This window comes from Kocuria sp. HSID16901, from assembly GCF_003989425.1.
In the GTDB taxonomy this organism is placed as follows: domain Bacteria; phylum Actinomycetota; class Actinomycetes; order Actinomycetales; family Micrococcaceae; genus Rothia; species Rothia massiliensis.
Window position 1 is genome coordinate 1 of sequence record NZ_RBLM01000008.1, and the last position, 108,611, is coordinate 108,611.

A 108,611-nucleotide genomic window follows, 5' to 3' on the forward strand; every position below is an offset into this window, starting at 1 on the left:
CAAACAACCATCACGGGGTGATGATCAAACGTTCATCAGGTCATGCTGAAACCAACAAGAATTTCTACAAAAAACATTGGTACAACATTCTATAAACAAAGCACACTATTGAGTTCTCAAACAACGAACCACACGCCCACCAGAATCACAACAAACCATCATGACCCCAGCCAACGCCGGTCACATCAACCATCACCACGAAAAAGCGGCAACTTCTCTAACCTACCAGACCCGAAACCAGCCCGCAACCCCAACCCCGAACAACCACCAGAAGCACCTCACACACAGCAAGACACAACCCAGCAATCTTCACCAGAGAAGGAAAAACGGCCGCACCAGAATCGAATCAACAGCAGAACCTGTCAGAACAAGTCCCCCGCACCTCGCGGCGACAAGAAAAGACTTTACACACACGTGAACAACCACAGCAACTCGAAACCACGTGAAACACACCACACCCCCAACAAGCCCGGTATTCCGGGGATCTTGCCTGCCCGGCGCCTCCCGCGGTCACCTGAACCACAACTAGACACCAGATGAACGGCCGAGCGCCTCGAAAAGGGAACACTCGACGTCGTCTACTAGGGCGTTCGCCGGAATACCTGCCACCTCCCAGAGCGTTATAGGTGGTAGATCCCATGACTCCTCGCCGAAAGGTCGTCTCCGTGCTCCCACTATCCCTCATTGACTTCGCCACCATTTACGACGGCGAAACGCCCCACGAGAGCTACCGGCGCTCCGTCGACATGGCCAGACAGGCGGAGGGCCTCGGATTTTCACGCATCTGGTACGCCGAGCACCACAACATGCCACATATTGCCTCGGCGGCTCCGGCGGTTCTGATCTCTCACATCGCTGCTCACACCGAAACCATTCGCTTGGGCGCGGGCGGGGTCATGTTGCCAAACCATTCACCGCTGGTCATCGCCGAGCAGTTTGGCACCTTGGCGGAGCTGTATCCCCATCGGATCGACCTCGGCCTGGGTCGCGCTCCCGGAACGGACATGCGGACTCTCCAGGCGTTGCGTCGCGACCCCCAAGATGCGGAGCGCTTCCCGAGCGACGTCGTCGAGCTCCAGGGGTACCTTGACGGTGCCTCCCGGATTGAGGGAGTCCAGGCCATACCGGGGCGCAACACCCGCGTTCCCCTCTACATTCTGGGCTCGTCCCTTTTTGGCGCACAGCTCGCGGCGCAACTGGGCTTGCCCTATTCTTTCGCCTCCCATTTCGCCCCGGCAGCTCTCGAACAGGCCACCTCAACGTACCGGGAGAACTTCCGACCGTCTGAGCATCTGGCCGAGCCGTACGTCGTCGCCGCCGTCAACGTCACCGCGGCGGACACGGGGGAGGAAGCCGAAGAACAGGGTCGGAAGGTCCGCCGCAAGCGCGTGGAAGCCATGCTGGGGCGCGGTCGCCAGTTCACCGAAGCGGAACTCGACATGCTCGTGGATTCACCCGCAGGTCAGCAGGTTCTGGAGATGCTTCGCTTCACGGCCCAGGGCACGGGTTCGGAGGTCAAGGACTACCTCGAACGGTTCGCTCAACTCTCGCAAGCCGATGAGCTGATGATCTCGTTGCAGTCGCCGTCGACCGAAGAATCTGCCCGATCGATGGAAATTCTGGCCGATGCCTGGGGACTCGCCGCGTCCTAAATTCACGGAAGTTCCGTCAAAGGCGGCCCACTGCTTTGTGGGCCGCCTTTGGTGTGCCAAGGGCTAGTCGACGCGTCCTTCTTCAACCTTCTGGATCGCCGCGGTATTCGGCGGAAGGTCATTGAACTCGGAGGCGTCCTTATTCCTCACCATGACCTTGCTCAGGACGGCAAGAACCACAATCAGTGCGGCCGTGGCCAAGAGCTGGACGCGGATGGCTGGGTCCGTCATACCAAGCACGACGATCGCGGCCACCAACGCGAGAGCAAAGTAGGACAAACCGGGAAACGCCCACATCTTGAGGGGCAAGGTTCGCCCTTCACGGTCTGCCCGTCGACGAAGAATAATCTGCGAAATGAGCGCGAAGGTCCACACCGCGAGAATCGTGGAGCCGACCACGTTCAACATGATGTTCAGAATCACCTCGGGCCACAAATAGTTGAGGACCACGGCCACAAAGCCACCCAGCACCGAGAGAATCACCGAAAGGTAGGGCACACCCTTCGCGTTGATGGTTGCGAGCCCCTTCGGAGCCGAACCGCGCCGGGCCAGGGAATACAACATGCGCGAGCCGCCGTACATGTTGGCATTCAGGGCCGAGAGCATCGCCAACACAATGATGATGGTCATGACCCCTTCGGCAGCAGGTAGTCCTGCCACGTTGAGGACGGCAACAAACGGACTGGCCGAAAGAGTTTCGTCGTCCCACGGCATCGCCAGGACCATCACCGCCACGGCACCCACGTAGAAAACCAACACGCGGATCAGGATCGTTCGAATGGCTCGGGAAACATTCTTCGCCGGCTCGTCGGTCTCAGCCGCTGCGATGGTGGCCAACTCGGTGCCTCCAAACGCGAAGACCACCACCAACAGTGCTCCCGCGACACCTGACAGACCATTGGGCATGAAGCCGTGGTGATCGGTGAGGTTCGCCAGTCCTGGTGACGGCGCTGGCAGCACGTTGATGAGCAGAAGTACGCCGACGACAAGGAAGCCAAGGACCGCGAGGACCTTCAACATGGCGAACCAGAATTCCGTCTCCCCCAGCGTTTCCACGTGGAGCAGATTCACGGCGGTGAAGACACACATGAAAATGAGGGCCAGGACCCACTGTGGGATCACGGGCCAGGCCTCATTAATGATTTGGGCCGCCGCCGTGGATTCGGCCGCGATGACGATGACAATTTGTATCCACCAGAGCCAACCGAGGGCTCGACCTGCGGTAGGCCCCATGGCCTTACCTGCGTACGTGGAAAACGATCCCGGAGCGGGGTCGGCGGCAGACATCTCGCCAAGGGCTCTCATCACGAGAACCAGGAGGAGACAACCGGCAAAGTAGGAAATGATCACGGCCGGTCCCGCAGCTTTAATGGCGGAACCGGTTCCGACGAATAGACCGGTTCCGATGGCCGAGCCGAGAGCCATCATCACGAGGTGACGTGACTTGAGGCTGTTACTCGACGGTGCGTTGAGACGGGCGCTTGTGGCACCTTCAGGGGAGTGTGATGTATGACTCATGTGGGTCGACACTACCTGACAGTTTGAATTTATAGAACGTTCGTTCAGTATTTTTTTGAAGAAGTTGGCGACCCTCGAAACTCCGGCAAGTATCCAGGTTCTCCGGGTTCATTCAAAGACTCTGCTCGTAGACTCGAGACCATGACGGAAACGAGCAATGGCAGCGCACAACTTCAGGCCCTTTCCGAGCCGCACTCCCCCGAGAGCCGGCGCGGTCGCCAGAACCCCGGGCCCTGGTCGACCATTACGGCTCCGGCAGGAACCTTTCATACCGTGCAGAACGACGACGTCGTCCGCGCCCTCGGGATTCGGTACGCACGAGCCGAGCGCTTCGGTGCCCCGGTACCTCACGTCTATAAGGACCCCTTCACCGCGGACACTCCCGCGCCAGCATGCCCGCAACGCTACGAGGAACACGATGAGCAGATTCAACGCCTCGGTTTCGACGAACATTGCCAACGACTGAGCATCACGCGCCCCGCAGATCGGCGGTCCGGACTGCCCGTGATGGTGTGGATTCACGGTGGCTCATACATCGGCGGCGCGGGCGATCTCCCGCATTATGACCCCACCGCGCTCGTGCGAGACGAGAACATCATTGTGGTCAACGTGACCTACCGACTCGGCCTCTTTGGCTATCTCGGGGATGGCCACACGAGGGAATCCAATCCGGGACTCCTGGACCAGGTTGAAGCCGTGAAATGGGTTTACAAGAACATCGAGGCCTTTGGCGGGGACCCCGAAAGAATCACGATCGCAGGCCAATCTGCCGGGGGCCATTCCTGCTGGGATCTGCTGCTCGTCCCCGACATCAAGGGGATGGTGCGGCGAGCCATTCCCCAAAGCGCTCCCCTGGGCATCGTCCACGGTCGACGTCGCGCGTGGAAAGCTGTCACACCTGGACCTGAGAAAACGGGGCGGATGAGGCAAGCAACCACCACGGAACTTGCCGAGGCTGAATCCGTGATCAACCGCAAGGCGGCACTCCATCTTCGGGCGTCGCTCATGCCATTCTCTCCTCAATATGGACAACGTCCGCTACCCGACGAACGCAAACTCAAAACCGCGTGGAAGAGCGTGGGCCGCAACGTGGAAGTGCTGATGGGCACGACGGCGCGCGAATCGGCCCTGTTTACAGGTCGGGTGAAACTACTCGAAAGGCTCGTGGGGAAACGCTGGGGCCGACGCGGCGTCGTCGAGCCCCTCGTCCGGGCTACGACGAACCTGATCTACACGGCCGACAACGCCATCTGGGCGCAACGCCTTGCGAATGCCGGTGGATCGGTGGGACTGTATCGATTCGTCTACGGCAAGCCCGATGATGCCCTGTCCTGCTGCCACATCGCAGAGTTGCCGCTCCTCTTCCCCAATCCCGCGTGGACCGATACAGAAGACAACGCCGGAGGTGGCGTCCCGGGCCACCGAATCATGGAAACCTACGACCCCGAAACCGTTGAGGCCTCCGGACGCGCCCTGCGGGCCATGTGGGCTGGCTTTGTCCGCGACGGCTTCGGCTCGCCAGCCGTCCGAGACCTACCCGGGATTCTGGAACTCAACACTCTGAATCGCGCGTCAACCACCAATAGGAGCTGAACCATGCCTAAAACGAACAGCCACGATGAACCGATCTCAGACGAGCTACCTGAAACTCTCAAAAAATCCGACCGCAAGGCACAAGACACCTTTGCCAAGACCTACGACTCCGCCATGGAACAGTACGGCGATGCCCAACGCGCCTCGCAGACCGCCTATGCGCAGCTCAAGCACACGCATGAAAAAGTGGGTGATCATTGGGAAGAAAAAGAAGAATACGGCGATTCCGACGAACGGGCCGAATCCTCGGAACGCGGCCGCGGCAGCACCGCCGGTGGGGTCAATGCCAACGCCTCAAAGGAACACCTTTACCAGCAGGCCCAAGAGCTGGGCATTGAAGGGCGGTCACACATGACCAAGGATGAATTGGTCGAGGCCCTTCACAAAGAGAGCCAGCGCCAAACGTCTGGATCGTGACCGGCGCGAATACCCTCGACGCCTCACCATAAAAAGCGCGCCACCCCAGCAGGGATGGCGCGCTTTTCATGTCAGAACGCGGCGGCGTGGAAAACCCCTTCTACGCTGCCGCGCCCCCGCAATTAGGAACCCTTATTGACTCGGGGATCCTGGACGATGTCGATCGGCATGGTCGAGAGGTCGTACTTCTCGTTCTCTTCGAGAGACTCGACGACTTCCTCGGCCTCGTCTTCATTTTCGACGGCCGGCATGGAACCGTGCAGGTTCCGACCGGAAGACTCCTTCATGAAGTACACGCCGATGGCACCCACGATGCACGCGAGCATGATGTAGAACGCGCCCATCATGTCCGTGTTGAACAGGTTCGCCAACGCGGTGATCACGAAGCCCGTGGTACCGCCGAAGAGGGCGACGGCGATGTTGAACATGATGCCCATTGCCGTGTACCGAACGTTCGTCGGGAAGAGCGACGGCAGTGCGGAAGCCTGCACCGAGACCTGGAACATCATGATGATGCCCATGATCAGCAAGCCCAGGAACGTGGACCACGTGTGGCCCATCATCATCAGCATGAAGGCGGGGATGGCGCCAATAATGCCGACGACGCAACCCGCGAACATGACGGGACGACGACCAACGCGGTCCGAAACGGCGCCGAAGATCGGCAGACCAACCGAGACGATGATCAACACCGGCACCAGCAAAGCGTTGCCGTGAAGAGTGTCGTATCCGAGCACGTCGGAGAGGTATTCCGGCATGTAGGTGGTCACGGCGTAACCCACAACCTGAGCGCACATGACCATCGCAGAACCGATGAGCAGGTGGTGCCAGTGATCGCGGACCACTGCCTTGAGCTCGTCCATGATGGACTTGCGGCCTGCCTTCGTCGACTCCTTTTCGTTGGCTTCGTTCTGAGCCTCGAAGGCGTGGGATTCCTGGATGTGGCTACGCATGTAGACACCCACGATGCCGAGGGGCAACGCAACCCAGAAGCAGATGCGCCAGCCCCACTCGGTCATGAACTGTTCGCCGCCGGCAACTTCGAGAACGGTGGCGAGGGTCGCGGCAGCCGCGAAGCCGAGGTAGGAGCCCAGGTCCAGGAAGGAACCCCAGAATCCACGACGACGGTCCGAGGCGTACTCGGCGATGAACGTTGCTGCACCGGCGTACTCGCCACCGGTGGAGAATCCCTGAACGAACTTCAACAGGATCAAGAGGATCGGAGCGAAGATGCCCCACGTGTTGTATCCGGGCAAGCAACCGATGAGGAAGGTGCCGAAGGACATCATGATGATCGTGAAGGCCAGAACCTTACGGCGTCCGATCTTGTCGCCAATCGGCCCGAGGATCAAACCACCCAACGGACGGACCAGGAAGGTGACTGCCAAGGTCGCGAAGGTCGCGAGCTTGTCCCACGGTTCCGGGAGCGGGAAGAAGACCATGGCAATGTAGGTCATGACATAGGCGAAGACGCCGATGTCGAACCATTCCATGAAGTTACCCAAGAGGGTCGCGCGGAGCGCCTTCTTCATCTCGGACTGGTCGACGACGTGAATGTCATCAGTCGTCAGTGAAGGTGAAGGTGATGCGGATGGTGCTGATCGAGAACCACTCATAAGTACGCTTTCTATTTCGACAAACGCGTGCCACTGTACTCGCTTGATTCAGGGGTGCAACCGCGCAGTCTCCTGCTGACCCCTTCGAAGGCACTCGGCGAGCGCCGTCCGAATCCCCAGACGACCGACTCGCATCCAGCTCTTCCGTGTTGGTGGTCGACGCAAGTACGAGTCAAGGTCCCCATAGACAGTCTGTGACTCTACCAGCAGGGTACAGAATTGCCCATGATTGCCTAGGCCTATTGTGATGCAATACATCAAATCCGGGCGCGTATACGACGCGTCGTCACCGGGCTAAGCTGTTATCGTTCGCGGGGTTAAACCCTGAGTCATCCCCTGTTCATCAACCGAGGAGTACCGTGCCCGCCCCCAGCGCCGCAGAAAAAGTCGCCATTCTGACCACGGGCGGAACGTTCGACAAGTACTATTCCGTCGCCGGTGAGATGGAAATCGACGAGCCGACGGTTGGCCCCATTCTGGATCTGGCGGCCACCAACCTGGATACCGAGGTTCGTTCCGTCGTCGCAATCGACAGCTTGGACATGACGGACGAGCATCGCGCCCAGATCGCGGAGGCTTTGGAAGAAACCGATGCGCGCCGCGTCGTCATTACTCACGGCACCGACACCATGCCCGAGACTTCAGAATTCCTCCGCGAGCGCCCCGAGGCCATTAAGGGGAAGACCATCGTGCTCACGGGCGCGATGCAGCCTTCCTGCATGCGTCTGACCGATGCCCCGTTCAATCTCGGGGCAGCCGTGGCCGCCGCCCAACTCCTGGAACCTGGCGTCTACATCTCCATGAGCGGTCGCATCTTCGAAGCAGGATCGGTGGCCAAGGATCGTTCCCGCGGGGTCTTCGTAGCCAAGTAGAGCCACGATCAACGGTGCACATCACCGCATGGAAGGTTCACCGGTCTTTGCGAAAATGCCGTCTCTTCTGGTTGCGATGAGCACGAACCTGTTCTTCGGTAACTTCGTCGAGGTTGCCGGCGAGGGCCGAAGCTCCAGAGCGAGAGTCTTGCGCGCCCCCGCGGGCTGAACCTCGCGGAAGGAATCGTGGGCGACGCCGAAAATCAAAGCTCGGACGTGGAACGCTGACTTTCAGGGTGACGGGTTCGGGAAGCCTCCAGTTCCGCCATCTGGCCAGGATCCCAACGACGCCGCAGGTCACGATGGAAACGATCATCCCCAGGTTTTCTTCTTTGAGGACCAGGGTGAAGAAGGCCATCTCGGCGCCTCCGATGACACCGACGGTGGCGTAAAGCGAGCTTCCACCCAATACGGACGGAATGCGGTTGACCATGATGTCGCGAAGGACTCCGCCCCCAACAGCCGTCGTAACACCCAGAAGGATAGACGGTACCCAGTGAAGACCCAGACCAAGGCTCTTCAAGGTTCCGGTAGCGACCCAACAACCCATGCCGACGAAATCTACGGCCATCAGGAAACGCTGCGCCCACGGTGCTCCAAGGTCAAGCATGTACGCGAGTAATGCCGAAACCGCCACGCCGACCCAATAGCCGCTATCCGTCAGGGCGATGGGGAAACCGGTGTTGAGAAGGATGTCTCGAATGAGGCCACCGCCCGCACCAGAAACGATCGCGAGCATCACGAAGCCCACGACGTCGAACCGGAAATTGCGGGCTACCGCGCCGCCCAATAGACCATTGGCGACGACGGCTCCAATGTCGACGACGCGAAACCAGACTCCCGGATCCCACTCGTTTACCGACTCACCCCCGACTCATGCACCCGCGACACCTCGCATGTCGCGTTGATAGAACGATCCTAATGACGGACCCTTCCTCTGGCAGAAGCGAAGTCAGACTGTGGACGATGAATGGGATCGCTGCGGCCCCGACGGCCCGGCCCCGGGAGAGGAGGCGCGGCGTCGGGGCTTCGCAATCGTCAGCAAGGGATCAGTCTTGCTCTTCGAGGTGCTTGACCTCTGCTCCTTCGGCAGCGCGCTGCACAGCGGCGACGCCCTTCTTAGCAGAGGCGAGGGACTCGTATCCTTGCCCACTGGCGACAACCTCACCGTTACCGGCCTTCAGACGGAAACGGAATTTGCCTGCTTTATCCTCGTAAATTTCAAATTTTCCTGCCATGACGGGCTCCTAACGGAATCATATCGTTGACCCCTCTGACACTAGACCCACATCACATTTTCAGGGAATACATCGCGGAAACTTTTGGGAAGATCTCGGTACCTCAACGACGAAAATTACGGATTGAAGATGATGTTGCCCACAGATAAGAAGTACCCTGATCAGCGGCGAACACCACACATAAGGGTGCTTATTCGTTGTAGCCTCAATACTTAGGCACTCTATGTACCTGGTCCGGGCGGGTCGAGGACGCAATTTTTCGCCAAAACATCGGGAGGCGAAGAGTTGTATCGTCGAAATCCTGCCGTGTACCCATGCCCTGCCCGCACCTTGAGTTGGGGCTCTTCCCCTTTATGGAAGGTTGAAAGCAATGTTTGGACCCGAAAATGTTCGTCGACGCTGGAAGGTCGACGACGTCACGGTCACCAAGCCGAGCGTTATCAAGCGTGCCATCGGCGCTGCCGCCATCGGCAACATCACCGAGTAGTACGACTTTGGTGTCTACGCATATCTCCAGGTGACCATCGAGAAAGTGTTCCTACCTGACCTCGGCGGCGCTTTGGGCGCTATCATCACCGCGGCTCTCTTTGCCGTCGCCTTCCTCGTCCGCCCCATCGGTGGCTTGGTCTTCGGCCCCCTGTCCGACAAGATCGGACGCAACAAAGTCTTGTCGATGACCATGATCATGATGGCGCTGGGCACTTTCGCCATCGGCATCCTCCCCGGATACCAAACGGTCGGTCTCTGGGCTCCGTTCCTCCTTTTGGCCTGCCGCCTCCTGCAGGGATTCTCCACTGGCGGCGAGTATGGCAACGCGATGACCTTCATCGCAGAGTACGCACCGGACCGTCGCCGCGGGTTCTTCGGATCCCTACTTGAGGTCGGAACCTTCACCGGATACCTCTTCGGCGCCACCATTGCCACCGTCATGGCAGGAGTCTTGACCGACGAGCAGATGCTCAGCTGGGGCTGGCGCCTTCCGTTCTTCGTGGCACTCCCCCTCGGCCTCGTCGGCGTCTACCTGCGAACGAAGCTCGCAGATACCCCGGCTTACCTCGCCCTTGAGAAGGAAGCTGACGCGAATGAGAAGAATTCGCGGTCCAGCGAAAAGGGAGAGAAGAAGAAGGGCGAGTTTGCCACCATCTTCAAGCACTGGCCGTCGATGCTGATCTGCGTGGGCTTGGTGCTGGCATGGAACGTCACCAACTACATGCTGACCTCTTACATCCCGGGCTACTTCACCACGGTCAATAAGATCCAAGGCTCAGGCGGCGTTTCCGACCTGACATCCTCGATTTTGCAGATCATCGTGATGGCAGTCTGCCTTGTCACCATCCCATTGCTGGGTCGCCTCTCCGACCGCGTTGGCCGCAAGGCCGTCATTACAACAGGGTCGATCGCCTTGATCGTCCTGTCGGTCCCGTCGGTCCTGCTGATCCGGGGGCATAGCGACATTACGGTGCTGATTGGCCTGCTCATCATGGGCCTGAGCCTGATCTGCTTTAGCTCGACGATGCCGTCAACGTTGCCGTCACTATTCCCGACCCTGGTCCGCGCAGGCGCTCTTTCGATCGCTTTCAATATTTCAATCTCGCTCTTCGGTGGCACGACGTCCACCGTTATGAGCACGCTGATCGGGTGGACCGGCGATCTCATGTGGCCGGCGTACTACCTCATCGCGGCCGGCGTGATCGGCTTGATCGCCGTGTTCTACACCCCGGAAAGCAACGGTCGACCGCTGTGGGGCTCATCGCCAGCAGCAGAGTCGAAACCAGAAGCCAAGGAGCACGTGGAGGAGCTGAACCGCGAATACGAGTTGGCTAAGTCCGAATCGTAATCCCGAACAGCCTGCTACAAAGGGCCCCGGAGCACGCCAATCGGCGCGCTCCGGGGCCCTTCAGCATTCCGGGGAGCCTATGCGTTCGGGTCCTTGACTCGGTAGGCGCTATTTTCGGGGTTGTCCAGCGTCGAATGCTTGCGATTGTCATGCATCGCGAGTACGGCAATCAGACCCAAAACGGACATGACGACCACGTACCAGGGGAAGATTCCTCCGACACCCTGGTTCTTGAGGAACAGGGCGACGTATTCTGCAGACCCGCCAAACAGGGAGTTGGCAATGGCGTACGTGAAACCCACTCCCAGGCCACGAATGTGTGCGGGGAACATCTCGGCCTTCACGACGCCGGAGATCGAGGTGTACAGGCTGACGAAGACCATAGCGATCACGATGAATAGCCCCGAGACCACGATGGACGATTGTGAGCCGATGAGTGCCAGCAACGGCACCGGAAGAACGACCATGCCGATCACGAAAATCAGCATGTTGTTTTTGCGCCCGATCTTATCCGAGAGGGCACCCGCAAGCGGTTGCATGAGAATGAAGATCAGGAGGCAGATCGTCATGGCATCCGCGGTCTGGCCTTTGGGGAACCCGGCCGTGTTGATGAGGTATTTCTGCATGTAGGTCGTAAAGACGTAGAACACGAGGGAACCAATAGCCGTGATTCCAAAGACCACCCAGAAGGCCCGCTGGTGGCGGAAGACCTCTCGGAGGCTTCCCGAGCCTGCGGCGTTGCGGTCAATGTGCGACGTCGTCTCCGTGAGTCCGGAACGCAACCACAACGAAACGATCGCGGCCACGGCTCCGATGACGAAGGGAAGACGCCACCAGCCTGCGCTGATCTGCTCATCCCCCAGAGTGTGCGTCATAATCACGGCCAGAAGACTAGCCAGCAACTGCCCACCGACCAACGTGACGTATTGGAAGGACGAGAAAAATCCTCGCTTTCCGGAGGTCGCCACCTCTGACATGAACGTGGCTGTCGAACCGTATTCTCCGCCTACCGAGATCCCCTGAATACACCGCACGATGGTGAGAAGGATCGGCGCGAGGACGCCAACGGAGTCCGCTGTGGGGAGGACTGCCATGGCCAACGAGCCGGCACACATCAGCAGAATCGACGAGAGCATGGATGCTTTGCGTCCGTAGCGGTCGGAAACGCGCCCGAATATATATCCGCCGACGGGTCGCATGAGAAAGCCGACGAAAAAGACGCCGGCCGTACTCATGAAGGCACCCGTTTGGCCCGTACCCGAGAAGAAGTGCTGGGCAAAGTAGACGCTGAAAAATGAGTAAACGTAGAAGTCGAACCACTCGACGAGGTTTCCGCTCGAGGCGGCCAGGATCGACTTGACCGTTTGCCACGTCGATTTCTCTGGCACCCCGCGGGTGGTCTGCTCCGGTTGAGACGCCATGATGCGTTCCCTCCTGCGTATGGCGAGCCTCCCCGCCGGGTGTGATAGACCGGTCCAGGCTACGCCCAAGGAGATCCAGATCATAATGTTGACGGCCCTTGTCAGCGACGTCTCAACCCTCAATGAGGTCTCGCCGAGGTTCAAGCGCCTGGGGATTAACCGATCATTCACACAAACGTCATGACGGAATCGAGTGTTGCAGGACACGTCGCTGGAGCTCGATCCTAGGTTGGGAGTAGTTGGCACACGCCGACTCGGGGTTACGGCCTCGACGTGGAAAGGGAGAGGCCGAATGCCGCGAGGCGCTCCGTCCGCACCGCCGAAGGGGAACTCATCGTGAGCTCGTCCGTCACTACATACGTCCTCGACACCTCGGTCCTTCTGTCAGATCCGAGAGCCATGTTGCGATTCGACGAACACGAAGTGGTTCTCCCGCTGGTGGTCGTCTCCGAGCTGGAAGGCAAACGCCATCATCCGGAGCTCGGGTATACGGCACGGAAGGCGCTGCGCATCTTGGACGACCTTCGTGACGAATTTGGACGCCTCGATCGCGAGATTCCGGTGGGCGATAGCGGCGGAACCCTCAGAGTCGAGCTCAACCACATCGATTCTTCTCAATTGCCCCTGGCTTTCGACCGTTCCGAAAATGACACTCGCATCATCGCTGTGGCACGAAATCTTAAGGCTGAAGGCGCGAACGTCGTCGTCGTGACCAAAGACGTTCCGATGCGCGTGAAAGCCGCATCCATCGGTTTGGCAGCCGAACAATACCTCGCCGAACAGGCCGTGGACTCCGGATTCACGGGCCTCTCGGAAGTATTCCTCAATCAGAATGAAATGGATGAGTTGTACAAGAACGGGCATCTGACCACCGATGCGGCCGTGGAGGAGGTCATCAACACGGGATTGATTCTCTCGTCGCCCGGCGGCTCCGCTCTGGGCCGTGTGGTGGGCTCCGACCACATCAAGCTCATCCACGGCGACCAGCAGGCGTTCGGCGTCGGCGGACGTTCCGCGGAACAACGGATCGCCATCGATATGCTCCTTGACGAATCCGTGGGCATCGTGAGCCTCGGGGGCCGGGCGGGCACCGGTAAGTCCGCCCTGGCGCTGATGGCCGGTCTCGAAGCGGTCCTCGAGAAGGGGACGCATCAAAAGATCACGGTCTTCCGTCCGCTTTATGCGGTGGGCGGGCAGAACCTGGGGTACCTTCCCGGGTCCGAGGGAGACAAGATGAATCCGTGGGCCGAAGCCGTTTATGACACCCTGGGCGCGCTCGTCAGCAAGAATGTCCTCGACGAGGTCATCGAGCGGGAGATGCTCGAAGTTCTTCCCTTGACGCACATCCGGGGCCGGTCGTTGCACGATACGTTCGTGATCGTCGATGAGGCACAGTCTCTTGAACGCACGGTGCTGCTGACCGTTCTGTCGCGTCTCGGCGAGAATTCACGGGTTGTGCTCACCCACGACGTCGCCCAGCGAGACAATTTGCGGGTGGGTCGCCACGACGGCGTGACCGCCGTCATCGACCGCCTCAAGGGCCATCCCCTCTTCGCTCACATGACGCTCACCAGATCCGAACGATCGGAAATTGCCGACCTGGTCACGGACGTCCTCGAAGACAGCGAACTGGTCTAACCCCGGAAGGGTGCGGCCTCGCGGAGGATCAGCTCTGCGGACCTGCCCGCGTGGCGACGATCGCCCCGTGGGGTCGCGCTCCTGGGTCATGACGATGATGAATCTCCTCCACCCGTAATCCCACCGTGCGCATCAGCGTTGCCAATTCGCCTCGGGGCCACCAATAGGCGGTGGTGATCGCGTGATCGAAAGCTACACTCTCGTCACCGTCGAAATACCCCATCAGAAGGCTCCCGCCGGGCCGCAACGCATGCGCTACCCGACGCAATTCGCCCTCCCGGCGCTCGGGAACGACGTGAATTAGCGAATACCAGGCCAAGATTCCCCCAAACTGTTCGCCAGAGAGCTCCAGCCAGGTGGTCCCGCCCTCGTGAACATCAAGATGGGGGTGCTTGTTCCGCGCATGCCGAATGAACTCCTCAGACGGATCCACCCCGAGGACCGCTTTCCCTTGGCTGGCAAGGTGCGCCGTCCAATGCCCGGGACCGCATCCGAGATCAAGAATTTTCCCTGAGACGCCCGCCGACCACCGATTCACGAGATCGATGTCTGGCGCGGCCACGGCACTCATCGCGCCGAGCAGTTCGGCATACTCGGCGGCCCGCAAGGAATATGCTTCGGCAATTCGCTGCTCGTTCACGGTGTCTCGCTTCCTAGTCCGGTGGAAGCGTCCGCTTCAACGGACCGTTCCAGTGACTGGGCCAGCTCGACAACCGAGCGACGCACTGCCTCATCCCCCACGACAACAAACGGGTGCTCGAGCCGGGCCAGATACGACGCGGCGCGTGCTGGATCGTCCGTTCCTGCCCGATACCGGCACCGATCCGGGGCAATTTCCCGTACTTCGGCGCTACCCCACAGAAATTCCGACGGAACATCCCGCGGCCCGCAGTGAATTTCGACGTCAATGATGTGTGCAAAGGCTGCCAAAGGCATCGGTTCTCGCAACTGATCCAGCGCTTGTCCTGAGTCCCGGCGCGGCCTGAACGTCCATTGTCCGACGTCGACCTCACGCATTCGATCGACCCGAAACTGGCGCCACTGTTCTTTCTCGACGTCGAAAGCCCCCAGGTACCAGAAGTTTCCATGCCACATCAGACTGTATGGCTCGACCCATCGTTCTGATTGAGCTCTTCGTCGATCCACGTATCGGAATCTCAGGCGACGATGACGGCGAGCTCCCTCCGCGCAATGCTGAAGGTTGCCAGACAACACCGCGTCGACGGGTGCCTCGACGTCCAACGACGCGCGGAATCCCCTCACGGTACGTCGCGCGGATTCGGGGAGGAGGTCTTCCACTTTGCTCTTCGCCCGCTCGATGACGGATTTGTCCGCAACCGAGGTAGAGGCGACCTCGAGGGCCAAGGTGAGAGCCAGGGCCTCTTCTTGGTCCAAAGCCAGGCTGGGCAATAGTTGCCCCCGATCCAACCCGTAGCCCCCTCCATGACCCGACTCCGAGCTGATCCGATAACCGGCCCCACGAAGCCTTTCGATGTCACGACGGAGCGTTCGCGGGGTCACGCCAAGCTCCTCGGCGAGTTGCCGCCCTTCCCACATGGGGGTTTGGCGAAATAGGCCGAGGAGCTTCAGCGCACGGGTCGTCGGATCGTTCACGGTCCCAGTCTCTCAACTTTGCGGACAGTTACTGTCCTCTATCCACAGATACTGGAATCAATCGAAAACATCACTCACGAAAGGCCGGCATCATGGCATTCCTTACTCCATCAGCCCAGGGGGAACGAGATGTCCTCAAGACCTTCATCTTCCAGCAGTTGGCGCAGGTCAGAACCACGGTCCATGGACTGACGGATGAACAGGCACGCTCAACGCCCACCTCATCCGATCTGAGCCTCGTGCGTTTACTCCTTCACTGCGGCGGTGTCGCCGCGTGGTGGACCACCGTGTCCACACAGCTTGCGGCTCAACCGTCCATCGACCAACGGTTCTTGGACCAACAGGGAGCGGCAACGGGTGAAGCGCCGGACGTCACGCTCGAGGAGGCCCTCCGCGCATTCGATGAAGCGGTTGACTATTCTTCGAGGAACTTTGATGCCATCGAGGATCTTGATGCGTTCGTACCGACCCCGGAATCTCCGTGGATCCCCAGGGACGTGACGCAGTGGCAAGTTCGATGGATGCTCACCCACATTGCCACCGAAGTGGCACGGCATTGCGGTCACGCCGACATCATCCGGGAAGCCATCGACGGCAAGGGCGCTTTTCAGCTCAACGACGAGGCCGATGGCATCGAAGGCCGGGAGAATGGCTAGGGCCATCCTCTCATCGTGGCCTAGTAGCCCAGGTATGCCTGAGCGTTGGCCCGCCCCACGGGGACGTACTGAGGGTTGCTTGCCAAGTCGGCAAGTTTCTCCGATGAGGCATTAAATCGGCTGCGGTCCGCGACGCTCGACTTACCGGCGCCGCCTTCGGTGTGCTGCCAGAAGTCGTAGTCTCCCCACGCCTGAGGGACTTGTCCTGAGGTTTTGCTACCCCATTGAGCGATCATCAACGGGCTATCAGCGAATTCGGGGGTGTCTCCGACGCACTGATTCCACCACGCCGTGGTCGTGTAGATCATCGGCAGCCGGCCGGTTTCGGCCTGGTATTCGGTGCGGAAGTCATCGATCCATCGAATCATTTGAGCTTTCGACTGGTGATAGCACTGCTCTTCGGCGGTCTTGGCACTCGGCGTGGGCTCAAGATCGAGCATGCCGGGCAACGTCTTTCCGTCGGCGGTCCAACCGCCTCCGTTCTTGACGAAGTGCTGGGCCTGCTCGGCCCCGCCACTCTGGTGAGGACGCGCAAAATGATAAGCGCCCTTGTACATTCCGGCATCACCAATCGCCTTGTACTGCTGCTTGAAGGCGGGGGAGGTCCAGTCCAAACCGTCCGTGGCCTGCGCCTGACCGAATTTTACGCCGGCCTCAGCAACACCTTGCCAGTCATAGTTGGTGCCCTGATTGACCGAGATATCTCGGCCCTGAATTCCATCGGTGGCATGAGCGGTCGACGCCGCCTGAGCGGGGGAAAACATGGCGGAGAGGCCGACTAAAGCGGTTGCGGCCGCAGCTATCGTCGCGATGCGGTTACCTCGAAACCGGGCCCCAGAGATCGGGCGTGAGCGTTGCATTCCTGGATCGACCATTTCTATACCTCGCAGTGCGATGTCTTGTGCGTTCGTGACATACCGGGAAGACCACCGATCTTCACCGGTAGGGCGCCAAAAACGCTCCAAGGGGTCGCCGGGGAAGACGTGCGGACGCCGGGTCACGACGCTAGAGGAGTATCACGCAGTATGTCCAGAAACACACCGTTGTATTTATATTTGAAGAAGCCCGCGTATTGGTCACGAGGCACCTCTTGTCCCCTGCAATTCCGGCATTTTTGGGGAATTTGAAACACCAGGGATAATCATCAAAATTCATCTGGCGGATACGGCGCGTTTTCGAAATATTTCGACGAACTACCGAGTTACCCGCCGTCGCTTACGGAGAAACTACGCTGATAACCATGACCTACGAGATCTCACATTCCATCCATATCTCTGCGCAGCCCGACACTCTGTACAACCTCCTCTCCGATGTCACTCGAACCGGCGAGTGGAGCCAACAGTGCTACCTCTGCGAATGGACGGAACCGGGCCATCAAGGTGTCGGATCAACTTTCATCGGACACAACCGAACGCCCAGCAGAGAATGGAGCACGACGTCCGAAGTCGTCGCCGCCGAGCCGGGCCAACACTTTGCGTGGGAGGTCATCCCGGCACGAGTTCGCTGGGGATACCGGCTCGAGCCCGAAGGGGACGGAACCAGAGTTACTCAGTACACGAAATTCGGAGAGACAGCCGAAAAGGTCTTCTCGGAAAGATTCGGGGAGGATGCTGAATACCAGGTATCTATTCGCCGGGAAGCAGCAGAATACGGGATTCCTCAAACTCTGAAAGAGATCAAGAACTTAGCTGAATAATATGAATTCTCGGCGCCAAGTCGAGGGTTTGTGGATAAATACACATGCGGTGTCGTCACATTCGTATGTCAATGTTGAGACGCCCCACGGCTCGTCAGTAATTTGCCCGTATGGAAATTTCGAGAAGAAATGCGCTCTCGTGGGGTGCGGTCGCTACGGCCGCCTCCGGGGCAGCCATCATCACCGCGCCCGCAGCCTCTGCCGCAGAGGCAACTCCGCAAAACACCAGTACCAAGAAGCGGCCCTTGAGTTGCCCGATGGGTAAGGGGAAATAAACCATGGCAGTTCAGATCGCGTCACCGAATTACACCCCCGGTCGAGAAGGCACCGCCATCGATCGCATCGTCATCCACTACATCGTCGGGACCTTGGCCGCCGCTGACACCACGTTCACGGATCCGAACTCGGGCGTGAGCGCCCACTATGGGATCGGCGAAGGCGAGGTCCATCAGTTCGTCGCCGAGACCGATACCGCCTGGCACGCCGGAGATTGGAATTTCAATCTGCGGAGCATCGGCATCGAGCATTCAGCCGATCCCAACCGGGCCCCCACCCAAGACACTTACAACCAGTCCATCAACCTGTGTGCAACGATCTGCCGCACGTATGGTTTGGACCCGCAGTCTCAGATTGTCCCCCACAACTTTGTGGTCTCCACCGATTGCCCAGGCACGGTGGACATTCAGGCGATTCGGGACGGGGTAGCCGCCATCCTTTAACCGCGCGGAGGCTCTTTCACGCCGCAATTTTCATGAAGACCGGCCCCGAGCTCAGTTTCTAACGGACGCTCGGGGGCCGGTCTTTGCCATGGGGCCACGAGGAACGGACAATTCCCCTCACACGCTGGGATTGTGGTGGCCTCGAGACGGGCCTACCTCGTCGCCGCGGCGAATGCGTCACGCATGTGTGGTGCAAGCGCGGCGTCTCCCGCCGGGGTCATGTGGATCCCATCAGAGAGCAGATTCTCCACGTGGAAATCCGTGATCCAGTATCGGGTGTCAACTGTGCGCACGCCTTCCTCTCGGGCGGCTTGAAGTTCAAGGGCTGCGAGTGCATTACGGTCGTTATGGTCCGGCGTGCGTTTGGTGATCGGGCAGGCCATCACAATCTTCGAATTGGGGTATGCCTGCTTGATTTTCTTGAGCGTCGTGTGGATATCCGCGATGACGGCCGGATTGTTGTAAACCCACTGGTCGTTTCCAGAGCCACCGATATATACGACCGACGGGTCGCCCGCGGGCAGCTGCCAGAAGTTGTCCACAACGCCGGCCCGGTACGTGCCGTATCCAACACCGCTGAAGTCTCCCGTGAAGCCAATACCGCCCATCGCATACACCGCGTTGGTCCGATACCCGGCCTGCCTTATCCCGGCGACCACCCAAGAGTTGTATCCGCCCTTGGCGGTCTGGGAGTCGCCGATAATGAACGAATCCCCGGAGCTCAGCGCGGTGTCCGTCCGCATCACGAGGTCACCCCGCTCAGGGAAGTAAGCCAGGGCGTTCTTCTCGAAGGTCGTGTAGACCTTTCCGTAAGTGAGCTTCGCGGAACGAGGTAGCCCTTCCGGCCCAGCGTTGGATCGCCACAGCTCGAAAACGTGGTTATCCATGGCCACGGGACCGTATTGCGCCGTCGTGACGACGACGCCGCCCGGGTACCGGCGGTATTGCGCGCTCGTGCTACCGCTAAACACCTGTGACAACGCCGAACCGGACGAACCAAACCCATCATCGGACGCCAGCTGGTCCATCGCCTTATCGAGGTCGGCGTCGTCGTTCGCCCCGCGAGGGGTCCACGTGACCGTTCCATTCGGGGCTTGCGAAGCCCTACCGCCCTGGAAGTTTTGGTTCCACGTGCCGTTGACCTGCCACGAGGGGCTGGTGGGGTAACCCCATGAACCGCGCTCGTATCCATTGCGCGCCCATTCGTCGAAAATCGGCCCCCATTGAATCGGTTGCGTTCCGGTAGCCGGGGACCAATAGATCTTGCCGCCGTCGAAGTCTTCGTACACGCCTCCCGAGGGCAGGCCCGAGATTTCCGATGACGTCGGGTATCCGAGACCACTGTTTTCGGCGCCGAGTTGCCGCCACAGGCTATAGATCGCCCCGTCGGACTTCATCAGCACCACTCGACCCTGACGGGGATGCCAGATCGTTGTGCGACGGGCGCCGTCGGCACCGAGGAAGGTCTGCTGGGCACCACCAGCCGTGAGCGGCGACTCTTCGACAGTGGCTCCACCGAGGACCCCGCCCACACCACCCTGGCGGTCGTAGTAGGCGTTGAAGCCGTTCTTGACCACATGGGTTCCAGCAGCCGATGACCACGTGACCTGGCCGCGCGAGAATTTCTGGGAGCAGATGGGGCCATTGCAGGCCTCGACCGACAACGGATACCCGAGTTGGCTCAGATGCGACTCCCAATAGGAGCCGATGGCGCCGGTGGTCTTCACGGGAACCGCCCCGGCCTCGTTCGACCAGGTGATCCAGTGCCACGCGCGAGTATTCGGGTTATAGGTCTTCAGATACCAGCCGTTGGTGCCCTGACTGTAGGAAGTCACCGGCGTCATGGGCATTCCGAACTCGGAAGCGACCGCGCCACGCCCCTTGTAATATTCGTGCACACCGCCGTTGCGAACCCACATGGCCGGTGTTTTCGGGGACCAGTAGATCCTCCCGTTGGCGAATTCCTGATACACGGCCCCGTTGGGTCCACCGATCTCGCCGCTGACCGGTTGCCCGAGAGTGGACCGGGCGGCGGAGTTTCCGTAATAGAGGCCGCCGATGGCGCCTTTGACCGGCGGCGTAGCTGCTTGGGCGGACCCCGCGACGGGCCCAGCTAACAATGCAATAAAGGCAAGGAGGGCCACGAGGGCAGGCGAAATGAACCTTTTAGGGGACACGAGTGATTCCTCAGGGGAGGTCATCGAAACGATGAAAATAAATAAGCCTGAATAAACATAAGCCCATTCCCCCTCCCCGGCAACAAGAAATTATCCCCCGCCAAGCGATTTCGTGATTCCTCAATTTTTCACGATCTCAACCCCATGGATCAGCGTCGTTCCAGCGATCGCGCATCACGACGCGAAGATTCCGGTTCGGCAAACTTCATGCACGACCTGCGACTTAGCGCCGCTTAGAATTTTCCGAATAGAAATCAGACTGCGACATTTATATACATACTTATGCAATGAGTTTTCAGATCGTGGGGTGTGCTCCTTCGCCTCGGCTAAGCCCCTTCGCTTGAACACACGGAACCGCCACACCCATCCGAACGAAGACATCGGGCACCAACCGCTACCAGCAGTTGCAAGCTATGCTGACTGGGAACGGGGCATGGCCTACCCAAGCGGGCCCCACCAAGCGGCCTGAAAATGCACATGACACAATCCCGCCAGCAAACGACCATTCGTATCGCCTCAACCAGTGATGCCCCTGAGCTCGCAGCCATCCTTCGCATGGATCGTGCTGCCCTCAAGCCATTCGAGCCCACTCGTCGTGACTCTTACTTCACCCAGGAAGAACAATCGCGGCTCCTCCATGAGTCACTGGCCAACTACGAAGCCGGCACTGAGGCACCGTTTGTCATAGAGTCTCGCGGCGAGATCGTTGGCCGCTTTCAACTTAACGGAATTACGCGGGGGCCCTGCAATCCTGCGCCATCAGCTACTGGATTCGAAGCGATCGCCGGCGCCAAGGCCACGCAACGCGTGCCGTCAGCTCCGCGCTACAAGCCGCATTCATCGACTTCAGGCTTCACCGTGTTCAGGCCGAAACCCTGACATGGAACTCTGCGCCTCAAGAGGTTCTGCTCTGCAACGGGTTTCGGCCGTACAGCCTCGCCCCGAACTACTTGAAAATAGATGGACGGCGGCAAGATCATGTGATGTACCAGGCCATAAGTCAAGAACCACGATTTCAACAGACGGCCGGCACCAATGCGTCCCTCCCGACCGAAACTGCCGTAGTAATTAAATTCACAGTGTCATAGGATGCTTTTACGCAACCACGTTTATCTGGAACCACACCCATCACGAGGAAAAACCATGACATTTGAAGAAGGTCTACAAGACCTCGCTGCTAAGCTCCGCTCCCAACAAGGCTCTATTCAAACCGAAGAAGCCACCAAAAATGCCTTCATCATGCCGTTCATCTCCAGGGTTCTCGGCTACGACGTCTTCAACCCCCTCGAGGTGGTTCCGGAGTTCACCGCAGACCATGGCACCAAAAAGGGTGAAAAGGTCGACTACGCAATCATGAGGGACAAAGAAGTACAAATTCTCATTGAATGCAAACAACTCGGTGATCAGCTCAGTCTCAACCATGCTTCACAACTTTTTCGGTACTTTTCGGTGACCAATGCCAGGATCGGAATACTTACAAACGGGCGTATATTCAATTTCTACACTGACCTGGACAGTCCGAACATCATGGATTCGCAGCCGTTTCTCGTTCTAGACCTACTGAACATCGACGAGACCGTCCTTCCGGCGCTCAAGAGCCACACCAAAGAAACCTTCAATTTGGACTCCGTCATAAATTCCGCAGAAGAACTCAAATACGTCGGAGCCCTAAAGCGGGAGTTGGCTGCAGAGTTCAAGGACCCGTCCCCGGAATTCGTCCGACTCTTCATGGGCCGAGTATCTGAACGACGGGGCACCGTCGATAACCTCAAACTGTTCAATACCCTGGTTGTCAAGGCGGAAAAGCAATTTCTAAAGGGCATGGTCAATGACCGGCTTTCCGCCGCCCTTGGCGACAACGACCAAGCCTCATCGTTGACGGATATAGCCCCGGACCAATCCGTCCAGCCGTCCGAAAACGACCAGGGAACGGAAGCGAGACCGGATGTGGAAACCACGGAAGAAGAACTCGCCGGATACCACATTGTGAAGGCAATCTCTTGCAGCGAAGTCAAGCCAAACCGCATCACCCAACGAGATAGCAAATCCTATTTCGCGATTCTTTTAGACGACAACAACCGTCGCCCGATCGCCCGCTTGCACTTCAACGGGAAGACTAAGAAGCACCTAGGGCTCTTCGACGAGGACAGGAAGGAAACCCGGTACCTGCTGGAGGATATCGAAGACATCTATTCGCATGCCGAGCAGATCCGCGAGGCCGTCAGGCGCTACGACTCGCAATAATCGGACCTCGAAGTTTAGCCGGCGGGGCGAGGGATTTTTGGTCCCGTTCCACGTACCCCGGGAGGACCCCGCGCACCTGTGGAACACCGTTTCACTAGCCGCACCCATCCACAAAAAGTGCGCGATCCGAACATCGGTGCGCTCTGCGTCGGGAGGGTTGAGTACCGTGAGAGGCAAGTAACCTACCCGAGAAGTGGAGTTTCATGAGCCTCGTCGGCGAGTCATATGTGGTTGGTCTGATCGGTAGCGGGATCACCGCAACCCTCAGTGCCCCGATGCACGAGAAAGCCGCTGACACGCTTGGGTTGCGATACATCTACCGGCCCATCGATCTCGACACCATCCCCGACGGCGTCGAGCGGGCACCCGAATTATTGAAAACCGCCGTTGACGTGGGCTTCAGCGCATTCAACATCACGTTCCCCTGCAAACAGACGATTATCGAGTACCTCGACGAGGTCGCCCCGGATGCCGCGCGCCTTGGCGCCGTCAACACCGTGGTGGTCGATGACGGTCGGTTGATCGGCCACAACACCGACTTCTCCGGGTTCGCGAGCGCCTTAGATGCCGGCCTTCCCGGAGCCGACCTCACATCGGTAGTGCAGTTGGGAACCGGCGGTGCGGGGTCGGCAACCGCCTACGCCGTCCTGTCCCGCGGGGCCGTCAAGTTGTCCCTCTTTGACGTCGATCCGCAGCGTTCGGCCGAGCGCGCCACCGAATTGAGCGGCCAGTTCCCGGATGCAAGCGTCGTCGCGCTGACCGCCGATGACCTGCCGCAGGCCCTCGCAGAAGCATCCGGCCTGATCAACGCGACGCCGATCGGTATGCACCACCATCCCGGTGCCCCGCTGGACTTGGATCTGCTCCATCCGGAGCTCTGGGTCGCGGACGTCATCTACCTCCCACAGGAAACGGCCCTCATTAAACGAGGCCGTCAGCTTGGCTGTCGCGTGCTCCCGGGCGGCTACATGGCCGTAGGGCAGGCGGTCGATGCCTTCGAGCTGATCACCGGTTCGCGTCCTGACTACGCGGAACTGCGCACCTACTTTGAACGCCTGGTCGCCGACCAACAAGGAGAAACACCGTGAAGACCTCCATAGCCACCGTGTGCCTATCCGGGACCCTCCGGCAGAAGCTGCGGGCCGCATCCGCGGCCGGATTCGACGGCGTCGAGATCTTTGAGCAAGACCTCGTGGTTGCACCGGAATCCCCCGAGCAGATCCGCGACTACGCCAACAGGCTGGGTCTGAGCTTAGACCTCTACCAGCCCTTCCGCGACGCCGAAGGGACTGCCGAACCGGTATTTGAGGACACCCTTCGCCGCATCGAGGAGAAATTCCGGCTCATGAACCGCCTGGGCATGGATCTCATGCTCATTCCCTCCAACGCGGGAACCGCCACCGTGGACGACGACGCCGTCGTCGCCGAGCAGCTCGGGCGCTTGGCGGATCTGGCCGCTGGCTATGGCATTCGCCTGGCCTACGAGGCTCTCGCGTGGGGCAGGTTCGTCAACGACTTCGAGCACTCGTGGCGTCTGGTCGAAGCGGCCGACCGCGACAACTTGGGCATTTGCCTGGATACCTTTCACATTCTCTCCCGGGCATGGCCCACCGACTCGATCCCGGACATCCCGGGAGACAAGGTCTTTTTCCTCCAACTCGCGGACGCCCCGCTCATGTCCCTGGACGTGCTCTCTTGGTCGCGCCATTTCCGCGTTTTCCCTGGTGAGGGCGGGTTCGCACTCGTCGACTTTATGGTCAAGCTACTCGCCGGTGGCTATTCGGGACCGCTCTCCCTCGAGATCTTCAACGACTCGTTCCGTCAGACCCGCGTGCATCGCACGGCCGTGGACGCGTTGCGTTCCTTGGTGTGGCTCCAAGATCAGACGGCACGCGCGCTGGAGGCTTCGACCGGAACGAACGCCGTGACGACCCGGGCTGCGGCCCGCGTCGGGGAACTGACCCGGCTGCCCGGTGCCGCCATCCCCCAGGGCCTGACTTGGGCCGAGGTACGTGGCCAAGAAACCGAACAGATCGAAATCCTCCTGATGCACCTAGGCTTCGAACATCGGGGGCGTCACACCAGTAAGCCGGTGCAGCTCTGGGAACAGGGCGGGGCACGCGTGGTCATTAACGAAGAACCGGGAGCCTCCGACGAACCCACGATGGCCTCGCTAGGTTTCGAGGTTCAGCACCCGACCGCGGCCGCGGCGCACGCAACCGCCCTCAAAGTTCCGGAGGTTCCACGCGTCACGCGCGAGGGTGAACAGCACTTCCCGGCGTATCTGGCCCCGGACGGAACCGAAGTCTTCTTCTGCCCACCTGCTTCGGACGGCGGCGACCGCTGGATTGAGGAGTTCTCCTGGCCAGACCATCGTGATGCCGCAACCACGGCCGGTCCCGCTATCGGCGAACCGCTGATCACCGGGATCGACCACGTGAACCTGGCACAGCCCAAGCATCACTACCCCGAATCCGTGCTGTTCTACCGCGCGGCCCTTGGCCTGAGCGTCCAACCGTCCCAGGACGTCCCGGGGCCCAATGGGCTAGTCAGCTCGCAAGTGGTCCGCAACGACGCCGGCTCGGTACGGCTTCCCCTGAATGTGGCACCGGATCTGCGGAAGGATCCCGACGTCGAACACGTCGCCTTCTCCTGCCGCGACGTCGTCGGCCTCGCCCGGAGGGCCCAGGCCTCGGGGCTGCGTTTCCTCCGCATCCCCCACAATTACTACGAGGATCTGCGAGCGCGTTTCGGTCTTCCTGAGGAAAAGATTCGCGAGCTCGAGGAGCTGGATCTGCTCTATGACCGTGACGAGCGCGGAGAATTCCTGCACTTCTACACGCAGACGGTCGGGAGCCTGTTCTTCGAGGTAGTGCAGCGGATCAACGGTTACACCGGGTACGGCGCACCGAACGCCCCCGTTCGCATGTCCGCCCAGTACACCCACTCGCTCTAGGCGTTCACGGGTCCGGGCATAAAAAAGGCCGGTTCGACGAATCATTCATTCGCCGAACCGGCCTTGTTCGTGCCGATCTCGTTCAGTCGCGGGGAGCTTCCTGAACCGTGACCTTGACCTTCTGATCAAGCCGCACCACTTCGAGGGCTTCGGTGCGAGACATGTGCAGACTGTCGATGTCGGCCAACGGGCGACGCGCGGTTTCCTTGGCCGTCATCGCGACGGCGGCCACGCACAGACCCACCACGAAGACGAAGATCGCAGGCAAGACCCAGTTATCCATGTTCTGGCCATTCAGGGCCGCAGCAATGACGGGGACGAAACCTCCCGACAGAGCGAAGCCCACTTGGGTTCCCAAGGCCAGACCGGTCGATCGGACGTTGGTCGGGAACATCTCGGCATAGAAAGACGGCCAGGTGGCGTTCGAGAAGGAGTAGAAGCCACCGTGCATCAGGGCGCCGAAGACGAAGATCAGCGGGATGTTCCCGTGAGAGACGGCCGATAGGAACGGGAACATCGTCGCCCCGGAGAGCAACGCCCCGGCCACGAACACGGGCTTTCGCCCCACCCTGTCAGAGACCATGGCCGAGAGCGGGATGACCGCGAGCCCCACCGCGTTGGACACCACGGGAACCCACAGCATCGTCGAGCGCGGGATCCCGACGCCGTTGGTCGCGTAAGAGATCGCCCAGACCGTAAATGCGACGTTGAGGGTATTCACCAGGGCACAGATCGCCACGCGAAGAATCGCGGACTTATGGTACCGAAACGCGATGGATAGGGGCGCCGCGTTGTCCAGAACGGATTCCTCTTTGTCCATCTTCTCGAAGGCCGGGGGTTCTTCGAGCTTGCGCCGGATCAGATACGCCGCAAGGACCACGAACGCCGACAGCCAGAACGGCACGCGCCATCCCCACGCGAAGAGCTGCTCCTCGGACAGAAAAGAGGTGAAAGGGATAAACACCGCGGTGGCCAGCAGAGACCCCGCCTGGGTGCCTTGAAGGGACCAGCTGGTGATGAGCCCTCGCTGGTCATCGCGGGCGTGCTCGAGGGACATCGAGATGGCTGAGGCTTGCTCGCCGGCCGCCGACAGACCCTGAACGACCCGGCACAGGATCAGCAGGATCGGCGCGAGCATTCCGACGGACCCGTAGGTTGGCAGGCACCCAATGCCGAAGGTCGCCCCGCCGATGAGGAACAAGGTCATCATGAGCACGAACTTGCGTCCGAGCTTGTCCGAGAGCGGCCCCATGATCAGCGCGCCGAACGGTCGCACCACGTAGGCGACGCCGGCGACGCCCATCGATTGGAGGACGGCAGCGGCGGCGTTCCCCTCGGGGAAGAAGATGTGGTTGAGCACGACCGCGGCGGCGGTCGCGTAGACCGCGAAATCGTAATATTCGAGCGCGGAACCGATCCACCCAGCGAACGCGGCGCGCCCAGGGGATTTGCCCGGCTGGACAGCGGTGTCGGCAGCGGAAGACGTAGACATGAACCTGACCTTTAGACCGGTGGTGATAGAACTCGCATCAGCCTAAACGTGGCGGAGAACACAAGTCGAACACGCGTTCGCAATGCGAACCACCAACACTTCCACACCCGCTGCATGGCGCCCAAAGAAGGTCAGACTCAAGCCGTCGTGAACGGGTCCAGTGCTCACTCCCCTGGATTACTGGCTACCTTCACGAATAATCACAGCTGTTTGATAGCAACCCGTGGTCCAATCAATCCATGCACACAATCACCTTGTCTCCGGCTAAGCGTGCGCTGGTCGGAGCCGTCATGGTTATCCTCGCCGCGACCATCGGTACCATCGTCCACACGACGGACGTTACCGCGGGGGACATCAAGATCCTGGACGAGTTCATCGAGAACCGCACGCCGGCTTTCACAGCATGGATGACCATGGTCACCAACGTCTTCAGCCCGGTCGGCACGATCGCGATCTCGGTTGTCGTTGCGCTGGTGCTGTGGTGGCGCACGGGAATGTGGAAGTCGGCGGCCTACATTTTCTGCTCGGTGGCGGCCTCGGCTCTCGTTACCTACGTGCTTAAACTGCTTTTCCAACGATCCCGGCCACCGCTTATCGACCACCTGGTCAACGAGGTGGACTTCAGCTTCCCCTCCGGGCACGCCACGGGCACCGCTGCCCTGGCCTTCGCGGCGGCATGGGTGATCACCCACGAGCTACAGCAACGGGCAAGGTCCAAGTCGCTGACCTGGGGGATCGCAGCCTGCGTGGTCGCTGTGGTCTGTGGATCGCGGCTCTACCTCGGCGTGCACTGGTTCACCGACACCCTGGCCGGAACCATGATCGGCATCGGAATGGCCCTCGCCCTCACCTCCGTGGTGGAGGCGAAATGGAGCAGGAGGAGCTCTACTTGGCATCGGCTCACCGCCCGCCGACCCAAAGGCCCCGAGACACACGATCGCAGCGCGTCGAGCCCTCAGTTCCGGGCGGCCAAGGCCCCATCGGGGAACGTCGCGCACTAGAAGGCGCGACGCCCCGCCCACATGGCCTCCCCGATTCCCCTCCACCTCACGTGGAGCATCGGGATGCCCTTCGCACTACCGCCTATTTTCGCGCCCACGCGGTGAAGGTCACCTTGTTATCCGAATTCTGCACGGCCTGGCCGCCCTGAAAATTCTGGATCCACTTGCCGTTCTCCAGCCAGGATCCCGACGTCGGATATCCCCAGCTACCGTTCTCCCAGCCCTTCACGGCCCACTCGTCGTAGATTCCACCCCACTGAATCTTTTGGGCGCCGGTCGCGGGGGACCAGTAGATTTTGCCGCCGTCGAAATCTTGGTACACGCCATTCTGAGCCGTCAGGGAAATTTCATCCGAGGTCGGGAAGCCCAGGCCTCCGCGCTCACGACCGAATTCGCGCCACACCCCGTTGATCCCACCGTTGGTCAGCACCGCACTTGCCTTCGCCCTCTTGGGGTTCCAGATGAGGGACTGGGACCGGCCATCCACGGACACGAATTTTTGCTCCGCACCGCCGTTGGACATCGGCGTCTCGTTCCCGAGCGCTGCCCCGAGAGGGCCACGGGCCGCACCCGAGTTCACGTAGTAGACGTTAAACCCGCCGCGCACCTCGCTGGTTGGCGTCTTAACCGACCAGGTCACGGTTCCGCGAGAGAAGGTCTGGGAGCATGCTTGACCGTTGTCGGTGCAAGTCTCGGGGGAGACTGGGGAGCCGAGGCGCGCGATATTGCGCTCCCAGTAGCCACCGATGCCTCCGGTGGTCAGCACCGGGACGACGCCCGTGTTCGGGGACCACGTCAGCCAATACCATTGACCGGTATCTTTGTTATAGGTCTTCACGCGCTGGCCGGCCTGATAAGGCTCTTCCGGGGTCATGGGACGGCCATACTTGGAGCCCAGTGCGCCATTCTGCTTATAGAACGAGAGAATTGCACCGTTCTTGACCGCGATGGCCGGTGCGTTGTCGATCCAGTAGATGGTTCCGCCGTCAAAGTCCTGGGAGGTGTCACCGTTAGGCTGACTGTCCTCGGCTCCGGCCGCGGCTCCCATCTCGGCCTTGACCTCTGGGTCTTGGTAAGCGCTGGCGATGGCTCCGTGCACCGGGTAAGCCTCTGCCGCCTGGGCCGGCGCGGTCAGCGTCCCGAGGGACAGGGCGGAGACGGCCAAAGCCGTCGTTAGGGCGGTGTTAATGCGATGACGCATGGGGGTCCTCTGTGATTCTTGAGTGCGAGTTTTTGAGATCAGGAATGATCACAGAATAATCTATGCCACGACATATCGTTTTCGCGTTCATGACACCAAGTTTTTAATTTCCCCAAAACACCAAAATCTGTGGAAAACCCTTGAAACTAAAGGAGTTTTTGTTTCTTTCCCGAATCTCTCGCCACATTCCGCCGAGGATCGAGCAACACCAAGGGGTGGGTCGCCCATGGAGCCTGTCAGCCTCATGATCTGAGGCCGAATCCGCGCAAGGATCTGCGTCGCAAACAAGCGGTCGAGACCTCCACCCACATCTCGAAAGCGCCGTAGAGGCCTCGACCGCGTGGGGTCATTAACTGGAAACCGATCCGTAGACTTTCTGACCATTGCTCAGGGTTGCGGTTATTTCCGCCCGGGCCAAGGGTGCCGAGCCCTGATACCTATACGTTCGGGGCAAGTCCCGATAGGTCACGTTGAAGTGCCCCGACCATCCCGTAGAGAAATTCTTACACCCGCCTTGTCCTGGCGAATACACGGGGAGCCTATTGCGCCATGCGTTCCAGGTGTACCTCATTTTCCACGCCCTGGTGACGTTTCCGTCACTGAACCTGACGGGCACCCCGTCGCGGGGATTCGACAGGACGACGTACGGATCGAATCCACTCGCGCGGGTTGGATACATGGCGGTGACGTCAAACTCATAACTGTTATTCGTGGTGTTGTTCTGACGTGCTTCCCAAGAATTTCCCGGCCTGGTTCCGGCATGCTCTCCGCTGAACGTTGCCAACCGATGGTCTGGCTCCAAGGCTCCCGGACCTGGGGAGTATTCAGATGCGCGACGCTGGATGTAATTGTCGATAACGACCATTTCGACGGTGACATCGTGCGGCAGATTCACGATGGTCACGTTTCCGCCGCTGGTACGCAAAACCTGCGTGGTTGTTCCATAGTTGCCGACGTCGCCCCAGTGATAGCGAATGTCGCCGTCGTAAATGACGATTGGATTGCAGTGTGAGCTCGCAGCCTGCGCAGGAACCGATGCAGCCGCGGTCATCAAGGGCAAGGACCATGCGGCGCCGAGAGCAACGGTACGTCGACTAATCCCCGAGGACTCGGGGGATGGTTTATTCAATGTTGTCATGTTTCGTTCAAAAGGTGCTTCAAATAGGCGACAGAATGAACCCCGGTACGCATCGGGCATGGATAGCACCGACATCTACCGTGGGCGGATCCCCCTACTGAGGATCCGCGAAACACATGGTACTCAAAATTCTAATTATTTCCGGTTGATGCACCGCACACTATTCACACGGCGAATACAGATGCCGCCCGAGCAATGCGACGTCGTGCTCGGTTATTCGGCCTCCAGCTCCTCAGGCGCTCCCGCATCTGAGGATGGTTCGGCGTTGGACTCTTGCGGAACCATTCCACGGGTGCTTCGGAATGCCTTGAAACTAGCCCAGATCACCGCGCTCAACGGGACCGATAGCAGAGCACCTGCAACGCCACCCTGGTGAGCACCAATAGCCAAGGCGCTGATGATCACAATTCCGTGCAAGCTCAACGCAGAACCCATGACCTTGGGTTGTAGAACGTGATGCTCCACCTGGTTGACCACGACCACCACGCACACCAACACGATCGCAGCGGCCGGACCCGCCGCCACCAAGGCCACCAGAGCTGCCGCAATTCCCGTGACCAACGCACCGACGATGGGGATGAATGCACTCAGGAAAATCATCGCAGCCAGGGGGAATGCCAGGGGCACTTTCATGACGAGCATGGCGATGAGATCGACGATAGCCGCGAATCCGGCAATGATGACCGTTCCTCGGATGTACCGGCCAAGCACATGCACGCTGGCGTGACCTGCGGCGTCGACCCGGTGCGTCAGACGAGCCGGAACAAAGCTCAGAATAAACTGCCACATTCGGGGGCCGTCCAAGAGGAAGAAGAACAGCATCACGACCATGAGCAACGCCCCAGTGATCAGCTCGGTGACCACGGTGAAGCCTTCGACGGCGCTGGTGCTGGCGTCGTGCGTCTGGAGGTACCCGGTCGCCTTGTGGAGATATTCCTGAATGTGCGTGTTATCCAGGGGAATACCCCAACCCTCAAGAATCGTGAACAGCTTGTCCACGCCTTGTTGTGCCTGCACGGCCAGGTCGGACCATTCGTAAATGACCGTCATAACCACCGAAGAAATCACGGCCGCAAGAGCCAAGATGATTGCCAGCAATGCGGTAATAGCGGCCCAAACACGGTTGAATCGCGCCCGACGGAGAATCCGAATGATCGGGTGCATGGCGCTGGCGATAATGAGCGCGAGCAGCAGAGGGAGGGTCACCAATTTCAGGGTGACCACCAGCCAAATCCCCAGGGCCACCGTGCCTGCCACGATCAAGATCTGGAGTCCGCGAATCGCGGCGCGACCAAAAGAATCTTTCCACAACTGCTTCGGCGCAGGAGGCTCGAGGCCGTAGTCGGCAGTGGATCCGCCCTGTGGCCTTTCGACCTCGCGAGATGCTTGTGCCATGGGTGTTCCTCTGTTCGTCCGGTTATGGTTCACGCGTCTCGGCACGATGGGCTCGGCGTACCCGCGGGTTCAATACTACGAGAGCCGGCTGTTTCCGGGGAGGAGTGACGATGGCCGACGCAACGTCTGCTCACAACCTGACGTGCGACGTCGCGACATTCTTCCTGCACGGAAAGGGGCAACCGCACCGGAAGGACCACGCAGACCGGATACTTTGAGGCCCTCAGTAGATTCATGGATCATACCCCCATGAACAGAAGAAATAACCCATAATCTAAGGCATGGAACCACAACACATGCCACAGCCTGGTGGGCCTCCGCGGTCACCACTCCTCGAACGAAACACCCTGGTGATGCAACAGGTCACCGGATTCATGTCCAACGACTTCGACATTTTGGACGAGTCCGGAGCCTCCCTGGCCACCGTGAGTACAACCAACGACGCCGGGCCTCGCTGGCTCGTCGGAAGCCGGTCCTTTACGGTCGTCGATGCCGCGGGTCAGTTCCTCATGGGCATCACCGATCCCATGGACTTCATGCGGGATTCATATCAGCTCGCTGATCCCAGCGGCCAGCAATTTGCCCTCATCAGAAAGCGATTCACGGTCATGGCGCTGAGGGCGACGGTCGAAATCTCCGGCGCCTCGACCATCACACTTTCCGGCAAGCCATTCTCGATGGAGTTTGCCGCCGACGTCGACAGCGTCGAAATCGCCCGCGCGACCCGCAAATGGGCGGGGTTCGGCCGGGGACTCCTGGGCCATAGTCGTTACGCCCTGGAAATCCGCCCAGACGTTCGCCCCCTCGACCGGCTCGGCCTGATCGGAGGGATGGTCGCGCTCGACCTCATGCGCAATAAGCAGTCCCGCAACAACTGATTAACCCTGAAGGAAACGCGATCCACCATGGCAAATACCGTTCGCATTATCGGAATCCTTCTCCTGGTGATTCCCGTCATCCTGCTCTTGGTAGGGCATTGGGTGCCAGGGTTGGCAGTTCTTCCGGTCGGCGCCGCCATGACCCTATGGGGCGGCGACCACTTTTCCACCATGTCGAGCCGTCGCAAGCCACCCAGCGAGACTGATCTCTACGAATAGATCTGCCGGAGAGCGTGTCGGTTACTCGGGGAGCTGAACGACCTGGCCCGCGTAGGTAAATCCACCGCCAAAGCCCAGCAGTAGCGCCATGCCTCCGCGCGGCAAATCACCGCGGTGCCAGTACTTGGAGAGCCCCAAGGGCACACTGGCCGCGGAGGTATTCCCCGACTCGACGACATCCTGAATCAATACCTGCTCGTCCGTGACTTTCAGCGCCTTGGCAAGCGGTTCGATCAATCGCAGGTTTGCTTGATGGAAGGCGAAGACGTCGATTTCGTCGATCGTCATGCCGGCGGCGTCGACGACCTTCCGCGCCTGCTTCGCGGCGTCGGTGAAGGCCCAACGCATGACCTGGCGTCCGTCTTGGGTGAACGTTGAGGGGTCGCCGGCGATGATGACGGCGTCGGCCATGGAAGGCACCGAGCCCCACAGAGTTTGACTGACCTTGGGTTCCTCGGACTTCTGGAGGACGACGGCGCCGGCGCCATCAGCGGTCAAGATGCACGTGCGACGATCTGTCCAATCCGTCACCTTGCTTAACGTCTCCGAGCCGATCACGACGGCGCTCTCTGCCGAACCGGCGCGAATAGCCTGGTCGGCGATGCCCACGGCATATTCAAAACCGGAGCAGGCAGTGTTGATATCCATGATGGCCGGCGACGAGAACCCGAGACGCTGGCTCACGCGTCCCGCCGTATTGGGGCTGCGTTCGGTGGACGTGGTGCTCGCGACGACGACCATATCGACGTCGTCAATGCCGGCGTCTTCCAAGGCCATGCGCGCCGCAGCGACGGCCATGTCCGCAACGGTTTCGTCCTCAGCGGCAATATGGCGTTCGACGATCCCGGTTCGGGTCTGGATCCATTCGTCGTTGGTGTCGACCATCTTGGCGATGTCGAAGTTCGTCAGGATCTTTTCAGGCTGGTAGTGACCCAGGCCTGTGATCCGTGAACCGTGCTGCGTGGAAGGCTGTTGGATGGGCATGCCCACGAGTTTACTGTGTTCGACCCCGAGCTAAGAATGCTCGGGGTCAAACACCGCTGAGGCCTAGGACATCTTGTCCGCAACCCGTTCAATCAGCCCAATGGCATTCCGGCGAGTTCGGTCGGCACGATCCTCTGGGGTGAGGGTTTCCTCCATCTGCCGAACACCGGCGGGCCTCTTGATGCCCCAGGTGTAATCGCTACACCGCAGGTCATCGCAGATATAGGTACCCACGGAGCTGTAGCGGTCCTTGGCGGATTTGCTGCTCTGAATGGAGTACATCGCAACCCCACTGTTCGGGTGCAACGTCATGCACAGCTGGCACATTTGGGCTCCACCTTTGGGCTTGCGCGTGTTTTTCTGCAGAACAATCCCTCGAAGACCGTGCTCGGTTTCGACGACGATGTACCCAGTCTGCGGGGCCTTCGGATCGACCCAGCCGAGGAAAATTTCCCGCTCCCAATCCGTTGCGGAGAGGTTCTGGGGAAGGTTCAGCCGACTCGCGACGCCCTTGGTGCAGTTGAAAAAGCTCTTGCGGATCTCGGATTCGGTGGGGTGATACATAGCTATATAAACCTTTGTGACGTGGTGTGTAGAGCTTCGCCCAACGCGGAAAGCTCCGGGGAAAGCGCACTGATGCGACGAAGGGCAGGCCTCACGAGCCTCGCCCGGCCTCAAGCTTTCAGGCGCGAGTTACTGGCCGGTCAGCGACATCGCGCAGCCGGCTCGGAGCAGAGCTATCTAGTGTCGGCGGTCAGACCGCCGACGCCCTCCTGACGCCCGGAGGCATAAGTGTTTATCCAAGTCACATTTCCATTGTGACACTGCGGTCAAGTGCCACTAGGGAACCCCTCGGAGGTCCTGTCTCCGGAATCCGCGGGAGGCGTTACCCGACGCCGATCACTCCCCTGGTGGCGGGAGCGAATCCATCGCCAGAGCAATACATAGACGAGATGAACGATGATGGCCTGCAACAATGCGTACAAGAAGGACCCGGAAATCATGGAGTATCCCACGCAATAAATGCACAAGGCTATTGCCGCAGAAACGATGGTCCCCAAAAATTTATGCCCTGAGTAGGCTCGTACGATTCCTTCAACCGGACTCTCCACGGCATAGGCAACCCAGTAGATCACCACGGAGACCACAACGGCCCCTAGGGGCCTCAAAAGCGTTGACATACCGGCGATCCACGGGAGGAGACCCACGAGCACGGCCGGCAATGCCGAGACCACTCCGAGCAGCAGAACCGCCGCGGCATACGCCATGCCCTGACCCAACTTCTGCTGACTCACAGCATCGTTTCCTTTCGCGCGCATCGTGACCGTCGACATGGATATCTCTTTCAATCTACGGGGGCTCTTCTGGGGCGTAAATAACTCCCGAAATTCTTGATCAAACCGTTATCAGCCCCACTGAATTCCAGAATCGAAGCGACCCCCAAATACCCAACCCTCCCGGACCACACTCCACCGATTTACTGACACATTTATTCCCTTAATATCCACCGGCTCGACAACCATTATTCGAGCCTCGAATGCCAATCTCATCAGGCACGACGCCCACTAGATTCGGCTTCCACCCCTCTGCTAGCTTCATAGTTGACCGATTCGCTATGGATAGGCTTACCTAAAATTGACTTCTGCACAGACTTTGCTCGCGGGGCAACGAACCCTTTTAGGCATGGGTTCGGCTACCGAATACCGTGACCGCGTCACCGACATGGCCGAGCGCGTGGCCGAGCATTTCCGAAACGTGAGTAGCCCAGCCACGGGAACCCCCCTCGACGAACTGCGACGGCGCGTGGATGCCGTGGACCTCGATGCCGAGCCCGTCGGTGGAGCCGGAGCCATCGAGGAAATCGACTCCCTCTATCTTCAGGAAGCCGTCTGGTTCCACCACCCCGACTATCTGGCGCATTTGAACTGCCCCGTCGACGTCAACGCCGTCGCCGCTGAAACGGCTCTGGCTTCGGTTAACACCTCCGTCGACACCTACGACCAGTCCCGCGTGGCGACCCTCATCGAGCGCCATGTCCTCGCGTGGGCGGCCGAAAAGATTGGCTTCACTCAGGGCGACGGAATCTTCACGTCTGGAGGCACCCAGTCGAACCTTCAAGCCCTGTTTCTCGCGCGTCAGGCCGCCCTCGCGGGGTTCAGCGGCCGGGAGCGTAGCGAGAGACAAGCGGGTCTCGTCGTCCTCACCACCGAAGAAAGCCACTTCAGCGTCGACAAGTCGGCCTTGCTGTTGGGCCTGGCCGACGACGCCGTCGTGACCGTGGCTTCCGATTCGGAGGGCCGCATGGACCCCGAATCCCTCGAGCACCGACTGACCGCCGCACTCGCCGAGGGCAGAGTCCCCATGGCCATCTGCGCGACGGCGGGCACCACCGACCGCGGCCGGATCGACCCCTTGCCCCGCATCGCGGATATCGCGGAGCGCCACGATGTGTGGCTACACGCGGACGCCGCTTATGGCGGGGCCCTGCTGGTCTCGCCGACACGACGCGGGTTGCTGGCGGGCATCGAACGGGCCCGCAGCGTCACCATCGACTTCCACAAGGGCTTCTTCCAGCCCGTCTCATCCTCGGCACTGATCCTGCGAGATCGCCAAGATTTCCGGCTCGGGACCTGGCACGCCGACTACCTCAACCCGGAGGAGTCCGACGAACCCAACCAAGTGGATAAGTCGCTCCAAACCACCCGCCGATTCGACGCCCTCAAGCTCTTCGCGACGCTCCGTGGCACCGGCTCGCGCGCCATCGGGGAGTCCATAGATCAGGTCATCGATGTGGCCCGTGAAACCCGCGAATTTCTGGAGTGTCACGAGACGCTGCGCCTACTCTCGGGAAGCGACCTCTCCACCGTGATCTTCCGTTGGCAACCGGATGGAGTGAGTGACGCGGACGCCGACGCTCTCGTGGCCCCGATCCGCCGCCACTTCCTGGAATCCGGACGGCTTTTCGTTGCGAAGACCGTGCTCGACGGGAGGCCCGCCCTCAAACTGACCCTGCTCAACCCCGACGTCCGGATCGACCACCTGATGGATCGCCTGAACGTCGTCGCCGATCTGGCGGCCGACCTACACGAACGCGCTTCCCTGGGCGGCAACACCGGCCTCGGAACCACGCGCCCATTCCCCCACCCCACCGAGGAGAGCCACGCATGAACCCCGCACCTACGGAACACCACGTCTACGACCTCATTGGCATTGGCATCGGACCGTTCAACCTGGGCCTGGCCTGCCTCTCCGAGCCGCTCGACGACGTCGAGGCCCTGTTCCTGGACGAGAACGACGGATTCGCTTGGCATCACGGGGTGATGTTCGACGACGCCACCATTCAGGTTCCCTTCATGGCCGACATGGTGACGATGGCGGATCCTGCTTCTCCATACTCTTTCCTCAACTGGCTCAAGCAAACCGGCCGCTTGTATTCCTTTTACATCCGTGAGGATTTCCACCCTCTGCGGCGCGAGTATGACGCCTACTGCCGTTGGGTCGCCGGGCAGCTGCCGAACCTCCGGTGGCAACATCGCGTGGAATCGGTCGAATACGTGGAAGCCGAGGATCTCTTCCTGGTCACCTCGCTCTCCGCGCAGGGCGTGGAAAAGCACCTGGCTCGGAACGTCGTCACCGGCATCGGAACCGGACCGCGCATTCCCGAGGTCTTTTCCGGACTCGAATCCGGCGCACGGCATTCCTCGCGGTACCTCTACGAACGCGAGGAGATCGTCACCGCCGAGTCGATTGCGGTGGTCGGTAGCGGGCAGTCGGCCGCAGAAATCTACCTGGATCTCCTTTCTGACCAGCGCAACCACGGCTACCAGCTGGATTGGATCACGCGCTCTCCCCGGTTCTTCCCGATGGAGGACACCAAGCTCACCCTCGAACTCACCTCTCCGGAATACGTTCGCCATTTCCATTCCCTCCCGGAGTCTCGGCGCGACCGGCTCGGCCGCGAGCAGCGTGGGCTCTACAAGGGCATCAGCATGACGACCATCGACGACGTCTACGAAGCCCTTTACCGCGAGTCCTTTGAGCGCGATCTCCCGACGACCCTGCTCACCAACACCGCCGTCATCGGGGCAGAGCCCTCCGCGGACGGAGACGAGATCGTGCTGTCCCTGCACCATGAGGAGCTCGGAACGACGACGCAGCGCGGCGCACAACAGGTCATCATGGCCACCGGCTACGCCCCACGTGACCCGGAGTTCCTTCGTCCAGTGGAGCACCTGATCCGCCGTGACGAGGCCGGACGCTTCGACGTCGACCTCGAATTCCACGTCGATACCCTCGGTGGTCGCTTGTTCGTGCAGAACGCCGAGGAACACACGCATGGCCTCACCGCACCGGACCTCGGCATGGGCCCCTGGCGCAACGCGATCATTCTGAAGAACATCTTGGGACGCGAGGTTTACCCCATCGAACACGACATCGCATTCCAAACCTTCGGCCTCACCGCCGCGACGGAGGAGATCAAGTGACCACGAGCATTCAGACCGAGACGCCCCAGACTGGGCACGCATCCAAAACCCTGGAACTGACCCTTCGTGCGGCCCGACCGGCCAACGACGCAGGGTTCCTCGCACGGTGGCTCACCCATCCGGCCTCTCACTACTGGGAGATGCAAGACATCACCCCTAGCCAGGCCGAGGAGTATCTCGCTCAGATAGTCTCCGATGATGCCCAAGACGCTTGGATCGTGTGCGAACGCGATCAGCCGCTTGCTTACGCAGAAACCTACGATCCGGCGCGCGTGCTCCTCACGGACGTTTTCGACGCCGAACCGGGCGACCTGGGCATGCACCTGCTCGTCGCTCCACCTCCGGCGAACCCCGCGGAACGGCGCAACGGGCTGACCAGCGCCGTCATGAGCCGGGTCGTGGAGTGGTGCGTACAGGAGCTGGGGGCGCGGCGCATCGTCGTCGAGCCGGATGCCCGCAATGAGGCCATCGCCCGAAAGAACCAAGAGGTAGGGTTCCGGTTCCTGCGGGAGGTGGATCTGCCGGGCAAGGTCGCGGCCCTCAGCATTCTCGATGCCGCCGACGCCGGCCACCCGGCCCCGAACGACCCCACGCCGCACCTCTCTCCGGCCATGATGGAACCGGCCCAACGGCACATTCTGGCCAAGGCACTCCAGGAGTTTAACCACGAGCACTTGATCGAGTCGCGTGAAATTTCGGAGGGGCTGTGGGAGACCCCAATGCCGGACGGGACCGTGTACCAATACCGTGCCGACATTTTGAAGCTCCATCACTGGGTGATTGACGAAGCCTCACTCGTTCATCTCAACCCGGCGACGTCGGAGCGGCTCTCCCTCGATGCCCAAGAATTCATCGCCCAGCTTCACAGCGAACTCGGCGTTCCGGACCGACTCCTCGGCACCTACCTGGAAGAGCTCGCCTCGACTCTCGCGAGCGCGGCTTTCAAGAACTACCGGGGCGGACCGAATTCCCGCCAGCTGGCCCAAGGCCGGCGGGACGACGTCGCCGCGGATTTTCAGCAGGTCGAGGCGGCGATGACGGAGGGTCACCCGTGTTTCGTGGCAACCAATGGCCGTATCGGGTTTGGATTGGAAGATTTCCGAAGCTTCGCCCCAGAAGCGGGCGCCCGTTTCCGCTACGTTTGGGTCGCAGCCCAGAAGGTGCACGCGGTCCTGGAGGTTTCGGCGTCGAGCACGGCGGATGAGCACTGGTCCGAGGAGCTGACCGAGCAGACTCGCCGGGAGTTCCGCACCCGACTCGAGAACCTCGGCCTTAACCCCGAGGAGTATGTGTGGATCCCCGTGCACCCGTGGCAATTCCAGCATCGCATCGCCATTAGCTTTGCCCCGGATATCGCCGCGCATCGACTCGTGGTTCTGGGTGAGGCACCCGACTGGTACCAACCGCAACAATCGATCCGCACCGCCTTTAACAGGAGCCATCCCGAGCGTTCCTACATCAAGACGGCGCTGTCCATCCAGAACATGGGCTTTTTGCGTGGACTATCCCCGGCGTACATGCGGGCGACTCCGGCGATCAACGATTGGGTGGCCGATCTCGTGCGCGGTGACCCGACGCTTCGCAACGCGAACTTTGATGTTCTGCGCGAGCACGCTTCCGTTGGCTATACCGGGGATGCCTACCACCGCACCGAAACCAAGTCCGACCAGCAGAAGATGTTGGCCGCCCTCTGGCGCGAGAGCCCCTTGCCCAAGCTGACGGAGGGTGAACGGATCATCACTATGGCTTCCCTGTTGCACCGGGATGCACAGGGTCGGCCGGTCGTCGTGGAGTTGATGAAAGCATCCGGGCTCCAGCCCGCCGCATGGATTCGCGAATACCTTCAGGCCTACCTGGTGCCGGTACTCCACTGTCTCGAGGTTCACGACCTCGCGTTCATGCCTCACGGCGAGAATCTCATTCTTCGCGTGAGGGAAGGCCGGGTGACTGGTGCTTTCATGAAGGACATCGGTGAAGAGGCTGCGATCATCGGCGAGCGCGAACTGCCGGAGGAGATCTCTCGAATGCGCCACGTGATCGACGACGCCGAGGCTGCCCAGCTGATCTTTACCGACGTCTTCGGCGGGGTGCTTCGGCATCTGGTGGGGATCCTCCACGCGGACGGCGTGCTCGGCCAGGAAGACTTCTGGCGGATCGTCCGCGAAGTCATCGACGCGTACCGGGCCGAGGGGCTACCGCGACGGCGCGCGCTGGACCTGGACGTGCCCGAATTCCGGCACTCGTGCCTGAACCGGCTCCAGCTGCGGAACACCTTGGAAATGGTGGATCTTCAGGATGCTTCGGGATCTTTGATTTACACCGGGACCTTGGAGAACCCGATCGTCTGATCCTGGCTACATCAACGATGTAAAAACGTGAGCGGTGAGACCCACACTGTGAGTCTCACCGCTCCGATATTTCCGGCCTGCGGCCCCGCACGAACGTGAAATTACATCGGCGAAAGCGACATCTGCCCGGCCTTGGTGTAGAACCGAGCCGACAGCTGCTTGGGAGCGGTGTCGTCACGTTCGATCCAGTCCACGCAGTAGAAACTCGAGACCATGTCCTTGGGCGTTACCGTCACGTGGACGTAGCCGCGGCGGCCGTCGTAGTGCTTGACGTACGGGTGGCCCAGCCAGTCGCCGGTGTTCTTGTCCGTCTTGGCGCCGTCGCCATCAGACGCCACGGAGGTGCACACCAGCTCGACACCGAGGGTTCGGCTGTTCTCGTTGTCAAAGTTCTGCTTGAGCTCGGCCGCACTGTGCTTGTGGATGTCTCCGGAAAGCATCACCGGATTGGAGGATCGGTTCATCGCCTTCAGCATCCGCTCGCGCGCCGCCGGGTATCCGTCCCACTGATCCGTGCGATCGGGGGTGATGGGGGTCAGCACCACGCCGTTAGCCAGGATGTTCCACGTCGCGGGGCTGGTCTTGAGCGCGTTGGCGACCCACGCCTCTTGGTCGGATCCCAAAATCGTGCGGTCCTTGCGCGTCCGGTCCGCCTCGTCCTTCGGTTCGGCGTCGCGGAACTGGCGGCTGTCGAGCAACGAGAATCGAATCAAGTTGCCGACGTCGATGGTGGCCGTGATGTCGCTGGAATCTCCATGGGGAAGAGCCTCGACGTCCAACGGCATGTTCTCGTAGAACGCCCGGTAGGCCGAGGCGATGCGTTCCCGGAAATTGGGGTCTGGGGTCGACGCCGCGGGGAGCTTACCGGTGTAGTTGTTCTGCACCTCGTGGTCGTCCCAGATCACGGCACACGCGGCCCTGGCGTGGACATCCTGAAGATGCTGATCGGTCTTGAACAGCGAATACCGCAAGCGATACTGCGCGAGCGACTTCACCTCAACCCTATGGGCGGGCCCGACCTCGGCACCCTGGCGGGTGAGGTTTTTCTCCGTGATGCCGTACTCGTAGATGTAGTCCCCCAGGAACAGGACCAAATCCAGATCCTTCTCTTGAGCCAGGTGCTTATGAGCCGTGAAATGGCCGTGGTACCAAGCCTGGCAACTGACGAATCCGAAGGAGAAGGAGGAGAGGCCGGTGTTCGCCGCCGGAAGGGTCTTGAAGCGACCGACGCGGCTTACCTCGCGACCTACGCGGAAGCGGTAAAAGTATTCGGTTCCGGCGCGTAATCCCTCAACGCGAGGATGCACCGAGTGAGACAGCTCCGGCTGGGCCAGAGCGTTGCCTTCTTTCTCGATACCGACGAAGCCTTCATCCCGTGCGACCTGCCAGTTCACGGTCACGGTCCGCTGGGGCATGCCGCCGCGACCGTCTTCCGCCAACGGCTGCGGGGCCAGGCGGGTCCACAACACCACCCCGTCCGGTCGAGGAGCACCCGAGGCAATACCCAAGCCAAAAACGTTCTTCAGATCGGGCTCGGAAGATGAGTTCGATTCCGAGGCCGCACGTGCCCCGGGAACATTGATTCCCAAAGCCAAGGCCGTGGCAGAGACGCCACTGAGTTGAAGAAGCTTCCGACGATTGAGACCAGATTGCTGACCGGACGATGCGTGCTGCACGGCGAATACCTCACTGAATAGTTCGTGCGTCTGTGTGTGATGGACGACATCAAGGTATCGAGTGCGGGTGTCCGCGAGGATACGCCGAGAAGACGCGGTACTTTACCCGCACTTCATGGCAATTTGCTCGTGTTCCCCACCATCGGGCGCAAAGGTCAGGTATATGTGGACCCTCCACAATCTGCCTTTACCCCACCCCACCTGGGAATTTGCTCAGGATTCAGTCACGAGGGGGTCACGCATCCAATTCCCCTGTGGGAATACGTTCACGTCTCACAGCTCGGATCGCCCGAAATTTCAGGGTTTTAACCATCCCGTGACCCTTCAGGCACCGGATCACGGACACATCTACCCCCATTTTTGGGGCGTTAGCGTGGAACCACCCGATATCGCCGATGAGTTTCGGGAACGACCTTCAACCAAGGAGTTATCTCATGTTCCGCACCCAGCACTTCACCCGTAAGGCATCCATGGCCGCCGCCGGTGTTGCGCTGGCACTCGGTGCCGGCGTCGCTTCGATGGGGCCGGCTCAGGCAACCGCCGCGCCGACCGCCGAGACGAAGGCGAGCAGCGCGGATTCCGCTCCTCAGGGCGTTGAACAGGCGGCACTGGTGCGCTCCACGGAGCACCCCACCACGTACTTCCTGAAGGTTCCCAACACCAACGGTCCGGGTGAGCTGCCGGCTCCGCACGGTATCTATGACGTTTCCATCTCCTCCGGTGGCCAGTATGAGCAGCACCGCGTGGAGGTTAAGGACGGCGTCGTGGATCTCAAGGATTCCCATATCCTGCAAACGGCTCGCTTCGACCCCTACATCAGCATCACTTGGGTCGGCGAAGCCCACTAGCTAGAACCACACCCGAACCACACTAAGGGCCGTTTCCGTGGCATAAGCCGCGGGAACGGCCCTTCTTCACATCTCGGAGTAGAAGACCTTGTCGGAGTAGGGTATCCAGCATGCTTCGCCCCATCTTTTGGCCGGTCATCGTACCGTCCCTGTTGTTCGCCGTCGGGGTGGGGTCCACCGTGCCCGTGCTGGTCCTCTCCGCCCTGAGCCTCGGTGCGGGCGACGCGTTATCCAGCGCCGTGGTCTCTCTGATGGGTGCGGCCAGCCTCTTGTTCACGGTTCCCGTGGGCATTTTGATCGACAAAATCGGTGACCGAAAAGCGATGATTTTCGGCACGAGCGCCGCAGTCACCATCACGGCCCTGTTGGTGCTCGCCCTCTCAGGCGTCGTCGCCCGCCCCTATTCACTGGTGCTGTACATCGTTCTGCTCATGATGCTCGCGCCGGTTCAAGATATTTGGGGGCTGGCCCGGCAAGCGATCGTCGCAGAGAAAATGCCGGCCATGCACATGGGGCGCGCCATGACCGCCCTCGGCGGGACGCAACGCGTCGGCAACCTTGCGGGACCGATGATCAGCGCCATGCTGCTCCTCTGGTTCCCGCTGTGGTCGGTCTATATCTTCAGCGCATTCTGCGCGGTACTGGCAGTGGTGGTGCTGTGCATCCCGGCGCTCAACCGTGGGTTCGATGAAGCCCCATCGACGACGACGTCCCGGATCGCGCTCGCGGACCCGACGGCACCCAAGAAACTCGACGTTCGGTGGCATGCGGTCCTCCTCGCGGGAGTCTCGATCACGATTCTCTCCGTGGCTCGAGCCGTTCAACCCATGATGATTCAGCTGTGGGGCGTGCACATTCACCTCCACGAATCTGGAATCTCCCTGCTTGTGGCGCTCGGGGCCGCCTTGGAGCTGATCCTGATGTTCCCCGGCGGCTATATCAAGGATTGGCTCGGACGTTCCGCCGTCCTCATGGCCTGTTTGGTCATCTTCGGCGCCGGTTTCCTCCTGATGTCGATCCAGCCGACCCTGTTGTGGGCCGTCATCGCCGTCGTCGTCATGGCCGTTGGAAATGGTCTCGGTGCCGGGGTGAACATGACCATCGGCGCGGACCTCAGCCCTGCCGTCGGGCGCGCCAAGTTCCTCGGAATCTGGGCGATCTTCAACAATTCGGGCAAACTCGGCGGACCGGCGCTCGTGGCCGGTCTGCTCGCTCTGGCGAGCCTGCCCGTTGCGATCGTGACGACGGGTGCACTGACCATTGCGGGCGCAGCCTGGATGGGCTTGTTCGCTTCCACCGTGAAGCTACCCAAGGGTGTCAAGCAACGCCCCTCTCGACGTCGGTAGAGGACCCGGCGGTAGTGTCGAAGCATGCCCCTTTCCGAACCACATGCCACGAACATTCGCGCAGGTGAAAGCAGCACTCCAGCCGACGACGTCGTCACCGTCCGCGACGCCCATCTACATAACCTGAGGCACGTCTCCACGACCTTTCCCCGCGGCGCATTGGTGGCGTTCACGGGCGTTTCGGGGTCGGGGAAATCTTCCCTCGCCTTCGGGACCATCCACGGCGAATCGCAGCGACGGTACCTCGAGTCCATCGCCCCCTTTGCCCGGCGGTTGATCGGGAGCACGATGGACCCGCGGGTCGAAGCGCTCACCGGGCTTCCACCCACGGTCGCGCTCGAGCAACGCACCAGCGGTGGTGGGGCGCGATCGAGCGTCGGAACCATCACCACGCTGTCCAACGGAATTCGTCTGCTGTATTCCCGCGCGGGAAACCATCCCGAAGAAGTCTTGAAGCACGGATCGCCCTTGCACGGGGGTCGTCTGTTGGCGGAAGCCTTCAGCCCTAACACTCCGGAGGGTATGTGCCCTCAGTGTCACGGGGCCGGAACCATTCACGAGCCCACCGAACGTTCGATGGTTCCCGACCCCAGCCTCTCGATCAATGAGGGGGCGATTCAGGCCTGGCCCGGTGCTTGGCTGGGGAAGAATTTTCACGACATCGTGCGCACCTTGGGGCTCGCTGACATGGACGCGCCGTGGCGAGATCTCCCTCGCGAAACGCGCGACTGGATCCTGTTCACCGATGAACAACCTGTGGTCGAAGTGCATCCGGTTCGCGGCGTCGATCAGGCCCACGGAACGTATAAGGGCCGGTGGCAGTCGGTTAACCGATATCTCCTCAAGTCCGTGGACCACGCGAAATCCGAGAAAACCCGGGCCCGAGCGTTGCGGTACCTGGACACCTTTACGTGCCCTACGTGCCACGGACACCGCCTCAACCCGGATGCCCTGCGCGTGACGTACCTGGGTCAACCGATTTACGAACTGAATGCGCATTCCGCGGAGGAGATCCTCGAAACGTTGTCCGGGCGGTGGAGCGAGGTTCAAGAGCTCCCGGAGAGTCCCGAAATTGAAGCTGAACGCCTGCTCCTACCCAACGTGGTTCCCGTCCTGGAAACGATGGTTGGCCTCGGTCTGGGACACCTCAGCCTCGATCGTCCGGCCCAGACGCTGTCCACGGGTGAGATGCAGCGCCTGAGATTGGCTGCCCAGTTGCGTTCCGGACTCTTTGGGGTGGCCTACGTGCTCGACGAGCCTTCGGCGGGATTGCACCCTAGCGAGAAGGGGATTCTGCTGGATCTCTTCCAGCGGTTCCTCGACGAGGGCAATTCGGTTCTGCTGGTCGAGCACGACATGCGACTCGTGGAGCACGCCGACTGGGTGGTCGATGTCGGGCCGGCGGCCGGCGTGGAGGGCGGACGCATTCTGCACTCCGGTTCGGTGCCGGGTCTGGCGGAGGTCGCGGCTTCGAAGACCGCACCCTACTTGTACGCGAAACACCCCACTCCGCGCGACGCCTCTGAGGCCCGGAAGCCTTCCGGTTCTTTGGAATTACACGGAATTTCGATGCGCACGATTCGTGGAGCGGACGTCACGATCCCTCTGGGTGTGTTGACCGCCCTCACCGGAGTCTCGGGTTCAGGAAAGTCCACGTTGCTGGGCGACGTCCTCGCACCGGTGTTGCGCCGAAGCGTCCGGACCAGCGTCCTGGACGACGAAGAACTCGCCGAGGCCGAAGTGCACCAGGTGAAGGGCGAAGAGGCCATCGACCGATTGGTGCAAATCACCCAAAAACCGATCGGCCGCAGCCCCCGTTCCTGCCTGGCCACCTACACCGGCCTCTTTGATCGGGTCCGCAAGCTCTTTGCCGCAACCCCAGAAGCCTCCGAGCGTGGTTGGGGCATCGGCCGGTTCTCCTTCAACGTGACCGAGGGTCGTTGCCCCACGTGTCAGGGCGAGGGTCAGATCGAGGTGGAACTCGTCTTCCTGCCGGGCAGTTACTCCCCATGCCCCACCTGCCACGGTGCCCGCTACAATCCGGAGACCCTCCAGGTCACCTGGAATGGCCGAAATATCTCCGAGGTTCTCGAATTGACGGTTCGGGACGCGCTCGAGTTCTTTGCCGAGGATCCTCAGGTGACGCGGTCCTTGCGAGCGCTCGACGCGATTGGTTTGGGGTACCTGACCCTCGGTCAGCCCGCCACGGAACTTTCCGGCGGTGAGGCGCAGCGCATCAAGCTGGCGACCGAGCTTCAGCGTTCCCCGCGGGGTCACACCATGTATTTGCTCGACGAGCCCACCACCGGCCTTCACCCTGCCGACGTCGACCTTTTGGTCGCCGAGCTGAACCGGCTTGTGGACCAGGGAAATACCGTGGTGATGGCCGAGCACGACCTCCGCGTGGTGGCGGGCGTGGACCACGTGATCGATCTGGGGCCGGGTGCCGGTGAGCGAGGCGGGCGAGTGTTGGCCTCCGGGACGCCTGCCGAGATCGCCGCGTGCGTCGAGTCGGCGACTGGTCGATGGCTCACGGTGCCCGACGCCGGGTAAAGCCCTCTCTACCCAGACCGGTACATTCGTGTACCCCCCGGAATCATCGGCAGATCCGCTGCTTTCGTGAGGCCGGGCGGCGAGCATTGAAGCATGACCACACAACTTGCTCCTCGCCTCAATGCCCAGGGCCTCTTTAAGGCCTTTTCTTCGACCCGTGCTCTCGACAACGTTTCGGTGACGATCCTTCCCGGAGAGTCCGTGGCCATCATGGGACCGTCCGGATCGGGCAAGTCCACCTTGATGCACGTCCTTTCCGGAATCATCACGCCCGACCACGGATCCGTGCACCTGAATCTCGGTTCGGGCCAGGGGCCGATGGATGTCTCACGGATGTCTTCCGAGCAACGGGCCGCGCTTCGTCGGGACCGCATCGGCTTCGTATTCCAGGAAGGAATGCTGTTACCAGAGCTCACGGCCCTCGAAAACGTCGCGATGGCGCTCATGGTTTCGGGAGCGTCGCGGCACGAAGCGGAACACGCGGCCTGGCAATGGCTCGGAGCGTTGGGCCTGCAGGGCATGGAAAACCGCCGCCCCGGTCAGCTTTCCGGCGGGCAGGCACAGCGAGTCGCCATTGCCCGCGCTCAGGTCACACGGCCCGACGTCGTCTTCGCCGATGAACCCACCGGAGCACTGGACAGTGAAACCTCACGGCATGTCTTGTCCGCCCTCCTCGAGTCCACGGCGTCACGAGGAGCCAGCCTGGTGATCGTGACTCACGACCCCGCCGTCGCCGCCAGATGCTCCCGCACCATTCGATTGCACGACGGCCACATCGCCACCGACCACCAGGGGGATCCGCGATGAACCGCCTTTTTCTCCGTAAGACCTTTGACGACCGTGGAACGTGGGCGCTGCCGGTAGGTGCCTTCATGGCGACCAGCGCCATCTGGTTCACCGTGCTCGGCGGAGCACACCATCTCATGACGATGCCCGATACCTACGGTCTGGGCTACGGGTTCTTTGCCGCACTGGCCCTCATTTTGCTCTTGGTCCCCATGGCGGCGCTGATGTCCTCGGCCGGCCGACTCATGGCGCGGCAACGGGATCGACGCCTCTCGACCCTGCGTCTGTTGGGCGCCTCGCGTCGAAAGATTCGAGGCATTGCGCTCACGGAGGCAGCAGTTTTCTCTGGAACGGGGGTGTTCCTCGGACTGATCGCATACCTGCTTCTCTGCCCGCTCGTGGGACTCATCCATTTCGGCGGACGCGCCATCGGCGCTGGCGGCATGTGGATGGGATTCCCGTTGTTGATCCTGGGAATTCTCGTGCTGATGGGTTTGGCCCTCGGCAGCGCTCTGATGGGCTTGAGTCGTATTCACGTCAGCCCGCTCGGTGTTCGCGCTCGAACCGTGCCTCGGTCGGTTCGCTGGATGCGGCTCATGATTGGCGTTGGTCTGTTCCTCCTGGCCCAAATCATTTTTGGGGCCCTCAGCGGCGGGATCGGTGGCGCCTTCCTCTTGGTGGGTTTGCTCCTGGTGATTTCCGTTCCTCTGGTGGGAGTGCACTTCCTGGGCCCGTTGGTGCTCAAGTGGGTCGCGTCGTCCCAAGCCAAACGCGCTCCCACCGCGGTCAAGCTCATGGCCGCGCGGAACGTGCTGGAGTCTCCACAGGAGATGTGGCGGCAAGTCGGCGGCATCGCGTTCAGCGTCTACCTGGCCGTGGTTGCCGGCTCCGGCGTGGCCCTCCTCAATATGGGCGACACCGGAAATGTCCCGGCGGAAGAAGTCATCTTCATGCGAGACCTTCAGACCGGAGTAATCGTGGCCCTCACCATTTCCTTCGTGATGGTGGCGGCGTCGGTCTGCATCAATCAGACCGCTCAGGTCTTGGACCGCAAGGAGCTTTACCTGGGGCTCTCGCGTATCGGCATGCCCGTGGAAGATCTGAGCCAAATCCGTCAGGTTTCAGTGATGAGGTCCCTGTGGGCGGTGGTGCTGATTTCCATCGGCACTGCCGGCGTCACCATGGCACCCATTATCGGTGCCGCAATTCTCATCAACCCCCTGACGATGCTGACGATCCTCGTGACATTGGGCCTCGGCGTCGTCGTGGTGCGGGTGGCGACGTCCGCGACGAAACCCACGCTACGTCGAGTCGCTCAGGCCTGAGTTCGGCATAGCGTCGCGCGCCTTTGGGACCGCCATACCCCGGCCCCGAAGGCGCGCTTCGCTCAGTCTTGTTCCTTGTTCTCGAAGTGAGTGCGGACTTCGTGGGGTGAAACCTGGGGGATCTCCGCAGTCAGGGGGCGCTTCTGCCGAATCAGACGTCGCTTGACGAACTGCCACGCCACGGCCAAGAAAATGAACCACAACGGGCTCAAATACGCCGCAATCCGGGTGTCCTCGCTAAGCGTCAGCGTGAATGCGATGAACACGAAGAAGGCCAAGACAAACCAGGGCGCAATCCTCGAGAGCGGCATCTTGAATCCCGAAGCTCGGTGCACGTCTGGATGCCGACGTCGATACAGGATGTAGCTGACCACGATGGATCCCCACGTGAAGAGGATATCCGCGGAACAAATCGAGCTGACGACGGTAAAGGCCTGGGTCAGAGCGTCCCCACCGAGCAAAAGAGGAATCGCGGCGAAGAGAAACACCGTGGTGAAGAAAACGGCCTTCATGGGCACGCCGCGACGGGTCGTCATGTTGAGGGCGCTGGGCGCGTGCCCATCCTTCGAGAGCCCGAAAGCCATGCGTGTAGCGGAATATACGCCAGAATTCGCGCTCGACGCCGCGGAAGTCAGCACCACGAGGTTGACCACGAAGGCTGCCCCCGCAAATCCCGCGTTGCCGAACATCGTGGTGAAAGGGCTCTGCTCCGGGTCGATGTGATCCCACGGTGTGACCATCATGATGACGGACAGCGAACCGAGATAGAAGATCACGATGCGTAGAAGAATCGAGTTGATGGCCCGCGGTAGATTCCGGTGAGGGTTTTCCGTTTCAGCGGCGGTTGTCCCTACAAGCTCCATGCCGATGAAGGAGAAAATCGCCAGCTGGAAACCCAGCATGAAACCAGTGAGCCCGGTCGGGAAAATTCCGCCATGGCTCCACAAGTTTGATACTGCGGCTTTGGTTCCATCACCGTTCTCGTAGCCGCGAAGAATCAGCACGATGCCCACGAGGATGAGGGCCAGGATCGCGACGATCTTGATGATGGCAAACCAAAATTCCGTTTCCCCGAAGGCCTTGACCGGCTGCAGGTTGAGAGCGATGAGCCCTACCGCGGTCAACAGCGCGGGCAACCACACGGGAACGCTCGGCCAAAAGTATTGAACGTACGCGGTGATTGCGACGAGGTCGGCCACACAACCGACCACCCAGGAAAACCAGTAATTCCACGAGACCATGAAGCCAGCCCACGGCCCAATGTTGTCTTTGGCGATGTCTCCGAATGTCTTGTAATTGAGATTCGAGAGGAGCAATTCCCCGAGGGCGCGCATCACGAAAAAGAGGAAGAAACCGATCACCGCGTAGACCACCAACAGGCCCGGTCCGACGACGTGGGTGAGTTTTCCGGAGCCAAAGAACAGGCCGGTGCCAATCGCTCCGCCAATGGCGATGAGCTGGAGGTGCCTGTTCTTGAGGCCGCGTGACAGGTTTTCGGTGGGTGCAGCGGTCGAGGGATCGCTCATGGTCAACCTCTTCAGGGGAATGGAAACCGCGGAGTAAGTGATTGACATTACATCACGTCGGTCGCTCCACACCAAACCACAAACCGACCCAGAACTCCGCGCCCTGGGACCCCGCACTTGCCCACGGCGTGGCCACCGTTCCATCTCCGGCACCCCGGGTGGCCATTTCTTATGAGCGGGGTGATCGAAAAGGTGGCAACGGGCGACTTTCGGCTTATTTCGGCCGACGTGATTGTGTCGCGATACCGGCAATCTTCAACACGAGTTTTTTCGGGATAAACGCGGCGCCCTTGGCCACCATCCGATTAGCGAACCCGTCGATAAAGCTCGGGTTCTTTCCGTCGAGGTGTTCAAAGAGCGCGTCCGCAAATTGGCCCGTGGTGCGTAGCCGCCCGACCTGCGCCTCGGTCCCGGCATGATCAAAGAATTCCGTCCGTGTCGGCCCGGGGCAGGCCGCGATTGCCCTAACGCCATGCGGCCTCGCCTCGGCCCACAGAGCCTCGGTAAAGGAGAGCACGAAGGCCTTCGTCGCGGCGTAGACCGCAAGATTGGGCACTGGTTGCCACGCCGCGGTGGAGGCGATGTTAATGATCATCCCGCTCCCCCGCTCGATCATGGGCTCCAGAAAACGCCGCGTTAAGCCGACCAAGGTCAGGCAATTCAGGCGTATTTCTTGTTCGAGAAGCTCGGGGTCCGCGTCGACCACCGTGCCGCCGTTTCCGAACCCGGCATTATTCACGAGGGTGTCCACGCGCCGGGTCGACAGCCTCTCCCACAGCTCCCCGGCGGCGGAGGACTCGGACAGGTCCATCTCCACGATCTCGACGCCGACGTGGTGTTCTCTCTCAAGCTCCTCGGCGAGCGCCTCTAGCCGCTCCCGTCGTCGTGCGACCAAGATCAATTGGTCACCTTGCCGCGCAAAACGACGAGCAAGTTCCGCGCCGATCCCGGAGGACGCACCGGTGATGAGGGTCGTGGACATGTGGTTCCTTCCGTTGCCAGAGGTGCCTGGGTGTTCCGGCACCTCTCTCATTCTGCGCCCTACACGGGGGCGAGTCACGACCACGGCAACGGAATTTCTGCCGTTATTTCTGGCGTCCCTTCATGCGCGGATTCTGCTTATTAATCACGTAGACGCGTCCCTTGCGCCTTACCACCTTGGCTCCGGGCTGGTTCTTGAGGGACCGGACGGATGCTCTAACCTTCATGATGCTCCTTGTTGATAATGATTCGCATTCACATAGTACAGTAGTCGAAACACCCGACATCAAAGGAGTCATGGCATGGAATCGACCGTTACCGTCGTCGTGGGTTCCTGCGTGCCGGAACGTGGCGGCATCGCACACCGACTGGCCCGGGCCACCGGAAGCGAGATCATTCATGCGGAACGATTGGCGGTAGCGAAGGATCCGGTGCGTGAGGCTACGTCTCTCATCCCCTGGATCACGCCTCAGGACGTGGTGGTCGAATACCCGATGCAGGCCCCGATTCGGTCGGTCATCGGCTCGCTCGTCGACCCGGAAGAGCCCACCCAGTTGGCCGAGGTCGTGTGTGTGCTCGACGCCGTACATTTCTTCAGCGAGCTAGAGCGCACCGACCAGGTCGAATACCTGGAATTCCACCACGGCACGCCCTTCACGGCGAGCTCCGCCCGCGCGCTCTTAACCGTGGAACAGATCGAGTATTGCTCCACGGCCCTGTTGGTCAACGCGGAACAATTGCCGGAACAGGACGTGGAGATCATCCGGGCGATCATCGCGGAGTTGGCGCCGTGGGCACAGGTCGTTCTCGACGACGGCACCTGGCAACCTTCCCGCACCCGCGAAAATCCCATTCCCAAGGCGCAAGATCCCGCCGGGTACTACGACGCCGTCCAGATCCGACCCGGGTGGATCGCCTACCTGAACGGTCTGCACACCGCCCAGTACCGCCACCCGCGCGTCGCCTCCATGCGGTACACCAACCCGCGGCCGTTCCACCCGATGCGACTACAGCGGGCCTTGGACGAGCACCTTGAACCGGGTGCCGCGGGCAAGATCGTTCGCTCCTGCGGTTTCTGCCGCCTAGCGAGCCGCCCGGGCATCACCGCGGCGTGGTCGCACACCGGTTCGGTCATGGCGATCGATCCCTTGGCTCGAGACGAGGCCACTCCAGGAGAACCCCTGAGTTTCGGTCAGGACATCGTCTTCACAGGATTCGATCTCCGGCCTACCGAGCTGACGCAGGCCCTCGACGACGCGGTGCTGTCCGATAGCGAGCTCATGACCGACCCTGACGAATGGCACCTTCTCCCCGACCCCTTCCCTGCATGGGTCACGGTCCGCGAGCGCTTCGAATGAGATCCGCCCCGTGCAAGGGCGCGGGGCTCGAGGAATTACCCTCGGAGATCCTTGCCCTTGGTCTCGGGAAGAGTCAGAACCGTCAGCGCGGAAATGATCAGCAGGATCATCGAGTAGATCGCGAACTTGTAGGGGTCCCCGATCCACGTCAGAACGTATCCTGCGGTCCCGCCGAACACCGCGATAGCCACCGAATACGGCACACCGAAACCTGCGGTGCGCTGATCCGTCGAAAACATCTCGGCGTAGGTCGCCGGCGCGTGGCCCAGGAATGCGGCCAGGAAGATCAGCTGTACGCAAATCGCGAGAACCAACTGCCAAAGTTCCCCGCCGGAGACGAGCTTGATGAGCGGTATGTAGAACAGGAAGCACCCCGCCATGCCGGCCACGATGCACGGCTTACGTCCGATCTTGTCCGAGGCCCAACCCCACACCGGCAGGGCCAGAATGAAGACGACGTTGCCGATCAGCGACGCCGTGAAGGCATCCTGCGGTGTATAGCCGAAGGTCGTCGTCGCCAGGGAAGCCATAGTCACGGACCAGATGTAGTAGGCCACCGTGAGCCCCGCGGTCACCCCGATCACCTGAAGTCCGGTGCGCCAATTTTTGAAGACGGCGACCACGATGTTCTGTTTCCGCACTTCCTGACGTTCGACCGCTTCCATGTGTTCGGTGAACACCTCGGACTCCTGGAGCGAAGAACGAATCCAAATGGCGACGACGCCCAACAACGCACCGACCAGGAACGGAATGCGCCAACCCCATGCGCCCATCTGCTCTTCCGTGAGCAGCCCTTGGAGCAGGAGACCCAACCCCAGGCCGCAAAGCAAACCGAGCGTACCGGTCACGTAAATCGAACTCGCGAAGAGGCCGCGTTTGTCCCGCGGGGCGTGCTCGGCCAAATACGTTTGGGCCGCAGGCAATTCGCCTCCGTGGGAGAGCCCCTGAATCAGGCGTCCGACCAGCAACAACGCCGAAGCCAGCCATCCCACCTGGTCGTAGGTGGGGCAGGCCGCGACGATCAGCGAGCCGACCGACGCGCTGACCACGGCAAGGGTCAGAGAACGCTTCCTCCCCCACCGGTCACCGAGAAACCCGAAGAGGACGCCGCCGAAGGGGCGGGCCACGAAGCCCACGGCGAAGATGGCCATCGTTTCGAGGAAGGCCGACTGCGGGTTTTCGCTATTGAAGACCTGCGTGGAAAAGTACACGGCAAAACTCGCGTAAATGTTCCAGTCGAACCATTCCAAGGCGTTGCCGATGCCGGTGCCGAACAAGGTCTTGAGGTTGGATTGACCACCGGTGGTGGGTCGGGTCGCCGTCTCGGCGGGACTTGCTGAGCTCACGGTGGGATCCTTTCGCGAGGGCTCGGGTGCGGTGATGTCGGACGTCGTCGACCTCAAGTGGCCAGGGAGGTCATGAGGTGAGTCGGCCCAGGGCGAGGTCCGCCAGGAGGCGGGAACAATCCCCTAGAACGGAATCGTCGTAGGTCGCGAACGGAGAGTGATTGAAGGGCGCTGTCTGATAGTCCTTCTCCGGGTCGACGGCCGCGACGAACGCGAAGGCCCCCGGGATGCGTTCCAGGATCTTGGAGAAGTCTTCCGAGGCGCCGACGGGGCGGTCCAGCTCGGTCCAGCGCCCCGGGAAGGACCGCTCGCTGACGTCGGCAAGATAAGCGGATTCGTCGTCGTGATTCATCGTCACGGGGTAGAGCTTGCGGGATTCGATCTCGCAAGTCGTGCCGTGTGCTGCCGCGATGCCGTTGAACAATCGGGTGAGGCTGTCCATGAGACGATCACGGGTTTCCGGGGTGAAGGCGCGTAGCGTGAACTTGGCCGTGGCGTGATCTGGAATCACGTTGGCGGCCGAACCTGCAACCACGCTGCCGCACGTCGCCACGACGGGCTCGAAGATGTCGAATTCGCGGGTCACCAGCACGTGGGATTGGGTGACCATTTCCGCGGCGATCGGCACCGGGTCCAGAGCCTTGTGAGGAGCCGATCCGTGACCACCGCGACCATGCACCCGCACGATCATCGTGTCGGAGGAGGCCATGAGGGGGCCGGGGCGTGCGGTGATGGTTCCGGCGGGGTACTGGGCTGACCACACGTGCAATCCATACGCGTGATCGGGAAGTCGGCCGGCGGCTTCCAGGAGGCCCTCGTCGATCAGGTGCTGAGCGCCATCCCAACCCTCTTCACCGGGTTGCAGGAAGAAGACGACGTCGCCGGCCAATTCTTCGCGAACGGCATGCAGTGCCCGGGCCGCGCCCACGATCCCCGCCATGTGCATGTCGTGGCCGCATCCGTGCATCGCGCCGTTGCGGGAAGCCCAGCTCAGCCCGGTTTCCTCGGTGACGGGCAGGGCGTCCATGTCGGCCCGGAGCAGAACGATCGGACGCTCGGCCAAGGGCGTGGCCGCACCCCGTCCGCCCCGAAGCACTGCCACAAACCCGGAGACCTCGTTGGCGTCCGTGATCTCCATGTCGAGCGCCTCAAATTCCTGGCGCACCCGTGCCGTGGTCTGCGGCAAGTGGAGGCCGGGCTCCGGGATCTGATGAAGTTCCCGCCTCAACGCCACCATTTCGGCGGCGTGCTCGGACACAGCGGACGAGATCACTTCGGTCACTTTCGACATAATGCGGCGGCCATTCCTCACAAAGACGACGAGTTGAAGAACAGAAAACGCACCCCGCATATGAGGTGCGTCTCCCAAGTTTGTGTTTTACCTTACCCAAGCAAGTTTGCCATGCAATGTTGTGACAAGAGGTTGAGCGAGCGCCTGTCGCCCGGAATATCCACCACGCGCGGGGGTGTTGTGAGGAATGTGTGGCGGTCGCATCCACGCTTCCGGCCCAACAACGAAGGAGCAATCATGGCAGACCTACGACGCATCCCCCGCACCGATCTTTCGGTGTTCCCTATCAATCTGGGCGGCAACACGTTCGGTTGGACCTCCAACCGAGAGGAATCCTTCGCCGTCCTGAACGCCTTCACCGAAGCCGGCGGCAACTTTATCGACACCGCGGACGTGTACTCCGCGTGGGCCGAAGGCCATACCGGCGGTGAGTCCGAAACCGTTCTCGGCGAGTGGCTGACCTCTCGCGGTCGACGTGACGACGTCATCATTGCGACCAAGGCCGGCCAGCATCCCGAACATTCGGGGCAAGCACGGGATACCGTGCACGCCGCCGTGGATGATTCCCTACGCCGCCTGCAGACCGATCACATCGATGTGTACTACGCGCATTTCGACGACGAATCGGTCGCCATCGAGGATCAGGCAAAAACTTACGACGAGATTGTCCGCTCCGGGAAGGCCCGGAATATCGGCCTCTCGAATTATTCTCCGGAGCGCATGACCCGGTGGTTTGAATTCGCAACCGCCGAAGGCCTGAGCGTTCCGGTGGCAATTCAGCCGCATTACAACCTGTTGAAGCGGCGAAGCTTCGAGCAGGATTATGCTCCGATCGCGAGGAAGTTCGATACGGCGGTATTTCCTTACTTTGCTCTCGCCTCAGGGTTCCTGACGGGCAAATACCGCTCCGCGCAAGACTTGGACGGCGCGGCCCGCAAGAGCATGATCGACGACTATTTCTCTGAAGCGAGCATCGACGAGGGGTTGGCCGTGGTCGACGCTCTCAACGACGTCGCGCAGCATCACGATGCGAAGATCACCTCGGTTGCCCTCGCCTACCTGCTAGCGAAGGGCGTCACGGCGCCCATTGCTTCCGCGCGAAACACCGAGCAGCTCGCAGACGTGCTTGCAGCGGCCGATCTGAAGATCGAGCAAGAGGAAGTGCAGAAACTCGACGCGGCGTCGGCGACTTTCGCCTAAGAATCCTCATGGCGGGGAGGGGCCATGTGAAACCCGCCGATTACCCTTTTCGAAGGGTAATCTGCCAGCTGGCCTCTCCCCGCTCCTGGAAGTCCGTGACCTCGTGGCCATCTTCGGCGGCCCAATGCGGTATAGCCTCGGTCGCCTGCGTGCAATCGAAATCGATGACCAAGTGGTCCCCGCTAGACAGCGTCGCCATCACATCCTTCGCCTCGATGAGGGGGAACGGGCATACGGCACCCAAGGAGTCGAGCGCGAAGTAACCACCGCCAAGGTCACGCGCCTTCGTCGAGACCTGCGGCGCCTTGACCGCGAGCGCACCAGGCGCCGTCGCGAATCCCGCGAAGGGCGCCGTGCCACCTGAAGTGGGCTGGTTTTCGATGTCGTCGGATCCTGCCGCCCCACCGAGACTCTGATCGGTGGAGTACGCATCTGCCGTAGCCGGTTGCGATGCCTTGGATCCAGCTGTGGAGGGCTTGAGCCACAATTTGGCGCCCAGGCCCACACCTAACGCGATGAAGACCAGGGCCACCCACCCTTGAAAACTGAACAGGCTGGTTTGCACCATGCCGTTACCAACGGTGCAGCCCCCAGCCCACGACGCACCGACGCCCATCATCACGCCGCCGACCACGGATCGGGTGGCTGTCACGGCGTCGGGAACGCGAACCCGGAATTCACCGGTAGCCTTGGCGGCCACGAGGGCACCACCGAACAGACCGAGCACCAACATCACGCCCCAGTCGATCGACGACCCGTCACCCGTGGCGATGAACTTCACCACGTTCGACGACGGCGAGGTAATTCCCAATCCGTCGTTGCGTCCGGCAGCCGCGGATAGGGGCCACGCAACGACGCCGAGAATTCCCACCAGCACGGCGGCGACGTAAAAGTGGAGGGGCCGCTTCCACCGTGCACGTCCGCCAAGGCTCGCGGGGCGTACGGACTGTCGCTCCCGTTTGAGGAAATGACGCACCATCAGCACCGTGACGGCCACCAAAATAATCACGAAGGGCCACGGTGAGATTCCGAGGGCTGCAGGAATCGTCGTGAGTCCCGTATCCCACGACTTCAAACTGGTATTGAGATCGCCGAGGGCGCCCTTCTTCATCGCTGCCGAAGACAGCGCATACATTGCCAGCGCAAGCCACGACCCCACGAGACCTTCGGCCGCGCGGTACCACGTCCCCGAGGCACACCCTCCCGCGAGGATGATCCCCATGCCGAAGAGCAGCCCACCGACCACCACGGCTGCAGGTGCAAAGGTCGGATATTCGGGCGAAATTACGCCGACGCCAGTGAGCACCGCAATACCGACGGCGTGCACCGCGATCACGATCATCAAAGCGGTGAACGTGCGCCAAGACCGCAACAGGAAAATGTCTCGGAGCATCCCCGTCACGCAGAATCGTCCACGCTGCAAGACGACACCCAAGAGGGCTCCCACGATCAGGCCAGTGAATATCATGCGGTTCGGTACTTTCTCAGTCGGTGCAGTGATGCGTACCGACGAAGCTACTCGTGGACGGCCGGAGGCACCTAAGGGACGGTAACCCGGCGTCATCGTGCGTTGTGCTCATTCGGGCCGAGTTCACGAGCGGGAATGGCGACAACGGAAACGACGAGCCGACCCTTTCCATCTGATGGGGCACCGGACAAGGGTTTAATAGGTCACCCATTCCTAAAGGCCTTCATGCCGTCGTCACGAAATTATTAAACTTCAAATATAAAACTCGCCGCATTCCGAAAACGATTCGTATTCATCATGGCCCTGGATCGCCAGCAGTGCAGTGTCAGAGATTTCTTTCGTGGCCACCTTTCGCGGCCAGGATTTTTTCACCCGTTACTTATCCGTGACCACAGCATCAGTTTGATAATAATTTCAAGAATTCCTTGTTTTGTGCCTCACGATTCGGGAGGGTACATAGTGTCATCCACAAATGATGGGAAACACCAACGACTCGGAACCACAGTCGAGTCTTTTCTAGATTCGGCGGACCGAGATGAGAGGAATGGACCACCATGAGGACAACGAAATCACACCACTTCACATCAGCCCTAGCCGCGGGTGGCGGCGCCTGCCTCCTGGCAGTCACGCTCGCCGCCGGAACCCCAGCCCTGGCAGAAGGCACAGATGCTCCACAGGCTTCGACTCAACAAGAAGCACAACCCCAGTTGCCCACGATTGAGGACACCTGGAGCGGAACGTGGAACGAAACGACACGCCAAGTCGTTAACCATCCGAAGTTTGGCGAGCTCGAGATTCGCACCTACTTCTTGGGTACCCCACCAACGGACACTTCCCTGGCACAAGGCGCAGTGGGATATGCGGTGTACCAAAACGGTCGTGCCGTGGGCTTCTCCCAAGACAATGGCACGAGTTCCGTGCCGCTGACCGATGGACAGCCGGACAGTGTCACGGCCGTCAACTTCGCGGACACCAACGTGGACCGTGAGGGCAATGTCTATTTCACGTCGGGAGCGTCCGTCGTCGTCCTGCGCCCCACGGACGATGGATATACGGCGAATCAGACCCTGCCGAACGACGTCAATGAATTGTTCACCGACGCCCTCGAACTGAATATTAACGAAGACGGCGTGGCCTCAATTGTCGCCATAGACGAAAACGGAGTGGCCCAGAAATACACCATGAAGGGCGGCCACTTCTCCGTCACGCCAGCATAAACCGGTGATGCCGGAACGTGGGGCGCTCACCTGCAGGCGAGCGCCCCACATTACGTTGCTTAGAATCCGCCGTCGTTGGCCATGTTGGCAAAGCGTGAATAATGGCCCTGGAATGCGACGGTAATCGTTTTGGTCGGACCGTTACGGTGTTTCGCCACGATCACGTCTGCCTCACCGGCACGCGGCGATTCCTTGTCGTAGATATCCTCACGGTGAAGCAGGATCACCATGTCGGCGTCCTGCTCGATGGAACCACTCTCACGCAGGTCAGAAACCATCGGCTTCTTGTCATTTCGCTGCTCTGAACCACGGTTAAGCTGCGACAGCGCAATGACCGGGACTTCGAGCTCCTTGGCCAAGAGCTTCAACGAACGCGAAAACTCGGAGACTTCCTGCTGACGCGATTCCACGCGCTTACCGGAGGACATGAGCTGCAGGTAGTCGAGCACCACCAGCTGCAAATTATTCTTCTGCTTGAGACGCCGGCACTTGGCCCGGATCTCCATCATGGACATATTCGGGGAATCGTCGATGAACAGGGGCGATTTGTCCATCCGGCCCATCACTTCGGCGATCTTGGACCACTGGCTATCCTCCAGCGAGCCTCGGCGCAGGTCGGATAGGTTCAGGGAGGCCTCGGCGGAAAGGAGCCTCATGGCGATTTCGTTGCGGGACATCTCCAGGGAGAAGATCACCGCGGCCTGATTGTGGTGAATTGCGGCGGATCGAGCGATATCCAACGCTAGCGTCGACTTACCCACGGCCGGACGGGCGGCCACGACGATCATCTGTCCACCCATGAGTCCATGAGTTAGCTCGTCCAACTCATAGAATCCCGTCGGAACACCCTGCATGCCGTCGGTCTTGTCCCCGTTGGCTTCGATCTCTTCGACGGTTTCGCCGATGATCTCTTTGAGGATGACGTAGTCCTCAGACGTTCGGCGTTCAGCGACCTGGTACACCTCGGCCTGCGCCTGGTTCACGACGTCGTCGACCTCGCCGTCCTGCGAATAGCCCAGTTGGACGATCTTGGTGCCGGCCTCCACCAGACGACGCAAAACGGCGCGTTCGCGGACGATTTCCGCATAGAAACCGGCATTGGCGGCCGTGGGAACGGACGAAATTAGCGTGTGCAGATACGCCGCACCGCCGACTCGACTGAGCTCTCCCCGCTTTGTCAGCTCATCCGCGACGGTAATCGCGTCAGCGGGTTCGCCTTTGCCATAGAGATCGATGATCGCGTCGTAAATGGACTCGTGCGCGGGGCGGTAGAAGTCGACGCCCATGAGAACCTCGACGACGTCTGCGATGGCGTCCTTGGACAACATCATGCCGCCGAGCACAGATTGTTCGGCCACGTTGTCCTGGGGTGGGGTCCGCCCGCCGTCGTGTTCTTGGACCGCTTCAGACATCGATTCGTGACTCCTTTTCTTCACCGCTGCTACCCCAGCCTACTGACTCTTGTACGCCGTGGAAGCCGTCCGACTGTCCGGTTTCCGGCCTGACACAACTCATCTTGTGGATAACTTGTGCAAAAGCGAATCCCTCTTGTGGACCCTCTGGGGATATCGGTGTGGATAAACAAATTTGTAGTACCGAAAACCGCGAAATATCAGGGATTATCCCATGCACAGGCTGTGGATAACTGCCCTAATTTTTCGAAGATTCACCCCTCACGTGAGGGTTGAAGGTTTGGTTTCGAGTGATTTTCGCCGAGTTATCCACAGGCGGGAGGTCCACCTGTTGATAACATTGTGGGCTTCGAAGTCATCACACGGCTCATCCAGTAGCCCGTAAGGCTTGGTGTTTGGGCATGACGACTTCACTTTGTGGTGAGCGTCGGTTTCCTACGCCACGCCGTTCATCGCGACCATCAGGAGAACCAACGGGTTAGTGGCCACGGAGATCAGCAGCAGGATGATGTTCAGGGCCTTGCGGCGTCGATATTTAAAGAGGCCAAAGAGGGCCAAGAAGCTCGCGAAGGCTGCAGCAATGGCCGATACGACCAGGCACACCAGGAAGAACCCGAGGACAGTGGACGTCGATCCAGTGTTCCCCGCGAGGAATCCGAGAACGATCAAGACGATGGAAGCGACCCAGAAGCCTGTGGCGATAACTAGCAATTTCGTGCTGGGCAACAACGGAAAGCGATTGCTCTTCCGTCCGATCCTTTTGAATCGACCCGGGGTCTGTGAAGCGCCGGTCTCGTCGGCGTCTTCCCACATCGCTTCCCATTCGGACTGCTTACTCGTTGGGGCCATTCCTTCATCCTTCCACGGGAATCTGACCGTGTTCTGAATCGTCAGTTCGTGACATACAACGAAGCCCGGTACCCCTCCCAAGGGGAGAGACACCGGGCTTCGTTCGATGCTCACGCTACGGTCTCACACAAGGTGTTCCACGGCGTGGTCACCAGCATTTAGGATGCGACGACGTCGATCTCGATGCTGGCAACGACATCTTCGTGGAGGCGAACGGCCACGGTGTGGCGTCCGGTCCGCTTGATGTTCTTCTCGATGGTCACGGCGCGCTTGTCGACCGAGCCAAGGCCTGCGGCCTGGATGGCGTCGGCGATAGCGGCCGGCTTGACCGTACCGAAGAGACGACCCTCGGCACCGGCGTTCACCGGAACCGTGACCGTTGCGGCCGAGAGCTTCTCGGCCTGAGCCTGGGCGTCCTCGAGGTTGTGCTGCGCACGAGCCTCGCGGGCCTTACGGATCGACTCGATCTGGCGTTCGCCGCCCTTGGACCACACGGTCGCGAGGCCGCGGGGCATGAGGTAGTTGCGAGCGTAGCCGTTCTTGACCTCAACGACGTCGCCAGCGGCACCGAGGCCGCTGACTTCCTGAGTCAGAATAATCTTTGCCATGTTCTTCTACTCTCCTTCTCTTTAGCGGCCAGCGCCGGAGTAGGGCAACAGGGCAACTTCGCGGGCGTTCTTAATGGCCTGAGCGATCTTGCGCTGCTCCTGAACGGTCACGCCGGTGACGCGACGCGCACGGATCTTGCCGCGGTCGGAGATGAATTTACGCAGGAGAGCGACATCTTTGTAGTCGATCTCGGTGACTTCAGCAGCCTTGAGCGGGTTCTGCTTTGGTTTGGGCTTACGGATTTCAGCCTTAGCCATCGTGGTGCTCCTTCAGTGTTGTGGAGCCCGCGGATTTCACACCGCGGGATGGGTTAATACATGGATCGGAAGGTTGCGCCTCGGTTTAGAACGGCGGTTCGTCGTCCTGGCCAGCACTCCAGTCGTAGTTTCCACCGGAATTCTGACCCCAGGGATCCGCCGCGGGAGCCTGCTGGCCACCCCGCTGGTTTCCACCCTGGTTAAAACCGTTGCCGCCGTACCCGTTGGAGCCGCCGAAGTTTCCTCCGGTACCTCCCTGGGCACCACCCGCAGCTTGGCCTTGACCGGTGTTCCCACCGAATCCGCCCTGGCTGCCCCCGAAGTTTCCTCCTCCGGAGCGCTGGTTACGGTTGACCGACGCGGTGGCGAAGCGGAGCGAGGGGCCGATTTCATCGACATCCAGCTCCATCGAGGTGCGGCGCTCGCCCTCCTTGGTTTCATACGACCGTGCTTTGAGACGACCCTGTGCGATCACACGCTGTCCCTTGGTGAGGGACTCGGCGACGTTCTCCGCAGCCTCGCGCCAGATCGAGCAACGAAGGAACAAGGCTTCTTGGTCCTTCCACTCGCCGCTCTGACGGTCGAAAGTTCGCGGAGTCGAGGCGATCGTGAAGTTCGCGACCGCGGCACCCGAGGGGGTGAACCGCAGTTCAGGGTCGCCGGTGAGGTTTCCGACAACCGTGATGATGGTTTCTCCAGCCATCATGACCTCCTGAGTCGTATTGAATAGTGCTTCCAGTCAACCACCGGTTCCTGCCCCATGGGACGGTTCCGGCGCAATTGTGGAAACTAGGAGATCTTCTGCTCTTCCGGGCGGATGATCTTGGTGCGCATGATGGACTCGTTCAAGTTAAGAACGCGGTCCAGTTCCTTGGCGACGTCCGGCTCGGACGTGAAGTTGACGACGGCGTAAATGCCTTCGGTCTTCTTCTGGATTTCGTATGCCAGACGGCGACGGCCCCAGATGTCGATGTTCTCGATGGTGCCGTTGTTCTTACGGACCACATCGAGGAACTTGTTGAGGGTCGTCTCAACGGCGCGATCGTCAACCTCGGGGTTAATGATGGCCATGAGTTCGTATTCACGCATGTTTGAACCCACCTCCTTTGGTCTTTGGCGGCTACGGTATTTCCGTAGCAGGAGGTTCGCATGTGCGTTGCCTGATCACTCGGGGATTGACCGAGTCGACACAGACCTACACGACTTTACAGCACCTGCTATCTAAAGAGCACCCCTCTGGGAGCCATGTCACCCGCCAGGGCGCGCGGCGTCGTCGGGCCCTAGAAGCGGCGGTTGTTCAGACGGGCCGTCTCCCCCGCGTTAATAAGGCCCACACGGAAGGGCATTGTGAAGAGGTCGATGAACATCAAGAGCCCCAAGATTCCGAAGAATATGTAGCCGATAAGGATCGGCGCAAGGAGCCATCCCAGTCCGTGAAGGATCAGGTAGAAGACTCCCATGAAGGGTGCGCGTAGGTAGAACTTGTGGATACCGAAAATGCCCAAGAAGAACCAGAGCACGTAAGAGAGCACCAGACTCTTCCTCACCACATATACCGGCCGCGCACTGCCGTCGGAATTGATGTACTGCGGCGAATGGTGCTCGGGCTGCGGGTGGCTCATGGCTACTCCTCAATTCGGTCCAATATCCCCGCAGGCTACGGGATTACTAGATTATCGGTCGGCATGGTTGGGGTGGGATCCTGGCGCTTGATTTTCGCGATGCGTGGACGATTCGCTCCGCTTCGGCACCTGGAGACACCGATGGCGACGGTGCAACACCGCCGCCATCGTTCGCTTGCTACCGCAAAGGGGCGCTCACATTACTTGGGGTCGCGCTGAGTGAAGGAGAAGTATCCAAGAATCAGCGGAACGACAGCCCACAGGGCATACCAGAGGCCTGCCTCCACGTACTTCGGGTCGCTCTGCGGCTCGAAGGGGTTGGTGAGGATGCCACTCAACTGCTGAGGAATGTAGCCCTGGAAGTCCCGGACCCACTCCCACTGGAAGGGCATCAACAACAGGGGCAGGATAAACAGCAGGACCACCAAAATCACGATGGCGCCCGCGTTATTCCGGATGATCGCGCCCAGACCAATGCCCATCCATGCCGTCAGCACGAATACCACGATCAGACCCACGATGTTCATCAGGGTTTGTTCCTCAAAGAGGCCGAAGGTGAGATCCACCGGGGAAAGCACCAACTGAGCCATGAGCCAGGCGAGGACCCCGGAGATGATGGCGGCGATGATCGCCACGATGGTGATCTGCACGGTCTTGGCGACGTACACCATGCCGCGACGAGGCGTTGAGGTGAGCGTCGAGATGACCGACTTATTGGCAAATTCCGAGGCGATGAAAACCACGGCCATCGAAGCCAAAATGATATAGGCGAAGATATATCCCGAATCGACGGCTTGCCGTGCCACGTCGGCAGGGTTACCCACCTGCATGAGGTAGGGGTCGGGCTGTTTCCCGTTTTGGATGGCGTCGTCCAGAGCCTTCTTGACCGTACGGGCCTGAGCTGCCGTCAAGGCGGAGAACCCCGCCATCAGCACGATGGTGATGGCCAACATGACCCAGCTGGACACCAAAGTGCGGAATTTCAACGACTCAGAACGGAGAACGCCAAAGAACGACAATTTGTGCTTCGCTTCGTTGGAGTGGGCAGGTTGGGATCCCTGCCGCTCACGTGAATCTACGGTTGTGCTCATTGCTTACTTCTCCTCCTGATTCCAGGGGGTGGCCTGTTCGGTGGAGTGCTCCGGGGTGTAGCCGGAAGACTGTGGTTCGTTATTCGCCTGTACCTGATCCGGTGCGTGCGCACCCCCAGGATTCTGGCCGGGCTGTGCACCTCCGGAGCTGAGGCCCTGGTTCGGGTCCGACGAGCGGTACTCGACGGAATCCTTCGTCATCGACATGTAGACCTGCTCGAGGCTGGCCTGTTGCGGGGTAATTTCCCACAGCAACGCACCATGCGACTGCGCCCGTTGGGCCACCTCGCGACCGGTGCCGTTGACCAACAAGGAGCCGTCGCTCTGCTGCGTCACGCCAACTTGATCCTGCCGCAAAGCCTCGGCCAAAGCGTTGGGATCGTCGGTACGAACCAACACTCGGTCGTCTCCAGCTTGATTCAGGAATTCATTCAACGGCTGATCCGCCAGAACCTTGCCCTGACCGATCACAATCAAGTGATCTGCGGTCTGCGACATTTCCGACATGAGGTGCGACGACAAGAAGACCGTCTTGCCTTCCGAAGCCAAATACCGGGCCATCTGACGAACCCAAATGACGCCCTCGGGATCGAGGCCGTTGACCGGCTCATCCAGAATCACGGTGGTCGGATCGCCGAGGATCGCGGTGGCGATGCCCAGTCGTTGCCCCATTCCCAAGGAGTAGCCGCCGACCTTCTTATTAGCCGCGCTGCTCAACCCGGTGATCTCGATGACCTCGTCCACGCGGGACTTGGGGATGCCGTGTGTGAGGGCCATGGCCCGGAGATGATTCACACCGCTACGACGAGGATGTACGGCTCGCGCTTCGAGCAACGCTCCAACACTCGTCAGAGGCGAGGAAAGTTCGCTGTATCGCTTTCCATCGACGAGCGCCTCGCCCGCCGTCGGTTTCTCCAAGCCCAGGATCATGCGCATCGTCGTCGACTTGCCGGCGCCGTTCGGTCCCAGGAATCCGGTGACCTTACCCGGCTGGACGGCAAAGGAAATATTGTCGACGGCACGTTTGGACCCATACTGCTTGGTGAGGCCAGAGACCTCGATCATGGTGGCTCCTTCCTTGCCCGGCACTGACCGGGGTAAATGTCGTCCGTAACCAGCCTAAGGGCTAAGTCCTTGACATTCCCTGGCAATTCACGGACCGGAGCATATTTCATACCTGGGTATGAGTTCGCACTGGTGCCTAGCACTACCTCAAGCGGATTCTCTTCGCTGTGTGGACATTCTGTGACGACCCAAGAACCGTTAATTCACCGTGTTGGATTCGGCCCACCATTGCTTCAAGCGCCGTTCCGCTTCTTCGGGCCCTAAGCTTCCTTCATCCAAGCGAAGATTGAGCAGATAGTTATATGCCTTGCCGACCATAGGTCCAGGTTCGATTCCCAGAATGCTCATGATCTGCTGGCCATCAAGATCAGGCCGCATCGAGTTAAGTTCTTCTTGCTCCGCCAATTCGGCGACCCGGCGCTCCAGGTCGTCATACGCCTTTCGGAGGCGTTGCACTTTGCGGCGATTGCGGGTCGTGACATCCGATCGAGTCAGTCGGTGGAGTCGTTCCAGTTGATCGCCGGCGTCTCTCACGTACCGGCGTACTGCCGAGTCGGTCCATCCGGCGTCGCCATATCCGTAGAACCTCATGTGCAATTCAACGAGCCTGGCCACGTTCTTGATGGTTTCATTGTCGAATCGAAGCGCCCGCATTCTCTTCTTCACGAGTTTGGCCCCGACGACGTCGTGATGACGGAAGCTCACTGCGCCATTGGTGTCGATCTTTCGGGTGGCGGGCTTGCCGACGTCGTGCATGAGGGCGGCAAAGCGCAACGTGAAATCTGGTGCAGGCACGGCACCATCAGGTCCCGTTTCGAGATCCACGGCTTGCATCATGACCGTCAAGGAATGTTCATAGACATCCTTATGGTGATGGTGCTCGTCCGTTTCCATTTGAAGCGCCGGGATTTCGGGCAGAACATGTGCAGCGAGCCCGGTGTTGACCAGCAACTCTATGCCTCGCCGCGGGTTCTTCCCGATGATGAGTTTGACGAGTTCGTCGCGCACCCGTTCCGCGGAGATGATGGTGATGCGCTCCGCCATGTCGTTCATGGCTTGCACAAGTTCCGGTGCGGGGGTGATGTCCAGGCGAGAAACGAATCTCGCGGCTCGCATCATGCGCAGCGGGTCATCCGAGAACGAGTCTTCGGGCGTCCCCGGCGTGCGGAGCACGGCAGCGGAGAGATCTTTCACACCGCCGTACGGATCGACCAACTCGAGGCTCGGTAGCCTCAACGCCATCGAATTAATCGTGAAGTCCCGGCGGAAAAGGTCGTCCTCCAATTTTCGCCCGAAAGCAACGGTTGGCTTCCTCGAGTCCGCGTCGTAGGCCTCAGCGCGATACGTCGTCACCTCGATCATGGCATCACCCTTGCGCAAGCCAATGGTTCCGAAGTCTCGGCCAATCTCCCAGTGGGCGTCGGCCCAATCGCTCGCCACATCAAGGGTTTCGTCAGGTGTGGCATTCGTCGTGAAATCCAGATCCAAGGCAGTTTCACCGAGGAAAAGGTCGCGGACGGGGCCACCCACCAGGGACAGCTCGAATCCTCGCTGCTCAAAGAGCTTGCCGAGTTCTAGAGCGACGGGGTGGATCGATGAGCTGTCAAAGAGGTTTGCCATAGTGCTTAAATCGTGCCAGAAATCCACGACGACGGTGCGCGCCTCTGTCACCGTCCGAGACAAGGGCACCTTCACACGGGTGCCGTTCCCGCACGTGTCAAGGTCGAACTCTGTAAGGTGGACGTATGACTTTTCCAGTTCCCCGGGCGCCGAAGAAGCGGGCATTCACCCCGCCTTCGCCCTTGCCCACGGTGGAAGAAGTCTCTGCCGGGGGTATCGTCGTCGATCTTGAGACCACGGATCATCCCGTCGCCATCATCGCGCGCATCAATCGCGGCGGCAGGCTCGAATGGTGTCTTCCCAAGGGTCATCCAGAAGGCGAAGAGACTAATGAGGAAGCCGCGTGTCGTGAGATCGAGGAAGAAACGGGCATTGCCGGACGCGTCCTCGCACCCCTCGGATCCATCGACTACTGGTTCACCGTCGCCGGACACCGTGTCCACAAGACGGTTCACCACTTCCTCCTTCAAGCAACCGGTGGTTACCTAACCACCGAAAAAGACCCTGATCACGAGGCCATTGACGTCGCCTGGTCCAATATCGATGACCTCGGTCGAAAATTATCGTTCCCCAATGAACGGCGTATCGCAGACATCGCCAGGGAATACATCATCCATCAGCTGTAGAACCGTGTGGGTGATGGCCCAGCAAAGGTCACTCCCATTCCTCCATCGTTAGGCAGAACAGATATGGCACGTACCGGTGCACGTTCCAGCGCCATTATGGCCGCGGGAACCATGGTCTCCCGCGTTCTGGGCTTCGTGAAGACGATGCTCCTGGCGGTGGCCATTGGCGCTTCCACCACCACCGGTAACGTATTCGCCCTGGCCAACACCTTGCCGAACCTCATCTATGTCCTCGTGGCTGCGGGCATGTTCAATGCGGTGTTAGTTCCGCAAATCATCAAGGCATCCAAAAAGCCCGACGGAGGCGCGGACTATATCTCGCGTTTGCTCTCGTTGGCGGTGATTGGGTTGGCTGTCATCACCCTCCTGGTGGTGCTGTGTGCCCGACCCATCATTTCGGTCATGGCCAGCGATTGGTCCCCGGAAAAGCTGGATATGGGCACCACATTCGCTCTTTGGTGTTTCCCCCAAATCTTCTTCTACGGCCTGTACACCGTAGTCGGCCAGATCCTGAATGCTCGCGGTGCCTTTGGTGCGTATATGTGGGCTCCGGTACTCAATAACGTCGTCGCCATCGCCTCGTTGCTGGTATTCATCGCACTGTTCGGCACCTGGCAGACCGGTCAACACGACCCCTCGCATTGGACCACCGACAAGACGTTCTGGCTCGCCGGAATGGCAACGATCGGAGTGGCGGCTCAGGCAGTCATCCTGTTTATTCCTCTCAAGGCATTGAAGCTCGGATTGGGTCTCAAGCTGGGGTGGCGTGGCATCGGTCTCGGCACCGCTGCCCGGCTCGGTAGCTGGACCCTCGCGACCGGCGTCGTTGCCAACTTGTCCTTCCTTTTCCTTGCACACATCGCTACGACGCCCGAAGGTTTCCAGGAACAGTTCAACCATCCGATTGCGGGCAACAACATGCTCGATCAATCGACCATGCTGTATCAGTTGCCCCACGGCGTCATTGGTTTGTCCATCGCAACCGTGCTGTTCAATCAAATGTCTCGTCACGCGGACAACAATGACGACGCCTCGCTCGTCCAAACACTGTCCCAGGGCCTGCGCATCAGCTCCGTGGCGACCATATTTTGCGCGGTGGCCCTCGTGGTCTTCGCCGGCCCGGTCGGAATGCTCTTTGGCGGCGGCTCCCCCGCTCAAGGTGCCGTGGTGGGGCAGGTGATTTCGGTGATCGCCCTCGGCGGTCCCTTCCTGACCATCGCCTTCATGATGGGACGCGCGTTCTACGCTCACGAGGACGCCAAAACTCCGCTGGTCAATCAAGCCATCTCCGCAGTTTTGGTGATCGTCCTCGGATTCCTGGTTGGGCGTATTCAGCCCCAATACATTGTTTTCTGCCTCGCTGGGCTCTACGCGGGGCAAAACATTCTGGCAACGCTTCTGTTCCACCGAGGCTTGAAGAAGTGGCTCGGAGATTACGACCTGGCGAATATCGTCAAGACTCACCTCCGGGTATCCATATCGGCGATTTTTGCTGGCGTTTTTGGATATATCGCCCTTCGGCTCATGGGCGGAGGTTCCTTCGAGGGCTTCGCGTGGCACAGCCAAATCACCGCGTTCATCACGGTGATTGTTGGCGGATTGGTCATGGGCGTGGTGTATCTCGGCGCCCTGCGAATGTTCCGTGTGAGGGAACTTGACGGAATACTTCGTCCTGTCTTGGCACGATTTGGACGCTAGATAGAGCCACTCGGCCGGTCCGCCGGTATCATCGAACTGTTACTTCGACCCAAACAGCGCGGGGGTTTCTTTTGACGCAGGCTATCCAACTCGGCTCCGTTCTGGGCGGCCGCTATAAGGTGACCGGTCAGATCATCACGACCGCCGCGCAAGACCAGGTTCTCGATGGCAAGGATCAAGTCCTTGAGCGCAAGGTCTCGATCCTCGTCGCCAGCCCCGAGCACAGTGACCTCCTGATCGAGAATGCTCGCGACGTCGCCACAGGGTCTCGGTCCGGATCCCTCCAGGTGCTCGACCTTGGTCAGTCGGACGACATCACCTACCTGATCACGTCTCACACCCAGGCGAATGACCTCCTTGACCTCCTCCTGACCGATCATCAGGACAACACCTCGTCCGAGAATGAGGAGCTGGGCGGCGAAATTTTCGGAGGCTCTGATGCTCCGACGGCGCCTTCCTCCGATTATGAGCAGGTTGGCACGGAAACTTCGCCGCAGGCCAAGCTCGACGAGCGGAACCAGGATTCTCCAGGTGTTACCGAGTGGACCGACGCCGACTACGAGGCTTTCGGCGAGGAACCTCCGGCCCGCCGTTCGTCTCGAGGGTCTTCGAGGGGTGGTTCACTCTTTGATCGGGCCGCTACCGACGTCGCAGGTGGAGCCGCCGGTGCCTCGGCCGCGTCATGGCGTGATGCGGATTCGAGCTACAACGATGACAGCCGCTACGACTTTGACGACGACTTCAGCGGCTCCCATGACGCCCACGACGAGTACGATTCCCCTGAGCACGACACCTACGAGGACGAGCCCTATGAGGGCGAGTACCCCGAGGATGATGGCCAGTACTACGACGATGACGACTACTACGACGACTCTGAAGACAACCGTCGTCGCGGTAGCTCCATCGGACTGTGGATCACGGCCATTGTCATCATCATTTTGCTGTTGCTCTTGGTGGTGTTCGGTTTTAGCCGCCTCGGCAAATTAGTTTCAGGGTCGGAATCGGTTCCTAGTGGAACGGTGACCTCTGCATCAAGCCAATCAGCGTCGGAGGCCTCCGATTCGTCCAGTAACTCGTCAGGAGCCTCACCTACGATCGCCTCGGTCTCTCGCCTCGTGCCCGACCGCCCCGATTTTATGGCGGACCAAGATGCCACGCTCACCAAAACCTTTGATGGCAACGCTTCCTCATATTGGACGAGCTACGGTTTCTCTTCCCCCGACTTTGGGGGCCTGGTCTCGGGCATCGGGTTGGCCATCAAGCTTCAGGAACCGACTAAAGTCTCTCAGCTGACCGTTGATGCGCCGAAGAGCACAGGTGGGCAATTCACCGTTTTCACCAACGACTCCCCCAGCTTGGATGGAGCCACCAATGCCGGGCAGGGAACATTCGAGAACGGGAAGACGACGGTTGATCTCTCGGATGAAGCCAAGTCCAAGTCGAGCCAGTACGTCATGTTGTACATCACGAAGCTTCCTCAGGTGTCGTCACCCATTGGCGGATACAACAACGGTGTCCACATTGGCGAAATCGGGTTGAAGTAGCCCTCTCACGTGGCGGGACGCTGAGTGGTCTCTCGGAAGGGCGCTGCGCGGCTTAGGTGGCCACGTGTGCCTTATGGGCGTCGTCTTACCCTGATTCCATGCGCTGGGAGCCCTCTGGCTTCTACTGCGGAATATTCCGAGGGTCCCGTAGGTTTCACCATCAGATCTTCAACGAGTCGAGTCATCACACAGTCTTCGACTCTTGGTAGCCGCCAGTTCATGGCCGTCATGAAAGGAACTCAGTGACCGATAGCGTCTTTTCACAAGGTGCCGCTCCGTTGATCAACCTCTCCGGTAAGGAAGCGGAGACTCCGCATCAGTCCGGTTCTGAGGAGAATAACGTGCACGACGTCGCCATCATCGGATCCGGACCTGCAGGATATACCGCTGCCGTATATACGGCGCGGGCCAACCTCAAGCCCGTCGTCTTCGCGAGTTCCGTCGCGGCCGGTGGTGACCTCATGACCACCACAGAGGTTGAAAACTACCCGGGATTCATCGAGGGAATCCAGGGACCTGAGCTCATGGCGAATATGCAGCAACAGGCCGAGCGCTTTGGGGCCGATATCCGGTACGAGGACGTTGAAAGCGTCAATCTCACAGGCGACCTCAAGAAGATCGTTCTTCAAGATGGCACGGTCCACCACGCCAAAACCGTCATCATCTCGACCGGATCCGAATACCGCAAGCTCGGCCTCGACGACGAATCACGCCTTTCGGGCCACGGAGTGAGCTGGTGCGCAACCTGTGACGGCTTCTTCTTCAAGGAAAAGCCCATCGCCGTGGTGGGTGGCGGCGACTCAGCCCTCGAAGAAGCCCTGTTCCTCACCAACTTCGCCTCCAACGTCACGATTATTCACCGCCGCGATACTCTCAGGGCTTCCGAAATCATGCAGGATCGGGCCCTCAACCACCCGAAAATCACCTTTGTGTGGGATTCTGCCGTGGTAGGCATCGAAGGTGAGAACAAGACGGAGGCTCTCCAGGTGGAGAACCTCAAGTCCGGTCTCTCCCAGCGCCTCGAGGTCGACGGCCTGTTCGTGGCTATTGGGTCGGACCCCCGTACAGACCTTGTCAAAGGACAGCTGGACCTCACTGCGGAGGGAACGATTGCGGTTCAGGGTCGTTCATCCAAGACCAACCTGCCTGGCGTCTTCGCGGCCGGCGATGTCATCGATCCGACCTACCGACAAGCGATCACAGCAGCCGGTTCCGGTTGTGTGGCCGCCATTGACGCCCAGCATTACCTCGAATCCCTGTAACTCCACGATCACGACAGAATTCATCTGAAAGGAAATTCCATGAGCAACGCTAAAGCAGTATCTGACGCTTCATTCGAAGAGGATGTCCTCAAGAGCGACCGTCCGGTCATCGTAGATTTCTGGGCCGAATGGTGCGGTCCCTGCCGCCAGGTTGGACCCGTTCTGGACCAGATCGCCGAGGAGCACGCTGACAAGGTAGACGTCGTCAAGCTCAACGTCGACGACAATGGAGAAACCGCTGCCAAGTATGGCATCACCTCTATCCCCGCCATCTACGTCTTCAAGGACGGAGAGGTTGCCAAGACCTCCGTGGGAGCCAAGCCCAAGGCAATTCTCGAGAAGGAATTCGCGGACTTCCTCGCGTAACCCAAATCAACTAAAAAGTCCCGGTGCGTTTCACGTGAAACACACCGGGACTTTTTTGTCATCTAGGCCCCATCCGTGACGTCGAGACGCCCTCGCACTCAACGCACGGATCAGCCTTCAGACAGGAGCAGGTTCGCTCAGAGAACCAGCCTCCACTCCCCTACTGGTCCTTCTCAATCTGCGGATCAAGAACGGAAATAATCCGATTCAGGTCGTCAACCGAGGCAAATTCAATGGTCATCTTTCCTTTACGGGCTCCGAGATTGATCTTGACGCTCGTATCAAGTTTGTCGGCAAAAGCGTCAGCGATGTAGTCCAACCGCTCGTGATGGCGATGCGGGGCGACAGGCTTACGTGCCGGCTTCGCGGACTTTTCAGCAGAACCTGACTGGATAATTTCTTCCACAGACCGAACGGAAAGACCTTCTGCCACGATCCGCTGCGCGAGCCTCTCCATCGATGCCGGGTCACTGAGGCTTAGGAGTGCCCGAGCATGACCCGCCGAAAGAATTCCCGCAGCTACCCGCCTTTGGACCAGAGCCGGCAACCGCAAGAGTCGAATGGTGTTGGAGATCTGTGGACGGGAACGACCAATGCGCTGAGCCAGTTCATCCTGCGTCGTCCCAAATTCGTTCAGCAGCTGCTGGTAGGCGGCGGCCTCTTCCAGCGGATTCAACTGACTCCGGTGCAAATTCTCTAGAAGTGCATCACGAAGTAGGTCTACATCCTGGGTATTTCGAACAATAGCCGGAATCGTGTCGAGACCGGCACGTTGGGTCGCCCTCCAACGACGCTCACCCATCACCAGCTCGTACGATTCGGGTCCCTGCTCGGCGCTAGGCCGCACCACGATGGGTTGAAGCAACCCAATCTCTCGAATCGAATGGACGAGCTCTTCCATCTCATCTTCATCGAATTCCTGACGCGGTTGCTTCCGATTGGGGTGGATGTCCCCTACCGGGATTTCGCCAAATTTCGCACCAGGAACATTTACCAGCTTGGTTCCGTCGGTGCTACTTTCACTCTGCCCGTCCGAGGCTGCAGCATGAGCATTTGCCTTCGATGCCGCGCCGTCCTCATTCGTGGGCGTCGTTTCACGTGAAACCTCGTCACGGCCAGCCCAAGGAGTTGCCTCTTGACTCTCTGACGCTTGATCAGACGAAGCCTTGACGGATTCCTGTGCTGCTGTCGAGGGTTGGAAGAAGAAGTCCACCGGACGCCTACCACCGGAGCTCTTACGCAATGCGGCACCCATATCAGCCCTGGCATTGCCAGATTTGCGGCCACTGGCCTTTGACGTCACTTCATCAGTGTCTTCGGTGCGTGCTGCCGATGTTTCACGTGAAACGGGAGAAGCCTTCTCGTTGCCACCAGCGTTAGTAGCCTTGGCAGCACCGCCTGAAGCCGATGACTTCTTTGATTTCGCAGTGGATTTGGACGTTGTCTTAGTCGAGGTCACTTTTGCCTTTGTGGCGGAGTTCTTCGACTCACTCGTCGCTTGCTCAGAAGAAGAACTCTTCTCAGCTGTGGCATTCTTAGCAGCTTGACCCTTCCGGGTGGTCTTCTGAGAAGAGCTCTGTTCGGGCGTTTCACGTGAAACGCCTTGATTCGATCCGCTCTTGCCATAGGTGTCTACGACTTGTTGTTCGTTGGCTTGTCTACTTTTGGCCTCTTGCTCGGGTGCTGTCGGGATCAGAGATCCCAACCCTCTTCCAAGTCCACGACGTCGTTCTGCCACGATGCTCCTCTAAATTGTGCTGACTACCAACAGTCTATCCGGCCCCGTGCGTGTAGTCGGCAGATTTCCACATTCAACTGGATTTTGCGGCTACAAGCTGCCATTTTGTGGCGTTTCACGTGAAACGTGGCGCTTAGTGAGTACTACGTGGCCGCACGCGATACGGAGACGAAAAGCAACTCCGGAACGATCTCGTGCGTTGCCGCTGACTTTCCGCCTTTCCATCCCACGTCGGTGTTTCACGTGAAACGGAACAGTCGCCTCCCAATGACTCCCGAAGGCGGAATTTTCTAGTCGTTTTAGTTACGTGACGTCAATTTGGTCGTGGCACTTAGAAGTTCGATCCCGCTTCACAGGGGAGTGCCACTTGAAGGGGAACCCGATCCACTGACTTCTTCACTCAGGAACGGGCAATGTTTCATGTGAAACATTGCCCGGGCAGGGGAGTAGTGCCGGGTTCGGGTTCCACGATCGCATAGACCATGTAGTTACACGTCGCACCCCGATCATTCGGCCACAAGGAGGATTAGGGAATAAAAAAAGGGCCCGATACCTTTCGGTATCGGGCCCTCAATCTTGATCTATTGGGCTCCCTTGTGCGCGATCTCAACTGCCGCTTCCAGATAGGACAACGCGCCAGTGGACTGTGGGTCGTACGAGAGAACGGTCTGTTGGTAACTTGGCGCCTCTGAGATCCTGACAGACCGCGGAATTACCGCGTCCAGAACCTGCTTCGGGAAATGTTCCCGCACCTCGGAAGCGACCTGGGAGGCCAGGTTGGTGCGTCCGTCGTACATTGTCAGCAAAATGGTACTGACACTCAGCGTCGGGTTGAGGTGCTTCTGTACCAACTCGATGTTCTTAAGGAGCTGGCTAAGCCCTTCCAGTGCATAGTATTCGCACTGAATCGGTATAAGAACCTCTTTGGCGGCCACAAAGGCGTTGATGGTGAGGAGGCCGAGCGACGGCGGGCAATCAATAAAGATGTAGTCCAAGCGGGGGAGTCCCTGCTCTTCCCTATACTTTGCATACTCCTGGAGCGCCCTGTCCAAGCGTTGCTCCCTGGCAACCAGTGACACCAACTCGATCTCCGCGCCAGCCAAATCAATGTTGGAAGGAAGGCAATAGAGGTTCGGATACTCTGGGCACTGTTTGACGACGTCGCTCATGGGTGCCGCATCAATGAGGACGTCATAGGTGGAATCCACCTCGACTCCATGCTCAATATTGAGCGCCGTCGAGGCGTTCCCCTGGGGATCGATATCTACCACCAAGGTCTCTAAGCCCCGATCAGCCATTGCGGCCGCCAGGTTAACGGCCGTGCTGGTTTTCCCAACACCGCCCTTTTGATTGCTGATGGTGAAGACTCGGGTCTCGGCGGGCCGAGGAACCGGTTGTTTCGCCAACTTCTTCCATCGCTTCTTTTCGTTCATCAGCTCTCTCGCAACGGGGTACTTCAGGCGATCCGTAATTTTGATTTTGGACGTCAGGGAATCGACCGTTTCACGTGAAACATGACGACCTTGATCTGGCACAACCGGATCAGATTGGTCCTGAGGGTTGGGCGGCATACCCGCATCTGTTGGATCGGGAGCCCTATGTCGTCCTGCCACCAGTTATGTCCCTTTCACGATCCGAGAATAGATTCCACATCACACCAGAGTACCCGCAACCTCGAATTGATATACAGCCATTCCCTTCAGATGTGGATCACCGGTCGCCAAACGATACGGAGAACTCGACGGATCGCCTGACCCAGTTCGGGCAATCCGACGAGGGAATCACAGCAGGAACTACAGCTCGACGCGTACGACCGTCGTCGGTTGCTCCAGAATCGACTCACCAACCGTCAGGATTTCCGTTGACCGGGCGCCATACTTGTTCAGCTTCTTCTGCGCCTTCAAAATTTCTTCGTCAGCGGTCTTTCCCTTGAGGGCCAGTAGTTTGCCGGTACCGCGCAGAAGCGGCAGCGTCATATCCACCAGGCCCACCAAAGCGGAGACCGCACGAGCCGTGACGACGTCGACCTCGAGATCGCCCACAAATTGTTCCGCGCGACCGCGCAGCAATTCCACATTGTCGAGACCCAAGTCGTCGACGACTTCCTCCAGCCAGATAATCCGACGCTCGAGGGGCTCAATCAACGAAATTTCCAGGTCTGGCCGGGCGATGGCCAAACAGAGGCCAGGCAACCCGGCCCCAGAACCAACGTCAGCAACACGTGCCTCGCGCTCAATGAGACCCTCCACCACGGCGCAGTTCAGCACATGGCGCGACCACAGCCGGGGGACCTCCCGCGGGCCAATCAGCCCGCGTTCAATCCCGCTGGTGGCCAGGTGTTCGACGTAGCGCTCCGCAAGGTCCAGATTGTCCCCGAATACCGCTTCCGAGGCCTCGCGTTCAGCACCGACCAACTCGGTTTCCGAATTCATTCGGAGACTCCATTGGACTGCGGAGACGTAATAACGATGTGTCGACGTGAGCCTTCACCCTCCGACTCCGAATGGAACCCGTGTTCGGCCACGACGTCGTGCACCAGTTTGCGCTCATAAGGGCTCAGCGGCTTGAGATGGCAAGGTTCACCGGTATCCTTCACAGATTCAATGGCATTCACGGCCATATCCCGGAGTTCTTTCCCTCGACGATCTCGGTAGCCTGCTACGTCGAGAATCAAGCGGGTACGTTCACCGGTCGCAGCCAAAACGGAAAGCCTCACGAGCTCTTGAAGGGCGTCCAGGACTTCGCCACGGCGTCCCACCAGGAGCTCAAGGTCTTCTTCGTTCTCGTCCGTCACGACCGAAAGGTAAGTCCGGTTCTGGTGAACCTCGATGTCGATGTCGCCATCCAGATCCGCAATGTCGAGGAGCTCTTCCAAGTAGTCGGCGGCGATTTCGCTCTCATCTTCGGCTTCATCGGCAAGAACCTCATCGGCGGACGTCTCGTCGACGATGTCGTTCTCCGACGAGGCAGAATTCTCCTGGGTACCTCCGGCCTGTTGATCCGCGACGGGGCCCGTGGCCTCTCCCGCATCCTCGGTGGTCTCTGCGCGATCTTCGTGATGATCAACCATGTACATCTCCTGCTTCCGCGGCCGGTGCTCCGGCGCAGCTATCCGTTTGGGCACCTGACGCGCCCACAAGGGACTCAAGACAACGGTGTCCGGCCCCATCCTGCTGGGCCGGACCACGTTGCACTACTTCTTCTTTTTCTGCCTATTCTTACTGACCGGCTGCTTCCGCTGCCCGCCTTTGGCACGCTCACGCTGCTCTTCGAGTTCCGCCTCGTGCTGTTCCTTAGTCTTACCAACCGGGGGGAGGCCCTTCTCCGCACGACGACGGTTGAGCTCCTTTTCGGCTTCGGAACCGGGAGTCGGGTTGTTGCGAATGACCCACCACTGCTGGCCCATGGCCCAGAAGTTCGACACGGTCCAGTAGACCAACACACCGAGCGGGAAGTTGATGCCACCGATAGCGAAGATGATCGGGAACAGGTACATCAGCATCTGCTGCTGACGGTACATCGGCGATTCTTTGGCCTGTGCGCTCATGTTCTTCGCGGTGAGCTGTCGCTGAGTGAAGAACTGCGTCAACGACATCGCGATGATCATGACGATCGCCATCGTGACGGTGGCGACGTGATTGCCGTTGCCCGGCTGCATGAGCGTCGAGAACAAGGGCGCGCCCAAGATGTACGCGTCATTGAACTGGTGCACCATGTCCGCGGAGAGAACGAGAATTCCTTCATGGTTCTGCGACGCCGCCGGGACGCCTCGGAGCACCTGCAACAGACCGAAGAAGATCGGCATCTGAACGATGATCGGGAAGCACGAGGACAGCGGGTTCGCGCCCTTGGACTTGTAGAGGGCCATCTGCTCCTGAGCCATGGCCTGACGAGACAGCTGGTCCTTTTTACCCTTGTACTTGGCCTGAATCTTGGCCATTTCGGGCTGAAGTTCCTGCATCCCGCGCATAGATTTGATCTGCTTCATGAAGAGCGGAACCGTGAGGATACGCATCACGAAGGTCATGAACACGATGGCCAGCACCCAGGTCCAGCCGTTTGCCGGATCCATGCCGATGGCAGTGAACAGACTGTGGAAGACCCAGAGGACGGCCGAAACAATCCATTTGAAGGGCCACAGAATGATGTCGATTGGATTCATCAGGAATTGACTCCTAGCCCCGAGGCTTGTGGGGCGTCGTGTACTCCGCCATCGGCGGATGGTTCAACAGCAAAATCTTGGGCTCGGTGCCCGGCGTGAAAGTTCGCCGGCCAGGAGGTACGGGATCCACACCACCGGTCGCCCAGGGGTGGCACCGAATCAATCGTCTCACGGTCAGCCCGATACCGCGGACCGTCCCGTGAACCGTCACGGATTCCAACCCATAGGCCGAGCACGTAGGGAAAAAGCGGCAGACGTCGCCATACAGCGGCGAGATCAACCGTCGGTATAAGCGGAGAAATCCGATCACCAGGTTTTGGGGGAGTGTCCACACGGCTTCTCCCAGACTCCGCGGTCGGACGTATTCCCTAGGCGCCGCCTGCAGGCGGTCATCGAGGGGATCTGAAGCCGGGTGTCCGGCGGAAAGATGTCCGGTGTGATCGGTCATTGCGCCTTCTCCAGGGTGGGGTCAGAAGACACATCCACATCGATCTTTCGGGACACACTCGACCAAGCGGCGTCGTAGTCCTTCGACAGTTCCTCCCAGGAGGCTTCCGCCGCAGGAGGGAGAGCCCGGACGACGATGCTCAGACCGGAAGGAAAGCCTTTGATGGTGACGGCCACGAGTTCACGCAACCGCCTCTTGACGAGGTTTCGCGTCACGGCATTGCCCACCGCCTTTGACACCACGAAGCCACATACGGTGGGGGTTGTTTCCTCAGGCAGAAGGCGCGCATATAGAACTAAGTTCCGGCGTCCACTGCGGACGCCGGAACGTGTAGTTGCTGAGAACTGTTGAGAAGTCCTCATCCGGTGCTGTTGTGCCAGCACGTCAAGGCTCCTTCTACGCAGACCGGTATGGCGTCTGGCATCGAAGCTCCGAGAAGAAGCCTCCGACCAGAAGAGATCCCCTCAAAGAGGGAGTCAGTTACGCCGAAACCGAAGCGCGACCCTTGGCGCGACGGTTAGCCAAGATGGCACGACCGGCGCGGGTGCGCATACGAAGACGGAAGCCGTGCTTCTTGGCACGACGGCGGTTATTCGGCTGAAAAGTCCGCTTGCTCACTGTAATAACTCCAAAGACTGTTGGTTGGGCCTACCCTGCTGTGGGTCCGCGAGGACCACATCCCGATCAGGAACAGAAGATGGGCGCTGTCGGTTCAGCCGCGCTGTCGGTTCATCCAGCCCATTTCCCCGCACCTTGCAGGGGCGGTTTCGGGCAGGTGGACATAGTCCAACGCGCAGTTGACTAACAAACTCTACGAGCCAGCGCGTGAAACGGTCAAGTCATCTGAGGCGAAAACTCGCACAATAGACGCACGCCACACCCATATTCGACTGGGAGACGTGACACTTCTGAAGACCAACTGTCAACATCCCCAACCTGTGTGTATCCAAGTGTGCACAGCTGTGGATAATCCGAAAAAAATTTTACCCTCCCCAAGCGCGATATGCCGCGGAACTACAAAGTTGTGATTACAGAATTCCCCGAATTTGAGGGCCTGAGGGGCCTTCTCATGCCCTAAGCTATCTAGAGTCGTCCGAGGTTTTCCACAATATCCACAGGTGTGGACAAACGTGTGGAGAACCTGGGTAGAGCACGTGGAACACCGCCGGCACCCCTTCGATGTCCGATCGTTCTTGAGCCCCTCAGGGCCCGAGAAAGGACGGAAATTCAAGGGAGGCCACGTTTCGTACCGGAAGCCGTCCCGAGACCTAGGAGAACAGTGAGCATTCAGGGCAACGACGAGGTTCAAACCCGTTGGGATGCGTGCATCTCCGAACTTCGCGCGAATGTGAATCTGGCCCGGCGCCTTCGAGCCTTCCTACCACTCGCTCAGCCTCAAGGTCTCTTTGGAAACACCCTGATCATCGCGGTTCCCAACGAGTACACCCGCGATATCTTCCAGACGGAAATGCATCAGGCCTTTAAAGAGTCCATCGCGGCCTCTTTCGGCCAAGACATCACCGAGGCATTCGTCATCGATCCGGAGCTCGATAGCAGCGTTCCGCAGTCGTCGACCACGCCCGCCCCGTCCTCACAGCGGCAATCCTCATCATCTTGGGGCGACGCCGAGCCCCAAACCGCGGATTCCAACCGCGATCTCCCGCCTGAGCCATCTTTGCGACACGAGAATTCCGTGACCGTATCCGGTTCCTCGATGCCGCCCATCAGCGAATTGGAAGCCGAGCGCGGCCATGCGGCGTCTCACTCTTCGCCCGTGGACGTTCCGCGCATGGATGAGGAGAGTCCCTCACGAATCCAAAGCGCCGGAGTCGATCTTCCCGCACCGCGCGTGAATGGACCGGATCGCGGTGAAGATATTCCTCGTGACGCATACGATCGTGGCCAAGAAGAGATCGTGTGGGACAGCTCGGCTCGTCTGAACGACAAATACATGTTCGACACGTTTGTGATCGGTCAGTCGAACCGTTTTGCCCATGCTGCCGCCCTCGCCGTCGCCGAAAACCCGGCCAGTGCGTATAACCCGCTGTTCATCTACGGTGACTCCGGACTGGGCAAGACTCACCTGTTGCACGCGATCGGTCACTACGCCAAGCGTTTTTACCCCAACCACCGCGTTCGGTACGTCAATTCAGAAGAATTCACCAACGACTTCATTAACTCGATTCGCGACGACGAAGGCTCCAGCTTCAAGCAGATCTACCGCAATGTTGACCTGCTGCTGATCGATGACATCCAGTTCCTGGCAGGCAAGGAACACACGCAAGAAGAGTTCTTCCATACGTTCAATGCCCTGCACAATCACAAAAAACAGATCGTCATCACCTCGGATCTTCCTCCGAAACAACTCTCCGGCTTCGCCGAACGCATGCGTTCGCGATTCGAGTGGGGACTCATCACCGACGTCCAACCCCCAGAGTTGGAAACTCGCATCGCGATCCTTCGCAAGAAGGCTCAGAACGAGGATCTCGATGCCCCCGACGACGTCATGGAATACATCGCTTCCAACATCACGACGAATATCCGTGAGCTGGAAGGCGCCCTGATCCGGGTTACGGCGTTCGCTTCGCTCAATAAGCAGCGGGTGGACCTTCCCTTGGCCGAACTGGTGCTCAAAGATCTCATTACCGACGACGGCGTCCCGGAGATCACCTCATCGGCCATTCTCGGACAAACCGCCAACTACTTCGAGATTTCTCTGGATGAGCTCCGCAGCAAATCCCGTAACCGAACACTTGTCACCGCCCGTCAGATCGCCATGTACCTGTTGCGGGAACTCACGGACATGTCTCTTCCGAAGATCGGCCAAGAATTCGGGGGACGAGACCACACGACCGTGATGCACGCAGATCGCAAGATTCGGAAGTTGATGGCTGAACGACGCCAGATCTTCAACCAGGTCACCGAGCTGACCAACAGGATCAAGCAGCAACAACGCGAGGGCTAAGTTATCCACAGGTCCCAAGAATCGGTGGAAAACCTGTTTATTAACACCTGTGGATGAGAGTGTGGATTTCACCCGAGGAACTGTGGACCTTAAGGGGACAACCTGCCGGCCTCTGTGGAAACGACGCTGAGGACCCAAAATTCCTGCACAGACCATCCACGATGACGATCTTCTTCACCCACAATCTATCTACAGCCTCGACCCTACTGCCGGCAGTGATGTAAGGGGTTATCCACAGAATCCACATGCGTTATTAACACTACTGATCCTTTAAAGAGATCATTCCAAATAACAAATCTCCGATCCGAAACCCGCCGGCAGGGCCTCCAGGATCTCTGGAGTTCTGAAATTACAAGAATCCTACGGATGCCTTCTCTCCGGTAGGCTCAACCTAGAGACCAACCACCTTCCAGAGAGGGACTTCGCGCACGTGAAATTCTCAGTTGATCGAGACGTACTCGCCGAAGCTGTCACTTGGACAGCTCGTTCCCTCTCTCCCCGCCCTCCGGTACCCGTGCTTTCCGGTCTTCTCATCAAGGCCTCCGGCAACGAAGTGTCGATCGCCAGCTTCGATTACGAAACCTCGGCAAAGCTCAACATCGCCGCTGAGGTCATGGAAGAAGGCGAAACTCTCGTATCAGGCCGACTCCTCGCAGATATCTGCCGCTCTTTGCCTTCGGCACCCGTCGAAATCGAGACGCACGATTCGAAGGTCTACCTGAACTGCCGTTCCTCCAAGTTCAACCTCGCGGCCATGCCCGTTTCTGAGTACCCAGAACTTCCCGGACTTCCTGAAATTTCAGGAACGGTCGACGGAGCGGCCTTCGCACACGCGATCTCTCAGGTCATCATTGCCGCTAGCCGCGACGACACCCTTCCGATCCTGACCGGCGTCCGCGTCGAGATCGAAGGTTCCACCATGACCCTCTTGGCAACGGACCGTTACCGCCTGGCCATGCGCGAGCTCACCTGGGAACCCACCAACCCGGAGATCTCCACGGCCGCTCTGATCAAGGCAAAAACCCTCAATGAAGTGGCTAAAACCTTGGGCAATGCCGGTCTGTTGAAGATCGCCCTCTCTGATTCTCACGAACTCGTCGGTTTCGAATCGGGCGGTCGTCGCACCACTAGCCTGCTCGTCGACGGCGAATACCCCAAGATCCGCTCGCTCTTCCCGGATCAGACCCCGATTCACGCCGTCGTCAAAACTTCGGAGCTGGTCGAGGCCGTTCGCCGTGTCTCGCTCGTTGCAGAGCGGAACACCCCGGTTCGCCTCGCCTTCACTCAAGGCCAACTCACCTTGGATGCGGGCACCGGCGAGGACGCCCAAGCCAACGAGGTGCTCGATGCCCGTCTCGACGGCGACGACATCACGGTTGCCTTCAATCCTGTGTACCTGAGCGAAGGGCTCCACGTCTTCGGAAGCGATTACGTACGTTTCTCGTTCACGACGCCGCCCAAACCCGCGGTGTTGTCAGCTCAAGACGATCTCGACGGCGAAGATGGCAAGGATTACCGTTACCTTCTGATGCCCGTTCGCCTCCCGAATCAATAAAGGGGCCGCGAGGTGTATATAGATCACCTCTCGCTCATGGATTTCAGAACCTACGGGTTCCTGGATCTTCCGCTGACCACCGGACTGACCGTCATGGTGGGGCCGAATGGCGTGGGCAAAACCAATATTGTCGAGGCCATCGACTACACCGCTAACCTGTCGTCACACCGGGTCAGCAACGATGCGCCGCTGATTCGCGTGGGATCCGAGCGTTCCTATATTCGTTCCCGAGTCATTCGCGGCGGTCAACAGACCGTCATGGAACTCGAACTCGCGCCCGGTAAAGCCAACAGAGTCAGAATCAACCGGGCCGCACCGGTTCGCGTTCGCGAAGCCCTCGGCATCTGCCAGACGGTCTTGTTCTCCCCGGAAGACCTCGAGCTCATCAAGGGTGAACCTGCTGGGCGGCGTCGTTTTATTGATGACCTTGCGGTATCGCTGCGGCCCATTATCGGTGGATACCGGGCCGACTATGAGAAGGTGCTGCGTCAGCGCAACGCCCTGCTCAAGTCTTTGCGCAAACGAGGTGCGGGGAAGTCCTTGGGCGACGACGACCGGGCGACCCTCGAGGTCTGGAATGGGCAGCTCGTGAATCTTGGCGCGCGCATGATGCAGGCACGATTTCAGGTGCTGGCCGGCCTCTTGCCTCACGCGGATCGCGCATATGACCAACTCACCGACGGAGGAAAGACCCTCGGTTTTGTGTACGAATCGGCGGCCCTCGGTCGACGGTCCGGCGCCAACGTCGCGGAGCTCTCGCGTATTCCGCTTCAGGAATTGGGCGCGATGTTGGAGTCAGCACTCGAAGAGCGGGCCTCCGACGAGGTGGAACGTGGCATGAGCCTCGTAGGCCCACATCGTGATGAAATCAGCTTGATCCTGGGAGATATTCCCGCTCGAGGATATGCTTCGCACGGGGAAACATGGTCATACGCCCTGGCCCTGCGGTTGGGCTCTTGGTATCTGCACCAGGCAGATCACGACGACGCCGCGGCCTGCCCGATCCTGATCCTCGACGATGTCTTTGCCGAACTCGACGCGACGCGACGTTCCCGTTTGGCACGGATCGTTTCCGGGGCGGAACAAGTGCTTGTGACGTGCGCGGTGGAAGAAGACCTCCCGGACGAGCTGGATCATTCGCGCCGTATCGTTCGAGTATCACCGGGGCAGGCGGTCGTCGTCGACGACGAGACGCTCAACAACTCAGCTCCCGAAGATCCTGCTGGAGAACTCCCCGGTGACCCTCCGGCGTCGTCGAGAGGCGAAGAGGCGGAATGAGCATGACCCCGGGAGACGATGTCGCTGGTGAGGAGGTGCGCCGCGACCTGGAACGAAACCAGGTCGATGCGCCGGCCGCGTTGCTGCAACGGCTCCGAACCGCCGCTTTAGCACGGGGTGAAGGAAGGTTGACCGGCCACGCCGCCAAAAAGATTATTCGCGATTTCGGTGAGGTGGTCTCTGCCGAACCGGGCCAGTCGAAGGTGCGGCGGTGGCGTGAGGAAGGCTGGGACCCGCGCACTCTGGGCGGGTACACGGGACCGGGTAAATCCTCGCGAGATCCGCAGAATCTGGGGTCGGTCTTGACCCATATGATTTCTTCCCGGGGATGGAAGGAACCCGTCGCGGTCAGCAGCGTCTTGGCTCGGTGGACGGACCTCGTTGGTCCCTCGATCGCGGCGCATTCCCGCCCCGAGAGTTACGAGGACACCGTGGTGGTGATTCGGTGTGATTCCACGAATTACGCGACTACTTTGCGCACCATGATCCCGCAGCTCATGAGGACATTCGAGGAGGAACTGGGCCGGGGAATCGTCACCAAGATTAGCGTTCTCGGGCCCAATGTGCCCTCGTGGCGGAAGGGGCGCAGGGTCGCTCCCGGCGGACGAGGCCCTCGAGACACCTACGGTTAGGCGATGTTGGCTTCCGTCGCATCGATGTCGGAGGCAATCCGCTCATCGCCGCTGTAGATCACGAATCGGTGGTCCCGGACGAAGCCCGCAAGGGTCATGCCGGCGTCCTTCGCGAGCTCCACGGCGAGGGAGGACGGCGCCGACACGGAGGCCAACATCGGTACGCCCGCCATGGCACATTTCTGTGTGAGTTCGAAACTCGCTCGACCGGACACCATGAGCACATGCTGGCGCAAGGGAAGTTTGCCCTCGAGTAGTGCCCAACCCAGCACTTTGTCGACCGCATTATGTCGGCCGACATCTTCGCGCACCGCCACCAGTTCACCTGTTCGACCATCGAAAAGCCCGGCGGCGTGCAGGCCACCGGTGTGGTCGAAGACCTTTTGACGGTCGCGCAGCACCTGAGGCATTCGGAGGACAAACTCCTCTGACAAGCGCAAAGGATCCTCCGAGGTGGAGAACTGCGATTTTTGGTGCACCTGATCGATGCTGGTGCGGCCACACATGCCACACGCGCTGGACATCATGACGTTCCGCTCCTGGAAGGGGAGAGGGGGCAAGACCCATGGCTGTAGGACGACGTCGATCGTGTTGTCGCCATCTTCCGCTCCGGGACCAAAGTCCTTGCGGCAGTACCGAATCGAGGAAATCTGCTCGCCGTCGGTCACCACTCCTTCGCTCAGCAGGAAGCCCGCGGCTAGGGAAAAATCTTCGCTAGGGGTCCGCATGGTGACGGCGAGGCGTCGACCGTTGACCCGTATTTCCAGAGGTTCTTCCGTGGCAAGCATGTCGGCGCGGGCGTCGCGGGTGCCGTCGTCGGTGACACGGATGACTCGGGTGCGTTTTTCGCTACGGCTCATTCTGAATCGGCCTCGTCTTCTAGCCCCGCTTCACGCCGAACCGTTGTGACCAGTTCAGAGACTCGATGCGTGAGGTCTTGCAGTCGTTCGGTGGTCGAAGCCTTTCCGTCGTCGGCATGTTCGGCCATGCTCAGGCCCAAAGCCACCCCCACCAAATACGAGCTGGTGGGCGCTCCGGGGCGGATGACCCCGTGAGCGACGTCCTTGGTCATGGCAAGAATCGGGCCCGGAATCACGACGTCGTTGGGGATCTCGAGTTCCTCGGCAACTCGGTTCAACCACTCTTGGAGTTGAGGTAGTGAATTTTCGGTCATCACGTGCCTTTCGACGTTGATGGTCTGGCGGAATCTCCGTCAGTCGGTCCTGCATGGACCAGCCAGGGAAACATGCGACCCAGGAACCGGAAAACGGCTCACAGGGATTCTCTAGTCATGAAGGCCTTGAGCGGGTGAACCCCCATGTGCCAGGGGTCAGGCTCGCCAAAGGCCGCTGAGATGCTTGTGACGGCCATTAAGAGTCCCGAAGAACCTTCGAAATCGGAGCTGACAACGCCAAAGTCCGGTAGAATCGAAGGAAGATCATGAGGCGGTCGGCGTGTACCCCCAGATACATTGTTATGTTATCTAAGTTATGCGTCGGCTTCCGATACCCGGACCGGGCCCTTCGAGGTGCCTGGATACAAGGAGCTGAATCCCTACAGTGGCAGCCGAGGAAAAGCACGAATACGGCGCAAGCGACATCACCGTCCTCAAGGGACTCGAAGCCGTCCGCAAGCGGCCGGGCATGTACATCGGGTCAACCGGTGAACGCGGATTGCACCACTTGGTGTACGAAGTCGTCGACAACTCCGTGGATGAGGCCCTGGCCGGGTACTGCGATCACATTGAGATCAACCTCTTGGCCGACGGCGGCGTCAAGGTCGTGGACAACGGCCGCGGCATCCCCGTGGACATGCACCCCACCGAAGGAAAGCCCACGGTTGAGGTCGTCATGACCGTGCTGCACGCCGGCGGTAAATTCGGCGGCGGCGGATACGCGGTTTCTGGTGGTTTGCACGGCGTCGGCATTTCCGTGGTGAATGCGTTGTCCACCCGCGTGGAAACGACCGTGCGCCAGCAGGGTTATGAGTGGACCATGAGCTTCCACGACGGCGGAAAGACCAACCAGGAACTCCAGCGCGGTGCAGAGACCGCCGAAACCGGCACGCAGCAGGTTTTCTATCCGGACCCGGAAATCTTCGAAACGGTTGATTTCGACTACGAGACCCTCCGTGCACGGTTCCAGCAGATGGCTTTCCTCAATAAGGGATTGCGCATCACCTTGACCGATGAGCGCGAATCGGCAGATTTCGACGACGAAGTCGCGACCGAGAAGAAAACCGAAGCCAAAGTCAATCAAGAGGGGACCAATTCCCAGGGTTTCCGCACCGTCGTCTATCAGTACGACGAAGGTCTGCTCGACTACGTCAAGTTCCTCAATTCGAGCCAAAGGGTCAATGTCATCCACGAGGACGTCATCTCCCTCGAGGTGGAGGACACCGAAAAGAAGCTGTCCCTGGAACTCGCGATGCAGTGGACCGAGTCCTATAAAGAATCGGTGCATACCTACGCCAACACGATCAACACCCATGAAGGCGGCACCCACGAAGAAGGTTTCCGCACGGCGTTGACCTCGTTGATCAACCGGTATGCGCGCGACAACAAACTTCTCCGGGAAAAGGACGACAACCTCACCGGCGACGACGTCCGTGAAGGTCTGACCGCCGTTATTTCGGTCAAGATCGCCGAACCGCAGTTCGAGGGCCAGACCAAGACCAAACTCGGTAATTCCGAGGTCAAGACCTTCGTCCAGCGTGAGGTCTGGGACCAACTGGGGGATTGGTTCGAGCGGAATCCGAATGAAGCCAAAGACATCGTTCGTCGTTCCATTACCGCGGCCCAGGCGCGCCTCGCCGCCCGTAAGGCTCGCGAAACCACCCGCCGTAAAGGGCTCCTCGAATCCGGTGGAATGCCCGGAAAGCTCAAGGACTGCTCGTCTAAAGACCCGGAAATTTCCGAGATCTACATTGTGGAGGGTGACTCCGCAGGCGGTTCGGCCGTGCAGGGCCGCGATCCTGAGCGTCAGGCGATCCTGCCGTTGCGCGGCAAGATCCTCAATGTGGAGCGTGCCCGCCTGGACCGGGCCCTCTCCAACGCCGAAGTTCAGTCGATGATCACGGCCTTCGGCGCCGGAATCGGTGACGACTTCAAAATCGAGAAGGCCCGCTATCACAAGATCGTGCTGATGGCCGATGCCGATGTCGACGGTCAGCACATCACCACCTTGTTGTTGACGTTGCTCTTCCGCTTCATGCGGCCGCTGATCGATGCCGGTTACGTTTACCTCGCGCAACCGCCGCTGTACCGCATCAAGTGGTCGAATGCCCCACACGACTACGTGTTCTCGGATGCCGAGCGTGACGAAGTCGTTGCCCGTGGTCTGGCGAATAATCAGCGCCTACCGAAGGACAACGGAATTCAGCGCTACAAGGGTCTGGGCGAGATGGACTACACCGAGCTGTGGGAAACCACCATGGATCCCGAACACCGCACGCTATTGCAGGTCACCATGGAAGACGCAGCCGCCGCCGACCAGGTGTTCTCGGTGCTCATGGGTGAGGACGTCGAGTCCCGCCGTGAGTTCATTCAGAAGAACGCCAAAGACATTCGATTCCTCGATATTTAGCCGACATTGAATATTCCCCTTGAGGCATTTATTGCCTCGGGATAGCCGATATCGCGCGATGGACGACATTCACCAGGACGGAACGAAGACAGCATGAGTACCGAAGACAACGGTTCGACGAATGACCCCCAGGGCGGGGAACCTATCGAGGGCGAGGTCCTCGGTGGTGACCTCGAAGGCACCCCGACGATGACCGATCGCGTCGAACGCATCGATCTCCAAACCGAGATGCAGCGGTCCTATCTCGACTACGCGATGGCCGTGATCGTGGGCCGTGCACTCCCCGATGTGCGCGATGGGCTCAAGCCCGTTCACCGCCGCGTGATCTACGCGATGTACGACGGCGGCTACCGGCCGGACCGTTCGTTCAATAAGTGCGCGCGCGTCGTCGGCGAGGTCATGGGGCAGTACCACCCCCACGGCGACACCGCGATTTACGACACCTTGGTTCGCCTGATTCAGAAGTGGATCATGCGGTATCCCCTCGCCCTAGGACAGGGAAACTTTGGTTCCCCAGGCAACGACGGCGCGGCCGCACCCCGTTACACCGAGTGCAAGATGGCGCCGCTGGCCATGGAGATGGTCCGGGACATCCAAGAAAACACGGTGGATTTCCAGGACAACTACGACGGCAAGAACCAAGAGCCCGTAGTTCTTCCCGCTCGCTTCCCGAATCTTCTGGTCAATGGTTCTTCCGGCATTGCCGTGGGTATGGCCACCAACATTCCGCCGCATAACCTCCGCGAGGTCGCCGACGGCGTGCAGTGGTACTTGGACCATCCGGAAGCCGGTAACGAGGAACTCCTCGAGGCACTCCTCCAGCGCATCAAGGGGCCCGATTTCCCCACCGGCGCGCAGATTCTCGGCCATAAGGGCATTGAGGATGCTTACCGCACGGGACGCGGTTCGATCACCATGCGCGCCGTCGTCAATGTGGAGGAAATTCACGGGCGCACCTGCCTGGTGGTGACGGAACTTCCGTACCAGGCCAACCCGGACAACCTGGCCATCAAGATTGCCGACCTCATCAAGGACGGAAAAATCTCTGGCATTGCGGATATCCGGGATGAAACCTCGGGCCGCACCGGTCAGCGCCTGGTGATTGTGCTCAAGCGCGACGCCGTCGCCAAGGTCGTGTTGAACAACCTCTACAAGCACACCCAGCTCCAGGAGAATTTCTCCGCCAACATGCTCGCGATTGTCGACGGCGTGCCTCGCACGCTGTCGCTCGACGCCTTCATTCGGCATTGGGTCCACCACCAGATGGACGTCATCGTGCGTCGGACTCAATTCCGCCTGCGTCAGGCCGAGGAAGAAGCCCATATTCTCCGCGGCTTGCTCAAGGCGCTCGACGCGTTGGATGAGGTCATTGCCCTGATTCGTCGCTCGCCCACGGCGGACGACGCCCGCACCGGGTTGATGGAATTCCTCGACATTGACGAGGCCCAGGCTCAGGCCATCCTGAACATGCAGCTGCGCCGTCTGGCCGCCCTGGAACGGAAGAAGATCCAGGATCGTCACGACGAGCTCATGCGCCTGATCGAGGAATACAAGTCGATTATTGCTTCGGAACAGCGCCAGCGTGAGCTGATTTCGGAAGAACTCGGCGACATCGTGAACCGCTACGGCGATGACCGCCGCACGCAAATCCTCATGGGGTACGACGGCGACATGTCCGTCGAGGACCTCATCCCCGAGGAAGACATGGTCGTCACGATCACCCGAGGCGGCTACGTCAAGCGCACTCGAATCGACCAGTACCGTTCGCAACATCGTGGCGGTAAGGGCATTCGAGGTGCTCAGCTACGCGGGGATGACCTCGTCGAGCACCTCGTCGTCACCACCACACATAATTGGATTCTGTTCTTTACCAATTTCGGGCGGGTGTATCGCACCAAGGCCTACGAACTCATTGAGGCCGGTCGTGATGCCAAGGGTCAGCACGTCGCGAATCTGTTGGCCTTCCAACCGGGCGAAACCATCGCCCGTGTGATGGCCTTGCGGACGTACGAGGATGCACCGTACCTGGTGTTGGCCACCAAGCACGGTCTGGTGAAGAAGTCGCGACTCAGCGACTACGACACCAATCGCACCGCCGGTGTCATCGCTGTGAACCTGCGTGAGGATGACGAACTCATCTCCGCACAGCTCGCCCACTCAGACGACGATCTCATGCTGATTTCCCGTAAGGGACAATCGTTGCGCTTCACGGCCAGCGATGAGGCCCTGCGCCCGATGGGTCGCGCCACCAGTGGCGTCACTGGCATGAAATTCCGAGATGGCGATGAGCTGTTGGCCGCGAACGTGGTGAGCGATGACTCCTACGTGTTTGTGGTGACCGAGGGTGGCTACGCCAAGAGGACCAAGGTTCAGGAGTACCGTGTTCAGGGCCGCGGTGGTTTGGGCATCAAGGTGGCCAAGCTCGTCGAGGACCGAGGAGACCTTGTTGGCGGTCTGATTGTTGGGGAAGACGACGAAGTCCTGGTGGTCATGCAGTCCGGCAAGGTGGCTCGTTCTCACGTCTCGGAAGTTCCCGCCAAGGGCCGCGACACCATGGGCGTCATCTTTGCCAAGCCGGCCAAGAACGACCGCATCATTTCGATCGCTCGGAACCAAGATAAGGGCGTCGGCGAGGGACAACAGATTGCCGAAGATGGTTCGGTTGAAGTGTTGGATGCCGAAAATGCAGTACCGTTGGACAACAGTAGTGAACAGACCGATACTCCGGCCGAGTCGGAATCTTCATCACACGGAGGTAATGAGTGAGCACTAATAAACCTGGGAATGCGGCAGGCAGGTCTTCCGCCGCCCCCGGCTCCTCCGCGCGCAAGCCGGCCGACAACCGCCGGCAACCCGCAGCGGGTGGTTCGTCCCGCGGGGAATCGGTGACCGCCACGAAGAAGGCATCCCCGAATGGTCCTTCGAAGGCTCCCGCTAATGGACCGGCAAACGGTGCCAATCGGCGTCCGGCGTCGAGCTCCCGCCCGTTGGTGCGTCCGGCGCCTCGGTCGAAGGTTCGTCGTGCGCACCTGACCGTCGCGAAGGTGGACCTGTGGTCGATCGCCAAGCTGGTCTTCCTGTTGTCGGTGGCCGTGGGCATCGTCGTCGTGGTGGCGACCGTGATCCTGTGGCTCGTTTTCGACATCACGGGAATCTTCGGCGGCGTGGATTCGGTTCTCTCGATGCTCTCGAGCCAGGGCAACGCGGTGTCGATTACGGACTACCTCTCCCTCGGTCAGGTGGCCTTGTACGCAACGATCTTGTCGATTGTGAACGTCGTCTTGATGACGCTTCTCGGCGTGATTTCGGCCTTCCTGTACAACATCGCAGCCAAGCTCGTGGGTGGCATCGGGGTCACCCTGACGGACGACTAATCCTCTCCAGTATCGTGTCCCGGTGACCCGCTCTGTGGGTGAGGTCACCGGGAAACGATTTGGCGGTTGGCTGGTCGTCCTGTAGTGTTTTATTTCGGCCCAAGGCCATGAGGGCGTATAGCTCAGACGGTTAGAGCGCTTCGCTGATAACGAAGAGGTCCCAGGTTCAATTCCTGGTACGCCCACAGAGTCTTTCTCTAAGGAGGTTCCCATGCGGAAGATCCTGGCGGCCCTCGCGGCCGGTACGGTTGCCTTCGTGGTGACCAAGCGAGTAAAAGATTCTCAGGAGACCAAGAGGACGTGGAAGGAATCCACGGACACGGTCATCTGACTTTGGGGGCGTGGCGCAATTGGTAGCGCATCTGCTTTGCAAGCAGAGGGTTAGGGGTTCGAGTCCCCTCGCCTCCACCACGGAAAAACCCGGGGCATCGTACGGACGATGTTCCGGGTTTTTTGTGAGTACATCACGGTTCGACGATCGAAACTCGCGTTCGATCCATGACATGCTGTAGGCTGTACGAGGTCCTGTTGACGTGGGGAGATCCACGGAAGCGGGGACAACTTCGGGGGTGTGGCGCAACTGGTAGCGCAGCTGCCTTCGGGCAGAAGCTAGAGGTTCGAGTCCTTTCGCCTCCACCGAAGAAAGCACAATGGCCTCTCCCAACAGGGAGGGGCCATTGCTGTATCCGAAACCATATATCGGGACCAGAAGCACCGACCCGAGTGCCACCTCACTAGGGCAAACTGTCTACTCTACGGACAACATTGTTAAAATCACAGGTACACGGCACCGAGTTAACCTGCTGTTCACCTAAGTCAGGGTTGGACTTTAGATACACGTCGGCATAATTTTCGTGTGACACCTGAACTCATCATCCTCGCAATTGTCATCGTTACGGCATTGGTCTTCGACTTCACCAATGGCTTTCACGACACCGGCAATGCCATGGCCACATCCATCGCTACCGGTGCTCTCAAGCCCAAGGTCGCGGTTGCACTTTCTGCCGTCCTGAACCTCGTCGGTGCATTCCTCTCTATTGAGGTTGCCAAGACGGTCGGCAAGGAAGTCGTCAACCTTCAGCTCACTTCTGGCAGCGACCTGATGATTATCGTGTTCACCGGCCTGGTCGGCGGTATCACGTGGAACCTTCTGACTTGGCTCCTGGGTCTTCCCTCGAGTTCCTCCCACGCACTCTTTGGCGGTTTGATTGGTGCCACCATCGCCGGCCTCGGTGTCAGCGGTGTCTTGTGGACCGGAATCGTTGCCAAGGTCATCATCCCCGCCGTCGCCGCCCCTATTGTTGCCGGGATCATTTCCACTATTGGTACGGCGTTGATTTACCGCTTGACCCGCAAGGTGGGAGACACGGAAAAGGAACGTGGCTTCCGCTGGGGACAGGTGGGCACCGCTTCGCTGGTTTCGTTGGCACACGGAACCAACGACGCCCAGAAGACGATGGGTGTCATCTTCTTGGCCCTCGTTGCCTCGTCCTCGATCGATCCGAGCGCGGATATCCCGTTCTGGGTCAAGCTCACGTGTGCCGGGGCTATCGCCTTGGGTACCTATCTCGGTGGTTGGCGCATCATTCGAACCCTTGGAAAAGGGCTCGTCGAAATCGATTCCCCGCAGGGTATGGCCGCCGAGGGTGCTTCCGCCGCCATCATCTTGACCTCTTCACACTTCGGTATGGCTCTGTCGACGACGCACGTCGCGACCGGTTCAATTCTCGGTACGGGCCTGGGCCGCAAGGGTGCTCAAGTTCGCTGGGGTGTGGCTGGTCGCATGGTTGCTGCCTGGGTCATCACGATCCCCGCAGCGGCCATCGTCGGTGCCATCACCTGGTTTATCGGACACCTCGTCGCTATGGTTTCCAACGAACTCGTCGGCGCGCTCGTGGTGTTCGCCCTGCTGATCGCGCTCTCCGGATACATGTGGCTTCGTTCCCGCAAGACTCCCGTCACTCACGACAACGTCAACGACGAATGGCAGGGTGAAGCGGCCTCTCTCGACGCTGCCACCCCCAACCCTGGCGACCCGGAAAGTTCCTTGAACGGACCCCTGGTTCCCCAGAAGGTTGGCGAGATGATCGGGCAAGATGCCACGAGCAGCTCGCACCAGGCCGGATCCTCGAATCGATAGACACGAAGGAACCTCATGAATTTTCTCCACTTGCTGTCGAATCTGATCCCCGTGACCATTGCGGGCATCATCTTGGGTGCCGGGCTCCCCGCACTCTTCGCCTTCGGAATGCGTCTGACCGCGGGTCGGACCCAGGTCCAGGAGGACGGTTCTGTGGTTCAGATTCGCCCGGCCGCGGCGCCGATGCGAATTCTTGGATTCATCATTTTCGCGCTGATTATCGCTGCGATCCTTGCGGGGATTCTGTGGATCGCGAAAGATTTCCTCTTTCATTTGACCGGATTTAACTTCCTGGGCCTCGCCAAAAAGTAGGGTTTCTCTCCAGAGCTCTCAGAAAGGAGGCGTAGATGCGCAATATCGCTGCCTCCGTGCTCAGATGGCTTAGGGCCGGATATCCGAATGGAATGCCTTCACAGGATTACATTCCGCTGGTTGCCGTTTTACGTCGTCGTCTCGGCGATGATGAAGTGGTGGACATTTGTCGGCAACTGAAGGCCGAAGGCGTCATTCCCGCAGAAACCGTGGACATTGGCGTTGAGATCACTAAGGTCACCGATGAAATGCCGTTGCCCGAGGACGTCGTGCGTGTGGAAGAACGCCTACGTCACGGTGGATGGGATCTCTAAGCCTGATTGGGCAGATGTGATTCGGTAAGGGCCTCTTCCCTGGACGACGTCGCACCATGCACGGTCTTGGAATTCGGAGACTGAACCTAAGGCGTACTGATCGCGACCTTAAGAAATAAAAAACGACGCCGCCGCGCTGAATTCAGCGCGGCGGCGTCGTTGGTCAGTGGGGAAGAACCTTAGTTCTTGCCGTCCTGATCGGTCTTCGGAGCCTCGTGCTTGCCGGGGCGAGCAGGCTTCTCGGCCTGACCCTTGGCCTCGGCATCCTTGGCGTCGGGAGTGCCCGCGACCGGCTTGGCCGGCTTATCCATCGGGGCACCCGGAGCCGGGTGGCTGGTGTTCTTCGGGTCATTCAGCGACTTGACCTCTTGGTTGGCCGGAGCCGGTGCCGAAGAGGGCTTGGTGACCTTCTGATCAGCGGAATTGGCCTGTGCGGCAACGCCGGGCTGATCGTTCTTGGCCGGGTCCGGCTTCTGGTTGGCATCCGCCGGAGTCTTCCAGGGATCCTCCACCGGACGGGATGCGCGCCAAGCGGCGACACCCGCGGCGGTTGCCGCAGCCAACAGACCGAAGACGAGAAGGCCCTTGTGGGACTTCTTGTTGGCCTTCTTCTGCTGCTTCGCGAATTCCTGGGCGCGCTTGGCAGCGGCCTTCTGAGCCTTCTTGAAGTTCTTCTTGTTGCCGGTGACCTTGGCAGCCAAGGCCTCAACCTGCGGGTTGACCTCGGCGGAGTTCAACTTATCGGCCAAAACGCCTGCCGCTTCGCCAGCCTTTGCGCGAGCGTTGGACACTGCGTTCTCAACGGCCGGGGTGGCACGGTCGATCTGCTCCTGAAGACGGGGAGCGACCTCCTTCTGTGCCCAGTCGTTAGCCTGGTCGGCGCGCTTCTGCAGCTTCGTCGTCAGGTCGTTGACCTTGTCGACACCCTCGGAGTAACGAGCGTTTGCCGACTTACGGGCCTGCTTTGCGGCCTGCTTGGCCTTCTTTTCAGCCTTCTTCTGGCATCCCATGAGTTACCTCCTCGTGGACCGGTGCGCAGACAGCATCTCTGCCAACGCCACCCGTCACTTGGGACGGGCAGTTTTTACCGAGTCAGTTTTAGTCCTCTCCCAGGATAGATAATGAGGAGTACGGTGTCCCCACCTCATCGGCGAGTTGCCCCCGTGTTTTCACTGAAGGCGGAACACTATTGGGAGCTCAGGGAGTGCATGGAAAAATGGCTGGCATGACTGCGATTCCCACTGCAAAAGCGACCATTCACACCAACCACGGTGACATTGTGGTTAATCTGTTTGGCAACCATGCGCCGAAGACCGTCAAGAACTTCATCGGTCTGGCCGACGGTTCCCAGGAGTGGACCGACCCCAAGACGGGCGAAAAGAAGAACACCCCTCTGTACGACGGCGTGATCTTCCACCGCATCATCCGCGACTTCATGATCCAGGGCGGCGATCCGCTGGGTCAGGGCATTGGCGGACCGGGTTACCAGTTCGATGACGAGATCAGCCCGGACCTGAACTTCAACGAGCCGTACATGTTGGCCATGGCCAACGCCGGAATCCAGAACGGCCGCGGAACCAACGGTTCCCAGTTCTTCATCACCACCGTTCCCACCACGTGGCTTCAGGGCAAGCACACCATCTTTGGTGAGGTTGCGGACGAAGATTCCAAGAAGGTCGTCGATGAGATTGAAGGCGTTGCGACCGGCATGATGGATCGTCCGGTGGAGGACGTCGTCATGAAGAGCATCGACATCGAGAATCTCTAAGACTCCCAATATTTCCGCGGCACCCCGTTGGTTCCGCATGTATGAGGCCCTTCCGCACAGCGGTGGGGCCTCATTTTTAACCTGAATACTCTGCGTCAAAAGAAGAGGACACCACTCATGGATCACGAACCACCCCGCTACGGCCAGCGGGACGAGTCCCTCGAGGGAGACCCGAACGGTAGGCCCGTGTGCCCACGGCATCCGGATCGGGTCTCGTACGTGACGTGTGCTCGATGCCAGCGTCCAGCGTGCCCGGAATGTCAGGTTCAGGTCCCAGTCGGCGTGCAATGTGTTGATTGTGTCAGGGAGGTTCAGGAACATCGCAGCGGGCGCAACCCGTTGCTTCCGGGTGGGGCAGGGCTCGCCGTGACGTGGACGCTCATCGCGGTGACGGTCCTGGTATTCGTGGCGCAGTGGGTTTTGCCCCGGCAGCTGGTTCTGAATCACCTGGCCTATGCGCCAATTTTGACCGAGGTACAGCCTTGGCGGATGCTTACCAGCGGTTTCGTCCATTCTCCGGGAAATCTCTTACACATCGCCTTGAATATGTACACGCTGTACATCTTTGGTGCGGCCTTGGAACCCAGGATGGGTAAGTGGCGGTTCTTGGCGGTGTATCTGCTGTCGATCATCGGCGGTTCCGCGGCCGTGTACCTGTTGGCGAGCCCGTACACATTGGTCGTGGGTGCTTCGGGCGGAGTCTTCGGGCTATTCGGAGCGCTCTTCGCGTGGACGCGATTCCGCGGGGGAGATACCCGAGGACTCTTGGTCCTGGTGGGGATCAACTTGGTCTTTGGGTTCGTGGTTCCCGGCATCGCATGGCAAGCACACGTCGGAGGACTGGTTGTGGGTGCGGTCATCGCGTTGCTGTTTGACCTCACCACGCACCGGCGGTCCCGAAAGCGTCAGGGGAAGAAGCCGAGCCAGTAGGGTTCCGGATTTTTGTGATTACACGATTCTCGCGTCGGATCGCAGTTATCCACAGGAGTTACCCACAGCTGTTAATAACTACAGGCCTGTAACTTCACACCTGTTAATAACCCTGTGGATGACGGTATTCCGTGGAAACACGGGGCCGACGCCGCCGGAGGCGCTCGGGGAGAGAACTACTTATCCACTCCTGTGGATAACTTTGTGCACTACTGGGGATGAGTGGGGATGTGGATCGGATGGCGATTCTTGTGATTCCCCTCGGGATGGGTCTCTGAGACAGCGGACCGCCTCGTGGTTATGGCTGGCGACAGCTTGATGTGGGTCCGTGTGGGCTGCGCGGAACCGTCGCTGGAATGGCACGCATGGCGTAGCTGAACTTCATAATAAAGAATTGAATACTTTATAAGTAAAGCAATTTTTGGGCGCTCCCTTTTATTTGCAGGGGAATGCATTCTGCGTGTCAGTTTATTCAAATGTGGACTATTGAAATATATTGCTTTACTCACGTTTTTCTGCTGCGGGGCCTTAGACTAGTTTGGCTCTCACCCTGCATCGTCGAGGAACCACCATGACCGAATCATCGTCAGCGCACCCACGTTCGTCCTTGAAGCGCCGCTATCCCCGCCGGGTATTTGCGGCGATGAGCGGCGGAATGATCGCCGCCTTTCTGCTCACTTCTTGCTCTGGCGGGCAGAACGCCGTCGACGACCCCACGAACGTTTTGCAATCCGTGAATGTTCAATTGGGAAGCGATGCATCGGTATCTTCCGTGGCGAGCAATAATATTTTCGCCAACTCCGACTCCGGGAAGTCCGAAAGTAAAGATTCACGATACGAGACCCGCGACGTCGTCAATGATCTTCCCGTGCGCATCACGACCAATTACACGACCGGCGACGATCAGTCGGGGTCGAACCTCAAAGACTTGGACGGATACTCCGGGAAAATCCACATCAACCTCACGGTCGAGAACCTGAGCGTTGCTCCGGAAGAAGTGAGCTACGACGCCGGGGGCACCAAACACAGCCAACAGGCGCTCGTGGGGATTCCGATGAGCGTCTCCGGCTCGACCGAACTGGATGGTGTTTCACCCAATCAGGTGGTCGGCGACGCCACCAACCCGGATAACAAGACCGACGGAACCAACGGCATCGTGAGCTCGACCCAGGACGGCAAAACCGTGGTGCAATGGGCGTCGATCCTGGCCCCGCCATCCTCGGGCGCGAGCACAACCATGCAACTGAATCTGGATGCCAAGGATTTTCACGCCCCCAACTTTGACGTGGGCGTTCAACCCGGATTCTCGAACAATCTCTCGACCGATGGCGTACTGACCTCGGCGTTCAACAACAACGATTCCACCGAGATGGCGCTGTTGCAGCGCACCATGAAACTTGCCTCCGAGACGCAGCAGACGCTCAATGACGCGGGAACACAGATCAGCGACGTCCGGAACAACTTGGATGCGAACTCCGAGACCCTGGGTAAGACTGCCTTCGAGAATCTGTCCAAGAGCAATGAGCGACTGACCGACACGATGAAGGGCTTATCGGAGCAGGTCGACACCCTGAGCGGGGACCTGGACCAAGCCGCCAAGGACAACAAGTCCGCCATGACGGAGCAGCTGAGTCAGACCGTCAAGGCTCTGGATTCGATGCTCGGGGACACCTCGGGTTCGGCGCCCGCGATGGATTTCAGCGGGGACACTTGCAACGCGAAGATTCCGCAACCCCAGGGCGGTTCAACGGTGTATTCGTCCCTGACCCAGCTCTCGGGCTTCTTAAAGGGATATGCCAAAGCCAACGAGGGATGCCAGAAAGAGCTTTCCTCCTCGTTGAAGGCTATGGTCGGGCCGGAGAAGCCCAACGCGGAGGCCTGCAAGGTGGGTTCCCTGACCTGCTCGCTCTATAACTCCTCCTCGGTGGTCACGGCCTCACTGCTGGGAACGATGAACGAAAGCACGAAGGTCATCGATTCTCTCCAGCCGGAAGGAATTGGTAAGGCCCAGGAAAGCCTCGGGAAGGTCAACGCCAACATCACATCGCTGGACACCGCACTCGATGAAATACCGACGGGACCGATCAATCCCGATCTCGCCAAAGCTCTAGACAACTTCGAAGAGACCAATGATCGATTGATGGACTCGGTAGCTGGGCTGTCCGGCGACGTAGATGGTCTCAAGGAGAACTTGGACGAAATTCACACTATGGCCGTTAAGGCCAAAGAGCAGATCGGGTCGTCCGGTGACGGTGCTAAGGACAACGGTTCGATGCAGGCCCAAAATAAGGCACTGGCGGAAAGGATCTGCGCGCTCCGGGACGGTGGGACTGCCCAGAACGGCAAATTGGACCAAGACCAGGTCGATCAACTTCTGAAGTACGTGAACAATGGCACCTGCGATGGAGCCCCGCCGGCACCTGAGTCTCCGGAACCGACGGCAACACCTTCCCCGACGAAGAGCCCATCGCCGGCCCCAACGAGTGCAACGCCTCAGCCGAGCACCGAGCAATCCTCGGACGGATCGGCACCGGGAACTCCGAAGCCGGCAGCTCCGGCAACGCCGACCCCACAGGCCCAGGACAAGGCCGTCGAGGTTAAGCCGATGGTCGACGCTCAACCCAATCCGTCGATGACGCCGATGAACAAGCGGCTTCAGGACCAATCCGATCAGTGGGATCAGATCATCAACAAGACGGACCCCAATAACGCCGAATTCATTGGCGGCAAGATCGCGTCAATGAAGAAGTCGGTTGATGCCGTCAAGGATGGGGCTCAAGACCTCAAGACTAGTCAGGCCGAGTTAGAACCGTTGCTGTCCAATAGGGGCGACGTCGACGACCACCTGAGCGACCTGCATGAAGCCGTCAAGGGATTGAAGGAACAGACGGGAACCCTTCAAGGGAACCTCGACGATATCGGTACGAAACAGACCGAGGTCAACGAGGCCGTCAAGAAGGCTTATAAGGACACATCCGACAAAACGGCCCAACAGATTTCCTCCATGATGGACGATCAGGCGCGAGTGATCTCGAAGCAGGGTCAAGAGGGCAGCCAAGCGGTGGTGAACTCCTTCGGTAACTCGGTAGCGGGCCTGTCCAATACAGCCACTTCGGTGGTCAACACGGCGAACGGAACCGTGAAGGAACAACGTCAGCAGCTTGCCGGGCAGGGAGACGCACTGCAAACCACCGTGGATCAGAAGACCCAAGGCTCCCTTCAGGGTCTGAATCAGCGCACCTCGGCCGCGACTCGCGACCTTGCGGGATCTTCAATGTTGTTGGCCAATGACATGAATGACCTCCTTCTCGACCTCGGCGATCGACGCGTCAATGGATCTGGACTCCTGGGCGCGATGGCCACGAGCTCGGCGAGGGCTGGGTCCGCGGATTACCAGTTGGCGCTCGCAGAACAGAACGCCGAAGGCTTCGCCAACGTGCGTAGCCAGGACATCGACGGGCTTCGGTTGCGGCAGGCTCAATTCAAGGCGTCGTTGGACAAGCTCTCCACGATGAAGGGATTCCATCTTGATGAATCCAACGGTGTGACGGTCAAGTCGCTCTACAGCTTCCACATCGGTGAGGTGGAGAAATGAGCAAGAAAGCGCTGATCTGGATTTCCGCCGTCGCCCTGGTGTTGGTTGTCGGTATCGCCACGACGCTCGTGTTGGTCAAGAACAATCAAGACCAGGAGCAGGACCAAGCGGTAGCCGTGACCGTGCCGGTGGCGTTGTCTGCCGAAAAGGTCTCCCAGAAGGCAAAGATCGGTGTGGTCGAGACCCTCGGTAGCAATGCGGCGGAAGGTTCGGAATGGGCCGACGCCGCACAGGGCGCCCGCGTCGCCCAACACCGCTTCCAGATGGGCGGCACCACGGTCGAGCTCGTCACCGAAAACGATAACGGTACCTCCGATGGCGCCAAGGACGCGGTTCACAAGCTCTCCGAGCAAGGGGTTTCTGGCATCGTGATGGCCACCAGTGGTGATCACACGGCGTCGGGGCTCGACGCGGCCCGTGATAGCGGTATCCCGGTGATCCAGCCATATTCCTCGACCGATGGCTCACGCGATAACGTCTGGTCGTTGGCACCGTCCGCCTCCGATGCCACTCAGGGTGTGCAGAAAGCCCTCGGCTCACACAGCAAACCCGTATTGATCGACGGGGACGGTCACGCACCCGGAGGGATCAACTACGCGGACACGATCTCGTACAAGGCGGGGGACGACGTCCAACAGATCGCCCGGAGGGTTGCCGACAAGACCAATCCGAAGGACCAGGCGCAATCCTCAGCTGATTCGGTGGTCATTAGTGCCAATGCCTCCACTGAGGCCGCTTTCGTCGCCGCATTGCAGCAGGCCAAGGTCAACGCGCCGATAGTGATGACACCCGAGGCCACTAGCCCGGAATTTCAGAAGAGTCTGAAGGAGAAGGACGGCAGTCCGTCGGGTGACTTGATGACCATCGGCACGAATTCTTTCGACTCCGCCGCATTAGCCAGTGATGGCCACGGAAGGGCGATGTCGGCGTTCCTCAACGGCGTCCGTGTGCTGTCCCAGGATCCTCAGGCCAAGAACCTTACGGAGGACCAGGAATTTTCCAAGGTCGCCCAGCAGGCGGATTCCCGAAGTCATGACGCCGTGGTGGCTCTCGTGAAGGGCATCTCTCGGGGCGGTAGCGCCGCTCCGCAGGATGTCGCCGACAACCTGCGCACCTTAACCCTCGGGCCATCCGATGGGCTCGCCGGATCTTCCTTGGACTTCTCCCGCAAGGATGCCGCGACCGATCCGGTACTTCCCGTGCATTCCTCGACCCAGCAACTCGGCCTTCGCCCCGCTGAATCGTCCGACCAGACCCTCACCTGGTTCTCCGGAACGACTCGGTAGTACCACGTGACCCCTCGGCGTTGGATGAAGAGAAGGTAACCCCACCATGCGATTACTCATCGAATTGGCCGATTTTCACCGAAGCGTGGAGGTCGATCACTGGCGCGAAACCACCACGGTCTCTGAACTACTCCGCGAGGCTGGCGCCCCTGCAATCGATGAGGCGCAGACCGCGTACCTGGATCACGAGCCCATTTCCCCCACATCGCGTCTATCGGAACTGAACCTTCTGGAAGGTTCACGAATTTCCCTGACGCCGACGGCCAAGCCATCCAGGATCAAAGACTGGACCGCGGGGGTCAGCGACGGACTCACCACGGGAGCCGTGGTTGCGGTACCGAATCACCGCCAGATGATCATCGGTCGATCCCCGCAGGCGGACGTCGTCCTGCCCACGGATAGCGCTTCGTGGGAGCACTTCCGCGTCGAACGCACGGGCAAAGGGCTCAGAATTCTGGACTCTGGGTCTACCAACGGGACTTTGGTGGGCGGATCGAAGGTCCCAGAGGAAGGCCGGGAGATCACCGAAGCGACCTCCGTCCAAGCCGGGGGCTGCGCCGTCGTCTTCCGACCGAGTATGAATGAGCCTCCCGCGCCCGCTGCCGGAACCCTGCCCAACCTCACTCCGGCACGGACCGCACCCTTCAACAGGCCCCCGCGTCCCGGGGCGCCGAAGGGGCCGGAACCGGTCAAACCCCCGGTTCACAAGGACGTTCCCAACGCCAGCAAATTCAGCTGGGCAACCGTGATCGCCCCGCTGATTTTGGCGGTGGCTATGGTCTTCGTGATGGGAAACGCGAAATTCGCCCTGTTTGCCCTCCTGAGCCCCGTGATGGCCGTCGGTATGTGGGTCGAACAGCGGCATCGTCGCAAGAAAGGTCTCGAGGAAGAAGCGGAACGTTTTAAGAAGGCGCTCCAGGAGTTCCGCGAAAAGATTCTGGCCGCGGGAGTTAAGGAAGCCGAACGGCGCCGGGAAATCATCCCTGATCCTTCATTGGTGCTTCGCCGACCGGCCCTGCCGAGCACTGAAATGTGGCAACGTCGCGAGGCCGCCGAAGATTTCATGGCCCTTTACGTCGGTACGGGAGACATCCCCTGGAGCCCCGCGATCAACACATCGGGAATTTCGACGGTTCCCGACGAGGTTAAAGATGCTCTTTCCGAGAGTCGTCTGCCGCAGGTTCCCGTGATGGCGGACCTGACGGATGCCGGCGTCATCGGAATCGTGGGACAACGTGACGGCGCGCTCGCTCTCGCGAGGAACCTCGTAGTTCAGGCCGCTGTGCATTGCGGGCCGGCCGACATGACGTTGGGCGTGTTCTTCGATAAGGGTCGCTCCGATGACTGGTCCTGGACCTCGTGGTTGCCTCACACTCGACAAGCGGGATCACCGATCGGGCAACGATGGATCTCGGACGACCAGGAGACCAGCTCCGCGATGTTGCGGCAGATCAGACAGGGAATCGACTCATTTCTGACTCCGTCCGTCATGGTCGTGATCGACTCCGAGGTTCTCACCGAGGGGCGTGATGCACCTGCGCGTTCATTGCTGGGATACGGACGGTCGATGACGCAGGCCCGGACATTGCGTCCGGAGGAGCGCAAACACAGGGTCCCCGGCATAGTCATCGCGACCTCCGAAGAGCAGCTCCCAGCCTCGTGTAATTACGTGGTTCACGTTGACGACGACGCATCCGCGACCATGACCGAGCCAGGAGACCGCAAGACCGTCGACGAGCTGGTGCTGTCCGGAATCGACCTCGAGGCCGCGCGTCGGGCGGCGATGAATCTCGCCCACTACGACGACCCGGAGCTCGTGATCCCCGGAGCGTCGCTGCCCTCGCTTGTACGCCTGCCGGAACTCATGGACTTGGCCCACCCCACCGCGGCGGATATCCGCCAGACGTGGGCCAACGCCCGCGGCTTCGCAACCGAGATCGGCGTGGGCGACGATGGAACCTACTCGATTGACCTGGTCAAAGATGGGCCTCACGGGCTCGTCGGCGGAACGACCGGTTCGGGCAAGAGCGAATTCTTGAGGTCATTGGTCGCCGGTCTGGCCGCACGCCACGATCCGACGCGGCTGAACTTCATCCTCATTGACTTCAAGGGAGGCGCCGCCTTCACCGCGTGTGAGCGTCTCCCGCACACCATCGGAACGATCAGCAACCTGGACGAACAGCTGGCCGATCGTGCGTTGCGCTCGCTCGAGGCCGAGATGGAACGTCGCCAGCGAGTTTTCGCTGCCGCCGGGGAAGGCATCGATAATCTCCCGGCTTACCTCGCGACGAATCCGGAAGAACCGATGCCTCGGCTCCTCTTGGTCGTGGACGAATTTGCGATGCTCGCCAAGGACTTCCCGGACGTGTTGGACTCGCTCGTGAGCGTCGCAGCGGTCGGTCGTACCCTCGGCGTGCACATGATCCTCGCGACGCAGCGCCCCGCCGGTGTGGTCAATGACGACATCTTGGCCAACACCAACATGCGGGTAGCCCTGCGCGTTCAATCGAAGGAAGACTCCACGAACGTCATCGGTGTTCCCGAGGCTGCGGCGATCTCGCGCTCGCAGCTGGGCCGCGCCTACGTGAAGCTGGGGCAGGACGACATCACGCCAGTTCAGACCGCCCTGGTGACCGGGAGGACCGAAGCGACGGAGAAGACTTCCGTGGGTATCCGCGACGTCAGTGAATTTGGTGTTCCGGCGTTGCCTGAGGCCCCGAGGAAACAGAGTATGGGCGAGTCGAACGACCTGGAGGTGTTGATCGACGCGATCACGGAGGCATCCGACGACCTGGGATACTCCGATCCTCTCAAGGTATGGCCCGAGGCCCTCGGCAGCCGCGTCCCATTGCGTGGCTTTGCGACCGATGAGGTTGAGGGTCTCGCTCCGGAGGTGGGTTCCGTGGAGGGGACGATGGTCTCGGTGGCTCTGGCCGACGAACCGGACCGGCAGCGACAGATACCCGCCGGATGGGACATGAGCCAAGGCAACCTGATGCTCATCGGTATTCCCGGTAGCGGTACCACCACGACCATGATGTCGATCGCCCTGACGCTTGCGTCTTCGGCATCACCCGAGGAGCTCGAGCTGTTGGTCCTCGATATGGGTTCCCGGGATCTCGAACCTCTCGAACGGATGCCTCACACGGTGGCATACGTGGGAACGGGCACCGGGGCCAAAGAAAAACAGGCGCGATTCCTCCGGCATCTCATGGAGGAGATCCAGCGGCGCCGAACCCATCCGGGGCGGTACCCCAAAGCGGTCGTGTTCCTGGACGGGTTCGCGACGCTCAAGGACGAATTTTCCGACTTTGTGGGCGCAGATCTGCTGAGCTTTTTCTATCGCGCCTACGCCGAAGGTCCGAGCCTGGGGCTCTATTTCGTGGTGTCGACCTCGCGCGCCAAGGGAACGCCCTCGGCCATGGAAGAGGTGTCTCTTCAGCGTTGGGTCTATCAACTTGCTGATCACTACGACTACGCCTCGCTCGGGATTAAGGGAACCAACATCCCGGCGTCGGTTTCGGGGCGTTGCGTGGACGTCAACGTGCTCTCTCAGATGCATGTGGCGACGCCGCAGTGCGGAATTTTTGAGGCGATCGACCGCGTCGTCGATCAGTGGCCGGACGCGAAGGCCAAGGAAGACGTGATCGGCCAGCTCCCCGACGTCTTGCCGGTCTCTTCGGTTGCGGGAGAACCTAGTTTCTCGGGGATGCCGTGGAAGATTCCGATCGGCGTCCGCGAACACGATCTGGCGACGTCGGAACTCGAGTTCTACGACGGCGAGCACGGACTCATCGTGGGACCGGCGCGGTCGGGGAAGTCCACGCTCCTGTTGGCCATTGCTGAGTCCGTGCGCAAGCTCGATGGCGGTGGCGATCATGTTCCCGCCGTGTGGGGCGTGTGTTCCAGGAGGTCTCCACTCGTGGACGCGGAATTGGACAAGGTGGCGGTCGGCCCGGACGAGGTACCGCCCCTGATCGCATCTTTGCGTATTGAACGGCGCCCGGTTCTGCTGCTGATCGATGACGCCGAACGCTTCGACGACACCGATAAATCCATCAGCTCCCTCGTGGAGACGGATCATCCGGGGCTTTGCATCATCGCCGCGGGTCGGTCCAGTGATCTGCGGACCATGTACAGCCACTGGACCCGCACCGTGAGGAAGTCTCGCAGCGGTATCGTCCTGCAACCGAACGTCGATCTCGACGGCGACTTCTTCGGAGGGGCCCTTCCCCGCCGCGCTCCGGTAGCGCTGACTAAGGGCCGCGGCTATGCCTTTGCTGGTGGCGACATGAGCCTCGTTCAGGCAATGAGTCCGGACGATATGACGACCGAATAATCAATCATTAGGAGAACTAGAGATGACCTCAATGGAATACAGTCAGGCTCGACCGCGACCTCACGTAGGTTTCGGAACCGCCATGAAGAACTGGGCGAAAAACATGTTCAGGTTTTCGGGCTCTTCACAGATGAGGGTGTAGCTGTGGTGCGACCTGGGGCGGCGCGTCGGTGTCGGGGTGAGGGTCGAGGTCTTCCGATGATGGGAGTTCTCACACAACCCGTCCGGAAGACCTCGACGTGCCT

General features: G+C 59.9%; 95 protein-coding genes, 3 tRNA genes and 2 pseudogenes. 54 read left to right on the plus strand and 46 right to left on the minus strand.

All coding sequences use genetic code 11. The features are described 5' to 3' along the window. Positions 1-638 precede the first annotated feature (638 nt). Positions 639-1,652, plus strand: a complete 1,014-nt coding sequence (locus D8M21_RS09600; RefSeq protein ID WP_048680876.1) for an LLM class flavin-dependent oxidoreductase — start codon at positions 639-641, stop codon at positions 1,650-1,652. 63 nt (positions 1,653-1,715) lie between these two features. Here the strand turns inward: D8M21_RS09600 and D8M21_RS09605 are convergent, their stop codons facing one another. After that, the gene (locus D8M21_RS09605; RefSeq protein ID WP_048680872.1) at positions 1,716-3,170 is read right to left on the minus strand and encodes an amino acid permease; all 1,455 of its coding nucleotides are present in this window, start codon (positions 3,168-3,170) and stop codon (positions 1,716-1,718) included. 141 nt (positions 3,171-3,311) lie between these two features. Between D8M21_RS09605 and D8M21_RS09610 the strand changes: the two genes are divergently transcribed. Further along, positions 3,312-4,763, plus strand: a complete 1,452-nt coding sequence (locus D8M21_RS09610) for a carboxylesterase family protein (protein WP_048680870.1) — start codon at positions 3,312-3,314, stop codon at positions 4,761-4,763. Positions 4,764-4,766: 3 nt separating this feature from the next. Further along, entirely contained in the window at positions 4,767-5,180 is a 414-nt protein-coding gene (locus D8M21_RS09615) for a ChaB family protein (protein WP_048680867.1), read from the plus strand. Between the two features lie 122 nt (positions 5,181-5,302). On the opposite strand, the gene D8M21_RS09620 is transcribed toward D8M21_RS09615, so the two are convergent. Then, positions 5,303-6,796, minus strand: coding sequence for an MFS transporter (locus tag D8M21_RS09620; protein WP_082156749.1), 1,494 nt, complete (start codon positions 6,794-6,796; stop codon positions 5,303-5,305). A gap of 359 nt (positions 6,797-7,155) precedes the next feature. Between D8M21_RS09620 and D8M21_RS09625 the strand changes: the two genes are divergently transcribed. Then, positions 7,156-7,668, plus strand: a complete 513-nt coding sequence (locus tag D8M21_RS09625) for an asparaginase domain-containing protein (RefSeq protein WP_048680865.1) — start codon at positions 7,156-7,158, stop codon at positions 7,666-7,668. A 37-nt stretch (positions 7,669-7,705) separates the two neighbouring features. Here D8M21_RS09625 and D8M21_RS09630 read toward each other — a convergent pair whose 3' ends face one another. Together D8M21_RS09630 and D8M21_RS09635 are read right to left on the minus strand one after the other, a co-directional pair. Then, the gene (locus tag D8M21_RS09630) at positions 7,706-8,458 is read right to left on the minus strand and encodes a TRIC cation channel family protein (protein ID WP_238651298.1); all 753 of its coding nucleotides are present in this window, start codon (positions 8,456-8,458) and stop codon (positions 7,706-7,708) included. A gap of 259 nt (positions 8,459-8,717) precedes the next feature. Further along, positions 8,718-8,906: a YegP family protein gene (locus D8M21_RS09635; RefSeq protein WP_048680859.1), complete on the minus strand. Its 189-nt coding sequence runs from the start codon at positions 8,904-8,906 to the stop codon at positions 8,718-8,720. Between the two features lie 499 nt (positions 8,907-9,405). Between D8M21_RS09635 and D8M21_RS09640 the strand changes: the two are divergent. After that, a pseudogene (locus D8M21_RS09640) lies at positions 9,406-10,743 on the plus strand (MFS transporter); the annotation flags it as partial. A gap of 77 nt (positions 10,744-10,820) precedes the next feature. Here D8M21_RS09640 and D8M21_RS09645 read toward each other — a convergent pair. Beyond that, on the minus strand, positions 10,821-12,164 hold the full coding sequence (locus tag D8M21_RS09645; protein WP_048680857.1) for an MFS transporter: 1,344 nt from the start codon (positions 12,162-12,164) through the stop codon (positions 10,821-10,823). 399 nt (positions 12,165-12,563) lie between these two features. Here D8M21_RS09645 and D8M21_RS09650 point away from each other — a divergent pair, with 399 nt between their 5' ends. Further along, entirely contained in the window at positions 12,564-13,802 is a 1,239-nt protein-coding gene (locus D8M21_RS09650; RefSeq protein ID WP_446720503.1) for a PhoH family protein, read from the plus strand. Between the two features lie 28 nt (positions 13,803-13,830). Here D8M21_RS09650 and D8M21_RS09655 read toward each other — a convergent pair whose 3' ends face one another. Continuing rightward, positions 13,831-14,442, minus strand: coding sequence for a class I SAM-dependent methyltransferase (locus tag D8M21_RS09655; protein ID WP_065424272.1), 612 nt, complete (start codon positions 14,440-14,442; stop codon positions 13,831-13,833). Next, on the minus strand, positions 14,439-15,416 hold the full coding sequence (locus D8M21_RS09660) for a helix-turn-helix transcriptional regulator (protein ID WP_048680847.1): 978 nt from the start codon (positions 15,414-15,416) through the stop codon (positions 14,439-14,441). Before D8M21_RS09660 ends, D8M21_RS09655 begins: the two co-directional genes overlap by 4 nt. Before the next feature lie 92 nt (positions 15,417-15,508). Here D8M21_RS09660 and D8M21_RS09665 point away from each other — a divergent pair, with 92 nt between their 5' ends. Beyond that, positions 15,509-16,072 carry a mycothiol transferase gene (locus D8M21_RS09665; protein WP_048680844.1) on the plus strand — a complete coding sequence of 188 codons (564 nt, stop codon included), beginning with the start codon at positions 15,509-15,511 and terminating at the stop codon, positions 16,070-16,072. 20 nt (positions 16,073-16,092) lie between these two features. On the opposite strand, the gene D8M21_RS09670 is transcribed toward D8M21_RS09665, so the two are convergent. Then, a complete protein-coding gene (locus D8M21_RS09670; RefSeq protein WP_048680840.1) occupies positions 16,093-16,947 on the minus strand; it encodes a GH25 family lysozyme in 855 nt (284 codons plus the stop codon). A gap of 365 nt (positions 16,948-17,312) precedes the next feature. Here D8M21_RS09670 and D8M21_RS09675 point away from each other — a divergent pair, with 365 nt between their 5' ends. The 3 genes from D8M21_RS09675 (at position 17,313) to D8M21_RS09680 (ending at position 18,487) form a co-directional block, all read left to right on the plus strand. Continuing rightward, positions 17,313-17,768: an SRPBCC family protein gene (locus D8M21_RS09675; RefSeq protein ID WP_048680837.1), complete on the plus strand. Its 456-nt coding sequence runs from the start codon at positions 17,313-17,315 to the stop codon at positions 17,766-17,768. A gap of 110 nt (positions 17,769-17,878) precedes the next feature. Beyond that, on the plus strand, positions 17,879-18,043 hold the full coding sequence (locus D8M21_RS11280; RefSeq protein WP_153245886.1) for a hypothetical protein: 165 nt from the start codon (positions 17,879-17,881) through the stop codon (positions 18,041-18,043). 3 nt (positions 18,044-18,046) lie between these two features. Further along, a complete protein-coding gene (locus D8M21_RS09680) occupies positions 18,047-18,487 on the plus strand; it encodes an N-acetylmuramoyl-L-alanine amidase (RefSeq protein WP_048680832.1) in 441 nt (146 codons plus the stop codon). Positions 18,488-18,639: 152 nt separating this feature from the next. Here D8M21_RS09680 and D8M21_RS09685 read toward each other — a convergent pair whose 3' ends face one another. Continuing rightward, positions 18,640-20,664 (minus strand): GDSL-type esterase/lipase family protein, encoded by a 2,025-nt coding sequence (locus D8M21_RS09685; RefSeq protein ID WP_048680829.1) that lies wholly within the window; start codon positions 20,662-20,664, stop codon positions 18,640-18,642. Positions 20,665-21,141: 477 nt separating this feature from the next. Between D8M21_RS09685 and D8M21_RS11505 the strand changes: the two genes are divergently transcribed. The 5 genes from D8M21_RS11505 (at position 21,142) to D8M21_RS09705 (ending at position 25,864) form a co-directional block, all read left to right on the plus strand. Next, complete coding sequence (locus D8M21_RS11505) at positions 21,142-21,543, plus strand: GNAT family N-acetyltransferase (protein ID WP_048680828.1); 402 nt, start codon at positions 21,142-21,144, stop codon at positions 21,541-21,543. Beyond that, positions 21,435-21,752, plus strand: coding sequence for a GNAT family N-acetyltransferase (locus D8M21_RS11655; protein WP_353954372.1), 318 nt, complete (start codon positions 21,435-21,437; stop codon positions 21,750-21,752). Before D8M21_RS11505 ends, D8M21_RS11655 begins: the two co-directional genes overlap by 109 nt. A 55-nt stretch (positions 21,753-21,807) precedes the next feature. Further along, on the plus strand, positions 21,808-22,908 hold the full coding sequence (locus D8M21_RS09695) for a type I restriction endonuclease (RefSeq protein WP_048680825.1): 1,101 nt from the start codon (positions 21,808-21,810) through the stop codon (positions 22,906-22,908). 203 nt (positions 22,909-23,111) lie between these two features. After that, positions 23,112-23,996: a shikimate dehydrogenase gene (locus tag D8M21_RS09700; protein WP_048680822.1), complete on the plus strand. Its 885-nt coding sequence runs from the start codon at positions 23,112-23,114 to the stop codon at positions 23,994-23,996. Then, the gene (locus tag D8M21_RS09705; protein WP_048680819.1) at positions 23,993-25,864 is read left to right on the plus strand and encodes a sugar phosphate isomerase/epimerase and 4-hydroxyphenylpyruvate domain-containing protein; all 1,872 of its coding nucleotides are present in this window, start codon (positions 23,993-23,995) and stop codon (positions 25,862-25,864) included. Before D8M21_RS09700 ends, D8M21_RS09705 begins: the two co-directional genes overlap by 4 nt. An 82-nt stretch (positions 25,865-25,946) precedes the next feature. On the opposite strand, the gene D8M21_RS09710 is transcribed toward D8M21_RS09705, so the two are convergent. Further along, a complete protein-coding gene (locus D8M21_RS09710; protein WP_048680817.1) occupies positions 25,947-27,356 on the minus strand; it encodes an MFS transporter in 1,410 nt (469 codons plus the stop codon). A 239-nt stretch (positions 27,357-27,595) separates the two neighbouring features. Here D8M21_RS09710 and D8M21_RS09715 point away from each other — a divergent pair, with 239 nt between their 5' ends. Next, positions 27,596-28,357: a phosphatase PAP2 family protein gene (locus D8M21_RS09715; RefSeq protein WP_082156747.1), complete on the plus strand. Its 762-nt coding sequence runs from the start codon at positions 27,596-27,598 to the stop codon at positions 28,355-28,357. Between the two features lie 82 nt (positions 28,358-28,439). Here D8M21_RS09715 and D8M21_RS09720 read toward each other — a convergent pair whose 3' ends face one another. From D8M21_RS09720 to D8M21_RS09730, 3 genes are all read right to left on the minus strand, one after another. Beyond that, positions 28,440-29,558, minus strand: a complete 1,119-nt coding sequence (locus D8M21_RS09720) for an LGFP repeat-containing protein (RefSeq protein WP_048680813.1) — start codon at positions 29,556-29,558, stop codon at positions 28,440-28,442. A 349-nt stretch (positions 29,559-29,907) separates the two neighbouring features. Next, complete coding sequence (locus D8M21_RS09725; RefSeq protein ID WP_048680809.1) at positions 29,908-30,696, minus strand: hypothetical protein; 789 nt, start codon at positions 30,694-30,696, stop codon at positions 29,908-29,910. 213 nt (positions 30,697-30,909) lie between these two features. Continuing rightward, on the minus strand, positions 30,910-32,091 hold the full coding sequence (locus tag D8M21_RS09730) for an AI-2E family transporter (protein ID WP_048680806.1): 1,182 nt from the start codon (positions 32,089-32,091) through the stop codon (positions 30,910-30,912). Positions 32,092-32,372: 281 nt separating this feature from the next. Between D8M21_RS09730 and D8M21_RS09735 the strand changes: the two genes are divergently transcribed. Continuing rightward, a complete protein-coding gene (locus tag D8M21_RS09735) occupies positions 32,373-32,969 on the plus strand; it encodes an LURP-one-related/scramblase family protein (RefSeq protein ID WP_126855838.1) in 597 nt (198 codons plus the stop codon). A 27-nt stretch (positions 32,970-32,996) separates the two neighbouring features. Continuing rightward, positions 32,997-33,188, plus strand: coding sequence for a hypothetical protein (locus tag D8M21_RS09740; RefSeq protein WP_048680801.1), 192 nt, complete (start codon positions 32,997-32,999; stop codon positions 33,186-33,188). Positions 33,189-33,209: 21 nt separating this feature from the next. On the opposite strand, the gene D8M21_RS09745 is transcribed toward D8M21_RS09740, so the two are convergent. The 3 genes from D8M21_RS09745 to D8M21_RS09755 all read right to left on the minus strand — a co-directional run bounded on the left by D8M21_RS09745 (position 33,210) and on the right by D8M21_RS09755 (position 35,467). Beyond that, complete coding sequence (locus D8M21_RS09745) at positions 33,210-34,172, minus strand: beta-ketoacyl-ACP synthase III (RefSeq protein WP_048680916.1); 963 nt, start codon at positions 34,170-34,172, stop codon at positions 33,210-33,212. 63 nt (positions 34,173-34,235) lie between these two features. After that, positions 34,236-34,736 carry an FBP domain-containing protein gene (locus D8M21_RS09750; protein WP_048680798.1) on the minus strand — a complete coding sequence of 167 codons (501 nt, stop codon included), beginning with the start codon at positions 34,734-34,736 and terminating at the stop codon, positions 34,236-34,238. Between the two features lie 266 nt (positions 34,737-35,002). Next, the gene (locus D8M21_RS09755) at positions 35,003-35,467 is read right to left on the minus strand and encodes a hypothetical protein (protein WP_126855839.1); all 465 of its coding nucleotides are present in this window, start codon (positions 35,465-35,467) and stop codon (positions 35,003-35,005) included. Positions 35,468-35,807: 340 nt separating this feature from the next. On the opposite strand from D8M21_RS09755, the gene D8M21_RS09760 reads away from it, so the two are divergent. The 3 genes from D8M21_RS09760 to D8M21_RS09770 are packed head-to-tail and all read left to right on the plus strand — an operon-like array spanning position 35,808 to position 41,004. Continuing rightward, positions 35,808-37,340 (plus strand): pyridoxal-dependent decarboxylase, encoded by a 1,533-nt coding sequence (locus D8M21_RS09760; RefSeq protein WP_048680792.1) that lies wholly within the window; start codon positions 35,808-35,810, stop codon positions 37,338-37,340. Next, positions 37,337-38,656, plus strand: coding sequence for a lysine N(6)-hydroxylase/L-ornithine N(5)-oxygenase family protein (locus D8M21_RS09765; RefSeq protein ID WP_048680790.1), 1,320 nt, complete (start codon positions 37,337-37,339; stop codon positions 38,654-38,656). Before D8M21_RS09760 ends, D8M21_RS09765 begins: the two co-directional genes overlap by 4 nt. Then, positions 38,653-41,004 carry a GNAT family N-acetyltransferase gene (locus tag D8M21_RS09770; protein WP_048680788.1) on the plus strand — a complete coding sequence of 784 codons (2,352 nt, stop codon included), beginning with the start codon at positions 38,653-38,655 and terminating at the stop codon, positions 41,002-41,004. The genes D8M21_RS09765 and D8M21_RS09770 overlap by 4 nt, the downstream gene beginning before the upstream one ends. Before the next feature lie 101 nt (positions 41,005-41,105). Here D8M21_RS09770 and D8M21_RS09775 read toward each other — a convergent pair whose 3' ends face one another. Further along, on the minus strand, positions 41,106-42,680 hold the full coding sequence (locus D8M21_RS09775; protein WP_048680785.1) for an alkaline phosphatase D family protein: 1,575 nt from the start codon (positions 42,678-42,680) through the stop codon (positions 41,106-41,108). A 434-nt stretch (positions 42,681-43,114) separates the two neighbouring features. On the opposite strand from D8M21_RS09775, the gene D8M21_RS09780 reads away from it, so the two are divergent. From D8M21_RS09780 to D8M21_RS09800, 5 genes are all read left to right on the plus strand, one after another. After that, entirely contained in the window at positions 43,115-43,528 is a 414-nt protein-coding gene (locus D8M21_RS09780) for a hypothetical protein (RefSeq protein WP_048680782.1), read from the plus strand. A 110-nt stretch (positions 43,529-43,638) separates the two neighbouring features. Then, positions 43,639-44,874: an MFS transporter gene (locus tag D8M21_RS09785; protein WP_082156745.1), complete on the plus strand. Its 1,236-nt coding sequence runs from the start codon at positions 43,639-43,641 to the stop codon at positions 44,872-44,874. 24 nt (positions 44,875-44,898) lie between these two features. Continuing rightward, positions 44,899-47,427 carry an excinuclease ABC subunit UvrA gene (locus D8M21_RS09790; RefSeq protein ID WP_161800269.1) on the plus strand — a complete coding sequence of 843 codons (2,529 nt, stop codon included), beginning with the start codon at positions 44,899-44,901 and terminating at the stop codon, positions 47,425-47,427. Between the two features lie 93 nt (positions 47,428-47,520). Further along, positions 47,521-48,234 carry an ABC transporter ATP-binding protein gene (locus D8M21_RS09795; protein WP_048680779.1) on the plus strand — a complete coding sequence of 238 codons (714 nt, stop codon included), beginning with the start codon at positions 47,521-47,523 and terminating at the stop codon, positions 48,232-48,234. Continuing rightward, a complete protein-coding gene (locus D8M21_RS09800; protein WP_048680776.1) occupies positions 48,231-49,538 on the plus strand; it encodes an FtsX-like permease family protein in 1,308 nt (435 codons plus the stop codon). The genes D8M21_RS09795 and D8M21_RS09800 overlap by 4 nt, the downstream gene beginning before the upstream one ends. 62 nt (positions 49,539-49,600) lie before the next feature. On the opposite strand, the gene D8M21_RS09805 is transcribed toward D8M21_RS09800, so the two are convergent. From D8M21_RS09805 to ykgO, 3 genes are all read right to left on the minus strand, one after another. Beyond that, the gene (locus D8M21_RS09805; protein WP_048680908.1) at positions 49,601-51,064 is read right to left on the minus strand and encodes an amino acid permease; all 1,464 of its coding nucleotides are present in this window, start codon (positions 51,062-51,064) and stop codon (positions 49,601-49,603) included. Positions 51,065-51,278: 214 nt separating this feature from the next. Further along, entirely contained in the window at positions 51,279-52,046 is a 768-nt protein-coding gene (locus D8M21_RS09810; protein ID WP_048680774.1) for an SDR family NAD(P)-dependent oxidoreductase, read from the minus strand. A 103-nt stretch (positions 52,047-52,149) separates the two neighbouring features. Beyond that, positions 52,150-52,272 carry a type B 50S ribosomal protein L36 gene (ykgO, locus tag D8M21_RS09815; protein WP_048680771.1) on the minus strand — a complete coding sequence of 41 codons (123 nt, stop codon included), beginning with the start codon at positions 52,270-52,272 and terminating at the stop codon, positions 52,150-52,152. A 75-nt stretch (positions 52,273-52,347) separates the two neighbouring features. Here ykgO and D8M21_RS09820 point away from each other — a divergent pair, with 75 nt between their 5' ends. Beyond that, complete coding sequence (locus D8M21_RS09820; RefSeq protein ID WP_048680769.1) at positions 52,348-53,403, plus strand: GTP-binding protein; 1,056 nt, start codon at positions 52,348-52,350, stop codon at positions 53,401-53,403. A 35-nt stretch (positions 53,404-53,438) separates the two neighbouring features. On the opposite strand, the gene D8M21_RS09825 is transcribed toward D8M21_RS09820, so the two are convergent. Both D8M21_RS09825 and D8M21_RS09830 read right to left on the minus strand, forming a co-directional pair. After that, a complete protein-coding gene (locus D8M21_RS09825; protein WP_048680906.1) occupies positions 53,439-54,749 on the minus strand; it encodes an MFS transporter in 1,311 nt (436 codons plus the stop codon). Positions 54,750-54,819: 70 nt separating this feature from the next. Continuing rightward, entirely contained in the window at positions 54,820-56,031 is a 1,212-nt protein-coding gene (locus tag D8M21_RS09830; RefSeq protein ID WP_238651303.1) for a M20 metallopeptidase family protein, read from the minus strand. Between the two features lie 246 nt (positions 56,032-56,277). Between D8M21_RS09830 and D8M21_RS09835 the strand changes: the two genes are divergently transcribed. Then, positions 56,278-57,240, plus strand: coding sequence for an aldo/keto reductase (locus tag D8M21_RS09835; protein ID WP_048680763.1), 963 nt, complete (start codon positions 56,278-56,280; stop codon positions 57,238-57,240). Positions 57,241-57,280: 40 nt separating this feature from the next. On the opposite strand, the gene D8M21_RS11510 is transcribed toward D8M21_RS09835, so the two are convergent. Continuing rightward, complete coding sequence (locus D8M21_RS11510; protein WP_238651317.1) at positions 57,281-57,484, minus strand: sulfurtransferase TusA family protein; 204 nt, start codon at positions 57,482-57,484, stop codon at positions 57,281-57,283. Between the two features lie 267 nt (positions 57,485-57,751). Further along, a pseudogene (locus D8M21_RS11515) lies at positions 57,752-58,804 on the minus strand (YeeE/YedE family protein); the annotation flags it as partial. A gap of 458 nt (positions 58,805-59,262) precedes the next feature. On the opposite strand from D8M21_RS11515, the gene D8M21_RS09845 reads away from it, so the two are divergent. Then, complete coding sequence (locus D8M21_RS09845; RefSeq protein WP_048680757.1) at positions 59,263-59,925, plus strand: hypothetical protein; 663 nt, start codon at positions 59,263-59,265, stop codon at positions 59,923-59,925. Between the two features lie 59 nt (positions 59,926-59,984). Here the strand turns inward: D8M21_RS09845 and dnaB are convergent, their stop codons facing one another. From dnaB to D8M21_RS09895, 10 genes are all read right to left on the minus strand, one after another. Beyond that, positions 59,985-61,337 carry a replicative DNA helicase gene (gene dnaB / locus D8M21_RS09850; protein WP_048680754.1) on the minus strand — a complete coding sequence of 451 codons (1,353 nt, stop codon included), beginning with the start codon at positions 61,335-61,337 and terminating at the stop codon, positions 59,985-59,987. A 435-nt stretch (positions 61,338-61,772) separates the two neighbouring features. Beyond that, on the minus strand, positions 61,773-62,186 hold the full coding sequence (locus tag D8M21_RS09855; protein WP_126855840.1) for a hypothetical protein: 414 nt from the start codon (positions 62,184-62,186) through the stop codon (positions 61,773-61,775). 158 nt (positions 62,187-62,344) lie between these two features. Beyond that, positions 62,345-62,794 (minus strand): 50S ribosomal protein L9, encoded by a 450-nt coding sequence (rplI, locus tag D8M21_RS09860; protein ID WP_048680749.1) that lies wholly within the window; start codon positions 62,792-62,794, stop codon positions 62,345-62,347. A gap of 21 nt (positions 62,795-62,815) precedes the next feature. After that, the gene (gene rpsR, locus D8M21_RS09865) at positions 62,816-63,052 is read right to left on the minus strand and encodes a 30S ribosomal protein S18 (RefSeq protein ID WP_048680746.1); all 237 of its coding nucleotides are present in this window, start codon (positions 63,050-63,052) and stop codon (positions 62,816-62,818) included. A gap of 85 nt (positions 63,053-63,137) precedes the next feature. Continuing rightward, a complete protein-coding gene (locus D8M21_RS09870) occupies positions 63,138-63,755 on the minus strand; it encodes a single-stranded DNA-binding protein (RefSeq protein WP_048680903.1) in 618 nt (205 codons plus the stop codon). Between the two features lie 86 nt (positions 63,756-63,841). After that, positions 63,842-64,141 carry a 30S ribosomal protein S6 gene (gene rpsF, locus D8M21_RS09875; RefSeq protein ID WP_030016483.1) on the minus strand — a complete coding sequence of 100 codons (300 nt, stop codon included), beginning with the start codon at positions 64,139-64,141 and terminating at the stop codon, positions 63,842-63,844. Positions 64,142-64,332: 191 nt separating this feature from the next. Further along, complete coding sequence (locus D8M21_RS09880; RefSeq protein WP_048680729.1) at positions 64,333-64,674, minus strand: TM2 domain-containing protein; 342 nt, start codon at positions 64,672-64,674, stop codon at positions 64,333-64,335. Positions 64,675-64,874: 200 nt separating this feature from the next. After that, the gene (locus D8M21_RS09885) at positions 64,875-65,765 is read right to left on the minus strand and encodes an ABC transporter permease subunit (protein ID WP_048680727.1); all 891 of its coding nucleotides are present in this window, start codon (positions 65,763-65,765) and stop codon (positions 64,875-64,877) included. 3 nt (positions 65,766-65,768) lie between these two features. Next, positions 65,769-66,830: an ABC transporter ATP-binding protein gene (locus tag D8M21_RS09890; RefSeq protein WP_065424270.1), complete on the minus strand. Its 1,062-nt coding sequence runs from the start codon at positions 66,828-66,830 to the stop codon at positions 65,769-65,771. Positions 66,831-67,028: 198 nt separating this feature from the next. Next, positions 67,029-68,450, minus strand: coding sequence for a CCA tRNA nucleotidyltransferase (locus D8M21_RS09895; protein ID WP_048680898.1), 1,422 nt, complete (start codon positions 68,448-68,450; stop codon positions 67,029-67,031). Between the two features lie 125 nt (positions 68,451-68,575). On the opposite strand from D8M21_RS09895, the gene D8M21_RS09900 reads away from it, so the two are divergent. From D8M21_RS09900 to trxA, 5 genes are all read left to right on the plus strand, one after another. Next, positions 68,576-69,076, plus strand: coding sequence for an NUDIX hydrolase (locus tag D8M21_RS09900; protein WP_085528428.1), 501 nt, complete (start codon positions 68,576-68,578; stop codon positions 69,074-69,076). A 63-nt stretch (positions 69,077-69,139) separates the two neighbouring features. Beyond that, entirely contained in the window at positions 69,140-70,774 is a 1,635-nt protein-coding gene (murJ, locus tag D8M21_RS09905; RefSeq protein ID WP_048680721.1) for a murein biosynthesis integral membrane protein MurJ, read from the plus strand. A 71-nt stretch (positions 70,775-70,845) separates the two neighbouring features. Next, on the plus strand, positions 70,846-72,318 hold the full coding sequence (locus tag D8M21_RS09910) for a hypothetical protein (RefSeq protein WP_048680718.1): 1,473 nt from the start codon (positions 70,846-70,848) through the stop codon (positions 72,316-72,318). A gap of 242 nt (positions 72,319-72,560) precedes the next feature. Then, entirely contained in the window at positions 72,561-73,580 is a 1,020-nt protein-coding gene (gene trxB, locus D8M21_RS09915) for a thioredoxin-disulfide reductase (protein WP_446720502.1), read from the plus strand. A 39-nt stretch (positions 73,581-73,619) separates the two neighbouring features. After that, on the plus strand, positions 73,620-73,946 hold the full coding sequence (gene trxA / locus D8M21_RS09920; RefSeq protein ID WP_048680715.1) for a thioredoxin: 327 nt from the start codon (positions 73,620-73,622) through the stop codon (positions 73,944-73,946). Between the two features lie 160 nt (positions 73,947-74,106). Here the strand turns inward: trxA and D8M21_RS09925 are convergent, their stop codons facing one another. After that, on the minus strand, positions 74,107-75,249 hold the full coding sequence (locus D8M21_RS09925; RefSeq protein ID WP_238651309.1) for a ParB/RepB/Spo0J family partition protein: 1,143 nt from the start codon (positions 75,247-75,249) through the stop codon (positions 74,107-74,109). A gap of 7 nt (positions 75,250-75,256) precedes the next feature. Between D8M21_RS09925 and D8M21_RS09930 the strand changes: the two genes are divergently transcribed. Further along, a complete protein-coding gene (locus tag D8M21_RS09930; protein WP_126855841.1) occupies positions 75,257-75,493 on the plus strand; it encodes a hypothetical protein in 237 nt (78 codons plus the stop codon). 772 nt (positions 75,494-76,265) lie between these two features. On the opposite strand, the gene D8M21_RS09935 is transcribed toward D8M21_RS09930, so the two are convergent. The 7 genes from D8M21_RS09935 to rpmH all read right to left on the minus strand — a co-directional run bounded on the left by D8M21_RS09935 (position 76,266) and on the right by rpmH (position 80,912). Beyond that, positions 76,266-77,255 (minus strand): ParA family protein, encoded by a 990-nt coding sequence (locus D8M21_RS09935; protein WP_085528432.1) that lies wholly within the window; start codon positions 77,253-77,255, stop codon positions 76,266-76,268. A 222-nt stretch (positions 77,256-77,477) separates the two neighbouring features. Beyond that, positions 77,478-78,116 (minus strand): 16S rRNA (guanine(527)-N(7))-methyltransferase RsmG, encoded by a 639-nt coding sequence (gene rsmG, locus D8M21_RS09940; protein WP_048680707.1) that lies wholly within the window; start codon positions 78,114-78,116, stop codon positions 77,478-77,480. Then, positions 78,113-78,754, minus strand: coding sequence for a Jag family protein (locus tag D8M21_RS09945; protein ID WP_082156742.1), 642 nt, complete (start codon positions 78,752-78,754; stop codon positions 78,113-78,115). The genes rsmG and D8M21_RS09945 overlap by 4 nt, the downstream gene beginning before the upstream one ends. Positions 78,755-78,877: 123 nt before the next feature. Next, entirely contained in the window at positions 78,878-79,846 is a 969-nt protein-coding gene (gene yidC / locus D8M21_RS09950) for a membrane protein insertase YidC (protein ID WP_048680704.1), read from the minus strand. A 13-nt stretch (positions 79,847-79,859) separates the two neighbouring features. Then, positions 79,860-80,294: a membrane protein insertion efficiency factor YidD gene (gene yidD, locus D8M21_RS09955; RefSeq protein WP_048680702.1), complete on the minus strand. Its 435-nt coding sequence runs from the start codon at positions 80,292-80,294 to the stop codon at positions 79,860-79,862. Further along, positions 80,291-80,677 carry a ribonuclease P protein component gene (gene rnpA, locus D8M21_RS09960; protein WP_048680699.1) on the minus strand — a complete coding sequence of 129 codons (387 nt, stop codon included), beginning with the start codon at positions 80,675-80,677 and terminating at the stop codon, positions 80,291-80,293. The genes yidD and rnpA overlap by 4 nt, the downstream gene beginning before the upstream one ends. 97 nt (positions 80,678-80,774) lie before the next feature. After that, positions 80,775-80,912: a 50S ribosomal protein L34 gene (gene rpmH / locus D8M21_RS09965; RefSeq protein ID WP_048680695.1), complete on the minus strand. Its 138-nt coding sequence runs from the start codon at positions 80,910-80,912 to the stop codon at positions 80,775-80,777. 661 nt (positions 80,913-81,573) lie between these two features. On the opposite strand from rpmH, the gene dnaA reads away from it, so the two are divergent. The 4 genes from dnaA (at position 81,574) to D8M21_RS09985 (ending at position 86,724) form a co-directional block, all read left to right on the plus strand. Continuing rightward, positions 81,574-83,259, plus strand: coding sequence for a chromosomal replication initiator protein DnaA (gene dnaA, locus D8M21_RS09970; protein ID WP_048680690.1), 1,686 nt, complete (start codon positions 81,574-81,576; stop codon positions 83,257-83,259). 430 nt (positions 83,260-83,689) lie between these two features. After that, positions 83,690-84,814: a DNA polymerase III subunit beta gene (gene dnaN / locus D8M21_RS09975; RefSeq protein ID WP_048680688.1), complete on the plus strand. Its 1,125-nt coding sequence runs from the start codon at positions 83,690-83,692 to the stop codon at positions 84,812-84,814. A 12-nt stretch (positions 84,815-84,826) separates the two neighbouring features. Beyond that, entirely contained in the window at positions 84,827-86,092 is a 1,266-nt protein-coding gene (gene recF, locus D8M21_RS09980; RefSeq protein WP_048680685.1) for a DNA replication/repair protein RecF, read from the plus strand. Then, positions 86,089-86,724: a DUF721 domain-containing protein gene (locus D8M21_RS09985; protein ID WP_048680682.1), complete on the plus strand. Its 636-nt coding sequence runs from the start codon at positions 86,089-86,091 to the stop codon at positions 86,722-86,724. Before recF ends, D8M21_RS09985 begins: the two co-directional genes overlap by 4 nt. Here the strand turns inward: D8M21_RS09985 and fdhD are convergent. Further along, positions 86,721-87,584, minus strand: coding sequence for a formate dehydrogenase accessory sulfurtransferase FdhD (fdhD, locus tag D8M21_RS09990; protein ID WP_048680680.1), 864 nt, complete (start codon positions 87,582-87,584; stop codon positions 86,721-86,723). The two genes, D8M21_RS09985 and fdhD, sit on opposite strands and share 4 nt — an antisense overlap. Then, positions 87,581-87,898 carry a DUF6457 domain-containing protein gene (locus D8M21_RS09995; protein WP_048680677.1) on the minus strand — a complete coding sequence of 106 codons (318 nt, stop codon included), beginning with the start codon at positions 87,896-87,898 and terminating at the stop codon, positions 87,581-87,583. Before D8M21_RS09995 ends, fdhD begins: the two co-directional genes overlap by 4 nt. Before the next feature lie 385 nt (positions 87,899-88,283). Between D8M21_RS09995 and gyrB the strand changes: the two genes are divergently transcribed. From gyrB to D8M21_RS10040, 10 genes are all read left to right on the plus strand, one after another. Next, positions 88,284-90,308 carry a DNA topoisomerase (ATP-hydrolyzing) subunit B gene (gene gyrB, locus D8M21_RS10000; protein WP_048680674.1) on the plus strand — a complete coding sequence of 675 codons (2,025 nt, stop codon included), beginning with the start codon at positions 88,284-88,286 and terminating at the stop codon, positions 90,306-90,308. A 93-nt stretch (positions 90,309-90,401) separates the two neighbouring features. Next, complete coding sequence (gyrA, locus tag D8M21_RS10005) at positions 90,402-93,074, plus strand: DNA gyrase subunit A (RefSeq protein WP_126855842.1); 2,673 nt, start codon at positions 90,402-90,404, stop codon at positions 93,072-93,074. Further along, positions 93,071-93,682 (plus strand): DUF3566 domain-containing protein, encoded by a 612-nt coding sequence (locus tag D8M21_RS10010; RefSeq protein ID WP_048680672.1) that lies wholly within the window; start codon positions 93,071-93,073, stop codon positions 93,680-93,682. The genes gyrA and D8M21_RS10010 overlap by 4 nt, the downstream gene beginning before the upstream one ends. A gap of 111 nt (positions 93,683-93,793) precedes the next feature. Then, positions 93,794-93,867: transfer RNA gene (locus D8M21_RS10015), tRNA-Ile, on the plus strand. 26 nt (positions 93,868-93,893) lie between these two features. Then, positions 93,894-94,013: a DLW-39 family protein gene (locus D8M21_RS11520; RefSeq protein WP_218189187.1), complete on the plus strand. Its 120-nt coding sequence runs from the start codon at positions 93,894-93,896 to the stop codon at positions 94,011-94,013. A 4-nt stretch (positions 94,014-94,017) separates the two neighbouring features. After that, a tRNA-Ala gene (locus D8M21_RS10020) sits at positions 94,018-94,093 on the plus strand. Positions 94,094-94,247: 154 nt separating this feature from the next. Next, positions 94,248-94,318, plus strand: a tRNA-OTHER gene (locus D8M21_RS10025). Positions 94,319-94,538: 220 nt separating this feature from the next. After that, on the plus strand, positions 94,539-95,822 hold the full coding sequence (locus tag D8M21_RS10030) for an inorganic phosphate transporter (protein ID WP_048680670.1): 1,284 nt from the start codon (positions 94,539-94,541) through the stop codon (positions 95,820-95,822). Between the two features lie 15 nt (positions 95,823-95,837). Next, positions 95,838-96,134 carry a hypothetical protein gene (locus tag D8M21_RS10035; protein WP_048680668.1) on the plus strand — a complete coding sequence of 99 codons (297 nt, stop codon included), beginning with the start codon at positions 95,838-95,840 and terminating at the stop codon, positions 96,132-96,134. Between the two features lie 35 nt (positions 96,135-96,169). Beyond that, positions 96,170-96,448 (plus strand): DUF3349 domain-containing protein, encoded by a 279-nt coding sequence (locus D8M21_RS10040; RefSeq protein ID WP_048680665.1) that lies wholly within the window; start codon positions 96,170-96,172, stop codon positions 96,446-96,448. 179 nt (positions 96,449-96,627) lie between these two features. Here D8M21_RS10040 and D8M21_RS10045 read toward each other — a convergent pair whose 3' ends face one another. Continuing rightward, positions 96,628-97,458 (minus strand): hypothetical protein, encoded by an 831-nt coding sequence (locus D8M21_RS10045; protein ID WP_048680662.1) that lies wholly within the window; start codon positions 97,456-97,458, stop codon positions 96,628-96,630. A gap of 215 nt (positions 97,459-97,673) precedes the next feature. Here D8M21_RS10045 and D8M21_RS10050 point away from each other — a divergent pair, with 215 nt between their 5' ends. From D8M21_RS10050 to D8M21_RS10070, 5 genes are all read left to right on the plus strand, one after another. After that, on the plus strand, positions 97,674-98,216 hold the full coding sequence (locus D8M21_RS10050) for a peptidylprolyl isomerase (protein ID WP_048680884.1): 543 nt from the start codon (positions 97,674-97,676) through the stop codon (positions 98,214-98,216). Positions 98,217-98,333: 117 nt separating this feature from the next. Beyond that, positions 98,334-99,146: a rhomboid family intramembrane serine protease gene (locus D8M21_RS10055; RefSeq protein ID WP_082156740.1), complete on the plus strand. Its 813-nt coding sequence runs from the start codon at positions 98,334-98,336 to the stop codon at positions 99,144-99,146. 571 nt (positions 99,147-99,717) lie between these two features. Then, positions 99,718-102,741 carry a hypothetical protein gene (locus tag D8M21_RS10060; RefSeq protein ID WP_126855843.1) on the plus strand — a complete coding sequence of 1,008 codons (3,024 nt, stop codon included), beginning with the start codon at positions 99,718-99,720 and terminating at the stop codon, positions 102,739-102,741. Continuing rightward, a complete protein-coding gene (locus D8M21_RS10065) occupies positions 102,738-104,027 on the plus strand; it encodes an ABC transporter substrate-binding protein (protein WP_126855844.1) in 1,290 nt (429 codons plus the stop codon). Before D8M21_RS10060 ends, D8M21_RS10065 begins: the two co-directional genes overlap by 4 nt. A 46-nt stretch (positions 104,028-104,073) precedes the next feature. Then, complete coding sequence (locus tag D8M21_RS10070) at positions 104,074-108,366, plus strand: FtsK/SpoIIIE domain-containing protein (protein WP_048680654.1); 4,293 nt, start codon at positions 104,074-104,076, stop codon at positions 108,364-108,366. 60 nt (positions 108,367-108,426) lie between these two features. Here D8M21_RS10070 and D8M21_RS11525 read toward each other — a convergent pair. Next, positions 108,427-108,611: hypothetical protein (locus tag D8M21_RS11525; protein ID WP_238651315.1), on the minus strand; the 185-nt coding region annotated here is incomplete at its 5' end.

Coding starts and splice junctions, on each gene's coding strand:
- D8M21_RS10060 (WP_126855843.1), top strand. CDS start 99,718: ATGACCGAATCATCGTCAGCGCACCCACGTTCGTCCTTGAAGCGCCGC.
- D8M21_RS09720 (WP_048680813.1), bottom strand. CDS start 29,558: ATGCGTCATCGCATTAACACCGCCCTAACGACGGCTTTGGCCGTCTCC.
- rplI (WP_048680749.1), bottom strand. CDS start 62,794: ATGGCAAAGATTATTCTGACTCAGGAAGTCAGCGGCCTCGGTGCCGCT.
- D8M21_RS10035 (WP_048680668.1), top strand. CDS start 95,838: ATGAATTTTCTCCACTTGCTGTCGAATCTGATCCCCGTGACCATTGCG.
- D8M21_RS09675 (WP_048680837.1), top strand. CDS start 17,313: ATGACCTACGAGATCTCACATTCCATCCATATCTCTGCGCAGCCCGAC.
- D8M21_RS09895 (WP_048680898.1), bottom strand. CDS start 68,450: ATGGCAAACCTCTTTGACAGCTCATCGATCCACCCCGTCGCTCTAGAA.
- D8M21_RS09635 (WP_048680859.1), bottom strand. CDS start 8,906: ATGGCAGGAAAATTTGAAATTTACGAGGATAAAGCAGGCAAATTCCGT.
- D8M21_RS09725 (WP_048680809.1), bottom strand. CDS start 30,696: ATGACAACATTGAATAAACCATCCCCCGAGTCCTCGGGGATTAGTCGA.
- D8M21_RS09890 (WP_065424270.1), bottom strand. CDS start 66,830: ATGATCGAGGTCTCTGGCCTCACCAAGCAGTATGGGTCCAAACGTGCC.
- D8M21_RS09700 (WP_048680822.1), top strand. CDS start 23,112: ATGAGCCTCGTCGGCGAGTCATATGTGGTTGGTCTGATCGGTAGCGGG.
- D8M21_RS09870 (WP_048680903.1), bottom strand. CDS start 63,755: ATGGCTGGAGAAACCATCATCACGGTTGTCGGAAACCTCACCGGCGAC.
- D8M21_RS09750 (WP_048680798.1), bottom strand. CDS start 34,736: ATGTATCACCCCACCGAATCCGAGATCCGCAAGAGCTTTTTCAACTGC.
- D8M21_RS09780 (WP_048680782.1), top strand. CDS start 43,115: ATGTTCCGCACCCAGCACTTCACCCGTAAGGCATCCATGGCCGCCGCC.
- D8M21_RS09805 (WP_048680908.1), bottom strand. CDS start 51,064: ATGAGCGATCCCTCGACCGCTGCACCCACCGAAAACCTGTCACGCGGC.
- fdhD (WP_048680680.1), bottom strand. CDS start 87,584: ATGAGCCGTAGCGAAAAACGCACCCGAGTCATCCGTGTCACCGACGAC.
- D8M21_RS10040 (WP_048680665.1), top strand. CDS start 96,170: ATGCGCAATATCGCTGCCTCCGTGCTCAGATGGCTTAGGGCCGGATAT.
- D8M21_RS10045 (WP_048680662.1), bottom strand. CDS start 97,458: ATGGGATGCCAGAAGAAGGCTGAAAAGAAGGCCAAGCAGGCCGCAAAG.
- D8M21_RS09900 (WP_085528428.1), top strand. CDS start 68,576: ATGACTTTTCCAGTTCCCCGGGCGCCGAAGAAGCGGGCATTCACCCCG.
- D8M21_RS09765 (WP_048680790.1), top strand. CDS start 37,337: ATGAACCCCGCACCTACGGAACACCACGTCTACGACCTCATTGGCATT.
- rsmG (WP_048680707.1), bottom strand. CDS start 78,116: ATGAATTCGGAAACCGAGTTGGTCGGTGCTGAACGCGAGGCCTCGGAA.
- D8M21_RS09790 (WP_161800269.1), top strand. CDS start 44,899: ATGCCCCTTTCCGAACCACATGCCACGAACATTCGCGCAGGTGAAAGC.
- ykgO (WP_048680771.1), bottom strand. CDS start 52,272: ATGAAGGTTAGAGCATCCGTCCGGTCCCTCAAGAACCAGCCCGGAGCC.
- D8M21_RS09680 (WP_048680832.1), top strand. CDS start 18,047: ATGGCAGTTCAGATCGCGTCACCGAATTACACCCCCGGTCGAGAAGGC.
- D8M21_RS09880 (WP_048680729.1), bottom strand. CDS start 64,674: ATGAGCCACCCGCAGCCCGAGCACCATTCGCCGCAGTACATCAATTCC.
- yidD (WP_048680702.1), bottom strand. CDS start 80,294: ATGACCGATCACACCGGACATCTTTCCGCCGGACACCCGGCTTCAGAT.
- D8M21_RS11280 (WP_153245886.1), top strand. CDS start 17,879: ATGGAAATTTCGAGAAGAAATGCGCTCTCGTGGGGTGCGGTCGCTACG.
- D8M21_RS09730 (WP_048680806.1), bottom strand. CDS start 32,091: ATGGCACAAGCATCTCGCGAGGTCGAAAGGCCACAGGGCGGATCCACT.
- D8M21_RS09610 (WP_048680870.1), top strand. CDS start 3,312: ATGACGGAAACGAGCAATGGCAGCGCACAACTTCAGGCCCTTTCCGAG.
- D8M21_RS09795 (WP_048680779.1), top strand. CDS start 47,521: ATGACCACACAACTTGCTCCTCGCCTCAATGCCCAGGGCCTCTTTAAG.
- D8M21_RS10050 (WP_048680884.1), top strand. CDS start 97,674: ATGACTGCGATTCCCACTGCAAAAGCGACCATTCACACCAACCACGGT.
- D8M21_RS09820 (WP_048680769.1), top strand. CDS start 52,348: ATGGAATCGACCGTTACCGTCGTCGTGGGTTCCTGCGTGCCGGAACGT.
- rpsF (WP_030016483.1), bottom strand. CDS start 64,141: ATGCGTGAATACGAACTCATGGCCATCATTAACCCCGAGGTTGACGAT.
- gyrA (WP_126855842.1), top strand. CDS start 90,402: ATGAGTACCGAAGACAACGGTTCGACGAATGACCCCCAGGGCGGGGAA.
- D8M21_RS10065 (WP_126855844.1), top strand. CDS start 102,738: ATGAGCAAGAAAGCGCTGATCTGGATTTCCGCCGTCGCCCTGGTGTTG.
- D8M21_RS09745 (WP_048680916.1), bottom strand. CDS start 34,172: ATGCCCATCCAACAGCCTTCCACGCAGCACGGTTCACGGATCACAGGC.
- trxA (WP_048680715.1), top strand. CDS start 73,620: ATGAGCAACGCTAAAGCAGTATCTGACGCTTCATTCGAAGAGGATGTC.
- rpsR (WP_048680746.1), bottom strand. CDS start 63,052: ATGGCTAAGGCTGAAATCCGTAAGCCCAAACCAAAGCAGAACCCGCTC.
- D8M21_RS09735 (WP_126855838.1), top strand. CDS start 32,373: ATGGAACCACAACACATGCCACAGCCTGGTGGGCCTCCGCGGTCACCA.
- D8M21_RS10070 (WP_048680654.1), top strand. CDS start 104,074: ATGCGATTACTCATCGAATTGGCCGATTTTCACCGAAGCGTGGAGGTC.
- D8M21_RS09695 (WP_048680825.1), top strand. CDS start 21,808: ATGACATTTGAAGAAGGTCTACAAGACCTCGCTGCTAAGCTCCGCTCC.
- D8M21_RS09615 (WP_048680867.1), top strand. CDS start 4,767: ATGCCTAAAACGAACAGCCACGATGAACCGATCTCAGACGAGCTACCT.
- D8M21_RS11505 (WP_048680828.1), top strand. CDS start 21,142: ATGACACAATCCCGCCAGCAAACGACCATTCGTATCGCCTCAACCAGT.
- D8M21_RS09650 (WP_446720503.1), top strand. CDS start 12,564: ATGTTGCGATTCGACGAACACGAAGTGGTTCTCCCGCTGGTGGTCGTC.
- D8M21_RS09800 (WP_048680776.1), top strand. CDS start 48,231: ATGAACCGCCTTTTTCTCCGTAAGACCTTTGACGACCGTGGAACGTGG.
- D8M21_RS11520 (WP_218189187.1), top strand. CDS start 93,894: ATGCGGAAGATCCTGGCGGCCCTCGCGGCCGGTACGGTTGCCTTCGTG.
- D8M21_RS09670 (WP_048680840.1), bottom strand. CDS start 16,947: ATGGTCGATCCAGGAATGCAACGCTCACGCCCGATCTCTGGGGCCCGG.
- D8M21_RS09995 (WP_048680677.1), bottom strand. CDS start 87,898: ATGACCGAAAATTCACTACCTCAACTCCAAGAGTGGTTGAACCGAGTT.
- D8M21_RS09785 (WP_082156745.1), top strand. CDS start 43,639: ATGCTTCGCCCCATCTTTTGGCCGGTCATCGTACCGTCCCTGTTGTTC.
- D8M21_RS09715 (WP_082156747.1), top strand. CDS start 27,596: ATGCACACAATCACCTTGTCTCCGGCTAAGCGTGCGCTGGTCGGAGCC.
- D8M21_RS09845 (WP_048680757.1), top strand. CDS start 59,263: ATGAGGACAACGAAATCACACCACTTCACATCAGCCCTAGCCGCGGGT.
- D8M21_RS09645 (WP_048680857.1), bottom strand. CDS start 12,164: ATGGCGTCTCAACCGGAGCAGACCACCCGCGGGGTGCCAGAGAAATCG.
- D8M21_RS09605 (WP_048680872.1), bottom strand. CDS start 3,170: ATGAGTCATACATCACACTCCCCTGAAGGTGCCACAAGCGCCCGTCTC.
- D8M21_RS09810 (WP_048680774.1), bottom strand. CDS start 52,046: ATGTCCACGACCCTCATCACCGGTGCGTCCTCCGGGATCGGCGCGGAA.
- D8M21_RS09665 (WP_048680844.1), top strand. CDS start 15,509: ATGGCATTCCTTACTCCATCAGCCCAGGGGGAACGAGATGTCCTCAAG.
- D8M21_RS09945 (WP_082156742.1), bottom strand. CDS start 78,754: ATGGTTGATCATCACGAAGATCGCGCAGAGACCACCGAGGATGCGGGA.
- D8M21_RS09985 (WP_048680682.1), top strand. CDS start 86,089: ATGAGCATGACCCCGGGAGACGATGTCGCTGGTGAGGAGGTGCGCCGC.
- D8M21_RS09885 (WP_048680727.1), bottom strand. CDS start 65,765: ATGAGCACAACCGTAGATTCACGTGAGCGGCAGGGATCCCAACCTGCC.
- D8M21_RS09935 (WP_085528432.1), bottom strand. CDS start 77,255: ATGCCGCCCAACCCTCAGGACCAATCTGATCCGGTTGTGCCAGATCAA.
- D8M21_RS09620 (WP_082156749.1), bottom strand. CDS start 6,796: ATGAGTGGTTCTCGATCAGCACCATCCGCATCACCTTCACCTTCACTG.
- murJ (WP_048680721.1), top strand. CDS start 69,140: ATGGCACGTACCGGTGCACGTTCCAGCGCCATTATGGCCGCGGGAACC.
- D8M21_RS09710 (WP_048680817.1), bottom strand. CDS start 27,356: ATGTCTACGTCTTCCGCTGCCGACACCGCTGTCCAGCCGGGCAAATCC.
- D8M21_RS09855 (WP_126855840.1), bottom strand. CDS start 62,186: ATGGCCCCAACGAGTAAGCAGTCCGAATGGGAAGCGATGTGGGAAGAC.
- yidC (WP_048680704.1), bottom strand. CDS start 79,846: ATGAATCCAATCGACATCATTCTGTGGCCCTTCAAATGGATTGTTTCG.
- D8M21_RS10055 (WP_082156740.1), top strand. CDS start 98,334: ATGGATCACGAACCACCCCGCTACGGCCAGCGGGACGAGTCCCTCGAG.
- D8M21_RS09835 (WP_048680763.1), top strand. CDS start 56,278: ATGGCAGACCTACGACGCATCCCCCGCACCGATCTTTCGGTGTTCCCT.
- dnaB (WP_048680754.1), bottom strand. CDS start 61,337: ATGTCTGAAGCGGTCCAAGAACACGACGGCGGGCGGACCCCACCCCAG.
- D8M21_RS09740 (WP_048680801.1), top strand. CDS start 32,997: ATGGCAAATACCGTTCGCATTATCGGAATCCTTCTCCTGGTGATTCCC.
- D8M21_RS09600 (WP_048680876.1), top strand. CDS start 639: ATGACTCCTCGCCGAAAGGTCGTCTCCGTGCTCCCACTATCCCTCATT.